Below are 115,343 nucleotides of genomic sequence, written 5' to 3'. Positions count from 1 at the left end.
CGTAAGTCAGGCATCGGCGCGAGGTCCCCCACTCGTGCAGCGCTTGCCATTCATCAAAGCTGTGGAGGGCTTCATTCCTCATGATGTTGAAGTAATTTTTGACATCACGCTGTCGTATCACTGATAACCAGCCCCGAACACTGCAAACCAGCGACATAGCATCTGCCGAAATGGCGTCACCTGCATTCGATCGACAAAACAAGGAAAACATCGAAATGGGCAGTTTCCTGGACACCATCACCTGCTTTCCGACCGCGATCTGGACGGTGTTGCTCGGCGTGGTGCTGGTCTACTGGCTGGCCGCGATGCTGGGCCTGGTGGATATCGACGCCGTCGACCTGGACGGCGAGGTCGGCGACTTCGCCGACCTGTCCGGCAAGCTGATGGCGCTGGGCCTGGGCGGCGTGCCGTTCTCCATCGTGGTCAGCCTGATCGCGCTGGTGGGCTGGGTGGTATCGGGCCTGGCGGGACAATACCTGCTGGCCTGGCTGCCCGACCTGCTGCGCTATATCGCGGGCGTGGCCGTACTGCTCGCCAGCGCAGCCGTCGCCCTCCCGGTGACGGCGATGGCGCTGCGGCCGATGCGTGGCCTGTTCGTCACCCACAACGCCATCAGCAATCCGGCGTTGGTGGGCAGCGCGTGCCGCGTGCTGACGCTGGAGGTCACCGAGCGCTTCGGCCGCGCGGAAGTGGCCACCGGCGGCGCCGGCATCAATATCCGGGTTCGCGCCGCAACCCCCAACCCCCTCACCAAGGGATCGCAGGCCGTCATCATCGACTACGACGCCGGCGGCGGCATCTACACCATCGCCGCCATCGACGATTCCTGATCCCGCCGCACCGACCTCCCCTTCACTCATACCAAGCAGACCTGCCCCGCGCAGGCCAATACCCCAGTCTTGCCTTCTTTCAGGGAGCAACCATGAACTTGATCCTGACGGCGATCGTACTCATCGCCTTCTTCGTCTTCTGCGCCTTCGTCCTCTTCGCCAAGTTCTACCGCAAGGTGGAACAGGGCCGGGCCATGATCGTGAACACCTTGCGCGCCGAGCCCGAGGTCACCTTCACCGGCCGCATGGTGTACCCGGTGATCCACAAGCTGGAGCTGATGGAAATCTCGCTCAAGACCATCGTGATCAAGCGTTCGGGCAACGCCGGCCTGATCTGCCGCGACAACATCCGCGCCGATATCGAAGTCACCTTCTTCGTGCACGTGAACAAGACCAGCGAGGATGTGTTGCGGGTGGCGCAGACAGTGGGCTGCGAGCGCGCTTCCAGCCAGGAGACGCTGGAAGAGCTGTTTGCCGCCAAGTTCGCCGAGGCGCTCAAGACGGTGGGCAAATCGATGGATTTCGAAGACCTGTACCAGGCCCGCGACAAGTTCCGCGACGAGATCATCCGCCAGATCGGCGACAACCTCTCGGGCTACGTGCTGGAAGACGCCGCCATCGATTACCTCGAACAGACGCCGCTGGACAAGCTCGACCGCAACAACATCCTCGACGCGCAGGGCATCCGCAAGATCACCGAGCTGACCGCCGTACAGCACGTGACCACCAACCAGCTCCAGCGCGACGAGCAGATGCAGATCAAGAAGAAGGACGTCGAAACCGCCGAGACCATCCTCGAACTGCAACGGCAGCAGGCCGACGCCGAAGCGCGTCAGCAGCGCGAAATCGCCACGGTGCGCGCCCGCGAGCAGGCGGAAGCGGATCGCGTGGCCGCCGAGGAGCGCGCCAAGGCCGAGGTCGCCCGCATCCAGGCCGAACAGGTGATCGCGGTGCAGCAGGAGAACATGCAGCGCGAGAAGGAAGTGGCCGAGAACAACCGCAAGCGCGCGGTGGCCATCGAAGAGGAAAAGGTCACCCGCGCCCGCGAGCTGGAAGTGGTGGACCGCGAACGCGAAGTGAAGCTCCAGGAGATCGAGGCCGAGAAGTCCATCGAGGTAGAGAAGAAGGCCATCGCCGACGTGATCCGTGAACGCATCGTGGTCGAGCGCACCGTGGCCGAGCAGGAAGAAGCCATCAAGGAACTGCGCGTGGTGGCCGAGGCCGACCGTAGCCGCAAGGCCACGGTGATCGCCGCCGAAGCCAAGGCCGAGGAAAAGCTGGTGATCGACGTGAAGGCCGCCGAGACCGAGGAACGCCGCGCCAAGCACAAGGCGATGGAAGAAACCACGCTGGCCGAAGCCAAGCTCAAGGTCGCGGAGAAGGAAGCCGAGGCCAAGAAACGCGAAGCCGAAGGCATCGAAGCGCTCAGCGCCGCCCCGGGCCTGGCCGACGCCAAGGTGATGCTGGTGACCGCCGACGCCAAGGAAAAGGACGGCATGGTCGTCGCCAAGGTCAAGATGGCCGACGCCGACGCCGTCAGCCGCATGGGCGAGGCCGAAGCCGAGGCACTGCGCCTCAAGCTGGAAGCCGAAGCCACCGGCCGCGAGAAGCTGGGCTTGGCCGACGTGAGCGTCAAGACCGCCGACGCGCACGCCATCGAGGCCAAATTCGCCGCCGAGGCCAAGGGCCTGCGCGAGAAGTTCGACGCGATGAAGGCGATGAGCGACGACACCCGCGCCCACGAGGAATTCCGCATGCGCCTCGACAACAGCCACGTGCAGACGCTCAAGGCCATCGACGCCAATACCAGCATCGCCCGCGAACAGGCGGAAGTGCTGGGCAAGGCGCTGGGCAATGCGCGCATCGACATCGTCGGCGGCGAGGGCGACTACTTCCAGCGCTTCGTCAACGCGCTGGGCATCGGCAAGGCCATCGACGGCGCCATCGCCAAGAGCGACACGCTGCAACTGGCCACCGCGCCGCACCGCAGCGGCGAACGCAACCTGATCGACGACGCCGGCAAATTGCTGGGCGGCCTGGGCCAATCGGCCGACGAACTCCAGAACCTGTCGGTCGCCGCCCTGCTGCACCGGGTGATGAAGGACGGCAACAGCGATTCGCAGGATGCGCTGCACAAGTTGCTGGGCTCGCTGGGCCGCAAGTAATCGAGCACGAGGACCGACCATGTACTGCCTGAGCTGCAATACCGAAACCCGCCGCGAATCGCTGGAGCCCGGCCTCATGGCCGAGCAATGCCCCACCTGCCAGGGCACCTGGCTCGCGCTCGAAGACTATCGCCGCTGGCTGGCGCAGGTGCCACGGCAGGCTGCAGCGGACGAGGCAGCCGGCGCCGAGATGATCGAGGAAACCTCACCGCGCGCGTTGCGCTGCCCCGACTGCGAACAATTGCTACAGAAGTACCGGGTGGCCGGGCATCTGAAATTCCGGCTCGACCAGTGCGGCGCCTGCCGCAAGGTATGGCTTGACGGCGAGGAATGGCCGGCGCTGCGCGCCCAGGGCCTGACGCATTCGCTGCTGCACATTCTCAGCGACCGTGGCCAGCGCGAGGTGCGCGAGACCGAATCGCGCGAGCGGCTGGATGCCTCCTGGCGGGCGCGCCTGGGCGATGCCGACTACGCCGAGGCGCAGCGCGTGCGCGCCTGGCTGAGCGGCCACCCGCAGCGCGCGCTGCTGCTGGCCTATCTCCAGGCAACCGAACCCGTGCTGGGCTGACCACCGAGCCGCCCTCTCCTCGCCCCGTTTACAAGGCCATCAGTGATGAGCACCACCCAGGACCTCGACCAGGACATCGCCGCCAGCGGCGGCTACGAGCTGTTGCGCCAGCGGCTCGCCCAACAGGGCGAAGCGCTGTTCGGCAAGGCGGGCGAGCTGAACGCCGCGCGGCTGGCGGCTTTCGGTCGCGCCGAACTGCGCCTGGCCGCGCGCACCCGCGCCCGCACCGAGAACAACTGCATCGCGCGCGACCTCGTCCGCGTCGGCGACCTGCTGCTGTTCGGTTACAACGTCTACATCGGCCTGCGCAAGGAAACGCGCATCGACGACGTGTTCAGCCTGTACCGCCTGAGCGGCGAGGGCGACGCGGTGGAACTGGCGCCGGTGCCGACCGAGGGCAGCTTCCTGGCCGACGTCCGCTTCGGCAGCGACTTCCGCGAGCTGTACGCCTACTACAAGAACGCCAGCCTGCGCCAATTGCGGGTCACCGGCGACAAGCTGCTCGCCGCGTTCCAGATCGGCGCCCGCGCCGGCGACCTGCGCGTGTTCCGCTGGCAGTTGAACCGCGACGGCAGCGTGCAATACATCGACAACCGGGGCGAGCGCGACATCGTGCTGCCGCCGTCGCACGATTTCGAATGGACCGCCACCGGGCGCGAACATCACGTCAACGGCAAGCATCCGCACGTCAACATCCTGGATACGCTGTTCGTCGAAACCATCGGCGGCGACCTCACCGTCAAGGTGGAGAACAACACCGACGTCGGCCTCGGCATCTACAGCGAGCCGGTGGAGGACACCAGCCAGTCGCTGACCGACGCCGAGATCAGCTACGCCAAGCTGGGCACGCTGATCCTGCTCAAAATCCTGCCCTACCGCGAAACCGCCTACCGCTACCTGGTATTCAACACCCGCACCCGGCAGGTGATCCGCATCGACGGCATCGGCGCATCCTGCGTCCAGTTGCCCGAGGATCACGGTATCGTCTTTCCCGGCGGCTGCTATCTGCAAAGCGGCGAATACAAGACCTTCACCGACGACGTCGCCGGCATGCAGTTCAAGCGCATGATCCGTTCGCCCAACGGCGAGGACGTGTTGTACGCCTTCTACGAGCCCGAAGCAGGCCGGCTGGCGCTGCTGGCGTACAACCTGATCGAAAAGACGCTGTCGCCGCCGCTATTCAGCAACGGCTACGCGCGCTTCGACGACGGTCGCCTGCTGATGTTCAACGTCGAAGGCGAGGAGGCGACGCGCAACCACGCCATGCAGTTGTGGAACACGCCGTTCTGTAGCGACGAGCACGCCGCCGGCTCGCCGCCGGCCGGCTTCTTCGGCCGCATCGGCAACGGCGAGCTGGTGCGCGGCATCTCCGAGCTGTACGGCATCGCCCGCGCCACGCGTGAGCAAAGCCCCAGCCGGCTGCATTACGAAGACCTCGAACGCGGCATCGGCCGGCTGCTCGACGGCTATTTCTGGCTGGACAGCCCGGAAGCCGGCCAGCTCGCCGCCGCGCTGCGCACCCTGGCCGACACCGCGCGGCTGACGCTGGACGAATTCGACAAGGTGGCCGCCATCCGCCAGGGCGCGGCCCAGGCACTGCGCCATGCCGAGTCGCAGCACAAGACGCTGCTCACCGACATCGCCGCCACCCTGTGGCGCGCGCCGCAGCAGTTCGTCGATGCGCTGGCGCGGCTGCGCGCACTGCGCGGCGAACTGCTGGGGCTGACCGAGCAGCGCTACATCGATACCGCGCGCCTCCAGGCGCTCGATGACGGCCTCGCCGCCGAGCAGGTGCGGCTGTCCGACGAAACCATCCGCTTCCTGGCGAACCCGCAGGCGTTCGTCCAGTACCACGCGGAGCTGGATCACGTGGCGGCGGCACTGCCGGGCATTGCCAACGTGGCGGCGCTGACACCACAGTTGCAGGCACTCGACGCCACCGCCGGCGGTCTCGACCTGCTGACCGAATTGCTGGCCGGGCTGGAGCGCGGCGACGCCACCGTGCGCACCCGCATCCTCGACGATCTGGGCGAGGTCTATGCCCGGCTGAACCAGGTGCGCGCCACAGCCCGCAGCCGGCGCGACCAGTTGGCCGTGAAAGAGGCCAGCGCCGAATTCGGCGCGCAGTTCAAGCTGTTCGGCCAGAGCGTGGCCAACGGCGTCGACCTCGCCACCACGCCCGAGCAATGCGACGAAACGCTGACCCAACTGCTGACGCAACTGGAGGAACTGGAAACCCGCTTCGGCGGACAGGACACCTTCCTGGTCGACATCGTCGCCAAGCGCGAGGCGGTGCACGAAGCCTTCGCCAGCCGCCGCCAGGCGCTGCTCGACGCGCGCCAGCAACGGGCGCAATCGCTCGGCGCCGCGGCGCAGCGCATCCTGGAAAGCATCGAAAAGCGGCTGGGACGCTTCACCACGCCCGAGGCGCTGCACAGCTACTTCGCCGCCGACCCGATGGTGCAGAAACTGCGCGGCCTGATCGGCGAGATGCGCAAGTTGAACGACACCGTCCAGGCCGACACGCTGGAAGCGCGGATCAAGACCCTGCGCGACAACGCGGTGCGCATCCAGCGCGACCAGGGCGACCTGTTCAACGCCGACGGCATCCGCCTCGGCCGCCACACCTTCACCGTCACCACCCAGCCTTTCGACCTCACGCTGGTCCATCGCCAGGATGCGCTGGCGCTGCACCTCACCGGCACCGACTATTTCGAGCCACTGGACGACGAACGCCTGACCATGCTGCGGCCCTACTGGGCGCAGCAACTGGTTTCCGAAACCGATACCGTCTACCGCGGCGAGTACCTGGCCTGGCGCATGCTCGACGCACTACACGCCGGCGAACTCGACGGCGCGGCGCTGGAGGCGGCCCGCATCGCCGAAGCCGGACTGCTGCCGCTGGTACGCGACTATGCGGCCGCCCGCTATCACGAGGGCTACCAGAAAGGCGTGCACGACGTGGACGCCGCCACCCTGCTCGCCGCCCTGCTGCCGATGGACCGGGACGCCGGCCTGCTACGCCACGGCCCGCTGCCGCGCGCACTGGCGGCCCTGTTCTGGACGCATGGCATCGAGCAGGCCGACCAGCCCGGCTGGCGCATCCGCGCCGACAACGCGCGCCGCCTCCGCGACGACTTCGGCCAGCACCAGGCATTGAGCACGCTGGCCGATAACCTGACCGCCCGCCTGGGCGATTTCGCCGCCGACCACGGGTTCGCGCTGGATGCGCCGCAGCGGCAGGCCGTCATCGCCTACCTGCTGGCCGAGCTGACCAGCGGCCATATCGAATGGGTGGTCAGCAGCGACGCGCAGACGCTGGTCGAGGCGCTGCATCGGCAACTGGAACGGCGCAACGCCCTCGGCACCCTCCAGGAAGGGCTGAAGATCGGCGCCCTGCACGACCGCTGGGCCCTGGCCTGCCACTGGTGCGAAGCCGTCGCGGCGGCGGAAGCGCTCGCGCCGGCCTACGCGCCTGAAGCCGCCGCTTTGCTGCTGACCGACCTGCCGCGCCAGCGCGCCGCGGTGGCCCTGTCCCGCACCGTGGAAGGGCTGGTCGGCCAGCACCCGCGCATCGAGCACGGCACGCTGACGCTCGATCTCAACGAGTTCCGCGAACGGCTGGCACACCACGACGCCGTGGCCGTCCCCGCGTTCGACCAGTTGCAGGCACTGCGACACGAGATCGTCGACACCACCCGGCGCCGGTTGCGGCTGGAGCAATATCAGGCCAAGCCGCTGTCGGGCTTCGTACGCAACCAGTTGATCGACGAGGTGTACCTGCACCTGATCGGCGACAACCTCGCCAAGCAGATCGGCACTGCCGGCGAAAGCCGTCGCGGCGACCTGATGGGCCTGCTATTGCTGATCTCGCCGCCCGGCTACGGCAAGACCACCCTGATGGAATACGTCGCCAATCGGCTGGGCCTGGTGTTCGTCCGCGTCAACGGCCCGGCGCTGGGGCACCGGGTGACCTCGCTCGACCCCGCGCAGGCCGACAGCAGCGCCGCCCGCCAGGAGCTGGAACGCCTGAACTTCGGTCTCGCGCTGGGCAATAACGTGATGCTGTACGTGGACGACATCCAGCACACCTCGCCGGAATTCCTGCAACGCTTCATCGCGCTGTGTGACGGCACCCGCCGGATCGAAGGCGTGTGGCAGGGCGAAGCCCGGCAGTACGACCTGCGCGGCAAGCGCTTCTGCGTGGTGATGGCCGGCAACCCGTACACCGAATCGGGCGAGGCCTTCCGCATTCCCGACATGCTGGCCAACCGCGCGGACATCTACAACCTGGGCGACGTGCTGAGCGGCAAAGAGCACCTGTTCGCACGCTCGTACATCGAGAACAGCCTGACCGCCAACCCGGTGCTGGCGCCGCTGGCCCATCGCGACCCCGCCGACCTGGCGCTGTTCCTGCGACTCGCGGCCGGCGAGGAGATCGCCCTCACCGAATTCAAGCACGGCTACGGCGCCGCCGAGGCGGGCGAGATCGTCGCCGTCCTGCAAAAGCTGTTCGCCGTGCGCGACGTGCTGATGAAAGTGAATGCCGCGTATATCGCGTCCGCCGCGCAGGCCGACGCCTACCGCGTCGAGCCGCCGTTCAAGCTCCAGGGCAGTTACCGCAACATGGCCAAGCTGGCGATCAAGGTGTCGGCGATCATGAACGACGCCGAGCTGGCCGACCTGGTGCGCGACCATTACCTGGGCGAAGCGCAGACGCTCACCCACGGTGCCGAGGAAAACCTGCTCAAGCTGGCCGAACTGCAAGGCGCGCTCTTGCCGGAGCAGGCCCAACGCTGGAGCGGGATCAAGCGCGACTTCCTGCACCACAAGCGCATGGGCGGCGCCGACGCCGACGGTGCCACCAAGCTGGCGCAACAGGTATCGCACATCGTCACCGTGCTGTCGGAGATCAGCGAGCGCCTGGCGCGACAGGACAGCGGCCCGCAGGTGGCCACCGCCCTGCAACATATTGAAAAGCACCTCGCCACCGGCGAGACCAGCAGCAAGCTGCTGGCCCGCACTTGGCGCGACGGCCTGGTCGCGCTGGAGAACACCTTGCGCGGCACGGCGCCACAGATCAACGTACCGCCGCAGCCGGAACTGCTCACCGTGCTCCAGGCGCTGGCCCATGCCTACGAAAACGCGCTGATCCCGGTGATCAGCGCCATGCAGCACAAGATCCGCCTCGACCACGACATCTGGGACAAAGTCATGCAGATCGGCGAGCAGATCAAGGCGCTGGAACAGACCACCACCCGCAACCTGCAACCCGCCACCAAGTGACCCCATGCCTCTGAACTATCCATTGCAGTACTCGTTCAAGATCCTGGCCATCGCCCAGCAACTGGCGGTGCGCGACGCGCGCGGCCAGCTGCTGTACTACGCCCGCCGCAAGCTGATGAAGCTGAAGGAATCGGTGACGCTGTACGCCGACGAAGCGCAGACCACGCCGCTCTACCAGATCGACGCCGACCGCATCATCGACTTCTCGGCCAGCTATCGCATCACCGACCGGCATGGCGCCGTGCTGGGGCAACTGCGCCGCCGCGGCATGCGCTCGCTGTGGCGCGCCAGCTACGAGATCGAAGTGCCGGGATTGGGCACCTTGCAGGTGCGCGAAGCCAATCCATGGGTACGGGTGGCCGACGGGCTGGTGGAAGGCATCCCCGTGCTGGGCTGGTTCTCCGGCTACCTGCTGCACCCGCAGTACGACGTGCGCGACCGCGCCGGGCGCCTGCTGACCAGCCTGCGCAAGGAGCCCGCCTTCCTGGAGGGCCGCTTCGCGCTGGAACGCCACCTGCCGCTGGACGACGCCCAGGAACTGGCCATCTCGCTGGCGCTGACCATGTTGCTGCTGCTGGAGCGCGACCGAGGCTGAGGGATCGGTCGCCCACCGCCCCTGCCACGAACAACGCCCCGACCGGGGCGTTTTTCATGTTGGGTGCCCGCGCCAGGAGCGGCTGACAAAACCCGGCGAAGCGCTCCTGGCAGGAAGCGCGAAACGTCCCGAAAGGCGGTAGACCGAACTCACTTCTACCGCGCACCGTACAAGGGGTACGGCCAGTTCAGCCCGGCGCAGCCGGAGGGGCTTTGTCAGCCACGCTCACTGCCGCGCGCAGTCGGTGATGTAGTCCAGCTCGGGAAAGTCGTGCTTCAGATAGGCCGCGCCGCCCTCCGCCTGGATGCGCTGCGGGTCCGGCCCGGCGCCCCACGGCGGGATGTCGCCGTAGCGGGTGTTGAAGCGGGCCACGGTGGCCTGCATCGCCTCGTCGGTCACGTAGCCGAACGGCGACTCCCACGGCTGGGTGCCTAGCGAATCCACCTTGTCGCCCAGGGTGATGAACAACTGCGTGGCGCGGGTGTTGGCGCCGGCGCCGGCAAAGCTGAGGTAGCCGGCCTTGAAATGGCGCAGCTCGGGCAGGATCGGGTCGTCGCCGATGGCGGGATATGCCTTGGCGTCGGCGCGCGGCGGCGTAGCGCCGAACTGGCAGACGAAGCCGGCCACGCAGCGGAACAACGGGATGTCCTTGAAGTAGCCGTCATCCACCAGTTGCAGAAAGCGCGCCGCGCCCTGCGGGCTCCAGTCCGGGCGTACCACGATTTGCAACGGGCCCTTGGTGGTGCGGCACGCCACCTGCGCCGGCTGCACGCTGGGCAATGCCGTCGCCGCGACCGTGGCCGGTTGCGACGGCGCGGCCGGCGTCGGCGCCGCGCTGGCATCGCCACGCAACTCGCCCCACAACCAGAACCCGACCACCACGGTGATCGCCAGCATCAGCCACTTCATGTGCGCCCGCCATCCGCATCGAAAACGCCGCGTTGTATCACGCGCCGGTGCGCGGCTGCCAGCGGCGGCCGGCGGCGCGCGATGCGAAAGAGACAGGCGGCGCGGCACCTCAATCCAGCCGGCTCACCGTCCCCCGCGCCCCGTCCACCCGCAGCCGTTCGCCATCGCGCAGCCGTTGCAGGATGCCCGGCAGGTTCACCACCGCCGGAATGCCGAATTCGCGGGCGACGATGGCGCCGTGGGAGAGGAAGCCGCCGGTTTCCATCACCAGTCCGCCGGCCTTGAGGAACAGCAGCGTCCACGCCGGGTCGGTGGACGGCACCACCAGGATGTCGCCCTGCGCCAGGCGCGCACCTTCGTCGGGATGATGGATCAGCCGCGCCGGGCCGCTGGCGACGCCGCTGCCGACCGCGACGCCCTGGAACGTATGGCCGTCGGCGGCCAGCGGGACCACGCCGGCCTTGGCGCCGAGGTTCTCGGCGCCGCCGTGCTGGAGGATCACGTCCGGCGCCGCCTGCGCCTGCCATGTGGCGAAGCGTTGGCGCCGGTCGGCGATCAGGGCGGCCAGCGCCGCGCCGGGGCGCAGGCCGTCGAGCACCGCCAGCGCTTCGGCCGGCATCAGGAACCACACGTCGTCGGCGCGGGCCAGCCAGCCGCGTGCCGTCCAGCGTTCGCCCAGCGCCAGCCACAAGCGCCGGGCGGGTTCGGTGTAGGCCATCAATGCGCTGCGCGCCGCTTCGCGGTCGTTGGTCTCGTGCTTGGCGGTGCGCACCATCCGCGCCAGCAGCGGGCGCTTCCACCACGGCAGCGCGCGGCGCGCCTCGGCCCAGGCGGTGTCGGCGGCCTGGCGCTGTCGCGCGGCGGCGGCGGCCATATCGGCGGCGGCCAGGCCGGGCAGGCTGTCGAGCAGGTAGTCGGGCGCCTCGCGCCAGCGCGGGTTGCCCAGGTAGGTTTCGTAGACGCAGCGATGGCCGTACTGCGCCAGGAAGTCGGCGAAGGCGGCGCGGAACGGATTGTCCGGCGGCAGGTCGCGCCAGTCGTCGCCGGGCCGGCGCGCGGCCAGCCAGGCGCTGGCCGTCGGGTCGGCCATGGCGATGCGCGCCACCTCGCTCAAGGCGTAGCCCTGGCGCAGCGTGACGCTGGGTTCGCCGCCGGCGAGCAGCGCCGACGCCAGCGCATGGCCCTCGCCGGGGCGATGCGCGTCGAGCAGGTCCACCAGCAGCGACAGATATCCACCGCCCGAGCCCTGCATGAAATGCAGCGGCGCCTGGGCGTGGCGATGGCGTGCCTGGCGGCGGATCTCGGCGGCGAAGCCGGCGTCGTCGGCCGGCAACGGCTGTTCGCGCCATTGCCGCGACAGGCGCATCGCCTCGGCGACGGCGGGCGGCCCCTGCCGCCGCAAGGTGCCGGCGCGCAACAGGTAACGCGCCATGCGCAGGCCCACCGCCAGCCGCTCGCGCCCGCTGCGGGGCGGCAGGCGGATTTCGGGCTGGCGCCCGCCAACCAGCCGGTTCATCGCGGCCGGCAGCACATTGAAGGCGGCGTAGCCCTCCCACTGGATCAGCGACAGGTTGAGATACAGCCGGCCGTCGAACAGCCCGGTGCGCTGCGCGCCCGGCAGCATCGCAAAGCCGGTGAGGCGGAACCCCGTTTCGAGCAGGGCGTTGGCCAGCCGCCGCCAGCTGCCCCAGTCCATCGGCGGCAACGGGTCGGGCACCACGTCGCGGGTGTTGCCGCGGGTCCAGATGTCGGGCTGTCCCAGCAGTTCGGGATAGGTGCAGCGGCCGCGCGCGGTGACCGGCCGTGCCTGCAACAGCCAGAAGCGCTCGCCGTCCCACGCCCATTCGCAGTCGTACACCGGGTGGCCGTAATCCAGCGCCAGCGCGGCCTGGCGCAGCAGTTCGCCCAAGGCCAGCGACTGGGCGGGCGTCAGCACCGCCGCGCCAGGTTCCGCGCCGCCGGGGCGCAAGGCGGTGCCGCCGTCCGGCGCGGGCACGCTGGTCAGCGCCTTGGCGCCGGGCGTGCAGGCCAGCAATGCCAGGCTGTCGTCCTGCGCCTGTTCGCCCAGCACGATTTCGTCGCCGGTGGTGGCGCCGGCCACCAGGCTTTCGCCCAGCCCCCAGTTGGCGTGGATCACCAGCCGGTCGTCGCGGCCGCTGACCGGGTCGCAGGTGAAGGCGATGCCGCTGGCACGCGCCGGCAGCAATGGCATCAGCAGCACCGCCATCGCCGCGTCGTCGTGGGCGATGCCCAGGCGGGCGCGATAGGCGACGGCGGCCGGCGTCCAGAGCGATGCCCATACCGTGACGATGGCGTCGGCCAGCGCCGCTTCGCCGCGCACATTGAGCAAGGAGGCGTGGATGCCGGCGAACGAGGCGTCGGCGCCGTCCTCCTGCGGCGCCGACGAGCGCACCGCCAGCGCGCCGTCGCGCCACGGCGGGCTCGCCAGCCGCTGGCGCAACGCGGCCAGCACGCTGTCGTCCGGCCGCCGCGCCAGCAGGCGGGGCCGCAGCGCTGTCAGCGCCGCGATGCGTTCGGCGTCGTGCAACGCGGCGGCGGCATGCAGTTCGCGCGCCAGCCCGCTCCGGTCCAGCCACGCGCGGTAGGCGGCCACCGGCAGCACCATGCCGTCGGGCACCGGCAAGCCATAACGCGCCAACCGCGCCAGGGTCCATGCCTTGCCGCCGGCCTCGGCGGCGCCGGCGGCGAGGATCGCCGGCCAGTCGGGCAGCAACGGGCTCATCGCGGCGCCTCCACCCCGTGCAGGAACAGGTCGAGCATGCCGGCGAACTCGGCGCGCAGGTCCAGCGCGGGGGTATGCAGCCAGCGCAGCAGCGCGCCCAGGTGCAGGTATTGCAGATGGCGCGCCAGCATGGCGGGCTCGTGGCCGCGACGGAATTCGCCGTGTTGCTGGCCGGCGGCGATCAGTTCGGCGAACAGGCGCTCCAGCCCGCTGTGCGATGCCTCGTCGGCGACGCCGACTTCGCCCAGGCGGAAGCGCACGTAGTGGGCGAGGAATTCGCGATGGCCGATCGACCAGTCGGCGTTGTGGCGGAAGAAGGCATGCAGCCGGGCGGCCGCGGTGGGCAGCAGCGCCAGTTCGCGCAGCAGCGCCGGCAGGCCGGCCGCCAGATCGCGGTGGAAGCGGTGGCGCAGCAGCGCCTCCTTCACCGGAAAGTGCTTGTACAGCGTGCCCTTGGCCACGTCGGCGCGGGCGGCGATGGCCTCCATGGTCACCGCGTCGAAGCCGTGCTCGCGGAACAGCGTCCAGGCGGTGTCGGCAAGGTGGTCCAGCGTCTGCTGGCGCTTGCGCTCGCGGCGACCGGCTTCCGTTGCCGGGGAGGTCGAAGGCGGTTGGGTAGGCATGGGCTGCACCACAAATGAACGATGCTCATAAATGTACGACGTTCATTTTTCATTGCCAAGCCGGGCGTGCCGCGCCATGACCAGCTGCCAGCCAATCTGACAAATTGCCGGGTACAAAACTGACGAAATCGGCGCAGCTGACATGCCGTCCGCTAAACACCGTTTATCCCCCAACCCAGGAAGGGCCGTAGTTATCAGCCGCCCAGCGGCAACCAGTGGTTATCCACTGGAGCTTGTTTAGCAAAGCGATTGTTTTTGAAGAGAAAAAGTAGTCAATGAGCTGAAATTTTTCCGTAACGAACAATCAAGTATTTGAAAATTTTGCACGCACCTCCTTAAAATCTCCCGTATGTCATACGCAATGCACTAGGCATATCAGTACGTTTGGCGTAATCAAACCCCTATTCAGGAGTACACAGTCATGACGTTGATCATCCCCGGCGTGGAGGTCAAGGTAGTCAAGGAAGTACTGGCTCCGCAGCTTGCGCCCTCGGGCGTGCTGGGCCTTGTGGGCGTGACCGAGCCGGGTGCCACCGGTGTGAAGCGCGCCGCCAGCTGGCGCGCCTTCATCGAGGCGGCCGGCGGCGCCGGTTCCTTCGCGATTCCCGAAGCGGCGCCGGCCCTGGCCAATGGCGTGTTCGAACTGGTGGTGTGTCCGGTGGACGGCGCCACCGCCGCCACGGTGAAGATCCTTGCCGACAGTGGCGAAGCCTTCACCCTTCAGGCGCGCGCCGGCGGGCCGTGGGCCAACGGCGTGACCGTCGACGTGGCGGTGCGCACGGTGGACCTGGGCGACAACAAGACGCGCACGTTGTTCGACCTGACGCTGGCCCGCCCCGGCACCGACTACCAGGAAGTGCACCGCAACCTGTCGATCGACGCCAACGACGCGCGCAACGTGCAGACCGTGCTGGCGGCGCAGTCGCAGCTGGTGAAGCTGGTCGATGCGCCGAAAAAAGCGCCCAAGGCCAGCGCGGCCGGCGCGCCCTATGCGCTGGCCGGCGGCACCGACGCCGCGCTGGACAAATACACCCAGGCGCTGGCGCTGCTGGAGAACGAACCGGACGTGGACATGGTGCTGGTGTCGGTGCAGGACCAGGAGCCGGTGCGCCTGGGCCGCATCTACAGCGAGGTGATCGCGCACTGCGACCGCATGTCCGCGCGCAGCCTGGGCCGCATCGGCCTGGGCCAGGTGCCCGGCCTGAGCGCCGACACCATCAAGACCAACTCCGAAAAGCTGACCGCCACCCTGGTGTCCGACCGTTTCGTGCTGGTGGCGCCGGCCGGCGTGGTCGGCGCGGTGGCCGGCACGCTGGGCAGCCTGGATTACTTCCAGTCGCCCACCTTCAAGCGCCTGGCAGCGATCCCCGAGCCGAGCCCGGCGCTGGGCGTCGAGCCGCAGCAGGAGCTGCTCAAGCGCAACGTGGTGCCGGTGGTGAGCCAGCGCGGGCGCGGCATCATCGTGGTGCGCGGCCTGACCACCGATGGCGACCAGATCAGCGTGCGCCGGGTGGCCGACCACGCGGTGCGCGGCATCAAGGTGATCGGCGAGCTGTTCATCGGTCGCCTGAACAACGACGAAGGTCGCGGCGCGCTGAAGCAGAAGCTGGTCGAGTTCCTGGTGCAGATGCAGAAGGAAGGCGCCATCGTGCCGTCCACCGACGGCACCGACCCGGCCTTCAAGGTGAACGTCTATTCCAGCCAGGACGACTTCGCCAAGGGCATCGTCCGCATCGACCTCGCGGTCCGGCCGGTGCGCGCCATCGACTTCATCTACGCCACGGTGCTGGTGCAGACCTGATCGGCCGTTCCTCCCGTCCTTCCTTTCCTTGAACCAACGAGGGCGGCCGTCGCGCCGCCCCCAGCGAGGGTCACACCATGCCCACCGTATTTTCCGCGAACCGCAGCAACGTGCTGGTCGACGGCGAAGCCATCGAAGGCTTGCAGTCGCTGGCCTTCCGCGTGCTCACCGAGCGCGAGGACATCCGCGCCGTCGGCAGCGCCGAGCGCATCGGCGTCAGCTTCGGCCTGCGCACCGTCCAGGGCGAGCTGGCCGTGCGTTCGGCCAACTACAAGCTCGACAGCCACCTGGAACTGCAGGCCAAGTTCCAGCTGGTGGCCAACCTGAAGAAGGACGACGCCGCCGATTCGCCCAAGCGCACGCTGTCGTTCGACGACTGCTACCTGGAAGCGAAGGACTTCACCGTCGGCGCCGGCGGCACCGTGCTGACCCAGTACGCCTTCACCGCCACCCGCATCCGCGAAGAGTAAGCGCCCGCCATCGTGCATCTCCAGATCGCCGACACCGTCCTGCCCGCGCACCATGCGGGCGGCGCCGCCGCGCTTTGCCTCGCCGGTCCATCCGGCGAGCGCTGGACGCTGCCGCCGTGGACCTACCGCCAGCACCTCGCCGCCCTGCGCGAGTGCGTGACGGTGGACGGCGACGGCGCGGCGCTCGACAGCCGGCGGCTGGCCGACGCGGTGCTGGCCACCGGCGACCTGCCCGACACGGCGCGCGACGCCGCTGTCGCGCTGGCGCTGTGGTGGGCCGGCGGCGCCGATACCGCGCCCGAGGCCGAACTGCGCGACGGCTGGATCGACCTGGACGGCGTGCCGGCGCAACTGGCGCCGTGGACCGAGGGCCAGCGCGCCCAGGCGCTGGGCGAATGCCTGGTCGGCGAGGATGCCGAAGGCGTGTGGTTCGACGCCGTCGGCTACCTGGACCGCATGGCGCGCGCCACGCTGCGCCAGCCCGCGCCGGATACGCTCCACGCCGCCGCGACCCAACGGCTGCTCAACGCCGTGGTGGCGCTCAACGTGGTCGATCCCGAGGATCGCACCCTGCTGGGCGCCGGCCCCGCCGCCCGCGAAACCGCCCAACGCACGCTGCGCGCCTGTCGCGCGCTGGGCTGGACGCCGAGCCAGGTCTGGGCCGCCCCCGCCGCCGAGATCGAGCGCGTGCTGCAACTGCTGGCGCTGGCCGAAACGCCGCCCGCGTCCTCCCGCCCCGCCCCGGCCGCCGCGCCACGGCGCCCGCGCCTGGCCGACCACCCCGACGCCTTCGTCATCCAGTTCGAGGACGATGCGCCGTGAGCCTGGAAGTGGAACAACTCGGCGCCCGCCTGCTGCGCCCGCTGCTGCGTTCGCTGCATGAAGCCAGCCAACGGCTCGGACTGGACTTCGAGCCGCAGGTACAGGCCGACGACGCCACCGAAGCGCTCGCCGACGACCCCGCCGCCGCAAGCGCCAGCGCACCCGCGCGCCAGCCCGACATCCACCGGCCCGACATCCGCCCGGCCGCCGGCCAGCGCGGTGCCGCCGAACCGATCATCGCCCCGTCGCGCCCGGCCACGCCGCACCACGCCCCGGCCGCGACGACCGCCGCCCCGGTCGGCGTGACCGAACCCGCGCCCCGCGCCACATCGCACGCGGCGCAGGTGCCGCCGTCGCAACCGGCCGCCGCCAGCCCGCGCCCCGACCTGCGCGCGCCTGTCGCCGCAGTGCCCGCAGCGCCCACCGACGCAACGATCCCGGTGGCCGCCGCTGCCGACAACGCCGCGCCCTCGGCCACCACCACCGCCGTGCCCGCCGCCAGCCAGCATGCCGCGCCGGTCCGGCTGAACTACCGCTCGTTGTCGTTCGCCGCCATCGAAACCGACTGGCCGCAGGTGCTGTCGCCCACCGTGCTGTTGCCGGGGCCGCTGGTGCCGGCGTTGCCGCCGGCCGGCCCGGCCACGCTGCGCCGCCTGGCCGCACCGACCGCCAGCGCCCCCCGATTCATCGACGTCGCGCCGCAACCGTCCGCATCGGTCGCCCCGGCACGGCACGACCACCCCGTACCGCAACAACCGGCGACGTCCGCCACGGCGGCGGCCCAGCCCGCCTCCGTCGCCACCGCCCGCGCCAACGCCGACGTTCCCGCGCAACCGGAACAGCGCCCGGCGCCACAAGCCGGCGTGGTCCGGCTACGTCGCCGCAGCGCGCCCGCCAGCGCCCCGGCCGCCGCCGAGGCCGTGCAACGCGACAGCCAGGCCGCGCCGCAGCAGCTCAGCCGCGCCGCCCATCACGCCCTGCGCCAGGTCGGGCAGGCGGTGGAGCCGGTGCTCGACCGCGCCTACGCCGCCACCGTCGGCGCACTGGCGGAGCCGGCGGCATTCGCCAGCGCCCTGGCCGCCAACGACCACAGCGCGCTGCAACGGGTGAACGCCCCGGTGGCCAACGAAGCGGGCTGGCAGGGCGCCGACGCGATGCCGGCCGGCGACGGCGGCGAAGCGCCGCGCGTGGCCAACCATTTCAACGTCAACGTGGCGATGAGCAGCGGCGGCGGCGCGCTGGCCGACGATCCGCAGGCGCTGCGCGACGCGCTGACCGAACTGCTGCGCGACGCCGCGCGCCGCCAGGGGCTGGACGTATGAGCCCGCGCCCCGGCACCGGCTACACCGTCAAGGCCGGCGACTACCGCGCCAGCAGCGGCCGCGACGCCGGCGACCGCCAGTTGCTGAGCCTGCTGGTCGAGATCGACCTCGATAGCGCCGGCGGGCTGTGCACCGTGGAATTCGCCGCCGCCGAAGGCGCCCCGGTGGAGGCCGGCGCGCCGGTCAGCATCAGCCTGGACGTCGGCGACGGCGCGGTCGAGGTGTTCACCGGCGAAGCCGGCCAGGTGCGCATCGGCGCCGCCAGCGAGCGCATCGACGCCTGGGACGCGCTGGCCACGCTGGCGCGCACCCGCGTGGCCTCGTTCTACGACAGCGTCAGCGCCGATTTCGTGATCAAGGATCTGTTGCAGAAGGCCGGCGCCCAGGCCGGCGACGTCGCCCCCGGCCCCGACCTGGCGCAATACGCAGTGCACGCCGGCCCGTCGGTGCTGGCGCACCTGCAAAAACTCGCCGGGCTGTGCGGCGCCGCGCTGTACTGCGACGGCGGCGGCAAGGTGCAGGTGCCCGGCCCGGACACCCGCGGCGCCAGCCATCGCTTCCAGTACGGCGAGACCGTGATCGCGCTGGCGTTGCAGCCGGCCACGCCGGCCTACGACAGCGTCGAGGTGTGGGGCGAAGGCGCGGCCAGCGCCAAGGGCGCCGACAAGGCGCACTGGCTGAGCACCGACCTGGCCGGCGTGCAGGGCAAGGCCGCGCTCGGCGCCGGCGGCGCCACCAGCGGCAAGCTGGGCCAGACCCCGCTGCAACTGATCGACGGCGCGCTGCGCAGCGGCGACGCGGCCCAGGCCGCCGCCGACTACCGCACCAAGGCGCTGGCGGAACGCACGGTGCGCGGCCACCTCGACGTGTTCGCCACCCCGGCGGTGCGCCCCGGCGACACCGTGACGCTGGACAAGCTGCCCACCAACCACCCGGCCGCGCGCCTGCTGGCCAGCGGCGCCACGCTGAAGGTGCGCCGGGTACGCCATACACTGGACCGCGCGCGCGGCCTGATCACCCGGATCGGCTTCTGATGCGCGCCCCGCTTTTCCTTCGCCCCCTGCCGCCGCACGGCGCGCGCGCGACCTTCGTCCGGAACGGAGGCTGACATGGTGCGCATCGGCAAGATCGAACTGAAGGGTGTGCAGAACCTGCACACCGAGGAAGCCCGCACGCTGGTGGAACAGCGCGTGCCCGAACAGCAGGGCAGCGTGTTCCAGGACCTGGGGCGCGAGCCGGTCACCGTGGTGGTGGACGGCCTGCTGTTCGGCGAGGAAGTGCTCAGCACGCTGGAAACGCTGCGGGTGGCGCACGCCAAGGCACAGCCGCAGTCGTTCGCCGCCGACATCGCCGTGGGCAGCGATCTCACCGAAGTGGTGATCGAGGATTTCCGCGTGCGCCAGGTGGCCGGTTATCCCGACCGCTACCGCTTCAGCATGCGCCTGCGCGAGCACGTCGAGCCGCCGCAGTCGATGGACGCCGCGCTGGCGCCGGTGAACCAGGACATCGCCGGCGACGCCGCGTCATGGAGCGACGGCGCGCTGGGCGCGGCCGGGGTGTTGCAGGATCCGGGCTCGCTGACCCAGGCGTTGCTGGACAACCCCGACCTGATCCACAACCTGGATGCGGAAGCACTGGGCGCGGCCATCGGCGACAACCTCGACACCCTGGCCGGCGGCCAGCTGGGCGAGATGGTCGACGCCGTCAGCGCGCTCGATCCCGAGAAGGCGTCCGGCCTGTTCGACGCGCTGGGCAAGGCCGGCAAGCTGGGCCAGATGCTGACCAAGTTCATCGACGAAGGCGCCACGCTGCTGGAGAAATTCAAGCCGCTCGACCAGAAGTTCGGCTCGCTGATCCGCGCCTTCAGCGGCGGGCTGGAGTTCCTCTCCGCGCTGAAGAAGGTGGCCGACAAGGCCGGCAAGCTGGTCGGCAACCTGAAGGATCTGCAACTGCCCGAAGGGCTGGACCGCATCGTGCGCGGAGAACGCAAATGAGCACGCCGGCCGACATCGTGCGCGACCTCCAGGAGCTGGTCGATGCGCTGACCGCGCTGCTGCGCACCAGCACCATGCGCGAAATCCCCAACATCGCCCGCGACCTGGGCGTCACCGACCAGCTGGTGCAGCTGATCGATCGCGCCAAGAGCCTGTTCGACCAGGTGTGCGCCGGCGCCGAGCCGCTGCAACGCATGGCCATCGGCGCCGACGCGCTGGTGGCGATGGCCGGCCCGGTACCGCCGCTGGTGAACGGCCTGGCCGACGTCACCGAAGGCATCGCCACCTGGGTGCAGAGCCTGCCGGCCGACCAGGCCGCCGACCTGGCGCCCGCCGAGGCCAACCAGACGGTGAAAGACATCACCCGGAGTTTTCGCAGCGTGTCCGACGCGCTGGATCAAGGATTGGAATTTGCCGAGGGCGTCGTCGAACTGCTAGCGCCCGAGCAATGGACGGGTCTGGTGGCGTCGCTCAAGGCGTTCACCCAGGCCATCGTCGACCTGAAAGCCGTCCCACCCGCCGCCGACGCGGCAGCCCCAACTGTTTGAGGAGTTCCGACCATGCCCGACACCCCCGCCGCTCCCACACCCGCCGCACCCACGCCCGCTGTCCCGACCCCCGCGCCGGGCGAGCGCCCCGACAACCCGTTCCGCGCGCTGGCGCTGCTGCTGAGCGCGGTGCGCGAATCGCTCGAAGGGAGCAAGGCCCCGAACAAGGCACCGCGCTGGGTGCGCATCGTGCGCGTGCGCGAGTTCAAGGAAGACACCATCGCCAGCGTGGTCACCACCATGGCGGGCGGCCTGGTCACCGCGCTGGGCTACATGCAGCGCTTCACCCTGGACGCCACCGACCTGCTGATCCAGGGCGACGCCGCCAAGGCGCTGGTCGAGGTGTCGGCCGAGTTCGTCAAGAAGGCCACCAGCAAGGAATTCATCAACGCCCTGGAACTGGCCATCGGCCAGGAGCCGAGCGCCGATTCGCCGATCGGCTCGGTGGCCGGCGTGGTGGACCAGATCGTCAAGATCGCCGACAAGGTGCCGGAGCCCGAAGACCTGGAAGTGATCGGCCGCGAGCTGTACAAGCTGCTGGCCATCGACCTCAAGCCGGCCGACGACGCCGCCGACGCCAGCACCACCGACCACATCGAGATCGACACCACCGGCAAGCTGCGCCTGCTGCAATGGGGCCTGGGCTCCACCTTCAAGGTGCAGAACTTCGGCAAGGGCGCCACCCCGTCCGAAGCCGTACTCACCGCGCTGGGTTCGCGCCGGGTGTGGCAGGCCGACAACGCCAGCCTGCCGCAGCGCAGCCTGGGCAAGTGGGGCGACGAGGCCAACCAGGAAACCGTGTTCGAACTGCTGTTCAACGGCGACAAGGCCGGCGTGGACATCGCCGAGGCCAACACCATCCTCGACGGCCTGGGCTACCCGGTGCCCACCGGCCTGGACCGCAAGGTGTTCTCCGACAAGTTCACCGAGCGCCTGAAGTCGTTCCAGACCATCAACGGCCTGGAAGCCAACGGCAAGCTGGACAAGGCCACGCTGAACCGCCTGCTGCACCTGGATACCGAAACCCAGAGCCTGAAGCGTGCCAAGCGCTACAAGGCCGATCCGGAAGCCGCGCCGTCGCCGGCCGCCGGCAAGAAGAAGTAATCGACGTACCGCCCCGGCGCCGCAGCGCGGTGCCGGGGCACCGAACCGACAAGGTCGAACGTGAGCGATCCGATAGCCGTCATCCGCGCCGTGGTGCGCGACGAATTGCGCAACCTGCGCCTGGGCGACCTGGGCGTGGTGACCAGCGTGTTTCCGCATACCGACGCCGGCGATGTCCACCACTACGAGTGCAACGTCAAGCTGCGCGAATCCGACCTGGAACTGCGCAAGGTGCCCATCGCCACCCCGCACATCGGCATGGCGAGCTGCCCCGCCGTGGGCGACCTGGTGCTGCTGACCTACGTCGGCGGCGACCCCAACCGCGCGGTGGTGACCGGCCGGCTGTATTCCGAGAACGCCACGCCGCCGCTGTTCGACGAGGGCGAGTGGCGGGTGCATTCGCCGCTGGAAGGCGCGACGCACATCGCGATCGACAAGGAAGAATCGTTCGTCGTGACCGCCGGCAAGACCGTGGTCACGGTGAAAAAGGACGGCAACGTGGAAGTGGCCGGCGAGGCCGACATCCAGATCGAGGTGAAGGGCAACGCCACCATCAAGTGCGGCGATTGCACCATCGACGCCTCCGGCAACATCGACCTGGGCACCGGCGGCGCCGGCGTGATCACCGAGGCCAGCCACAAGTGCTACTTCACCGGCAAGCCGCTGGTGCCGTCGCAGACGGTCAAGGCGAAGGGGTGAGGGGTGAGGGGTGAGGGGTGAGGGGTGAGGGGTGAGGGGTGAGGGGTGAGGGGTGAGGGGCGACAGCGTGGGAGTGGGGAGATGAAAGTGGAAATGGTTTTGACATTGCCGAATACCAACAACGCAGCGCCGGTCTGCGCGGGCGAGGTGTTGCCGTTGCCGTTACCCCTCACTCCTCACCCCTCACTCCTCACAGCGTAAAGCCATGCCCGCCCCGCAAGCCTCTCAGCTCGAATCCGTCGCCGACGGCATGGTGCGCGCCGCCGCGCTCCAGGGCGAGGACGCGCCCGGGCTGGCCAAGGCACTGGCCAACGCCACCGCGCAGGCGCTGACGATGTTTCTGTCGCAGGCGATGGTGATGCCCGGCATTCCGGCCGCGGTGACGCCGCCGGCCGGCGCCGGCGCCACCTCCGGACCGGGCCGGCTGATGCCGCCGCCGGCGGGCGGGCCGATGGCGGCGCAGCTGGAAGGACTGTGCAACGCGCAACTGACCGCGCAGGGCATCAAGGGCGAGGACGCCCCGGGGCTGGCGCGCACCATGGCCGCCACCATCGCCCAGGGCATCCAGCTCTTCACCGCGCAGAGCATGGTGATGCCCGGCATCGCGGTGGCCGGCTTCACCACCAGCGCGCCGGGGCTGTTGCAGCCGGTGCCGCTGGCGTCGTCGGTGGAAGGCGCCGCCAAGGGCTTCATGCAGCGCGACGGCCTGCGCGGCGAGAACGCGCCCGACCTGGCGCAGGCGATGGCCAACACCGTCGATCTGGCGCTGACGCAGTTCGCGTCGATGGCGATGGTTTCGCCCGGCATCCCCTGTCCCCCGGGAGCGAGTGCCGGGCCTGGGAGGCTGATGTGAGTGGAATGCTGAAATCGCAATGCCCCCGGCAAAGCCGGGCGCGGCCGGTCAGCGGTATGCGGGCATCGGCACTCCCCGATTCCCCCCACTCCCCCCGCCCTCGCCGCCGCGCCTGGCGACACGATGCACCGCAGCGGGGAATCGAAAGGAAGCAATGCCCCCGGCAAAGCCGGGCGCGGCCGGTCAGCGGTATGCGGGCATCGGCACTCCCCGATTCGCCCCACTCCCCCCGCCCTCGCCGCCGCGAGGGGGCCTCGCTGTGCTCGAACGCGGTTCCGGCAGGCGCGGGTTGGGGGGCTGAAGGCACGACGACAGATTTGCGCCGCATCCGACAGGTGCGGGCACAAGGATTTGATGACATGCCGCAAGCGGCACGGCGACGGGCCGCCGTTTGCGGGATGACGTTCACCGGTTCAAACGAGGAAACAGCATCGTGGTGACACACGACCCTTACGGCACCGATCTGCGCCTGACCTTCGGGCGGCGCGGCGAGGAGGCCGACCTGGCGGTGGGCATGCAGGATCTGGAAACCGTCAGCGGCATCGACAACCTGTTGCAGGCGCTGGCGCTGCGCCTGCTGGTGGATCGCGGCGAGCTGGGCGGGCTGGGGCATCCGCGCTACGGCAGCCGCATCCGCGACCTGCTGGGCGAGCCGCTCGATCGCCCCAACCTGGAGCTGATGCGCCGCTACGTGCGGCAGACGCTGATGCAGGACCCGCGCGTGGCCGAGGTGGTGTCGGTGTCCGTCCAGGCCGCCGGCACGCGCCGCGACAGCGTCGAGGTGCTGGCCCAGGTATTGGCCGGCGACGGCGAGATGGCACAACTGGAGGTGACCTTCGATGCCGCTTGACGAGCCGTTCCTGAAAAAGAACTTCGCCCGCGTCGCCACCGACCTGCTGACCGACATCGCCTCGGGCGGCGGCGGGCGGCAGCCGCTGACCGACGCCACCGAGGGCAGCGTGGTGCGCACCCTGGCCGAGGCGTTCGCCCGCGAACTGGCGGTGTGCTACGAGCAACTGGACCACGTCTACCGCAACGCCTACCTGGAGACCGCCGAGGGCGGCTCGCTCGACAACGTGGTGGCGCTGCTGGGCCTGAAGCGCCGGCGCGGCGGCTACCTGGAAGGCGTGGCGCTGTTCAGCCGGCTGACCCCGGCGCCCGAGGACATCCACATCCCCGCCGGCACCCTGGTGGCGGGGCGCGACGCGCCGCCGTGCGCCACCATCGAACCGGCCGTGCTGGCGCGCGGCGAGCGCGCCGTCAGCGTGGGCATCCGCGCCCAGGAGACCACCGACAAGCCGGTGATCGCCGACCAGCTCAACGTGATGCCGCGCCCCATCGCCGGCATCGAAAGCGTGCGCAACCCCGGCGACCTGCTGCGGCGCCAGCGCGAAGAGACCGACGCCGAGCTGCGGCTGCGCGCGCAGGGCCTGGTGCGCGCCGCCAACACCGGCACCGTGTCGGCCATCGAAGAGGCCGCGCGCTCGGCCGGCATCTCCGAAGTGCACATCATCGAACAACCCGGCGGCCAGCCCGGCATGATGACCGTGGTGCTGGGCGACGCCGAGATCCCCGACCCGGTGTTCGAGGAGGCGCAGAACCGCATCGAGGCGGTGCGTCCGGCCGGCATCTTCGCGCGCTGCGAGCGCGCGGTCACCGTCTACGCCCAGATCACCGCCACGCTGGAAGTGGACAGCCAGCGCGACGAGCGCGAACGCAAGGCCATCGAGGCCACGCTGACCCAGCAACTGGCGGACTACGTCGGCCAGCTCGCCATCGGCGCCACGCTGCGCGAAGCCAAGATCCGCGCCATCCTCACCGGCCACGAGGCGGTGATCGGCGTCGAGCCCACCGGCAACCTGCCGCTGCTGACGCCCTATGCCTTCGGCGAGGACGGCAAGCTGGTCCCCAACACCGAGCGCTACCTGGTCGACAAGGGCGACATCTCCCCCGGATTGCTGGGCCGCGTGCAGCTCGACCAGTCGACGCTGCCGCCGCGCCTCAGCCTGGAGCCCTCCACGGTCAAGGCGCGCCTGGCGGTGCGGCTGACCGCCAAGGGCACCGACGGCGACGTGGCGCCGGCCACCCGCGCCGCGCTGGAAAACGCCCTGCGCCAGTTGGTGGAGCAGATCAACAAGACCATCCAGGAGCAGCAGGCCGGGCAGCTCAGCAGCGCCGCGCTGGCCACCGCCTTGCTCAAGGCCGACGTCGCCGGCGCGCTGCGGGAGATCCGCATCACCGTGACCCACGACCGCGACGGCCGCGCCCTCGAACTGGGCAACGGCAAGCCCGAGGTGTTGCAGGCCAACGACCGCAGCGACGGCTTCGGCAACCGCGAGCAACTGCTGCTCGAACCGATCCAGTGGGTGGTGGGCCAGGATGGCTAACGCGCGTCGTCAAATGATCGGCCCCCGCCGTTGCCCGGTTGGATCGACCGGCCGGGGCGTCGGGGTCATGGGCAAGGCGCGCGATGCCGTCGAGAGCGTTGTTTCGGCCCAGCGCTGTCGGATTCGATGCAGTGCGGGATGCCGCGCAAGGAGCGGGACGCGCCGCGGTATGAATACCGCAAGCGGCCTGCGACACCGCGCGGCGCCCGAAATGTATCGAATGCTGTCGGGAAACCATCGATGACACTCCCTAGCCTCGCCCTGCGCCGTCAACGCCTGCTCGACCTGCTGCCGCGCATCTTCACCGCGCAGCCGGCCGACAGCGCCGTGGGCGCGGTGATCGCCGGCATGGCCGGGGCGCTGGCGCGGCTGGACAGCGACATGACCCGGGTGCTGTACGACCGCTGGAGCGCCATGGCCACCGGCGAGCGCCTGCCGGACGAAGACAGCGCGCTGGAGCGCCTGGGCCATCTGCTCCAGGTGTACCGCCTGCCGGCCCGGCTGGCGCCGCGCAGCGTGGACACCGACGAATACGGCCTGCACCTGCACTTCGCCACCTCGCGCCACCTGGACGACGCACTGCACGGCCTGCTGGGCGCCAGCTGGAACCCGACCGACCCGGACGCCCACGCGCACGGGCTGCGGCTGCTGACCGACCTGTTCCCCGGCCTGCGCTTCGACCACGCCACGCTCGACGAAACGCTGCACGTCCAGCCCACCAGCGACGACCCGGCGGCGCTGCAACGCTTCGACGCGCTGCTGCACCCCGAAGGCGGCGAAGCCTACCGCCGCCGCCTGCAACTGACCGCGCCGCTGCTCACCGGCGGCATCACCACGCCGCGCGCGCTGCTGGCGCTGGCCATCGCCGACCTGGGCGCCGAGCCCAGCCTGGGCATGTTCCGCCGTGGCGACACCCTGGTGGCGCGGGGCATGCCGCCCGGCACCCGCAAGCGCTGCCCGCACTGCGCCGGCACCGCGCCGGACACGCCGTGCCGCGCCGAAGGCCAGCAGGTGCTGGAAGCGTGGCTCACCGACAACCCGGTGCTCGACTGCGACCACTACGAGCCGGCGCCCCGGCTGCGTCGCGTGTTCAACGTGAGCAGCGCCAGCCAGCTGGCCGACCGCCCGGTGCTGCGGCTGACCGCCACCGAGCGCCCCATCGCCTACCCGGCGATCCAGAGCCGCACCACCGGCGAGATCACGCTCTACGCCGGCACGCTCAAGCCCGGCGAAACGCTGCACCTGTACCCGGACGGCCAGGGCCTGGATCTCCCCGCCTACGACAGCAACGGCGCCGCCAACCACCACCGCTGGCTGGAGCCGTATCCCCGCGGGCGGGCGCTGGTCACCACCGAGGGCAAGCCCGAGCGCGACGTCAGCGGCGACATCTTCTACCTGTGGGGCAACCGCTTCGACGCCGACAACTCGCGCTTCGGCGGCGGCCGCGACGAAGCATTGCGCTGCGGCGTACTGGACCAGGCGGTGCGCACGCCGTTGCTGCTGAACGGCGACAACGCGCTGATGCTGCTGACCTTCGCCAAGCCGGACGCCGAATTCGCCGACACCAGCGACACCACCCACCTGTCGGTGTTCGCCGACAGCAAGGACAAGGACGGCACCCGCTTCGCGCTGATCGACCGCGATCTGGCGCAATCGGACCAGAGCTTCCTGACGCTGCTGCTGCAATCGCTGACGCAGACCGACACCACCGCCGAGGACGGCGGCGATTCCGCCGCCAAGCCGCCGCTCAAGCTGCAACTGGAATGGCTGGCGCGCGCGCCGGCCACCTTCCGCCTGCGCATCCCCAAGAACGGCTGGGTCGCCGACGCCGAACTGCGCGGCGCCGTGACCCTGATGCGCCAGGACATCGAGCGCGCCCGCGCCGCCGGGGTGCGCGCGCTGATCGACTTCCCGGTGCTGCCGTACCGCGAGGAACACGACAGCGACGACAGCGGGTTCGCGCTGGCCGCGACCCTGAGCGGGCGCGAAAGCCACGACCCGCGGGAAGGCCGGCTCGCCATCACCGCCAGCCAGCCGCTGGCCGACACCCACGCCGTGGGCGAAGGAGGGCTGACCTTCGACGCGGTGTGGGATGCCACGCGCTTCGACTGGAGCCGAATGCCCTGAGCACCGGCGCCGACAACGATGAAGCAATCTGGAGAAACGACAAGATGACCGCGTTACGAGAAGTGAATGGCCTGGGCGGCGTCCTGGGCATCGTGGTGCGCGACCTGGACGGGCGCATCGTCGAGGAGCGCCGGGTGAAAAACCTGATCACCACCGCCGGCCGCGTGGCGCTGGCGCAACTGATGACCGGCGGCGCCTCGCCGGGGCGGTTGCAGATCGCCGTCGGCGGCAGCGGCAAGGAAACCGCGCCCGAGCAGACCGCCCTGCTCGACCCGCTGGACATCGCCGACGCCACCGTGCCCGCGCTGGGCGCCGCCCCGCCCGAGGACGAGGCCCCCCCGCGGGTGAAGGCCACCGTGCAGGCCACCCTGCCCGCGCGCGGCAGCGCCGGCGAAGTGCAGGCGCTGCAAGAGGCCGGCATCGTCATCACGCTGTCCAACCAGCAGACCGTGCTCTACAACCGCGTCACGTTCCCGCCGATCAACCGCTCCGGCAACCTGGAACTGACCCTCACCTGGGAGGTGATTTTCTGATGGCCGATCGTCCCGCCCCCTACATCAAGAAGGACCCCGGCGACATCATGCTCGCCGCGGACTGGAACGAAATGCAGGTGTTGGCCCGCGCCGACATCGAAACCGTGCGCACCCAGCGCATCGACGCCGGCCGGCTGGACGCCGCGACCAGCGGCCTGCTGACCAACCTCACCCTCAGCGGCGAGCTGAAGGTGGCCGAGCTGAAGATCAACGGCGACTCGGTGGCGCAACGCTTCTCCAGCCTGGAAAGCAGCCTCAAGGGCACCATCGACGCCAAGCTCGACCGCGCCGGCGGCACCATCGGCGGCACGCTGACCGTGGGCGGCTCGCTGACCGTCAACGGCGACCTCACCGTCAACGGCACCAGCAAGCTGAAAACCACCCAGGTGGCCGGCCCGATCAAGCTGCGCACGCTGACCACCATCGAGGAAGGCAACGGCGTCTGGGCCAACTTCGGCTCCAACGCCTATTTCGACGGCGGCTGGCGCCAGGTGGACGCCAACCGCCCCGGGGTCAACCTGCACATGAACGCCGAGGACGGCGTCGGGCAGGAGTTCCGCTTCTTCCGCCTGGAGAAGAGCGCCGCCCAGCAGCGCAACATCGCCGTCATCGGCACCGCACTCAGCTACCTGCGCGAAAGCAACTTCGCCATCGGCGCCGACGCGGTGGAAAACAACGAAAGCTGGGGCCGGGTGCTGGATGTGTACAACGCCGCCACCACCAAGCTGTCGATCCGCGCCGGCGCGGTGGACAGCCGCGTCACCTCGCACACCAGTGGCTTCTACAACGCGCCGGCCGGCATGATCATCGGCACCCGCAGCGCCCACCCGGTCAGCCTGGTCAACGGCGCCCAGGTCAACATGACCTTGCAGACCAAGTACGTCGACCTGCTGTGCAGCAGCGGCGGCCCGCTGCGGCTGTCGTCGGGCTGGACCGCGCAGCCGGACGGCAACCGCATCTGGTCCGAGATCTCCAACGACGTCACCAACTACAAGACGCTGATGATCATCGGCAACAAGAGCAACGACGGCACCACCCGCCGCGTCAGCGTGTGGGATCGGCTGGAGGTGAACGGCAGCCTGTCCGTCACCAAGGCGATGACCGTCGGCGGCCTGCTCGAAGCCAGTGCCGGCATCGTGTTCGAGGCCGACCAGCCGGGCCACGTCAAGCGCGACGGCTCGCTGTACCGCTACAGCGGGCAGGCCTACATCGGCATCGACGACAACCTCTACATCTACGACTGGAGCCGCAACCGCTACTTCCAGTTCGACACCATCGCCATGCAGATGCGCAACAGCTCGGATGCCCGGCTGAAAGAGGCCGTCGAACCGCTGCACGCGCCGCTCGACCTGGTGCGGCGGCTGCGCGGCGTCAGCTTCCTGTGGAAGGACGGCCAGGCCGGCGGCCAGCGCCAGCTGGGCCTGCTGGCCCAGGAAGTGGAACAGGTGCTGCCGCAACTGGTGGCCGAAGGGCCGGACGGCATGAAGCAGGTCAGCTACCTGAGCCTGATCCCGTTGCTGCTGGAAGCCATCAAGGCGCAGCAGGCGCAGATCGACCAACTGGCGAGCCGCTGAACCATGGCCGAGACCCGCAAGATCCTCTCGCGCACCACGGCCGAAGCGCCGGGCGACGCCACCGAGCTGAAGGCCACCGCGGCGCGCGGCACGCCCGAGCCCTACGTGCGCAAATCGGCCGGCGACATCATCCGCGCCGACGACTGGAACACCGCCCAGGTGCTGGCGCGCGCCGACCTCATCGGCCACGACCACACCGAGCTGGGCCAGGCCATCCCGCGCGAGGCCATCCGCGCCGGCGCCATCGACGGCAGCCGCATCGACCCCGACGCCGTCATCGCCGCGCGCGCGCTGGCGCTGAAGGACAGCCTGAAGATCGGTGCGCGCGACGTGATCGCCGACCTGGACCGCGCTTTCAGCGCGCTGGAGCAATCCAGGGCGGCACTGGACAAGACCAACGGCGACCTGGCGCGCACCGCCACCACCGTGGGCACGCTGAACAGCCAGCTGGCGCAGACGCCGCAGCAGACGCTGTCGCAGGCCGGGCTGGTGGTCAGCGGCGACCCCGCCCGCGACGCCCGCAACCTCCTGGTGGACGGCGATCTCCAGCTCAAATCCGGACACAAGTTCCACGCCACCGGCCGCCTGCACATCTCCGGCGACGAAATCCTCTACCTGCTGAACAAGAGCGGCGTGATCATCGGCAAGGAATGGGGCGGCAACGGCAAGCTGGACGTACAGGGCGAGCTGATCGCGCAGGGCAACCTCACCGCCCGCGGCGGCCTCACCTTCGGCGACGGCAGCCGGCAGAACAGCGCCATGCTGGTGCAGGGCGGCACCTGGGATTGCGGCGAGATCAAGAACGGCACCGCCGAGCGGACCATCGGCCTTTCCGGCTTCACCCAACCGCCGACGGTGCTGGTGTCGATGGCCGTGCTCGACTCCAGCAAGAGCGCCAACCTGCGCATCCGTTGCTGGGCCGACACCGTCAGCGCCGGCAGCTTCCGCCTGGTGGCGCAATCGTGGGGAGACACCTACATCTACGCCATCGGCGGCACCTGGATCGCCTTCGGCCGCTGAGCGCGGCTGACAAACCCCTCCTGGCGGCGTCGCGCGGGGGCGCCGAGCTGAACTTGCCGTACTTACCCGTACTGTCCGCGTTTCGCGCTTCTTGCCAGGACCGCTACGCTGGGTTTTGTCAGCCGCTCTGAACACCCCCTCAACCAAGGAAACGCAACAATGAAGTCGCAAATCGAAGCCCGCCTCGCCACCCTGCGCGGCGAGCTGGAATCGGGCCAGCAGGTGCTGGCCGACCTGGAACAACGCCACGCCGAAGTGACCCACACCATGCAGCGCATCAGCGGCGCCATCCAGGTGCTGGAAGAACTGCTGGCCGGCGACGGCGTCGCCGCCGACCACGCAGCGTGACGCGGCACCGGCATGGCTGATCCCGTCGTCCAACTGCTGAGCGACCAGCAGGACGCCAGCGGCCGCACCCTCACCGTCGGCCCCGACGGCGTGGCGCTGCAACTGGTGGTGCCGCCGGGGCGCAGGCTGGATCGCGTCCGGCTGACCATCAAGGCCGTCGACACCACCGGCAAGGCCGCCACCGGCGTCACCCTGAGCAGCGATACCGGCAATTTCACCGCCGCCACGCGCTGGGCGCGCGCCGAATGGGGCGAGGAACGCGCGCTGGTGGGGCTGGCCTTCGGCGCCGACACCCCCGGCGCCGCCGGGCGCATCCGCATCCTGAGCGACGGCGTGTGGCTGCCGCTGGCGCCGCTGGACACGCTGGCGGTGAACAAGGCCGCGCAAAGCTTCGTGCCGCAGGCCGCCAGCGCGCTGGCGGTGGAAGTGCTGGCCCAGCAGGGCGACATGAAAGTGCTGGTGCCCAACCCCGCCATCCTCGGCGGCCTGAGCCTGACCGTCACCGACCAGCCGTGCCATGCCGCGCTGGCGGTCGGCGACGACCCGCCGTTCTTCCGCCATGCGGGCGTGCTGCCGGCGACCCCGGTGGAGATCGGCGGCCTGGCGCGCCTGGCCAACCGCCACCTGCTCGACCATCCCGGCAGCAACGTGGTGCCGCTGCGCCTGCTGGCCGCCGCGCCGCGTAAGATCCGGATCGACAGCTTCAGCGCCGTCCTCGTCCCCGAAACCCCCGCCCCGACGCCGGGCGGTGGAGGCGGCGGCGGGTCGGGCGGCGGATCGGGCCAGCCGTCCGAAGACCCGAACGCGCCGCGTCCGGGCGAGATCACCGTATTGCAACCGGCCCAGGCCCAGGCGCTGGAAGCGCGTCGCCTCGGCGGCGACTTCCGCGTGGCGCAGCGTTTTCGCTGGGACGACGCCCAGCACGCGCTGTCGGCGGTCGGCGTCTACGCGCGGCGGCTGGACCACGCGCCGCAGGCGCAACTGACGCTGCACGCCGACCACGCCGGCGTGCCCGGCGACCAGGCGCTGCTGCCGCCGCTCAGCGTGGCGGTGGCCGACGGCGACGACGCCGGCTGGCTGCGCGCGCGCTGGCCCGAACCGCTGAAGCTGCCGGCCGGCGACTACTGGCTCAGCGTCACCGCCCAGGGCGGCGAAGCGCTGTGGTACACCGCCGCGCAACGCCCGGCCGGCGCGGGCGCCGCGCTGATCCGCATCGCCGGCGGCCCGTGGCTGCCGCTGCCGGACGACACCGCCTGGGCGCAACTGGGCGTCCACGCCGTGCCCATCGCCTAACCCTGGTATCGACCATGCTGCAAGCCCTGGAAACCCTGCTCCAAACCGACCTCCAGCAAGCGCTGGGCGAGCGCGCCGCGCTGACCGTGGGCGCCGTCGCCCCGGCGCCGCAGGCCGGCAAGGCCGCCGTCTGGCTCAACGCCGCCAGCCTGGACACCGACCCCGGCGACGACCCCGGCCGCGTCGGTCGCGGCAGCGCCCACCTGCTGCGCTCGCAGACCCTGACGCCGATCGCCAGGCAGCCCGGCAACTTCGCGCTGCCCGCCGGCCAGACCGTGGTCGACGTGCAGGCGCCCCCCGGCCGCCTGCTCAACCCCGCCGACCACTACACCCAGGACGGCGCCACGCTGCGCTTCCTCACCCCGCCCCCCTCGCCGGTGCTGGCGCGACTGCGCGGCGAACGCGCGCGCGGTTACGTCGAGCGCATGCCGGCGCGCGGCGAACTGCTGCTCAGCGCGTGGGCGGAAAGCGGCCCCGCCGCCGCCGCGCTGCTCGGCGACGCGCTGGGCAGCGTGCTGGCGCGGCTCTCGGAAATCGACGTGGTGGAACTGGTCACCCCCGGCGCCGGCCCGCTGGCGATGCGCCTGTACCGCCCGGCCGCGTGGCTGGCGCGGCTGGAGAACAGCAGCGTGCGCCTGGGCAACCGCGACTGGCTGGTGGCCGCCGCCCACATCGGCCTGCGCGGCGAAATCGAACTGGCGCTGGCCGTCGGCACGCCGGAACCGACCTCGCTCATCGAGCGCATCGAAGCCACCGCCCAGGTGGTGCCGGCCCGCCAACCGGATTGATCCGCGCGGCTGCGCCAGCACGCCTCTTCCGGTTTTCCAGGCATAAAAAAACGGCGCCAAAGGCGCCGTTTGTGCCACGGGAACTACCTACAGGGGGCGGGGAGATAGTTCCGATGGGGTACTACACAAGCCAGAGCGGTCAACAAAACCCAGCGCAGCGGTCCTGGCAAGAAGCGCGAAACGCAGACAGTACGTGTAGTACGGCAAGTTTCGGGCGACGCAGCCAGGAGGGTTTTGTTGGCCGCGCTTACTTGGACTGCTCAGCCTTCGGAGCGCTGGCCTGATCGACAGCCGGCTCGTCAGCAGCGTGGGCAACGCCCAGGGTGAAGGCGGACAGGGCGGCGATGGCGGCGAACTTGGCGATGATTTGGCGAACTTGCATCGGTTTGACTCCAGTTAAGTAAACGATGGGTGGGCTGAGCCACGGGATGGGATATAGCAGGGTCCGTGCCAGCCCCATGCATATCCATATAAATCAATTACTTATCACCAAACCCCTGACTGACATGCCTGCCATATGCTGTTGCCATCCTGGCAATCTGTCGTCAACCGGCGACAGATACCGCCAGCAAACACCCAACCCCATGAAAGAATTAGGAAAATCCCTGTCGCCGGGGCGCGACAGCGCAATGGCACACCTGTTCGATCAACAACTTAGCGCTGGCTGGCGCACCGGCCCGACTGGCCGTTGGTGTCGGCGCGGCGCCGTTCCGCTGGTGGCGGCCGCCCCAAAAAAACGCCGCCCATAAGGCGGCGCAAGAGGGATGTTCGTCCGGCACGGGCCGGGTATTGCTGCGGTCAGGCGGTGACGCCCGCCAACAAGGTGGCGTAGGTGTCGTCCTCGTTGCTGCCGTTGGCGTAGCTGCTCGCCAGTTGCGCGATCAGGTTCTGGATCAGCGATTGCGTGCTGTCCTCGTCGTCCTCGGTGGACGCGCCCTGCTGCGGCGGGGGTGGCGGCATGCCGCCTTGCGGGCGGGCCTGGTCGGCCTGGGTCAGTTCGTCGGCGCTCAGACTACCGTCGCCGTTGCTGTCGATGCGCTGGAACATCTCGGCCGATTTGGCTTCGTCCGCCCCCTTGGGCGCGCCAACCTTGAACTCGTCCAGGCTGAGCGCGCCGTCGTCGTCCTCGTCCAGCTTGCCCAGCAGTTCGGCCAGGCTGCCGCCGCCGGCCTGGCCGCTGCGGAACTGCTGCGCCGCCTGCAGCAACTGCGCTTCCATCTGCTTGGCGAAGGTGTCCGACTCGTCCTGGGTGACGGTGCCGTCGCCATCGCTGTCGATCTTGGAGAACAGCGCTTCGGCACGGTTGGTGTCGCCTTGCGGCGAGCCGGCCTTGAATTCGTCCAGCGACAGCCCACCGCTGCCGTCGGCATCCATTTGCTTGAAGCGCTCCTTGGGGTCGGGCCGCTGGGCATAGGCCTGGCTGACGCCGGCCCACGCGCTGCTCCCGCTGATGCTGCTGACCATGTCTCATGCTCCTTGAAGCCGGCCCGCCGATGGCGAGGCACGGGTTGCATTGGCGCCGGGGCGCCGGCACCCGCGGCACGACAGACCCTGCGGGCACGTTGCCGTATTGGAACCGCCCCATGTCAGCGCGGCTTGTCCGCCGACGCCCGTTTTGTCGCCACTTGGTCATGGCCGGCGGCGCCGTTTACATGCCCGTTACAACTGTCGGATCGCCACCCGCATTGCCGGCGCTACCATGCAGGGCATGGAAAAAGAACACCTGCTGGTGGTCGACGACGACGACGAGATCCGCACACTGTTGCAGGACTACCTGGAAAAGAACGGCTTTCGCGTCAGCACCGCGGCCGACGGCGCGGCGATGCGCCGGGTGCTGGCGGCCGATCCGGTGAAGCTGGTAGTGCTGGACGTGATGCTGCCCGGCGAGGACGGCCTGGCGCTGTGCCGCGCGCTGCGCGCCGAAAGCGAGATCCCGGTGGTGATGCTGACCGCGCTCAACGACGAGACCGACCGCATCGTCGGGCTGGAGCTGGGCGCCGACGACTATGTGACCAAGCCGTTCAGCCCGCGCGAGCTGCTGGCGCGCATCCGGGTGATCCTGCGCCGCACCCGCCACACGCCGGTGACCACCGAGCCGCGGCTGAGCCATTTTTCCGGCTGGCAACTGCAACACGCCGGACGCCAGCTGATCTCGCCCGACGGCCTGGCCATCCCGCTCAGCCTGGCCGAATACCGGCTGCTGAAAGTGCTGCTGGAACACGCCAACCGCGTGCTCAGCCGCGACCAGCTGCTCGACTACACCCGGGGGCGCGAGGCGGTGCCGTTCGACCGCAGCGTGGACATGCTGGTCAGCCGGCTGCGCCAGCGGCTGTCCGACGACCCGCGCAATCCCGCCCTGATCCGTACTGTCCGCAACGAAGGCTACATGCTATGCAGCGCCGTTCAATTGGAGCGCTGATCGGGCGCTGGCTGCCCAACACCCTGTCCGGGCGCATGGCGCTGCTGGTGGCGGTGGGCCTGATCGCCATGCAGCTGCCGGGCTTTCTGCTGTTCAGCCACCAGCGCGTGCAGTTCGACCAGGAGCGCGCCACCCGGCTGGTGATCGAGCGCAGCCTCGACCTGCTGGCCATCGCCCAGCCCGGCATGCTGGAAGGGCAGGACCCGCGCCTGCTGGCCGCGCGCGGCTTCGCCCTGCTCGGCACGGCGCATGGCGTGCCCAACGACGCCCGGCTGCATCGCGACCTGCTGGCCGCCGCGCCGGCCGGCTCGCAACTGGCGCAACAGGTGCTGGCCAGCCGCATCGCCGTCTACCGCGAGCACGACTACCTGACCGCGCGCCTGCAATTGCCCGACGGGCAGGTGGTCACCTTCCGCCAGAACACCCGCCCGCCCGGTCCGCCGCCGGGCATGGCCGGCCCGCCGGGGCTGCGCCTGCCGTGGCCGGTGGTGTTCGACTTCCTGGCCCGTTCGGCGGTGGTGATGCTGCTGGCGTTGTGGGCGGTGCGCTGGCTGTCGCGGCCGCTGACCGCGTTGTCGGCCGCCGCCGAGCGCATCGGCCGCAACCTGCAGACCCCGCCGCTGGCGGAAACCGGCCCGTCGGAAGTCCGCCACGCCGCGCGCGCCTTCAACCAGATGCAGGCGCGGCTGAAACGGGTGATGGACGAGCAGACCCGCATCCTGGCCGCCGTGTCGCACGACCTGAAGACCCCCCTCACCCGCCTGCGGCTGCGCGCCGAAAACGTCGACGACGAAGCGCAGCGCGACAAGATCGTGCGCGACCTGACCGAGATGGAAGCCATGCTCGACGCCACGCTCGACTTCCTGCGCGGCGAATCGTGGCGCGAAGCCACCGTGCCGGTGGACATCAACGCCCTGCTCGCCGCGCTGGCCGACGACGCCACCGCCACCAGCGACGGCCGCGTCACCCTGAGCGGCCAGGCCCGCCAGCCCTACCCCGCGCAGCCGCTGGCGCTGAAGCGCTGCGTGGAGAACCTGCTGCACAACGGCCTGAAATACGGTGGCGGCAAGGTCGAGATCATGGTGGTGGACAGCACGCACCGTTTGCAGATCATCCTGCGCGACCACGGCCCCGGCGTGCCCGAAGCCATGCGGGAGCAGGTGTTCGAGCCGTTCTACCGCCTGGATTCGTCGCGCAACCGCGACACCGGCGGCACCGGCCTGGGGCTGTCCATCGCCCGCAGCATCGCCCGCGCCCACGGCGGCGACGTGGCGCTGGCCAACGGCGAACTCGGCCTGGTCGCCACCTTGTGGCTGCCGCGCTGAGCGGCGGCGGCCACACCGCGCCGAAGCCGCCGATAATGACGGCCACATCGTCGCGACGGATCTTCCCATGCTCCAAGGTCAATGCCTGTGCGGCACAGTGCGCTACCAAGTGGCGGACCGTTTCGCCTACGCCCTGAACTGCCACTGCTCGCAATGCCGCCGCGCCACCGGCGCCGCCTGCAAACCCTTCGCCGGCATCGAGCGCGAGCACTTGCACCTGATGGCCGGCGCAGACCGGCTGATGCGATATGGTGACGACGGCGCGCATGACATCCGCTGCGGCCAATGCGGCTCGCTGCTGTATTCGGTAGTGCGCGACGGCGCGTTCGTCCACGTCACGCTTGGCACGCTGCTCGACACCCCGTCGATCAGCCCCAGCGCGCATATCTTTGTAGGCTCCAAGGCGCCGTGGCATGAAATTACGGATGATTTGCCGCAGCATTGGGAGTTCGAGTGAGCTTCGCCGGTCAAGCTATTTTAAAAACTCCCAAAATTGCAATGGAAAAAGAAAAATGGCAGCTATTCACTGGACATCCTACCTGACCGCTTTATCAACTCCCGCGGTCGCGATATTTGCAGCATGCATAGCCTACCGGCAGTGGAAAACTGCGAAAAACAAATTGAAACTGGACCTTTTCGAACGAAGACTAGCCATATATGAGGCAACTCGAAAATGCCTATTGGCCTTGGCAACATTCGGAAAGACTGCGGATTCCGGCTGCGTTGACTACCCATGCCAGCAACGGTTGACCACTTCGCATGCATGCGCTGGCTCGGACCAACCATGAGCGTGAGCCCGTTCTAAGCTGATCAGAATCATTCGCGACCGATAGCGGTCAGCAAGACTTCTGAACCGGTGCGCTATGTACGAGAGAAATCCCAGAAGGTGTAGTGGAGCTTCTTCTCCACTTCGTGAATCTGCTTGACGCACTCGTTAGCTTTTTCGGACGAAATGCAGCCCTTTTTCTCTAGGGCACGGATCTTTCGGATCATTTCTATCCGATCTTCGTAGCGTGCGCGATTGAGTTTGAGTCCGTCGATAAATGCTTTGGAAATCATCTTGTGGATGGCTTCGTACTCCTGTACGAACGCGATGTAGGGCCTGACCTTCTCGGTGATGTCCGTCCAGTCTTTGCCTTGATCGGCAATGCGGTCAAAGTCGCAGGGCTTGATCACATGATGCCCCTTAGGGATGTGACTGCCATCCACCTTGCATTCCTGGTAGACCTTCCGAGCGAGCTCTGAGCAATACGAAAAATCCTTGCCAGGTTTCTTTCTCGATGAAATTTTGTAGGGCTGCTCGATGTAAAAGGCAAACCGCTGCTGCATGGCCTCTCGGTGCTGGTTCGTGATCTTGTTAAAGCGGATCACTCGCCAGTTGTCTTCGACGTCCTGGAGCACGTCCGTGATAATCCGGTTAGACACGCCAGGGTCAGGCATGGCGTCGATGCAGATGAAGTCGGCATGAACCAGCGCGACATGGCTCGACTTGGCTTTGAAGTAAAACGGAATCTGCGACTTTGCGAGTGCTTTAGATTTGAAGGATGTTCCGGTCATGAGCACGACATCACCAGTCTCCAATTGATCGTCAAAGCCTTTGAGTTTTTGCATGAAATCACAGTCCTGGCGTCGAACTACGGCACGAAAAATGGGCCAATGGACCTCGGGGATGTAGCTGATCTGTGCCATGACGTTCAATTCGTCATCGGACATGCTCAGCATCTTGTTGAAGTAGGCCTCGCGCTGTTCGTCGGTGGACATTTTTTGGATCACATGCGATGCAGCGGCATTTCTGGCGATTTCTTGCAAGCTCCGCATAAGCCCCCAGTGGTGACGTGGATGTTGGTGTGCGGGTTGATCAGAGGCGCATGCCTGCATTGGACTTGGATACCGCTTTGGCTCTGTCTTCAATATGGCGGCCGGCTGCTCCGAGATGGTCGCTGCATGATGCATGACGTACCGTGTGATCGCCAGCGCTCTGGTCTGCGCCGACCAGCGTGGTGGTTAGTGCTGGCCAGTGCCTGCAGAAAGACCACTCCGGAGCTGGAGTTCGAATTCCTGGCCACCACGCGCGAAGCAAGGTGGCTGTACGGCAAAGAAGTAGCCAACCACCTGGAGCAGGTGGTGTGGCCAAAGATATGCGCAATGAACGCTATCGATATGGCACTCACGTCCTCAACAGAGAAAGCAAAGGAAATCGGGGAGGGAAAAGAGGCCCTAAAAAAATGGCTATATTCTCAGCTAGAGGAAATTGACGAACTATTCTCCAGCCATCTTTCGATTAGCCACTAATCAAAAGTCCCCTTAGGGCAGGCACTCGAAAAAAAACCGCCTCGATTCATTCACTCTTTAAAAGCTCTGAGAGGGAAACAGCCAACGCTTCCGCCAAGCACTCCATATTGTCGATGCTGATATTCCTCGCACCTCGCTCAATTTGGCCAATATAGGTGCGATGCAGGCCGGAACGATCAGCAAGTTCTTCCTGCGACCACCCCAGCTGGTTGCGTTGCCGTCGTACTGCGATACCGAAACGAATCCTTGCTGTGCCCACAACCATCGCCTGCCACTCTGTCGTTGCTGGAACAGGCAGGCTGCGGTGATGTAGACGATAAATCTACATAATCCGCGTAACATCGTCTAATATTGATGACTATGAGTAACACCATGGGATGTCATCATGAAAATGCCAAACAGCTCTCAAGGGCAACCAATGCATCGCACGCTGCGTAACCGCAGACAACCAGGCGCAACCATCCCTTTCAAGGACTTCGCCGACACCGCCCAGGTGCTGATGGAAATCCTCGCCCAGGCCAATGCGCTGCTGGCGATCGAACCCGCGCTGCCAGCCGGCAGCGAGGCGCATCTGCGCGTGTTGCTGGAACAGGCGCGTACCCAGGTGGAACTCGCGCATAACGTGCTCGATTGCGCGCTGGAGCTGGCCGGCAGGCAGCTCCAAACCGGCTGAGCGCTTGTCCGCAGGCGCAGGCGCCGCCCCCGCCTCAATCCTCCCCCAGCACGATCCCAGGCAAATTCGCCACGCTGACCTCGCGCACGATGGCGACGAATTCGCGCAGGTAGGCGGTGTCGGCGCGTTCCAGCGGCACGGCGGCGTGCAGTTCGGATTGCAGGCCGCGCGCGGTGATCGGCTTGGCCAGCACGTAGCCGCGATCCAGGTAGTGCTGCACGCTCCAGTGCGGCAGCGCGGCGATGCCGCGGCGGCTGGCGACCAGTTGCAGGATCGCCACCGTCAGCTCGCTGGTGCGGCGCGGCGGGTTGATGCCGGCGGGCTTGAGCACCTTGCGCACCAGGTCGAGCATGTCGTCCGGCACCGGGTAGGTGATGAGGGTGTCATTGGCGAAGTCGGCGGCCTCCAGCACCGGCTTGTCGGCCAGCGGGTGATCCTTGGCCACCAGCGCCACCATGTCGAACGAGAACAGCGGAAAGTGTGCGATGCGCGCTTCGGGGTCGCGCTCGGAGACGATGGCGAGGTCGGCGCGATCCTCGAAGATCAGGCCCACCGGGTCGGCGTGGAAGCCGGACACGATGTCCAGCTCCACCTCGGGCCAGCGCTCGCGGAACGAATCCATCGCCGGCATCAGCCAGTCGAAGCAGGTGTGGCATTCCACGGCGATGCGCAGTTGCCCGGCCTCGCCTTCGCGCAGCTTGGCGATGTCGCGCTCGGCGGCCGCCACGCGGGGCAGCGTCTCGGCGGCCAGCGCCACCAGCTTTTCCCCGGCCGGGGTGAACTTCAGCGGGGCCTGCTTGCGCGCGAACAGCGGCAGGCCGTAGTGGTCCTCCAGCAGGCGAATCTGGTGCGACAGCGCGGATTGGGTCAGGAACAGCCGCTCGGCCGCGCGCGTCAGGCTGCCGGCCTCGCGGATCGCCAGCAGGGTTTTCAGGTGGCGCAGTTCCAGCAGCGATTGCATTAGTCCCTCTCATGTCCAGCGTGAAAAGAATGAGTTTGAATCATAAGAGAGTGGCGCGGATGATGCAAACCACATTCATGGAAAATGAGGTTTGCAATGACTATCGCTCATGTACTGGGCTTTCCGCGCATCGGCGCGCAGCGGGAGCTGAAGTTCGCGCTGGAAGGCTTCTGGCAAGGCGCCATCGACGAGACCGAGCTGGCCGCCGTGGGCAGCCAGCTGCGCCGCCGCCACTGGGCCTGGCAGAAGGAGGCCGGGCTGGACTTCGTCTGCGTGGGCGATTTCGCCTGGTACGACCAGGTGCTGAACACCGCCGCGCTGCTGGGCGCGCTGCCGGCGCGCTTCGGCTTCGACCCGGCCACGCTCACCCTGAAGCAGTACTTCGAACTGGCGCGCGGCAACGCGGCGCAGCCGGCGCTGGAAATGACCAAGTGGTTCGATACCAACTACCACTACTTGGTGCCGGAGCTGGACGCCGACACCCGCTTCGGCGGCGGCGTGGACTGGCTGTTCTACGAGATCGAGGAAGCGCGCACACAAGGCCATCGCGTCAAGCCGGTGCTGCTGGGGCCGCTGTCGTTTCTCTACCTGGCCAAGAGCAAGGCCGCCGGGCTGGACAAGCTGTCGCTGCTGCCGGACCTGCTCGCCGCCTACCAGCGCATCCTGGATAGATTGGCGGTGCAGGGCGTGCAGTGGGTGCAGATCGACGAGCCGATCCTGGCGCTGGAATTGCCGGCCGAGTGGCTGGCGGCGTTCGAGCCCGCCTACCGCGCGCTGGACCAGCTCGGGGTGAAGCTGCTGCTGGCCACCTATTTCGACAGCGTGGCCGGGCACGCCGCGCTGCTGCACCGCCTGCCGCTGGCGGGGGTGCACCTGGACCTGGTGCGCGCGCCGCAGCAACTGGATGCGCTGCTCGCCGACTGGCCGGCCGGGCGCGTGCTGTCGGCCGGGGTGATCGACGGCCGCAACATCTGGGCCGCCGACCTGGGCGCGCGGCTGGCCGCGCTGGCGCCGCTGGCCGAACGCCTGGGCGAACGGCTGTGGCTGGGCAGCAGTTGCTCGCTGCTGCACACCCCCGTCGATCTGGCGCAGGAAGACGGGCTGGACGCCGAGCTGAAGGGCTGGCTGGCGTTCGCCCGGCAGAAGCTGGACGAAGTGGCGGTGCTCAAGCGCGCGCTGGAACAGGGCCGCGACGCGGTGGCCGAGGCGCTGGCGCGCAGCGATGCCGCCGCCGCCTCGCGCCGTACCTCCGCGCGCATCCACAACCCGGCGGTGGCCGGGCGCGTCGCGGCGCTGACCGCGGCCGACGCCGCGCGCACCCTGCCGTACCCGCAGCGCGCCGAGCAACAGCGCGCGTGGCTGAAGCTGCCGCCGCTGCCCACCACCACCATCGGCAGCTTCCCGCAGACCAAGGAGATCCGCGCCGCGCGCGCCGCGTTCAAGCGCGGCGAACTGCCGCAGGCGGACTACGTGGCCGCGATGCAGGCCGAGATCCGCCTGGTGGTGGAAAAACAGGATGCGCTGGGGCTGGACGTGCCGGTGCACGGCGAGGCCGAGCGCAACGACATGGTCGAATACTTCGGCGAGCAGTTGTCCGGTTTCGCGTTCACCCGCTTCGGCTGGGTGCAGAGCTACGGCAGCCGTTGCGTCAAGCCGCCGATCATCTTCGGCGACGTGTCGCGCCCGCGCCCGATGACCGTCGAGTGGAGCCGCTACGCCCAGAGCCTGACCGCCAAGCCGATGAAGGGCATGCTCACCGGGCCGGTGACCATCCTGCAATGGTCTTTCGTGCGCGACGACCAGCCGCGCGAACGCACCTGCCTGCAGATCGCACTGGCGATCCGCGACGAGGTGGTCGACCTGGAAAGCGCCGGCATCCGCGTGATCCAGATCGACGAGCCGGCGTTCCGCGAGGGCCTGCCGCTCAAGCGCGCCGACTGGGATCGCTACCTGGAATGGGCCGGCCGCGCCTTCCGCGTTTCGGCCAGCGGCGTGGCCGACGCCACCCAGATCCACACCCACATGTGCTATTCGGAGTTCCACGACATCCTGCCGGCGATCGCGGCCATGGACGCCGACGTGATCACCATCGAGACCAGCCGCTCCGACATGGAGCTGCTGGAGGCGTTCGGCAGCTTCCGCTATCCCAACGAGATCGGTCCGGGGGTGTACGACATCCACAGCCCGCGCGTGCCGCCGGTGGCCGAGATGCTGCGGCTGATCGCCAAGGCGCTGGACGTGGTGCCGGCCGAGCGGCTGTGGATCAACCCCGACTGCGGGCTGAAGACGCGCGGCTGGCCCGAGACCGAGGCCGCGTTGCGCAACATGCTGGACGCCACCCGCGAAGCGCGCGCCGCGCTGGCCGAGGGCCGCCGCCTGGTGGTCGAGGCCAGCGCCGGCACCACCGCCGCGCACCAGGGCGCCTGCGACTGCCATTGAGGTGAGTACCGGGGCCGGCCAGGCCGACCAGGCCGGCCCCGCCGCGTGGCAGCGGAATAACCATGGGCTGTCTACACTGGGCAACGGCGCGCCATGAACGCCGGCCGCGCCCACGGCGGCGCAGACCGCCACGACGCATGCGCCCCACCGCCCGAGGCCAACCGATCCGTGAAATCCGCTCCGCTCCTGCCCTGCCTGCTGCCGTGGCTGCTGGCCGCCCCCCTGGCCAGCGCCGCACCGCCCGATACCGAACCCGCACCCGCCGACGCCAGCACCGCCGAAGCGGCCCCGCCGCCGCGCGGCGACAGCGTGTTCGACCTGGGCTACGAAGGCCGGGTCACGCCGCTGCCGGAACAGGCGATCCCGGCGGTGCCCGGCGCGGAAGGCAGCAAGCCGCCGCCGCGTCAGTGGAATCATGCGTTGCCCTTCTTCGCGCAGCGGGTGATCGACAAGGGCTATAACCTGCCCAACCCCTACGACATCGGCCTGTCGTACTACTACAGCAAGCAGAACATGCTGCTGAGCAACCTGGAGGTGTCGCTCGGCGATCGGGCGCTGCGCAATGCCGGCTTCGTGCAGTTCCCCACCAGCACGCTGGAAAACCGCTCCGAACAGATCCAGGTGGGCGCGTGGCTGTTCCCGTTCCTGAACGTCTACGCCATCGGCGGACACATCAAGGGCGGCGGCGACATCGGCATCTCGATGTCGGCCGACGACATGGTGCGCTTCGTCACCGGACAGGACCCGTGCTCGCGCCGCATCAAGCCGGACTGGTGCGGCAAGACGCTGTCCGCCACCGCGCGCGCCAACTACCACGGCTATTCGTACGGCGCCGGCTTCACCCTGGCCGGCAACGTGAAGCAGCTCTATTTCTCGCTGCCGGTGACCTATACCGTCTCCAGCGTGTCGATGTCCGACACCGACGCCAAGACCTGGAACATCGCGCCGCGCGTGGGGCTGAACTGGAGCCTGGGCGGCTGGGGCACGGTGATGACCTACGTGGGCGCCACCTGGCTGCACGCCGACGTGACCATCACCGGCAGCGTCACCATGCCCACCGCGCAGACCGACATCGGCCGCGACGTGGACCTGAACTTCAGCATCGACGAGAAGATCGCCGCGCCGTGGAACGGGCTGGCGGGCTTCCACTGGATGGTGAACCGCAACATCAGCCTGCTGGGCGAGGTCGGCTTCGGCCAGCGCCAGGGCTACATCCTCAGTTCCTTCCTGCGGTTCTGACCATGGCCAAGCCACTGACCGCACTGTGCGCGCTGCTGCTGGCCGCGCCCGTCCATGCCGACGACGACGGCTGGCTGGATCGCCTGCTGACCCGGCTGGGCGCCTCCAAGCAGGTGGACCTGAGCAAGGGCATCGACTGGGGCGTGCTGCCCGGCCCGTTCTACAACCCCGAGATGGGCGCCGGCATCGGCGTGGCCGCGGTGGGCCTCTACAAGCCCGACGACGCGCTGCCCGACACCCAGCTCTCCACGCTGACGCTGCGCGGCTTCGTCAGCTCGGTGGGCGCGCTGGGCATCGGCTTCGACAACAACACCTTCTTCGGCGACGACACCTGGCGCTTCTACGCCACCGGCTCGCTGGTACGCCTGCCGACCTCGTACTGGGGCGTGGGCTACGACGCCGCGCACCAGAACGCCAACAAACGCGACTACACCAAGGAGGAATTCGCGCTGTCGCCGCGCATCCTGCGGCGGGTGGCGCCCAGCACCTACGCCGGCATCGGCTGGAGCCTGCAACAGACCCGCGCCGTCGACGTCGAGGCCGGCAGCGCCATCGAAAGCGATCCGGACGGCGAATCGGTGTTCGTCTCCGGCGCGACCGTGCACTTCTCCTACGACACGCGCGATTTCATCCCCAACCCGGCGCACGGCCAGACGCTGCAACTGAACGCCGGCTTCTACGCGCCCGGCCTGGGCAGCGACACCCGCTTCCAGACCTTGGAAACGATCTACGACTACTACCACCCGCTGGGCGACGACGTGCTGGCGCTGGACCTGTACAGCCGCCTGTCGTGGGGCGACGTGCCCTGGACCATGATGTCGCAGATGGGCAACGGTAACCGCATGCGCGGCTACTTCCTGGGGCAGTACCGCGACAAGAACATGGTGGCCGGGCAGCTGGAATACCGCCATCACCTCGTCGGCCGCCACGGCATGGTGTTCTGGGGCGGCTTCGGCACCATCGCCGACAAGGTGTCCGACCTGGGCGACGACGCCCCGTGGCTGCCCACCGTGGGCGTCGGCTACCGCTTCGAATTCAAACCCCGCGTCAACGTCCGCCTCGACCTGGGCTTCGGCCGCGACACCACCGGGCTGTACTTCCAGCTGAACGAGGCGTTCTGAGGTTGGGTGGTTTGCGGGGGAAGGCGGAACCCCAAATCTTGAACCACAGAGAACGGTGAGAACACAGAGAAAACCTTGGAGAGAAAATCAGCCCAGGTTCTTCTGCGGGTTCTCGCCGAGCACTGTTTTCTTTCTTCCTCCCTCGCTTTTCTTCGTGTTCTCTGTGTTCTCTGTGGTTCAAGATTTGGGGTTTCCCGCCCCCTAAACCATCAACCTTCCCAGATCCACCCCCGTTTCCAGCAGGCCGCCGCGGTTGACTACGCTGGTGCCGCTGTCGCCGCCCAGCACCCAGTCGGCCAGGGCGCCGAAGACGTGTTCGATGCCGGTCAAGCCCAGGATGTCGTCGTTCAGGTTGCGGCCGAACAGCGCCAGTTCGCGCTCGGGGAAGGGGTTGCCGTACAGGCCGCCGCGCACGCCGTCGCCGATCACCAGCACCGCGTTGCCGCGCCCGTGGTCGGTGCCGCCGTCGCCGTTGGCGGCCAGCTGGCGGCCGAAGTCGCCGTAGATCACCAGCACCAGGTTGCGCCGGCTGCCGGCGTCCAGGTTGGGCCACAGCGTGTCGAAGCCGCGCCCCTTGGCGAACAGGTCGCGGAAGTTGGCCTCGGCCACGCTCTGCTGTTGCTTGTGGGTATCCCAGCCGCCGTACTCCATCGACAGCACCGGCGCGTCGATCAGCCCGGTCAGCGCCAGTACGTCGTGCAGGTTGCGCAGTTGCCCGCCCCAGTAGCGGCTGTTGTACGGCTCGCTGGCGGCGTACAAGGCGCGGATGGGGTCCGGCACCGGCAGCACCGCGCCGTCGGCCACGGTGTCGCCGCTGCCCAGCCGCGCCTTCACCCCGCCGCTCAACGCGCGCAGCACCTTCTCGTGATTGGCGAGGCGCGCCAGCACCGGGTCGGCGGCAAAGTCGCGGCCGGCGTAGTACGCCTTCAGGCTGCGCGCCAGCACCTGTTCGGCGGCGACCTTCTTCCAGGTGGGATCGCCGGGGGCGAAGCTGCGCTCGGCCAGCGCCAGCGCGCGCGAATTGGCGATGCTGACCACGCGGTCGGCGTTGGGCAACTGGCCGGCGGCGCCGGGGCCGAGGCAGAACGGGCGCGGGGCGCGGGTGAGCGCGCCGACGCGGGCGTTGCCGCCCAGCGTCGCCACCAGCCGCCCGCCCCAGCCGGGCTTGCGCTCCTGCGGCGCGCTGCCGCGATCGCCCTGGTCCATCACCTGCAAGGCGTGCGAATGATCGCGCGAGGTGGCGCCGACCACGTTGTGGATCACCGCCACGTGGCCGGCGTCCCATTGCTCCTTCAGCCAGCCGCAGCTCGCCAGCACGCCCAGGCCGGCGGCCTGCGCGGTGCCGGGCAGCGTCAGCGCCTGGTAGGCGCTGCCGAAACGCTGGAGGTAGCCGTCGCGGTGGCGCTGGTCGGCGGCGATGCCCTGGCTGGTGGCGCGCGCCGCCCACCAGCGCATGGCGTAGCTGTCGGCCGGCTCGTTGGCGGCGAGCGCGGGCGCGAACAGGTGGCGGAAATCCGGCCCGCCGCCCAGCGTGACCGACACCAGGGTGCGGCGCGGCACGCTCACCGCGCCGAAGGCGGTGGGGATCAGCCCGGGAAAGGCGGCCAGGCCGCCCGCCAGCAGGCTCAGCTTGAGGAAGTCACGTCGATTCATAGGGCACTCCTTTCAACGCCACCGACAACACCCAGCCGGCTGTGGCGCGCTTACTTGCCGTACTGCACGTACGGTCCGCGTTTCGCGCTGCGTGCCAGGACCGCTTCGCCGGGTGTTGTGGGCGGCTCCGGGTTTGATCACTCACCACGCACCACCTGCGCCTGCGGCAGGGCGGACAGGAAGGCGACGGCGTAGGCGACGCGCCGGTTGGCGTCCTTGCGCACGGTGGCGTCGGCGCTGTCGAGCGCCAGCGGCAGCGCCGCCAGGCCCTCCAGGCAGCGGCTGCCGAGCGCGCCCGGTGCGAAGTCGGCGTCGGTGAACACGTAGTCGGGATCGGTGCCGGCGGCGCCGTTGCCGGTGCAGTAGTAGCCGGCGTCGCGGCCGGTGCCGAGCAGCGCGTAGGTGTAGAGCCGCTCGTGCGCGCCGAAGCCGCCGCCGCCGATGAAGCGCTGCCACAGCCAGCCGGCGACGCGCCCGGTGCGCCAGCCGCCGTCCGCCTCGCGCGGGGCCAGCGCGTCCCAGCGTTTTTCCCAGCCGGGCGCCTGCGCGGCAAGCTCGGCGTTGCCGTCGCCGTCCACCCGGGCGAAGCGCCACAGGCCGTCGATGCCGCGGTTGTACACCACGCGGAAATGGTCGGCGGCGAGCGAGGTCTCCTCGCCGGTGGTGTGGCCGAACACGTTGTGGCTGGGCGAGAAGGCGTCGAAGCCCTCTTCCCAGGTCACCAGGCCGATGGCGGAATACAGCCCCACCAGCTCGCTTTCCTGGCGGGTGAGCGCGAAGCGGTTGAGCAGCACCATGTTGCGCTCCAGCGGGGTCAGGTATTTCACCCGCGCCGGGTCGTGGAACTGGCGCGAGATCGCATAGGCGCGCAGGAAGTCGAGCAGGCTCTTGCGCTGGCCCATGTCGCGCCAGTAGGCGCGCAGCTCGGCGATGTCGGCGGCGCCCAGGCGGTCGTTGGCCAGCCCGGCGACGATCTTCACCGGCAGGTTGGCCTCGGATTCGGGATGGCGGATCGCCACTTCGGCCAGCGCCAGCAGCTTGTCGCGCGCGGTGGCGCCGGCGATCTGCGCGTGCAGGATCTCCAGCGGCGCCTGGTGGTGCTGCGCGGTGCCGAACGCCAGTTCGGTGGCGTGGTCGCTCGGCTCGGTCATGTCGGTGAGCAGGCGGGCGGTGTTCTTCACCGTGACCACTTCGTGGTAGCTGTCCTCGCCCGTCGCGCGCGGTGCGGCGTCCTCGGGCTGGGTGGTGCCGAGGATGCCGAAGAACAGCTGGTGGAATTCGCGGGCGAAATCCTCGTTGCCGCGGAACACGCCGCGCGCGTTGTCGTAGGTATTGCGGAAGTGGCCGTACTGGCGGCCGATGGCGGCGGACATCGCGGCGCGCGCCAGCGAGCGCGAATAGCTGTCGCCGGCGGCGAACGATTGCAGCAGCGTGTCGTAGTAGGCGCCGATCTGCGCGCCGGACACGTCCACCTCCTGGTTCACCGCCAGGTGGTAGTTGGTCTCCCAGAACAGCACGCGGTGCAGGAACGGATTGAGCCCCGGCGTCATCCCGGCCTGCAGGCCGACGCGGGCGACACCACCCCAGCTGCCGCCGATGTCGAAGGCGGCGCGGGTGGCCTGTGGGAACGGGCTGCTGGCGCCGCGCCAGTAGGCCGACAGCCCCGCCAGGGTGCCGCCGCCGGTGCGCAGCGGATCGGCGCCGCCCAGGCCGGGCGACAGGCGCGGGTTGAACGGCGCGAAGTCGAGCATCTGCACGATGGCCTGTTGCGGCGGCATCGCCGCCCATTCGCGGATCTGCGCGTCGCTGGCCTGGCTGCCGTAGGCGAAGGTCTGCAACACGTTGCGCACCGCCGCCTCGTGCCATTGCGTGGCGTCCACCGCCGGCAGCGCGCTCGATACCGGCAACGGCGTCGGCTGCGGCGCCACCGAACCGCCGCCGTCGCCACCACCGTTGTTGCCATTGTTGCCGCCATTGCCGCCGCCGCTCCCACCACCGCTGTCGCCGCCGCCACCACCGCAGGCGGCCAGCGCCAGCGCGCACGCGAATGCCGCCAGCAGGCGCGCGCGGGCGCCGCCTTCGCAGGTTCGGTTCATCTCGTGTATCCCCGGAAACCCCTGTTGGGAGCCGCTGGCAAAATCCGCCGGGTCTTGCGTGCGGTTCCTCGCCGTCGCGCCGTGGCGCGCGGTCCTGTCGCCCCCGGCGGCCGCGCGAGGCGGCGTCCGGGAAAAGCGCGGCAAGCATCGCATGCGGATGACATCGGGCCGGATGCCGTCGGGCTGGCTGGAACGACAGCCCGTCATGCGACAACGGCGCGGCGACGGCCGTGCCCGACGGGCGGTCGCGGCTGTCAGGAAAATGCCCACAAGCCGCGCCAGGACTGGCCTCAAGTCATACTTGACTGTTTATTTAAGAGCCATTCCGGCCGGGGAAAAACGCGCGTCGGCCCAGGGTGAATCGACCTTCAAACGCGGGGGCGAAGGTCGATTCGCCCTAGTGCCGCAGGAAGGCGTCGAACACCGCCACCGTGCGCGCGATGGCGTCGGCATCCACCTGCCAGTGGGTCACCAGCCGCATCAGGCCGTCCTCGGGCGGATTGGCCAGGATGCCGGCGGCGTTCAGCCGCGCCATCAGCGCCGCGCCGTCGATGGGCCGGGTGAAGCGGAACCACACCATGTTGATCTGCACCGCGTCCAGATCGACCTCCAGCCCCGGCAGCGCCGCCAGTCGTTCGGCCAGCAAGCGGGCGTGGGCGTGGTCCTCGTGCAGGCGCTGGGTCATCCGTTCCAGCGCGATCAGTCCCGGCGCCGCCAGCACTCCGGCCTGGCGCAGTCCGCCGCCGAGCAGCTTGCGGCGGCGCCGCGCGGCGTCGATGAAGGCCGCGCCGCCGGCCAGCAGCGAGCCCACCGGCGCCGCCAGCCCCTTGGACAGACAACACATCACGCTGTCGGCGTAGCGGGTGATCTCGCGCGCATCCACGCCCAGCGCGGCGGCGGCGTTGAACACCCGCGCGCCGTCCAGGTGCACCGGCACCGCGTGGCGCTGCGCCACCTCCCACACCGCGGCCATCGCCGCCAGCGGAATCACCCGGCCGTTGGAATGCGCGTTTTCCAGGCAGATCAGCCCGGTGCGCGGCGCGTGGATGTCGTCGCCGACCCGGATGCGGCGGCGGACCGCCTCGGGGTCGAGCACGCCGCGGTCGCTGTCCAGCGTGCGCAGCTGCACCCCGGCGATGGCGCCGGCGGCGCCGGCCTCGTGCCAGACGATATGGCTGTCGTCGCCCAGGATCACTTCGTCGCCGGGGCGGCAGTGGGTGAACAGCGCGAGCTGGTTGCCGAAGGTGCCGCTGGGCACGAACAGCGCGGCCTCCTTGCCCAGGCGCTGCGCCGCCATGCGCTCCAGCCGCAGCACCGTGGGATCGTCGCCGTAGCAGTCGTCGCCGACTTCGGCCTCGAACATGGCCTGGCGCATCGCCGGCGTGGGTTGGGTGACGGTATCGCTGCGCAGGTCGATCATGGCCGGAACTCCTCGGTGAATCGAAGCATGCTGCCAGAGCCGCCAGGCGTCGGCCATCGGGTCGATCCCCGGTGGCGGGCGGCCCGCCGTCACCTGCCTCAACTTTCTTCTGCTTGCCTCAAACCTGACTGGTCATCCCCGAAAAAAGCCGCTCGTCATGGATCGCCGGGCACGGGGATAAGTGCGGGTTGTCTGGTGCCATGGCGCATGGTTGTTGAAGTTGGCACAATTGATGCCAGTTTCCGAATCCGTCAGCCAGCCCATGAACAACGCCGATCTGCTCGACCGCAGCCGCAAGGCCGTCTGGCACCCGTGCACCCAGATGAAGCGCCACGAACGCCTGCCGCTGGTGCCGCTGTCGCACGGCGAAGGCGCGTGGCTGGTCGACTGCGACGGCAAGCGCTATCTGGATGCGGTGTCCAGCTGGTGGGTCAACCTGTTCGGCCACGGCGAGCCGCGCATCAAGGCGGCGATCAAGGCCCAGCTCGATACGCTGGAGCACGCCATGCTGGCCGGCTTCACCCATCGCCCGGTGGTCGAGCTGTCGGAGCGGCTGGCGGCGCGCACCGGCCTGGGCCACGCCTTCTACGGCTCGGACGGCGCCTCGGCGGTGGAGATCGCGCTCAAGATGAGCGCGCATTACTGGCGCAACCACGACCGCCCCGAGAAGCACCGCTACCTGCACCTGGGCGGCAGCTACCACGGCGAGACGCTGGGCGCGCTGGGCGTGACCGACGTGCCGGTGTTCCGCGACGCCTACGCGCCGCTGCTGCGCGGCGCCATCGCGGTGCCCAGCCCCGACTGGCGCCAGGCCGCGCCGGGCGAGACCCCCGAACAGGTGGCGCTGCGCGCCGCGCTGGCGCTGGAGGCGGCGTTCGAGCGCCATCCGGGCGAGATCGCCGCGCTGATCCTGGAACCGCTGGTGCAGGGCGCCGCCGGCATGGCGATGTACCACCCGGCCTACCTGGCGCGCGCACGCGCCTTGTGCGACCGCTACCACGCGCACCTGATCGCCGACGAGATCGCCGTCGGCTTCGGCCGCACCGGCACCTTCCTGGCCTGCGAACAGGCGGCCGTCCGCCCCGATTTCGTCTGCCTGTCCAAGGGCATCACCGGCGGTTTCCTGCCGCTGGCGGCGGTGCTGACCACCGACACGGTCTACGACGCCTTCTACGACGACGACGTGGCGCGCGGCTTCCTGCATTCGCATTCGTACACCGGCAACCCGCTGGCCTGCGCCGCGGCGCTGGCGGTGCTGGACATCTTCGATAGCGACGACGTGCTGGCGCGCAACCGCGAGCGCGCGGCGCGCTGGAGCACGCGCTTCGCGCCGCTGGCGGCGCATCCCAGGGCGCGGCATTTCCGCCACCTGGGCATGATCTGGGCTTTCGACGTGGCCGACGCGCCGGCCGGCTTCGCCAGCGCGTACTTCGCCGCCGCCCTGGCGCGCGGCGTGCTGTTGCGCCCGATCGGCGGCACGATCTACTTTATGCCGCCCTATACGATGAACGATGACGAGGCCGGCATGCTGGCCGACGCCGCGCTGGAGGCGCTCGATGCCGCCCTGGCCGGATCAGCAGAGGGAAACGATGTCGCTGTCGCTTAAGTTGCCGGAGAAAGACCCCAAGCTGGCGGATTTCGTCGAACTGCGGCCCAAGGCCGTGCGCGACTGGCTGGCCGCGCTGCCCAACCATCACCCGATGGACGCGGGCCGGCAGATCCTGGACGCGCTGGCCAGTTGCAACCGGGTGGAAGTCGATCCCGAGGAGCGGGTCAAGCTGCTGGACGAATACCACAGCGCGCTGGCGTTGCTGGCCGGCGGCTTCGAGGAGCTGTACCTGTCGCAGGGGCTGCCGCTGCGCGACAAGGCGCGCCAGGCGGCGCTGCTGGCGCGCAGCCTGTGGCTGGAGCTGGCCGACGGCTACAAGGTGGCGCTGGTCGAGCGCCTGGAAAAGCGCTTCGTCTTTGGCGGCAGCAAGCTGGCACCGCAACTGCTGCACCAGATCATCGCCATCCACTACCGGCTGTTCCAGATCAGCTGTCGCGTCTCGATGGTGATGCCGGAAGGCGTATGGCTGGAGACGCACCGCCTGTTCCGTCACGGCGTGGAGCAGCGCTGGCTGGAAGAGACGCGCGGCGAGCCCGGCGCGCCGACCACCAGCATCTACTACAAGCGCCTGCTGCTGCTGTCGCTGGCCGACCCGCTGCGCTTCGCCCCGGACGAGCAGGCGCGGCTGATCGACGTGGTCGACAACTACGCCCACTACGCGCACTTCCAGCCGGTGGTGCAGCAACAGGCCAGCGCCGCCGGCTTTTTCCTGGTGCGGCTGGACGTGGACGAGGCGCCGAACTACATCGGCCGCGCGGTCGACGACTACCAGGGCACCGCGATGCTGGTCGACACCATCGACCTGGGCAAGAAGCTGCACCGCGTGCTGGCCGGGCTGGAGGCCAAGGCGCCCACCGCCGGCGACCGCGCCAAGCTGATGGCGTGGATGGATACGGTGCGGCGGCTGATCAAGCAATGGAGCATCGCCCCCAAGCGCGTGTTCCAGCGCATCCGCAACGACGCCAGCGTCGAGCTGTGCCATGGCCTGCGCGCGGCGGCGCAAAGCCAGCGCCACAACCTGCCGCCGTTCGGCGACGGCCACTACGCCAGCGCCGGGCTGGACGGCATGCCATACAGCGCGCCGTGGCGCGTCATCAACGAAAGCCCCGGCGGCTACGCGGTCACCACCCGCGACGCCCCGCCGGAACGGCTGCACGCCGGCGACATGGTCGGCCTGCGCCCCGAGGGCAGCGGGCCGTGGATGGTGGCGGCGATCCGCTGGTTGCAGCAGTGCGAGGACGGCGCCATCGAGATGGGCCTGCAGATCCTGGCCGCGCGCGCCGACGTGGTGCTGCTGCGCCCCACCGTCGGCCTGGTCGATGCGCAATACGAACCGGCGCTGCTGCTGCCCGAGATCACCACGCTGCGCCAGCCGCCGCTGCTCGCCACCATCAAGGGCCACTACGCGCCGCTGCGCGAGCTGTCGCTGCTCACCGAGAGCGGCCCGCGCACCGTGCGCGCGGCCAAGCTGGTCGAGCAGCAGATGGGCTACGACCTGTTCGAATACACCGATAGCTGACAGCGGCCGGCACCAGGCCCGGCCCGCCGCCGTCACCCCCTGGCGGCGGCGCACGCATGCGCGGTCGCCGTGCCGCGCGCCCTTCCCTCTTCGGATTCGGACAATCCGGCTCGCATCCCGCGCCGGGCGGTTTATGCTGAACAGTTGCCACAAGATAACCAGTAGCTTTCACTACTGGTCGCGGCGACGTGATGCTCCCTCCGAAGGTGACTCGCTTGCTCGACGCCGCCCCGTCCCCCTCCGCATACCGGCAGCCGCTGATCTGGTCGCGCGGCATGCTGCGCATGCTGACCGCGTTCGCCGTGCTGCTGTTCACGGGTGCGCTGGCGACCGTGTTGTCGGTGGTGGGCAACGAAATGGTGTGGATGCAGCTGGTCACCAGCGTGGCGCACTTCGAAGAAGTGATGAACCAGCGCGAGCGCACCGAGTATTTCCTGCGCAAGAGCGCGGATCTGGTGCAGCGTTCCGACGATCGCTACCAGATCGGCGCGTGGCGCCAACGGCTGATGGCGCAACTGAGCCGGCCCGGCCCGCACCGGACGGTGGTCGACGACTTCCATTGGGCGCGGCCGTTCCAATTGCTGACACGGGACGCGCTGGCCCCGGAGGACGAGCAGCAGCTCGACAAGGCCCTGGTGCTGGCCCTGTTCGCCAGCGGCTACTGGGGCGAGCTGCCGCCGCGAGCCAGCATCTACCTGGTGGCGGCCGACGGCAGCTTCGCCGCCGTGCTGACGCAGAACGGCACGCAGCGCACCGCCCCGCCGGGGCACGAGATCGACATGCTGCTGCAACCGCTGCGCGAGCACCCGATGCGCAATGCCAAGCCCTACTGGCAGGCACTGGTCTCGTCGCCCACCGGCCAGGTGGACGAACTGATCTGCTACGTGCCGCTGCCCAGCACCGACAGCTACCTGGCGCTGCGCGTGCACGTGGACGCCGCGATGGCGTTGCAGCATTTCCAGCGGCAGCGGATCGGCCAGTTCGCGATCTTCGACCGGCACAACGTGCGGCTGTTCGGCGACGCCGAACTGCACGGGCTGACGCCCCGCTTCGGCCGCAACACCACCCAGGACCGGCTGAGCGCCGGCAAGCTCGACTTCCGGGTGGAGAACGGCCTGCTGCTGGTCAGCCACCAGGACAACGCCTCGGGCTGGCGGGGCCTGCACGGTTATCCGCTGTGGCCGCTGCTGCGCGACCGCCTGCCGGTGTGGGGCTCGGCCATCGTGCTCTACCTGCTGGCGGTGGCCACCACGCTGTGGTTCTCGCACCGGATGTGGCGACAGGCGCTGCAACCGGCCGCCAGGCAGGCCGAGCGTGTCGCCGAGAGCGAGGCGTTCAACCGGGCGATCCTGCACGCGGCGCCGGTGGGGCTGATGGTGTTGCGGCTGGGCGACGGCGCGCTGGTGATGCACAACGAGCGCGCGGCGCAACTGCTTGCGAAAGCGGGGCCGCCGCAAGAGGCGGCGCGCAAGCTGCTGGCGATGACGCGGGTGAATGGCCAACCGATAACGCCGTGCGAGTGCCCCGACTCCAGCGGCCACGAGCTGGTGCTGGCCGGCCATACGCTGCTGGTGCGCTTCTCGCATTCCAGCTATCGCGGCGAGCCGGTGTTGTTGTGCAGCATGGGCGACATCGACCAGCAGAAGGCGGTGGAGGCGGCGCTGGCCGAAGCCAAGCGTGCGGCCGACGACGCCAATCACGCCAAAAGCCGCTTCCTCGCCACCATGAGCCACGAAATCCGCACCCCGCTGCACGCGGTGCTGGCCGGGCTGGAACTGCTGGGCGCGGGCAAGTTGTCCCCCCCGCAGCGCGAGCGGCTGACGCAGGTCGACGACGCCTCGCAGGGCCTGCTGGCGGTGATCGACGACGTGCTGGATTTCAGCAAGATCGAGGCCGGCGAACTGGCGTTGCACCCGACGCCCACCGATGTGGTGACGCTGGTGGAGGCGGTGGCGCGCACCTTCGCGCCGCGTGCCGCCGCGCGCGGCCTGCAATTGCACTGCCTGGTCGGCGCCGACCTGCCGCGCATCCTGCCGCTGGATGGCCCGCGCCTGACCCAGGTGCTGAACAACCTGGTGGGCAACGCCGTCAAGTTCACCGAACAGGGCAAGGTCACGCTGCTCGCCGAACGGGCGCGCGACGTGCACGGCACGTGGCTGTCGCTGCGCGTGGTCGATACCGGCATGGGCATCGCCCGCGCCGACCAGGCGCGGCTGTTCGAGCCGTTCGTGCAGGCCGACAGCAGCCGTACCCGCAGCCACGGCGGCAGCGGGCTGGGGTTGTCGATCTGCCACCGCCTGGTGGCGCTGATGCAGGGGCGGATCGAACTGGTCAGCGAGCCGGGCCTGGGCAGCAGCTTCCAGGTGCTGCTGCCCGGCGGCGATCTGCCGCCCACCGCACCCGACCAGCGCCTGGCCGGCCTGACCGTCGCGGTCGCCAGCCCGTTGCGCGAGCAGGGCGAGGATCTGGCCGCCTGGCTGCGCCATGCCGGCGCCACGGCCCACTGGCTGCGCGCCGGCGAACCCGTCTCCGGCTGCGACGTGCTGGTGCTGGACGAACAACTGGCCGAGATCCCGGCGGATGCGCCGGCGCGCCGGCTGGTGCTGGCGCAGCTCGGGCCGCTGCACCCGCACGGGGTACAACCGGGCACCCTGTCGCGCTATGCCCGCGACACGCTGGTGGACCTGCTGGCCGGCGTCGAGACGACGTCGCCGGTCGCCAGCATGCCCACCCCGCCACGCCACCGGGTGCTGGTGGTGGACGACCACCCGGTGAACCGCCAGGTGCTGTGCGACCAGTTGCAACTGCTGGGCCAGGACGCCCACGGCGTCGGCGACGGCGAGGCCGCCATCCGCTGGCTGGCCGACCATCCGTACGACCTGGTGCTGACCGACCTGGCAATGCCGGGCATGGATGGCTATACCTTGGCGCGAACCCTGCGCGCCCAGGGCTACACGGCGCCCATCGTGGCGGTGACCGCCAGCGTACAGCGCGAAGCGCTGCAGGACGCGCTCGACGCCGGGTTCGACCGCTGGCTGACCAAGCCGCTGAAGCTGGCGACGCTGGCGGAGCTGCTGCACGAACTGCCGGCGCCGCCCGACACGGTGCCGCCGGCCGCCACACCTTCGTCTGGGCCCGCCGCCATGGCGGCGTCGGGGCCACCGGCCATGAACGACGCGGTGGCCCAGGCGTATCGACGCGATCTGGCGCAACTGGATGCCGCTCTGGCGGCGGACGATAAAGCGGCCTTTCTCGCCGCGCTGCACGCCTTCAAGGGTGCGCTGGCGGTGATGGGCCATGAGGTTGCGGTGCAACGCTGCACCGCGTTGGAAGCAATGGTGGCTGCACAGGGACCGGTCGGGGCGACGCCCGCCTACGATGCGCTGCGGGCCGAAGTCCGGCCCCTGGTCCGAACAGGAGACGACGATGCAGAACAAGATTCAGGTGATTCTGGCGGATGACCACCCGGTCGTGCGCATGGGCTTGTCGCAGATGCTGGCGAACCGCCTGGACATGGCGGTGGTCGGCGAGGCCGGCGGCGTCGGCGACCTGCTGCGGATGGTGGCGGTGCTGCCGTTCGACGTGGTGATCACCGACTTCTACATGCCCGATCCGACGCTGACCGACGGCCTGTCGCTGATCCGCCGACTGCGCCGCACCATGACCGAGGATCAGCACATCGTGGTGCTGACCATGCTGGACAACCTGGCCTTCGTCGATCAGATGCTGGAGGCCGGCGCCACCTCGGTGCTGAACAAGCACGATCCGCTGGACGAGGTGATCGAGGCCATCCTGCACGCCGCGCGCGGCGACAGCTACCTGAGCAGCGGCATCCGCAGCGCCCGGCTGGCCGAGGGCAACCGCAACGCACCCAGCCAGTGGGCCGCGCTGAGCCCGCGCGAATCCGAAGTGATCCGCCTGTACCTCACCGGGATGAGCGTGACCAGCATCGCCCACCAGGTGCACCGCAGCGTGAAGACCATCAGCCAGCAGAAGAAATCGGCCATGGACAAACTCGGCGCGCCCAACGACGTGGCGCTGTTCCAGATCGCCAAGGAAGGAGGAATGATCGGCTGACCGCCCCGCACGGCCGGGGCATCGCGCGGCGCGCCCGGCCACTGCGCCACGGCGCGCCGTCGTCCGATAAAAAAAGGCACCCCGAAGGGTGCCTTTTTCGCTTTGGCGCGGACTGCTTACTTCACCAGCGCCTTGGCACGGGCGGCCACGTTGTCGGCGGTGATGCCGAACTCCTTGAACAGCACGCCGGCCGGGGCCGATTCGCCGAAGTGGTCGATACCGACCACGTCGCCGTCCAGGCCCACGTACTTGCGCCAGCCATCGGTGACGCCGGCCTCGACGGCCAGACGCGGCACGCCCGGCAGCAGCACGCTGTCCTTGTAGGCCTGATCCTGGCGGTCGAACACGTTGGTCGACGGCATCGACACCACGCGCGCCGGCACGCCCTGGGCGGCCAGTTGCTCGGCGGCCTTCACCGCCACGTCGACTTCCGAGCCGGTGCCGATCAGCACCACCTTGGCGCCCGGCGCATCCTTCAGCACGTAGCCACCCTTGCGGATATTGGCCACCTGCGCGTCGTCGCGCTGCTGGAACGCCAGGTTCTGGCGGCTGAAGATCAGCGTGGACGGGTTGTGCTTCTGCTCGATGGCATGCGCCCACGCCACCAGCGATTCCACGGTATCGCACGGACGCCACACGTTCATGTTCGGGATCAGGCGCAGCGTCGCGGTCTGCTCGATCGGCTGGTGGGTCGGGCCATCCTCGCCCAGGCCGATGGAGTCGTGGGTGAACACGAACAGCGTCGGGATCTTCATCAGCGCGGCCATGCGCAGCGCGTTGCGCGCGTATTCGCTGAACATCAGGAAGGTGGCGCCATACGGACGCCAGCCGCCGTGCAGCTGGATGCCGTTCATGATGGCGCTCATGCCGAACTCGCGCACGCCGTAGCTGATGTGGTTGCCCACCAGCGTGTTGCCCTCGCGCTTGAGCGGGGTGCTGCCCTTCCAGTTGGTCAGGTTGGAGCCGGTCAGGTCGGCCGAGCCGCCGAGCATTTCCGGCAGCTTGGGCACGAAGGCGTTCAGCGCGTTCTGGCTGGCCTTGCGGGTGGCGATGGTCTCGGCCTTCTCGCGGGTTTCGGCCAGGGCGGCCTCGACGATGGCGTTCCAGTTCTCCGGCAGTTCGGCGGCGATGCGGCGCTTGAACTCGGCGGCCAGATCCTTGTGTTGCAGCGCGTACTTGTCGAACAGCGCCTGCCATTCGGCTTCCTGCTCGGCGCCGGCCTTCACGCGGCTCCAGGCGTCGTACACGTCCTGCGGCACTTCAAACGGCGGGTACTTCCAGCCGATGGCCTCGCGGGTGGCGGCGATTTCGGCGTCGCCCAGCGGCGCGCCGTGCGAGTCGTGGCTGTCGGCCTTGTTGGGCGAGCCCTTGCCGATGATGGTCTTGCAGCAGATCAGCGACGGCTTGTCGGTGACGGCCTTGGCTTCCTCGATGGCCTTGAGCACGGCATCGACGTTGTGGCCGTCCACGCCACGCACCACGTGCCAGCCATAGGCTTCGAAGCGGCCCGGCACGTCTTCGTTGAACCAGCCTTCGACGTGACCGTCGATGGAGATGCCGTTGTCGTCCCAGAACGCGTTCAGCTTGCCCAGGCCCCAGGTGCCGGCCAACGCGCACGCTTCATGGCTCACGCCTTCCATCAGGCAGCCGTCGCCCAGGAACACCCAGGTGTGGTGGTCGACGATGTCGTAGCCGGGCTGGTTGAATTCGCGGGCCAGCAGCTTTTCGGCCAGCGCGAAGCCGACGGCGTTGGAGATGCCCTGGCCCAGCGGGCCGGTGGTGGTTTCCACGCCGGCGGTGTAGCCGTATTCGGGGTGGCCCGGGGTCTTGGAATGCAGCTGGCGGAAATTCTTGATGTCTTCGATCGACAGATCGTAGCCGGTCAGGTGCAGCAACGCGTATTGCAGCATGGAGCCGTGACCGTTGGAGAGGATGAAGCGGTCGCGGTTGAACCAGTGCGGGTTCTTGGGGTTGTGGCGATAGTTGCCTTCGCCCCACAGCGCCACGGCGATCTCGGCCATGCCCATCGGCATGCCGGGGTGACCGGAGTTGGCCTTCTGCACGGCGTCCATCGCCAGCGCCCGGATGGCGTTGGCCATGTCTGTACGCGTTGCCATAGGAAATCCTCTAAGAGAAATAAACATGGTGGGGGGCACCGACTGCGCGCCCAATGCGGCTCGGCGCATTATCCCGGCTGACTGCCTGTGGGACAACAGCGCGCCACCGCGAAAGAGTCAGGTTTTACCGCAATGCGCCAGGCAGGGGCTTGTTATGGCTCAAACCGTGGCGCAAGGCCGCTTGCCGGCCTTGCCGGACCCTTCTTTATACACGCGCGCCGGCCCGCTACAAGGCCGTGGACCGAGCCGGCCGGATGCCGGGCGCGGACCAGCGCATCGCACGTTCGAATGTCGATTCGCCCTGGGAGGAGTTCCCGGCGGCGATCATTCCACGCGCCGCACCTGGATGGCGCTGATGTAGGGCGCGCCGTCGGCGATGGCGGTTTCCCGGCCGACCAGCTCGAAGCCGGGCGGCAGTTCGTCGGTCCAGGCGCGCACCAGTTCGTCGAACACCAGCAGCTCGACGTCGAAGTCGGCGGCGGTGAGGGTGCGCGTGGCGCCGCGCGGGGTGGCATCCAGCACTTCGCTGAACTTGAGCAGGGTTTCGAATACCGCCATGGGGATGCTCCTTGGTTGGGCCCGGCCGCGGCCGGGCGGTCGAAAACTCGGGGCGGACACAGTCCGCCGGCACGACAACGCCGGCGACGTCGTCCACCGTGCTCAGGCACCCAGCCCGGCCGCCAGCAGCAGCAACAGGCCGATCATCGACACCGCCCACACCAGCGAGCGCAGGCGCGGGATGCCCGAGGCGTAGAGCGGCACGTACAGCACGCGCGCCCAGAAATACAGCAGGCAGCCCCACTGGCTGAGCGCGCCCTGGCGTTCCTGCACCACCACCAGCAACACCGCGGCGACGAACAGCGGGAAGGTTTCCATCAGGTTGGCGTGGGCGCGTTGCAGCCGCCCGCCCAGCGGCGTGGGCGGCGGTGGCGGGACATCGCGCGGGCCGGCGGCCCAGTCGAGGCCCTGCTGGCGTCGCAGCACGGCCGAGGCCAGCATCAGTTGCACCAGTCCGAGCAGGATGGTCCAGGCGAGGGCTTGCAGTTCGATGGTCATGCGCGAGGCTCCGTGGGGGATGGCTCAGGGGATGGCTCACTATAGGAGCGACGGCGGAGGCGGTTGCCGTGATTTCGCACGGACCTTGGTTTTCGGGTTTCCTGATGTGGCAATCGACCCGCATCGAGCCCCCGGTGAAGCCGGGCGCTCAGTGGGTAAAGCGCCTGGGCTACGGCAACATGCGGATCGGCAGCCAGGTCGACCGCTTCTGGCTGCAAGGGCCGCTGGAGATCTCCGCCGAGGAGGAAGCGCGCTTCGTGGCGCGGCTGGTTGCCGGTGTCGCAGCGCAGCCAGGCGCTGGAGCGCGACATCGTCCGGCAGGAGGACGGCGACGGCTATGCGCTCGGCAAGACCGGCTGGTACGACCCGCCGCAGGGCACCGGGGTCGGCTGGTGGGTGGGCTGGGTGGAGAAAGGCGGCGGCGTGTATGCCTTTGCTCTCAACATCGATCTGTCCGACGAGGCGGCGGCCGCCAAGCGCATTCCGCTGGCGCGCGCGGCGTTGCAGCAGCTGGGCGTGCTGTAGCCGGGCCCGGCGGCCGGCGCGCTACACCGACGGCGCGCTCACCATCCAGTGCACGCCGAAGCGGTCGGTCACCATGCCGAAGCCCGCCGCCCAGAAGGTGGGCGCGTAGGGAGTGGTGACCTGGCCGCCGTCGGCCAGCGCGTCGAACAGTCGCCGGCCGTGCTCGGTGGAATCGGCGGTCAGGTGCAGCGACACGCCCTGCATCGCCGCATCCTCGGCGCGCATGCCGTCGGAGGCGAACAGCTCGGTGCCGCCGACCTGGAAGCTGGCGTGCATCACCTTTTCGCGCCAGGCCGGCGCCACCGGCGGCGGTTCGGGGGCGTCGCTGTAGCGCATCTGCACGTGGACCACGGCGCCCAGGTGGGTGACGTAGAACTGCAAGGCTTCCGCGCAATGGCCGTTGAAGAACAGGTACGGTTGGACTTGCATGGCGTGCTCCCGATCGGCAGGCAGATGTTCCCAATCTAGGCCCTGATCCGCGCGGTTTCACCACCGTATCCGGGTGGCCCGGATGCCATGCCGGTGCCGGGCGGCGAAGCCGCCCTATTTGTTCTCCACCCCGAACACGTGGCACAGGTAGGACAGGAAGTTGGGGTCCTCGCACATGCCCTTGCCGGGGCTGTCGCTCACCTTGGCCACCGCCTGGCCGTTGCAGCGGGTGAGCTTCATCACGATCTGCAACGGCTCGTGGCCGCAGTCGTTGGACAGATTGGTGCCGATGCCGAAGGCGGTGCGGGCGCGGTCGGCGAAGTGGGCGTACAGCGCCAGCGCGCGCGGCAGGGTCAGCGCGTCGCTGAACACCAGCTGCTTGGTGCTGGGATCGATGCGATGCCGCTCGTAGTGGGCGATCACCTTTTCGCCCCAGTCGAACGGGTCGCCCGAATCGTGGCGCAGGCCGTCGAACAGCTTGCAGAAGTAGAGATCGAAATCGCGCAGGAAGGCGTCGGTGCCGACCACGTCGGTCAGCGCGATGCCGAGGTCGCCGCGGTATTCGTGCACCCAGTGCTCCAGCGCGTTCTTCTGGAAGTCGCGCAGCCGCGAGCCGAACGACTGGAACGCCTGGAGGTATTCGTGCGCCATGGTGCCGATGGGGGTCAGGCCGTGCTTGCGCGCCAGCGACAGGTTGCTGGTGCCGCGCATGTACGGCGTGGCGTCGCGCGCCAGGGTGGCGATCATCTCGTCGTGCCACACCCGCGAGAAGCGGCGGCGGGTGCCGAAGTCGAAGAAGATGAACGGGAAGCGCCGCGCCGGCACCTCGCGCAGGGTGGCCAGCTTGTCCGCCAGCCGGCGCCGCCCCTCGGCCAGCGCGGGCGCGGCGGGGAACTGGCGGAAGTACACCTCGTTGACGATGGCCAGCACGTAGATCTCGAACAGCATGCAGTGCAGCATCGGGCCGCGCACGCGGATGTCGAGGTCGTCCGGGCGGTTTTCGGGGATCGACACCTCGATGAAGCGCCGCTGCAACTGGAACAGCCGCAGGAAGTCGACGAAATCGGATTTGATGAAGCGCAGCCCGCCGATGTAGGCGAGTTCGTCCTCGGTGAAGCGCAAGCCGCACAGGTGGTCGAGCTGGGCGTCGATCTCGGCGCGCAGCGGCGCCAGCGGCAGCTCGGGCACGTTGCGGCACTTGAAGGTGTACTCGGCGCGCGTCTCGGGATGATGGTGCAGGATCTCCTGCATCATGGTGAGCTTGTACAGATCGGTATCGAGCAGCGTTCCGATCACCGGGTCGAAGGCAGCCATCGGCACTCCACGGGGCGCGGCCCCGGACAGGTGGGGTTCGATTGTAAGCGGCGAGCGCCGCTGCGCGGCGGCGCCCCCTATCAAACAGGGCGCGGCTTTTTCACGCGGCCACCGCCGCGCCGCCCAGCCATTGCCGCAGGCGCCCGGCCGCGCCCAGCAGCGCCCGGCCGGACAGCAGCGCGATCTCCTGCACCTCGGCGCGGCGTTCCTCGTGGTCGGTGGGCAGCGACAGGCTGGCCAGCATCGCCTGCGCCGCCAGCCCGCCCACGTGGGCCACGCTGTCCAGCTTGAACAGCGTGGCGCGGTCCACCCCTTCGGCCAGGATGGTCTTGCACTCGACCAGGTAGAGCTGGTTGTTGCACAGGATGGCGACGTCGAATTCGTTGTCCACCTTGCCGTCGACGCGGATGCGCACGCCGCAGGCCAGATCCTGGATCGGCAGTTCGCCCACCAGCGCGCCGGCCTGGCTGAAGATCCAGCGTTCCAGCCAGCCGCCGTGCAGGAAGCGGTGGCTGGGGCGGTCGGCGAAGGCGATGCGGCCGTCCGGCAGTAGCCGCGCCAGCCGCGATTCGTGCAGCAGCTCGGCCAGTTCCGGCTGCGGGTGATGCAGCGCGCCGCGGCTGATCCAGCCGGCATCCACGTCCGCCGCCAGCGCGTTCAGCGCCAGGATGGCGCGCGGCCGCCGCGCCGCCAGCTCGGCGAAGCCCGCGGCCCAGCCTTCCAGGTTCGGGTCGCGCTGCGACAGCCGGCATTCGATGGTGACGATCTCGGCGCCGTACAGGCGGAAGTAATCCTCCAGCCGCATGCGGTCGGCGATGTTGTAGCCGTTGGCCAGCGGCGCGCCGGCGGCGTCGCTGAGCCAGACCAGGGTGTCGGCCTCGGGCTCGACGGCGAACACCGGCACCGCGTGGCGGCTGGCGACCTCGAAGCCGATGGCGGCCTGCACCGGCGTGGCGCCGGACAGGTTGACCACGCACGGCTGGCGGCTGCCGGCCAGCGCGGCTTCCAGCCGTTCGCGGATGGTGGCGGGATCGTAGCGCGGGCGCAGCGGCAGCACCGTGGTGGCCAGCCCGGCCTTGCGGCACACCTCGGCCACCGCGCGCATGGCGTCGCCGATGGCCGGGTCGTGCAGCAGGGTGACGCGGGTGAAGCCGAAGCCGCGGTCGAACAGCGGCGAAACCAGATCGGTGGACACGTGGCCGACGAGGCAGATCAGGTGCATGGGCAAAATCCGGGAGGCATCGCGGGAAGCGCTTCCAACGTTATGACCCAAATCGTTGCGGCCTGCCGCGTCTACCAGCGGAACACCACGTCGGCGCGCCCGCGCGTGGCGGCGATGCGGCGGGCGTTCGGCTCGTCGGTGTGCGCCACCCAGTCGGCGGCGGCGACGGCATCGCGGCCGAAGCGCATGTGACGCTCGATCAGGCGCTGTCGGCGCAGTTCGTCGTCCACCTCGACGTACCAGCTTTCGTCGAGCAGCGGCTTCACTCCGGCCCAATGGCCGTGTTCGAGCAGCAGGTAGTTGCCCTCGACGATCACCAGCGGCACTTCCGGCGGCACGGCGATGGCGCCGGCGACGGGCTCCTCGATCTCGCGGCGGAACGCGGGCGCGTACACCGTCTCGCCCACGCGCGGCTGGCGCAGCCGTGCCAGCAGGGCGACGAAGCCGGCGGCGTCGAAGGTATCCTCGGCGCCCTTGCGCGCCGCGCGGCCCAGCCGTTCCAGCTCGGCCTGCGCCAGGTGGTAGCCATCCATGGGCACCACCACGGCGCGGGCGCCCAGGTGCGCCAGCAAGGTGTCCGCCAGCGTGGATTTGCCGGCGCCGGGCGCGCCGACCAGCCCGAGGATGCGGCGCTGGCCGCTGGTCAACAGCGCTTCGAGGCGGGCGAAATACGGGGCGGCGATCGGGTGCATGGGCGGGCAGGAGGATGTGGGCGGGCGATGAAGGAACATACCCGCAGGCCGACCGCGCGCCAACCGGCGCCCGCGCGTTTGAAGGTCGATTCGCCCTGGCCTACGCTATCTGGATTCGCCTCGTCGCCATCGACCCATGCGGCGCGCCGAGGCAATCACCCCTGGAGACCTCAATGAGCAAGATCGCCGCCATCAAACCCCTGGGCCAACGCATCTGGCTGGACAACCTGTCCCGCGGCCTGTTGCAGTCCGGCGCACTGCAAAAGCTCCTCGACGACGACGCCATCGCCGGCGTCACCTCCAACCCCGCCATCTTCTACAAGGCCATCTCCTCCGACCCGCTCTACACCGGCGACCTGGCCGAACTGAAGAAGCAGAACCTCTCCGCCGAACGCCGCTATGAACTGCTGGTCGTCCCCGACGTCCAGGCCGCCTGCGACCTCAACCTGCCCCAATACCGCGCCAGCGAAGGCCTCGACGGCTACGTCAGCCTGGAAGTCTCTCCCTTCCTGGCCAACGACACCCAGGGCACCATCGACGCCGCCCACCGCCTGTGGGCCGAGGTCAACCGTCCCAACGCCATGATCAAGGTGCCCGCCACCCAGGCCGGCGTGCTGGCCTTCGAGCAACTGATCGCCGACGGCATCAACGTCAACATCACCCTGATGTTCAGCCTGAAGCACACCGACGACGTGCTCACCGCCTATATCCGCGGCCTGGAAACCCGTCGCGCCGCCGGCCTGCCGATCGACCACGTGCGCGCCGTCGCCTCGGTGTTCCTGTCCCGCGTCGACGTGCTGCTGGACAAGCAGCTGGACGCCATCGGCACGCCGGAAGCGCTGGCGCTGCGCGGCAAGGCCGCCATCGCCTTCGTCAAGGTGGCCTACCAGCACTACAAGCAGCTGTTCAACGGCACCCGCTTCAAGGCGCTGAAGGCTGCCGGCGCGCATCCGCAGCGCCTGCTGTGGGCGTCCACCGGCACCAAGAACCCGGCCTACCGCGACACCATGTACGTCGAGGAGCTGATCGGCGCCGACACCGTGAACACCGTGCCGGATGCGACGCTGGATGCCTTCCGCGACCACGGCGTGGCGCAGAGCAAGCTGGATACCGGCATCGAGGAAGCGGTGCTGGTGCTGGGCCAGTTGCGCAAGCTGGGCTTCGACTTCAACCGCGTCGGCGAGCAGCTGCAACAGGAAGGGCTCAAGCTGTTCGACGAGGCGTTCGAGAAGCTGCTCAAGCTCACCGAGTGACGCCGGCCAGCGGCTTCGACCCAAACAAAAACCGGCCTCACGGCCGGTTTTTGTTTGGCTGACACCGATGCGTCAGGCGACGCCGTCCAGGCGATCCGCCGTATCGAGCAGGTATTCGACAGCGCGGTCGAACAGGGGGATTTCCTCCAGGAAGCGCGCGCGGCCAGAATCGCGCAGGCGCATGAACAAGCCGACGCCCAACACCGATTGCGGCCTATCCTCGCCCAGGTTGAGCACCACGCGCCCGCGCGAGAGGTCGGGCCAGCTGAGCACCGCGCGCGTCATCTTGCCGCCCAGGTCGATCTCGATGCCGACGCCGCGTTGCAGCTTGGCCAGGATCGCGGCTTCTTCGTCCACCGAGACCGGCGATGGCGACTGCTCCGGCGGCGGGTCGCCGATCAGGCGGTCGACCAGTTCCAGGCGGGTTTCCAGTTCGCGGATGGCTTCCTCCAGCAGCTGGCTGTCCAGTTGCTGCGGCGCCGGTTGGTGCGGGGCCACGGCTTGCAGTGCCTCCAAATCCAGAAATTGTTCGAAACGATCCCGAAAGTAGGCCAGAGACGGCACGGTGTGGGGAAGGTCAATACTCCGCAATGCGAATTTATGCGCATCGAGTAACCAGCTCAGCAGCTCGCGCGCCTCGCCCTCGCGGCCGCGCTCGACCAATCCGGCGCGCAGGTTGCCCACCAGACCGGGCAATAGTTGCCGCAGTTGCAGGCGGTCGGCCTCGGTCAGCTTGGGTGCAACGCTCCACACGAGATCCGGCATGGTACGCCAGTAACGCAGCGCGCGGTCGGGATCGTGGCGCGCGGCGTGCTCGATCACTCGCGGCCAGTCGTGACGCAGGAAGGTGTTGAGGTAGTCGTCCAGCTTGATGTCGCCCAGCGCGGCGCCGGTCATGGCGACGATGCGGGCGAAGCGCAGGGTGCGGTTTTCGGCGCGGTCCACCGCCTCCAGCGCCGGCTCCACCTGTTCCTGGCCGGCGCGCAGTTCGGCGGCGATGAAGGCGTCCAGCTGGTCGAGCATGCGCGGGAAGACTTCGACGCTGCCCGCCTCGCTGCCGAGCAGTTCCTCGACGATGCGGCTGATCTCGACGGCGGTGCGCTCGCCGGTGGGGTCCACCTGCTTGAGCCCCACCGAGATCGAGCCGATGCGGTTGACCAGCATGCGCACCGGGTGGTTGCGGCTGGCGAGCAGGGTGGGATCGGCCAGCGCCAGCTTCAGCACCATGAACTGCAACCGCCCCAGCTGGGCGCGCACTTCGGCCGGCACGTCGGTATCGCGCAGGATGAACTCGAACAGCATGGCCACGATGTCGATGGTCATCTGCTCGCGGCTGTCGCGGGTCTGGCTGGCCAGCTCCTCGCGGTGCTCCAGGATCACGTTGCGCAGGTGGCCGTCGCGCAGTTCGCCCGGCTCGTCCCCGGCATGCTCGACCTGAAGGCGCGCCACCGCCAGGCCCAGCACCAGGTTCTCCGCGGCCGCCGCGCTCTGGTCGGCGCCGCCGGGCAGGATGCCGGAGAACAACTTGCGCAGCACGCTGCCGGCGCGCTCGGCGCCGCCCAGCCAGCTGGCCTTGGGCGCTGCGTGCGGCGCCTGCCAGCCCGCGGCCGTACCGCCGGGGCCGAACGGCACGCCGGCCGCCACGCCACCGCCGAAGGCGGCGCCGGGCATGGCCATGCCGGGCAGCGCGCCATCGCCGGCCAGGCCGGCGCCGGTGACCAGTTGCAGCAGCCGATCCTCGGGCGCGGCAATGGGGGCGCCGGCAAAGCCACCCATGCCACCGGCGCCGTCCATGCCGGGCAGGCCGGCCGGGATCATCCCGGGGCTCCAGCCGTCGTCGCCGGCGGGGGCCGTCGCGGCGGCGCCGGCCGCGCCGTGGTCGGCCGGGATCTGCCCACCGACCGCGCGCGCGCCGCCGCCCAGGCTGCGCGGGCGCATCTGCAGCTGCGCGGCGATGCCGTGCTTGGCCAGCAGGGTGTTCATCGCTTCGTACAGGGTGTATGCGTGTCCGGCCAGCCCTTCGCACAGCTCCTCGACCAGCACGGCGGCCTGCTCGCGCGATTCGACGAATTCATCGACGGTGTTGGAGATGCAGCGCGACAGCAGGTAGGGCCGGAACGGGTTTTCGCGTTCCTTGACGTTCTCTTCGCCGAACAGCAGTGCCACGCGGATGTTCAGGTCGCGCAACTGTTCTTCCACTTCGTCGCGCAGGTATTTGGTCACCGAGTCGATGCGCAGTTCGTCCTCGAACGACGACAGGCTGACCAGGCTGAGTTCGCCGGTGGCCATGGCGCCGGAGAACGAGGGACGGTAGTTGCTGTAGGCGGTCTGGAAGCTGCGGTCGAGCAGTTGTTCCATGTGCGCGACCAGTTCCTGGCGCAGGGTCGGCAGGCGGCGCTGCAAGGCCGCCCGCGCTTCCAGCTGCACCGACGATTCGCGCATCGAGCGGGCGAACTCGGCTTTCTTCAGCAGGTTGGCCTCGGTGTGCGGCAGCAGGGTCTGGATGGCGTGGTCGAATTGCGCCAGGAAGGTGGCGCGCGCCGCGCCGAGCAGGTCGTTGCGATCCATCATCTCGTCATCCGTAAGCACTGCGCCGGGCCCGGCTCGGCCCGTCATGAGGAGAAACATTTTGGTCAGCAGAAAGACAGAATTACGCTGCACACCAAAATAAATCTCCTTGATTTACGCAGCATAGCGAATTTTAGCATGACAGCATGGGACGATCCGCCTGATGGCAGACAGCTGAAAACTTACCGCGAGCGCACCAACGACGCCCGCCTGCCGCGCATGAAAACGCCGCGTCCCGAAGGAACGCGGCGTGAAGACCTAGGGTGAATCGACATTCAAACGTGGGATGCGTTGGTCCGTGGGCCGGATGACTGCGCGAAGCGCGGCGCAGCAGATAGCCTTCCTATCTGCAAGCCGTGCGACAAAGCAGACGCCGGCCCACGGACCAACCCGCAGGGAAGGACGAAGGCCGGGCGCATGGCCGCGTTGTACCTCGCTTGCGGGGATGACCCCGCGGCACTCGGCACGCCTTGCCCTGCATCCCGGCCTTCGCCCTTCGCACCCGCGTTTGAATGTCGATTCACCCTAGGGGGCGGGCGCGGTCAGCCGGGCTGACTGGCCGCCACGGCCGCGACCCGCTCCTGCCAGCCGCCACCCAGTGCCTTGTACAGGGTGACCAGGTTGGCTTCGCGCGCCAGGCGCACGTCGATCAGGCTTTGCTGCGCACCATACAGCGCGCGCTGCGAATCGAGCACGGCCAGGTAGCTGTCCACCCCCTTGCGGAAGCGCGCGTCGGCCAGCTTGTAGCTGATGCCGGTGGCGTCGGTCAGCGATTGCTGCGCCGCCAGCTGCTGGTCCAGCGTGCCATAGGCGGCCAGGGCATCGGCCACTTCGCGGAACGCGCTCTGGATCGATTTCTCGTACTGCGCCACCGCGATGTCGCGGTCGACCTTGGCGGCATCCAGCCCGGCGCGATTGCGGCCGCCGTCGAAGATCGGCAGCGTGATCTGCGGGATGAAGCTCCAGGTGCCCGAGCCGGACTTGAACAGTTGCGACAGTTCGTTGCTGGCGCTGCCGGCCGACGCAGTGAGGCTGATGCGCGGGAAGAAGGCCGCGCGGGCGGCGCCGATGTCGGCGTTGGCGGCGCGCAGCGTGCGCTCGGCCTGGAGCACGTCCGGCCGCCGCACCAGCACCTCGGACGGCAGGCCCTCGGGCAGTTCGGCCAGCACCGCCACCGGGGTCAGCGTGCGCTCGGGCAGCAGTTCGTCCGGCACCGCTGCGCCGATCAGCAGCGTCAGCGCGTTGCGGTCCTGCGCCACCTGGCCGGTGAAGCGGGCCACGTCGACGCGGGCGCTGTCCACGCTGGTCTGCGCCTGGCGCAGGTCGAGTTCGGACGCGACGCCGGCCTCGAAACTGCGCCGGGTCAGCTCGTACGAAGCGCGCTGGCTGGTGAGGGTGTCCTCGGCCAGCGCCAGCCGCTCCTGGTCGGCGGCCAGTTGCAGATAGGCGTTGGCCACCTCGGCCACCAGACTGATGCGAGCGCTGCGCTGCGCTTCCTCGGTGGCGAAGAAGCGCTCCAGCGCGGCGTCGTTCAGGCTGCGCACCCGGCCGAACAGGTCGAGTTCGTAGCTGGCAAAGCCGATGCCGGCGGCGTACTCGTGGGTCACCGCGGCATTGCCGTTGGGCGACATGCGGGACGGGGTGCGCTGGTGCGTGCCCGAGCCGCTGGCGTCGATGGCGGGGAACAGGTCGGCGCGCTGGATCTGGTACGTGGCGCGGGCCCGCTCGATGTTGAGCATGGCCACGCGCAGGTCGCGGTTGTTCTCCAGCGCCAGTCCGATCAGTTGTTGCAGCCGCTGGTCGACGAAGAAGTCGCGCCAGCCGAGCGCGGACGGATCACCGGCGGTCGGGTGCAGCGCGTAGGCGTCGCCCTGCGGCCAGCTGGCCTCCACCGGCGCGGCGGGGCGCTGATAGTCGGGCGCCATGGTGCCGCAACCGGCCAGCGCAGCGGCCAGCGCCAGAATCATGGGTGTGCGGCGCATCTCAGATTTCCTCCCGATGGGCGTTGGCAATGCGGGCCTGGCCGCGATGGCGGGGCCGGAACAGGCGGCGGATCAGGACGAAGAACAGCGGCACGAAGAAGATCGCCAGCACGGTGGCGGAGATCATGCCGCCCAGCACGCCGGTGCCGATGGCGTTCTGCGCGCCGGAGCCGGCGCCGGTGGACAGCGCCAGCGGCAGCACGCCGAGGGCGAACGCCAGCGAGGTCATGATGATGGGGCGCAGCCGCATCCGTACCGCTTCCAGCGTGGCGGTGATCAGGTTCTTGCCCTCGATCTCCATCAGGTCCTTGGCGAATTCGACGATCAGGATGGCGTTCTTCGCCGACAGACCGATGGTGGTCAGCAGGCCCACCTGGAAGTACACGTCGTTGGACAGCCCGCGCCCGGTGGCGGCCAGCAGCGCGCCGAGCACGCCCAGCGGCACCACCAGCATCACCGAGAACGGGATCGACCAGCTTTCGTACAGCGCGGCCAGACACAGGAACACCACCAGCAGCGAGATCGCGTACAGGATCGGCGCCTGCGAGCCGGACAGCCGTTCCTGGTAGGAAAGGCCGGTCCACTCGATGCCGACGCCCGGCGGCAGCTTGGCGACGATGTCCTCGATGGCCTTCATCGCGTCGCCGGTACTCTTGCCGGGGGCCGGCTGACCCATGATCTCCATCGCGGACAGGCCGTTGTAGCGCTCCAGGCGCGGCGAGCCGTAGCTCCAGTGCGCGGTGGCGAAGGCGGAGAACGGCACCATCTCGCCGTGGGCGTTGCGCACGTACCACTTGTTGAGGTCCTCGGGCAGCATGCGCGCCTCGGCCTCGCCCTGGATGTACACCTTCTTCACCCGGCCACGGTCGATGAAGTCGTTGACGTAGGTACTGCCCCACGCGGAGGCGATGGTGTCGTTGATGTCCGCCAGCGCCACGCCCAGCGCGCGCGCCTTGGCCTGGTCGACGTCGAGCTGGAACTGCGGCGTATCCTCCTGGCCGTTCGGGCGCACCGCGACCAGGTTCGGATCCTGGGCGGCCATGCCCAGCAGCATGTTGCGCGCCTCGGTCAGCTTGGCGTGGCCGATGCCGCCGCGATCCTGCAGGAAGAAGTCGAAGCCGGTGGCGTTGCCCAGCTCGACCACCGCGGGCGGGGCGAAGGCGAACACCATGCCGTCGCGAATGCGCGAGAACGCGCCCATTGCGCGGCCGGCGATCGCCTGCGCCTTCTGCTCGGCCGACTTGCGCTCATCCCACGGCTTGAGCGAGATGAAGCCCAGGCCGTTGTTCTGGCCGGAGCCGCCGAAGCTGAAGCCGGCCACCGCGAAGATCGAATTGACGTTCTGCTTTTCGTCCTCCATGAAGTGGCGCTCGACCTGCTTGATGGTGGCGAGCGTGCGCTCCTGGGTGGCGCCGGCCGGCAGCATCACCTGCATCATCAGGATGCCCTGGTCCTCATCCGGCAGGAACGAGGTCGGCAGGCGCAGGAACAGCACCGCCATGCCGGCGACGATCGCCAGATAGATCAGCATGAAGCGGCCGCCGCGCTTGAGGATGCCGCGCACCGCGCCCTGGTAGCGCTCGTTGCCGCGGTCGAACTTGCGGTTGAACCAGCCGAAGAAGCCGGTATCGACGGCGTGGTGCCCCTTCTCGATCTGCTTGAGCATGGTGGCGCACAGCGCCGGGGTGAGCACCAGCGCGACGAACACCGACAGCGCCATCGCCGAGACGATGGTGATCGAGAACTGGCGGTAGATGGCGCCGGTGGAGCCGCCGAAGAACGCCATCGGCACGAACACCGCCGACAGCACCATGGCGATGCCGACCAACGCGCCGGTGATCTGGCCCATCGACTTGCGGGTGGCCTCGCGCGGCGACAGCCCTTCCTCGCTCATCACCCGCTCGACGTTCTCGACCACCACGATGGCGTCGTCCACCAGCAGGCCGATCGCCAGCACCATGGCGAACATGGTCAGCGTGTTGATCGAGAAGCCGAACGCGGCCAGGACGCCGAAGGTGCCCAGCAGCACCACCGGCACCGCGATGGTCGGGATCAGGGTGGCGCGCCAGTTCTGCAGGAACAGGTACATCACCAGGAACACCAGCACGATGGCCTCGACCAGCGTCTTGATCACTTCCTGGATCGACAACTTGACGAAGGGGGTGGTGTCGTAGGGCTTGACCACCTTCATGCCCTTGGGAAAGAACGGCTCCAGCTCGGCGACCTGGCGGTCGAGCGCGGCGGCGGTCTCCAGCGCGTTGGCGCCGGTGGCCAGCTTGATCCCCATGCCGGAGGCGGGCTTGCCGTTGAAGCGGGCCACGGTGTCGTAGCTTTCGTTGCCCAGCTCGACGCGCGCCACGTCGCGCAGCAGCACCTTGGAGCCGTCGGTGTTCACCTTCAGCAGGATCTGGCGGAATTCCTCGGCGGTCTGCAGACGGGTCTGCGCGGTGATGGTGGCGTTCAGGCGCTGCCCCTTCACCGACGGCGTGCCGCCGAGCTGGCCGGCCGACACCTGGGCGTTCTGGCCACGGATGGCCTGTGCCACGTCGTTGGGCGTCAGCTGGAAGTTGTTGAGCTTGTCCGGATCGAGCCAGATGCGCATCGCATACTGGGCGCCGAACAACTGCACGTCGCCCACGCCCGGCACCCGGCTGATCGGGTCGAGCATATTGCTGGCCACGTAGTCGGCCAGGTCGACGTCGCTCATGCTGCCGTCCTCGGACACCACGCCGAGCACCGACAGGAAGCTGGCCGACGACTTGGTCACCTGGATGCCCTGCTGCTGCACTTCCTGCGGCAACAGCGGCGTGGCCAGCGCCAGCTTGTTCTGCACCTGCACCTGCGCGATGTCCGGGTCGGTGCCGGCGGTGAAGGTCAGCGTGATGCTCATCGAGCCGGCGGAATCGCTGGACGACGACATGTACGCCAGGTTGTCGATGCCCTTCATCTTCTGCTCGATCACCTGGGTGACCGTGTCCTCCACCGTCTTGGCGGAAGCGCCGGGGTACACGGCGGAGATGGAGACGGCGGGCGGTGCGATCTCGGGGTATTGCGCGATCGGCAACTTGAGGATGGCCAGGATGCCCGCCAGCATGACGATGATGGCGATCACCCAGGCAAAGATGGGCCGATCGATGAAGAAACGGGCCATGCGTCAGGCTCCTTGCTTGGCAGCGGGCGCCGAGGCGGCGGCGGGCTTGAGTTGCGCCGGGACCGCGCGCGCCGGCGCGCCGGGGCGCACTTTCTCGACGCCTTCGACGATCACCTGGTCGCCGGGCTTGAGGCCGTCGCTGACCAGCCACTGGTCGCCCACGGTGCGTTCGGTCTTCAGCGGGCGCGCCTCGACCTTGCCCTCGGCATTGACCACCATCGCCACCGCCCCGCCGCGCGCGTCGCGGGTGACGCCCTGCTGCGGCACCAGCATCGCCGCTTCGTTGACGCCCTCCTCCAGCACCGCGCGCACGTACATGCCGGGCAGCAACCGCTGCTTGGGATTGGGGAACACCGCGCGCAGCGTGACGTTGCCGGTGCTCTGGTCCACCGTCACTTCAGAGAACTCCAGCCGGCCTTCCTGGGCATAGGCCGAGCCGTCCTCCAGCAGCAGCCGCACCCGCGCCTTGCCGCCGGCCTGCTTCAGCCGGCCGCTTTCCAGGTCGCGCCGCAGCCGCATCAGTTCGGTGCTGGACTGGGTGACGTCGACGTAGATCGGATCGAGCTGCTGCACCGTGGCCATCGCCTGCGCCTGATTGGCGGTCAGCAGCGCGCCCGGCGTGACCGAGGAACGGCCGATGCGGCCGGAGATCGGCGAGGTGACGCGGGTGTACGCCAGATTGATGCGCGCGGTTTCCAGCGCCGCCTTGGCGCCGGCCACATCGGCCTCGACCTGCTTGAGCGTGGCGGTGGCGTCGTCGTGGTCCTGCTTGCTCACGGCGTTGATGGTGACCAGGTCGTCGTAGCGCGAGGCGCGGTTGCGCGCGGTGAGCACATTGGCGTCGGCCTTGGCCAGCGCGGCCTTGGCGCTTTCGAATTCGGCCTGATAGGTGGCGGGGTCGATCTGGTACAGCACCTGCCCCGCCTTGACGTCGGCGCCTTCCTCGAACAGGCGCTGTTGCAGGATGCCGCCGACCTGCGGGCGGACCTCGGCGATCTGGTAGGGGCTGGTGCGGCCGGGCAACACGGTATCCAGCGTCACCGCCTGCAATCCCACCTTGATCACGCCCACTTCCACCGCCTGCGGCGCGCCCTGGGCGCCCTGGGGCTGGGATTTGCCGCAGCCGGCAAGGCCGACGCTTCCGATCAGGGCCAGCACTGCGGCCAGGGTTGTTACGCGGAATGGACGTTTCATGGACACCTCGGGCGGGATGGAATCGAAACGTCCGCCTTCTTGGGGCGGACGCGGCGGCGACACGGGTAGCGGTCGCGCTGGAACAGATATCGGTTGGTACTGGCTCTAGAATGAATGCTCGATCTAGAATGAACGTTCATTCTATTTGCGGATGGCCCTACTCGGCAACAGCTACAATGCGGGCGCATACCTAAAACGAAGCATTCAGAGAGCAAGATGAACAAAGTAGGAAAAGCCGAAGGAGAGGGTTCCAAGGCCCAGGCGCGCCGCGAGCAGATTCTTGCCGCCGCGCACGCCTGTTTCTTGCAGTCCGGCTTCCACGGGGCCAGCATGGCCGTGATCGCCAAGGCCGCGAACATGAGCGTAGGCCACATCTACCACTATTTCGAGAATAAAGAGGCGATCATCGCCGCCATCGTGGAGCAGGATGTGCAGCACGTGCTGAGCAATATTCGCAGTGTGCGCAGCGCGCCCCGGCTCTATGAGGCGATGATCGACAAGGTGGTCGAGGGCATGGACGATGTGATGGACATCGGCAAGACCGCGCTGATGGTGGAGGTGCTGGCCGAGGCGTCGCGCAATCCGCGCGTGGCCGAGCTGACGCAGCTGTCGGACCAGACGCCGCTGAAGCTGTTGTGCGAACTGATCGCCGAAGGGCGGGAGGAACGCCCGGCGCTGCCGGAGGAGGAAATCCGCGCGCGCGCCGAGGTGATCGCCGCGCTGTTCGAGGGCTTGCAGATCCGCGCGCTGCGCAATCCCGACCTGCCGCGCGCGGCCATCCTGCCGCTGATGCAGGACTGTATCCGGCTGGTGCTGGAGCGCTGAACGCCCTGCGCCAACGACAACGCCCCGCGATGCGGGGCGTTTCCACGAGGGTCGTGGCGAGGCGCCGGGCCTCGCCGGTGCGGGGCGATGGCCGATCCGCCCCTGTGGATCACTTGCCGTCGGCGGCCTTCAGCACCTCGACCAGATCGACGTATTGCTGCTGCGCCTCGTCGCTGGACAGCCCCTTGAGCTTGGCCCAGGCATCGTACTTGGCCTGCGCCACGAACTGGATCGCGCTGGGGCGATCGCCGGCCACATCGCCTTCGCTGGCCTGCTTGAACAACGCGTAGAGCTTCAGCTTGGTCTGCACGTCCGGCGCTTCGTCGAGCTGGACGACTTCTTCCTGGGCGGTCTTGAAACGGCTGGCCAGATCGGACATGGTGCGTTCTCCAGATAGTTTTCAAACAGATGTTTTACCGCGCCAGTATAACGGCGATGTGCCCCCCCAACACTCGGGAAAACATGTATGCCGACAGCGCGCGGCGCCCCAGGCACTGCGCAAAACCCAGCGAAGCCGTCCCGGCGGGACGCTCAGGAGGCGGCCAGGTTCGGCGCCCCCGCGCGCCACCGCCCGCGGGGTTTGTCAGCCGCCCCAGGCACGCTCACGCATCGAACACCCGCTTGCCCTTCACCAACGTATGGCGCACCCGGCCCTTCAGCTCGTGGCCGAGGAACGGGGTGTTCTTGCCCTGGCTCTTCAGCGCATCGGGGGTGACGCGCCAGGTGGCCGCGGGGTCAAACACAGTGAGGTCGGCGCGATGCCCGACCGACAGCCCGGCCTGGAAGCCGAGGAAGGTGGCCGGCACGCAGGTCACCTTGGCCAGCGCCTGCGGCAACGCCACGCCGGCGCGCTCGGCCCACGCCAGCGTCAGCGGCAGCAGCAGCTCCAGGCCGGTGGCGCCGCGCTCGGCTTCGGCGAACGGCACCAGCTTGCCGTCGTCGTCCACCGGGCTGTGGTCGGAGCAGATCAGGTCGATGGTGCCGTCCACCAGGCCGGCGACGATGGCGTCGCGGTCGCGCCCGCTGCGCAGCGGCGGGTCGAAGCGGTACTGGCTGTTGAAGTAGCCGATGTCCACGTCGGCGAGGTGAATGTGGTTGATGTCCACGTCGCAGGTCAGCGGCAGGCCGTCGCGCTTGGCGGCGCGCACCATCGCCACGCCCTCGCCGCTGGACAGCCGCGCCAGATGCACGCTGCATCCGGTGGCGCGCATCAGCTGCACGATCTGGGCGATGGCGATGGTCTCGGCCACCACCGGGATGCCGGTCAGGCCCAGGCGCGACGCGTATTCGCCGTCGTGCGCCACGCCGTCGTTCACCAGGCTGGCTTCTTCCGGGCGCAGGCGCAGCGAGAAGCCGAAGGTGGCGGCGTACTGCATCGCGCGGTACAGCACCTGCAGGTCGGCGATCGGCACGTCGCCCTGCGAGAACGCCACGCAGCCGGCCTCGCGCAATTGCGCCATCTCGGTGATCTCGCGGCCCTTGAGGCCGACGGTGAGCGCGCCCACCGGGTACAGCCGCGCCAGATCGTGCGCCTTGGCGCGCTGGCGCAGCATGGTCACCAGCCCGGGTTCGTCCAGCGGCGGATCGGTGTCGGGCGGGCAGACGATGCTGGTCACGCCGCCGGCCACGGCCGCGGCCATCTCGGTGGGCAGCGTGGCCTTGTACTCGAAACCCGGCTCGCGCAGGCGCGCGGCGAGGTCGACCAGACCGGGGCAGACCACCAGACCGGTGGCGTCGATGGTGTCTTCGGCGACGAAGTCGGCGGGCGCCTGACCGACGCCGACGATGCGCCCCTCGGCCAGGAACAGGTCGGCCTGGCGATCGGTGCCGGCCAGCGGATCGACCAGGCGGCCGTTCAGGATTGCGATGTTCTTGATTGCCATGTTGTTCAGTTCCCCCGACGTGCCTGGTTCTCGGCAACGATGTTCATCACGGCCATGCGCACCGCGATGCCGAAGGTGACCTGCGGCAGGATCACCGCGCGCTCGCCGTCGGCCACCGCCGAGTCGATCTCGACCCCGCGGTTCATCGGGCCGGGGTGCATCACGATGGCGTCCGGCTTGGCCAGCGCCAGCTTTTCCGGGGTCAGGCCGTAGTACTTGAAGAATTCCTGCGTGCTGGGCAGGTAGGCGCCGCTCATGCGCTCGTTCTGCAAGCGCAGCATGGCGACCACGTCCACGTCCTTCAGCCCTTCGCGCATGTCGTGGTGGACGTGCACGCCCAGGCTCTCGATACCGGTGGGCAGCAGGGTCTTGGGGCCGATCACGCGCACTTCGGGGCAGCCCAGCGTGGTCAGCGCGTGGATCTGCGAGCGCGCCACCCGCGAGTGCAGGATGTCGCCGACGATGGCGACGCGCAGGTTGGTGAAGTCGCCCTTGTAGTGACGGATGGTGTACATGTCCAGCAGCGCCTGGGTCGGGTGCGCGTGGCGGCCGTCGCCGGCGTTGACCACGGCGATGCCCGGCTGCACGTGCTCGGCGATCAGGTGGGCGGCGCCCGATTGCGCGTGGCGCACCACGAACAGGTCGGCGCCCATCGCTTCCAGGTTGTGGATGGTGTCGAGCAGGGTTTCGCCCTTGGCGGTGCTCGACGCCTGGATGTTGAGGTTGATCACGTCGGCCGACAGGCGCTTGGCCGCGATCTCGAAGGTGGTGCGGGTGCGGGTGGAGTTCTCGAAGAACAGGTTGAACACCGAGCGCCCGGCCAGATGACCGAACTTCTTGTTGCCGTCGGCGCCCTGGGCGACGAATTCGGCGGCGCGGTCGAGCACCTGGTTCAGGATGCGCTTGGGCAGCCCTTCGGTGGTGAGCAGGTGGATCAGCTCGCCCTGTTGATTCAATTGCGGGTTGTACATGGGAGTCTCGGCACGGCGCCGCCGGGGAGCGCGGCAGGTTGGCGATGGCCGCAATTTTCGGCCATCCGCCCGGCGCTGACCAGTGCCGCGTAATCGAAACGGCCCGCATCGGCGGGCCGTCTTGATTCAGGGCAGGCGGCTCCAGGCCGGATCGCGATAGAGCGCCTGCGCCGCGCCGGCCAGGAACTCGCCCAGCGCCGGGTCGCCGGCATTGCTGAGCAGGAAACGCTGGATCGCCTTGCCGCGCGGCTGGGTCGCCACCTGGGCGCGCCACTGCGGCCATTCCTCGGCCAGCCAGCCCTCGGTGTTGGCGGGCATGGTGATCACATCGACCCGCCCCGCCAGCAGCATGCGCGCCAGAGATTCCATCGACGCGGTGTCGAAGCGCTGGATCGGCATCACCGGGCGGTGGCGTTCCAGCTCGGCGTACTGGTGGCCGAGCAGCGCGCCCAGCCGGTAGCCGCCTTCCACCTCGATCTGCTCGCGGTTCAACGGCCGCCCGCGCAGCGTGACCCACAGGTCGGCGTCGTCCAGCAGCGGCGGCGACCACTGCAAGCGCTCCGCGCTGGGCTTGACCCAGGCCGGATTGGCCCAGGCGATCACGCCCTGCCAGTCGGGCGCGGCGATCAGCCGGTCCACGCGGCGGCGCGGCAGCATCTTCAGCTCGAAACGGTAACGCCCGCCCGCCCGCGCGTTCAGCGCATCGACCAGCGCGTGGCTGAGGTCGTGCCCGTCCTCGACGATATACGGCGGATAGTCGTGATAGACATACACCGGCACCGTCTGCGGCGCCGCCCACAAAGTGCCCGGCCCCAGGCACAGCAACAGGAATAACAGCCACCACTTCGCCATCTACAGTCCCCCCCAGGAACCGACAGCTTACAACGTCGGCCCGGACCGCGGCTTTACTTCGATCAGACCACACGGTTTCCCGGCGCGCTTTGGGGGATGATCGGACCAACGGTCGTTGCCACGGCGCGGTGGCGCGGGCTTGGCGGCGGGGCGAATCGCGTTGGAGCGGCTGACAAACCCCAGCGAAGCGGTTCTGGCGAAGCGCGCGAAACGTAGATAGTCCAAGGTGCACGGCCGGTGGGGCTCGGCGCCCCGCGCGACCACCGCCAGCGGCGGTTTTGTCGGCGGCTCTCAGTCGTGCGCGGGGGCGCCGTCGAACCAGCCTTGCAGGATCTGCATCGCCGCCACCTGATCCAGCGCCGGCTTCTGCCTGCGGCCACGCAGGCCGCCGTCGGCCAGCGCCATGCTGGCGGCGGCGGAGCTGTAGCGCTCGTCCACCAGGATCACCGGCAGCGCGAAACGGCCGTGCAGGCGATTGGCGAACTTGCGCGCCAGGCGCGAGGTTTCCTGCTCCGCGCCGTCCTCGGTCAGCGGCAGCCCGACCACCAGTTGCGTCGGCTGCCAGTCGGCGATCAGTTGTGCGATGCGGGCGAAGCGGGCGTCGTTGCCCTCGGCCGAGATGGTCTCGACCGGGTGGGCGATGCCCAGCTCGGTGTTGCCCACGGCGACGCCGATGCGGGCCGCGCCGAAATCGAATGCGAGCACGCTGCTCATGGGAATCCGGGAAAGGGTGAGGCGGGAAGCGGAGCGCGGCCGCGTCAGGCGTGGCCGGCATCCTCGGCCAGCATGGCCATGTCGATGCCCAGCAGGCCGAGCGCGGCTTCGTAGCGCTCCTCGGCGGGCAGGCCGAAGATCACCTGCGGGTCGGCCTTGACCGAGATCCACGCGTTCTGGGCGATCTCGTTTTCCAGCTGGCCGGCTTCCCAGCCGGCATAGCCCAGCGTGACGAACAACTGCTCGGGCCCGCCGCCCTCGCCCACCGCCAGCAGCACGTCCTTGGAAGTGGTCAGCCCCATCTCGTCGGACACCGCCAGTGTCGACTGCCAGTCGCCCAGCGGCGTGTGCAGCACGAAGCCGCGGTCGGTCTGCACCGGGCCGCCGAAGCACACCGCCAGATCGGCGACGTCCGGGCGATGCAGCTCCACCCCGATCTGCTCGAACAGGGTGGACAGCGGCATGCCGAGCGGCCGGTTGACGATGACTCCCATCGCCCCGCGGTCGTTGTGGTCGCACACGAAGGTGAGCGTCCGCGCGAAGATGGGGTCCACCAGGCTGGGCATGGCGATCAGGAAGTGCTGGGAAAGGTCGAAGTCCATGCCCGCAGTATCGCATAAGAACTCGCGGGCGCAGCGGGCGCGCAATGTGCCCGACAGGTGGGCGGAAGCCGCCGGCGCTATCATCCGGCATCCGTCCCGATGCCCGCCCCATGCCCGATACCGCCCTCGTCTGGTTCCGCCGCGATCTGCGCCTGTTCGACCACGCCGCGCTGTACCACGCCCTGAAGCGGCACGCCCGCGTGGTGGCGGTGTTCGTGTTCGATCGCGACCTGCTCGACCCGCTGCCCGCCGACGACCGCCGGGTGGCGTTCATCCACGCGGCGCTGGTCGAACTGGCCAACGCGCTGGCGCAGCACGGCAGCGCGCTGGTGGTGGCGCACGAGCGCGCGCAGGCGGCGATTCCGCGCCTGGCGCGGCAATACCAGGCCGTCGCGGTCCACGCCAACCACGACGACGATCCCGCTGCGCGGCGACGCGACGAGGCGGTCGCCCGCACGCTGGCCGACGAGGGCCGCCGCCTGTTCACCCACAAGGATCACGTGCTGTTCGAGCGCGACGAGATCGTCACGCGGCAGGGCGGCATGTACAGCGTATTCACGCCCTACCGCCGCGCGTGGCTGGCGCGGCTGGACGACTTCATGCTGTCGTCCTACCCGGTGGCGCGCTACCTGGACCGGCTGGCGCCGCTGCCGCCCCAGCCGTTGCCGACGCTGCCGGGCCTGGGCTTCGCCGAGATCACGCTGGCGCTGCCCGGCGGCATGTCCGGCGGCGAGCAGTTGTTCGAAGCCTTCAAGGAGCGGCTCGACCGCTATCACCTGCGGCGCGACTTCCCGGCGCTGAAGGGACCGTCGTACCTGTCGGCGCACCTGCGCTTCGGCACGGTGTCGATCCGCGAGCTGGCGCGCCACGCGCACGGCGTCGGCGGGCCGGGCGCCCAGGCGTGGCTGGGCGAGCTGGCGTGGCGCGATTTCTATCACCAGATCCTGTGGCACCGGCCGGACGTGGTCGAGCATGCCTTCCGCCCCGAGTACGACGCACTGCCCTTCCCCAACCGCGAGGACTGGTTCGACGCCTGGCGCGAGGGCCGCACCGGCTACCCGCTGGTCGATGCCGCGATGCGCCAGCTGCGCCACAGCGGCTACATGCACAATCGCCTGCGCATGGTCGCCGCGTCGTTCCTGGTGAAGGACCTGCTGGTGGACTGGCGCTGGGGCGAGCGCCATTTCGCCGCGCTGCTGCTCGACTACGACCTGGCCGCCAACAACGGCGGCTGGCAGTGGGCGGCCTCCACCGGCTGCGATGCCCAGCCGTACTTCCGCATCTTCAACCCGGTGGCGCAGTCGCGGAAGTTCGACCCCGACGGCCACTTCATCCGCCGCTACTGCCCCGAGCTGGCGGCGCTGCCCGACGCCGCGATCCACGCCCCATGGGAAGCGCCGCCGCTGACACTGGCCGAGGCCGGGGTGCGGCTCGGTCACGACTATCCGCTGCCCATCGTCGAGCATGCGCGGCAACGCGAGCTGGCGCTGGCGCTGTTCAAGTCGGCGCGACGCCCATGAAAAAGCCGGCCCCGTGGGGCCGGCCGTTGCCGCGTCAGCGCGCGGTCACTGCTGGAAGCGATAGATGCTGAGCACGTTGCGCAGCTGGTTGTCGTTGTAGTCCAGCTTCACCATCCGCCAGGTGACCGGGTCGGCGGCGGGCGCCGGATCGAAGTCGAACCCCTCGGTCACCGTCGCGGTCGACGGATAGGTCCATTGGTCCAGCCGCTCGCTGAAGCCCGACGCGGTGCCGTAGGACACGTCGATGCCGTAGGCGAAGCCGGCCGGGTAGCTGGCGGTGACGCTGAACGGCCCGCCGGCGAACGAGGCCAGCGCGCTGCGGGTGGCGCCGTCCAGCGCCGGCCAGGCGATCTGCGACAGTTCGGCGCCGGTGTACGGCCGCTTGATCACGGTGCGGTACTGTGCGTTGCTGTTGTCGGTGATGGCCACCTGCTGGCCGGTGGTGGTGTAGAACTCGAACGCGTACACGCTGTTGTCCTTCACCTGGGCGATGGCGCTGTCGGGCAGTTCCACCAGCGTGCCGCACGGTTGCTGCGCGCTCTCGAGGCAGAACTGGCCGCCCACGGATTGCGGTACGAAGCGCACCCCACCAGCCGGCAGTCCCGGCCCCTTCACCAGCGCATAGGCGATCACACCGCGGTCGTTGGTGGTGTTCGGGTCCTCGATCCAGAACTCCATGCCGGTGTGGTAGCTCACCGCGCCGTTGACCTCGTTGCGCAGCGCCAGCGGATACGCCTCGGCGGAGAAACGGCCACGGTTGCCGTGCAGCAGCCATCTGGTCTGATCGCCCGTGGTCACCTTCTGCAGGCGCCAGCCGGTTTCCATGCTTTCCAGCAGGCCGTTCTTCAGCTTCACGACGAAGCCCACCCGCACGAAGGTGCCCTCGGCGCTGGTCTGCACCGGGCCTTCCAGCGTCATGCCGCTGAAGCTGATGCCGATGTTGGTGGGATCGCTGCTGACGTCGGCGGCGAAGGTGTCGCGGTTCTGGTCCTCGTGGCGGAAGTCGGCGCTCAGCTCGGCCTTCACCGCGTCGGCGGTCGGCAGCCCGTTGGCGAACAGCGCGTTGAAGCGCTGGAACGCCGCCTCGATGCCTTGCAGGTCGGTGACCACGCCCCCCAGGTCGCCCGGTGCGGGCAAGGCGCTATTGTCGGTGGTGCTGGTCAGCTGGTCCTGGATCTCTTCCTGGGTCAGCACGTTGCGGATGGTGGCCACCTGGGTCTCCGGATCGACCGTCACCCGCAGGATGTCCAGCGCGGCGTCCAGCCCGCTGTGGTCGGCCTGGAAGCTGGTGCGCAGCAGATCGATGGTGTCCTCGATGCCCAGCGCGCTCAGCACGCTTTGCAGCCGGGCCTTCAGCGCGGCGGTCTGCTCGGTGACGGCGGCCGGCGTCAGGCTGGCGAACTGCGGCGCGTCGAAGAAGTTGGCCGCCAGGTCGCCGGCGATGTTGGCGATGATCAGATCGGTCAGCGGCGTGATGTTGATGTTGCCGCCGACGTCCGCCTGCAACGCGGCGGAGTGGATCACGTAGCGCTTGCCGCCCACCATGCCGTCGGCGCGGAACAGGAATGGTGGCGTCAGCCCGGTGACGTCCACCGTGTACTGGCCGTCCGCGCCCACCGGCACGCTGCGCGTCACGCCGTTGGCGTCCTTGACGGTGACGGTGCCGGCCAGCGGCGCGCCGGCCGCGGCGACGCCGCTGATGTTGCCCGATGCCGTCGGCGGATTCGACGGCTCCTCGGGCTTGCTGTCCCCACCACCCGAACCGCCGCCACAGGCGGTCAGCACCAGCGCCAGCCCGGTCGCCAGCAGCGCCGGCTTCATGTATCGCTTTGTCATCGTGTATCCCCGGAAACGGGCGGTGGTCCGCCCTGATCTGTCGATCGCGGCATGCCGGGTTCGCCCCGCGGCACGCCGTGCGAAAGCGCATTTGCTTTCGTCGCAGCTCAGCGTAGTGAGGCACCATCGAGACAACAATCACTCATATGGGTGATGCCATATGCTTATCGCTATACTTCCCGACGAAATGCAGACAGCATGAGGCGCGCATGGAAGCATTGATCGGATCGATCTACGAGAGCACCGTCGCGGGCAGCGGATTCGTCCTGTTCCTGAGCCATCTGGCCGCGCATTTCCGGCTTCGCTCCGCCCAGCTGATCGTGCGCAATCTGCACAGCCACGCCATCCGCGGCGCCTGGAGCAGCCACACCGACGCCGAGTGGATCCAGCGCTACGCCGACGATTACGGCCGCGAGGACAGGCTGGCGCATGTCATGATGACCTCGCCCAGCGGGCGCTTCTACGCAAGTAACCGCGACATTCCTGACATCGACAGCTTCCTCAAGCACAGCCGTTTCGCCCGCGAATACCTGGCGCCGCAAGGCATCGCCCACGCCGCCGCCGCCACCATCCATGTCGAGGGCAACTGGCACACCCAGCTGTTCATCCAGCGCCGCCACGACCCCGGCGGTTTCTCCGACGCCGAACTGGCCGAACTCGACCGCCTGCTGCCGCACCTGCAACGCGCGGTGCTGATCCACCAGCGCCTGCTGGAATCGCGCTTCGACGCCCTCGCCATGCACGGCGCGCTCGACGCCTTCGCCACCCCGGTGCTGATGCTCAACCAGCTGGGCAAGGTGATGGTGGCCAACCAGGCCGCGCAGGCGGTGCTGGCACGCGGCGCGCCCGGCATCTCGCTCGAAGCCGGCAACCTGCTGATCGAGGCCCCCGACAGCGAGCGCCAGCTATCCACCTACCTGCGCCTGGGCGAATCGGTCCACGCCGACACCGCCAGTCCGCGCACGCTGCGCATCCAGCGCGGCGCCGGCCTGTCGCCGCTGACCCTGGTGGTCACCACCGTGCGCCTGACCCAGCACGACGGCGACGGCATCGACGCCTCGCTGGTCTTCCTGTTCGACCCCGACCTGCGCGCCGCCCCCGACCCGGCGATGCTGGCGATGCTGTTCGGCCTGTCCGAAGCCGAGGCCGCGCTGACCGTGGGCCTGTGCAAGGGCGAGAGCCTGGAAACCCTGGCCGAGACCCGCAACGTCACGCTCAACACCTTGCGCACGCAGTTGAAGAGCGTGTTCAACAAGACCGGCACCCGGCGGCAGGCGGAGCTGGTGGCGAGGGTGATGGGGAGCCCGGCGTATGCGGCTCGTTGAGAGGGGACCGGGGCGCCGGTTGGGGCTTGGTTGGGGTTTGCGGGTGGCGCGGGGGGCTTGATGCCTGTGCGGCTGACGTCAACTTCAACAGCTGAAACGCCTAGCACCGGCGGAGCGGATGGCTTGCAACCTTTGCAGTCAAGTCGGCGGCTTTAACTTCAACACCTGAAATTCAACACCTGAAACGCCTAGCGCCTACGGCGCGGATGACTTGACGCCCTCAACGGCCGGGCGGGCCGGTTCATTTCTTTTGCCTCGCCAAAAGAAACGAACCAAAGAAAAGGCGACCCCGCATACGCGCCCTTCGGGTTCCCTCGCGCCGGACAATCGGGTCGGCGGCTGCGAAACTCGCGCGCAAGCGCGCTCAGACAGTCCTCGCCGAAACCCCGCCCCGCTTGTCCTCTACTCGGCGCTGCTGAGGGGCCCCGGGCAGACCATCCTCACCCCCGGCCCCTCCCCTTGAAGGCGAGGGGTGACGTATGCGACGGCCAGCGGACGCACGCGCGCCTTTTGCCGACCCAAAAGTACAAGCCCGCGTTCGTTTTTTCCCGCTTCTCTGCGCACCCAACGGGGGTTCCTCCCGTTACGTGGCGCCGAGGAGTGGAGCGAGACCTTAGGCTCGCGACCGACGCAGGGTACCCCGGAGGGGCGCAAACGCGGGGCTCCTTTTCTTTGGTTCGTTTCTTTTGGAGAAGCAAAAGAAATGAACCGGCCCGCCCGGTCGCGAAGGGCGTCAAACACCCGCGCCGCAGGCGCTAAGCGTTTCAGGTGTTGCAGTTGACGTTGAAGTTGCAGTTGACGTTGCAGTTGCAACCCCCATCGCAACCACAACCACCCCCTTCAATGAAAATCCCGACTACTACTCGGCAACTCCCCCAACCACTCCGTCAGATCCACCATCCGCTGCGCCAACAGATGCACCACCTCCCCCTCCCGCTGCACCACGCCATAGACCGCCATCAACCGCGCGCCGAGCAGTTCGCGGCGTTGCAGGTCCGCCAGATCGCGCCAGACGATCACGTTGACGTTGCCGGTTTCGTCCTCCAGCGTCACGAAGGTGACGCCGCTGGCGGTGCCGGGGCGCTGGCGGCCGACGACGATGCCGCAGGCGCGACCGGGCTGGCCGTTGCGGCGGGTGCGCAGTTCGGCGGCGGTGTGCATGCGCTGGCGGCGCAGCCGCTCGCGCAGCAGGCTGACCGGATGGGCGCGCAGGGTCAGCGCCATGCTGCGGTAGTCGGCGATCAGGTCCTGGCCCAGCGAGGGCGGGGTCAGCAGGTCCGGCGGGGCGTCGCTGTCGGTGTTGCCCAGGTCGTGCGTCGGATCGATGCCGGCCACGCGCCAGTGCGCGGCGCGGCGATGGCCGGCCAGTGAGGCCAGCGCGCCGGCTTCGGTCAGCGCGGCCAGCGCACGTTTGTCCAGCCGCGCCAGCCGCTGCAATTCGTCCACCGAGCGGTAGCCGGCTGCCGGGCGCGCTTCGGCCACGCGCTGGCCGATGGCGGCGCCCAGGCCGGTGATGCGATTGAAGCCCAGCCGCACCGCGGGCTGCGGCTGGCCGTTGTCCTCCAGCGTGCTGTCCCACTGGCTGGCCTGCACGTCCACCGGCCGCACTTCCAGCCGGTGGCGCCGGCCGTCCTGGATCAGTTGCGAGGCGCTGTAGAAACCCATCGGCAGCGAGTTGAGCAGGCCGCAGAGGAAGGCGGCCGGTTCGTGGCATTTCAGCCAGGCGCTGAAGTACACCAGGATGGCGAAGCTGGCGGCGTGCGATTCGGGGAAGCCGTAATCGGAAAAGCCTTCGATCTGGCGGACGATGCGGTCGATATAGTCGCTGTCGTAGCCGCGCTCGGTCATGCCGTCGCGCAGCTTCTGCTTGAAGCGGTCCAACTTGCCGCTCTGCCGCCACGACGCCATCGAGCGGCGCAACTGGTCGGCCTCACCGGGGGTGAAGCCGGCGGCGACTTCGGCCAGCTTCATCACCTGTTCCTGGAAGATGGGCACGCCCAGGGTGCGCTTCAGCACGCTTTCCACGGCGTCGCTGGGGTAGGCCACCGGCTCGATGCCGTCGCGCCGCCGCAGGTAGGGGTGCACCATGCCGCCCTGGATCGGGCCGGGGCGGACGATGGCGACTTCGATCACCAGGTCGTAGAACTTGCTGGGCTTCAGGCGCGGCAGCATGCTCATCTGGGCGCGCGATTCCACCTGGAACACGCCGACGGCGTCGGCGCGCGACAACATGCGGTACACCGCCGGGTCTTCGCGCGGGATGTCCGCCATGCCGAACGGCCGGTTGCGCAGCGCCGACACCAGTTGCAGCGAGCGGCGCAGCGCGGAAAGCATGCCCAGCGCCAGCACGTCCACCTTGAGCAGGCCCAGCGATTCCAGGTCGTCCTTGTCCCACTGGATCACCGTGCGGTCCTTCATCGCGGCGTTCTCGATCGGCACCAGCCGCGCCAGCGGGCCGCAGGCGATGACGAAGCCGCCGACGTGCTGCGACAGGTGGCGCGGAAAGCGCCGCAACTGCCGCACCAGGAGCAGCAATTGCTGCACGGCGCGGCTGTCCGGGTCCAGCCCGGCTTCGACCATGCGCTGGCCGAGCAGCGCCGGGTCGTCCCACCACGACAGGTTCTTGGCCAGCCGGTCGAGCTGGTCCTCGGCGAAGCCCAGCGCGCGGCCGACGTCGCGCAGGCTGCTCTTGGTGCGGTAGCTGATGACGGTGGCGGCCAGCGCGGCGCGATCGCGGCCGTACTTGGCATAGATGTACTGGATCACTTCCTCGCGGCGGTCGTGCTCGAAATCGACGTCGATGTCGGGCGGTTCGCCGCGCTCGACCGAGATGAAACGCTCGAACAGCAGGTTGCCGTCCTCGGGGCGCACCTCGGTGATGCCCAGCGCGTAGCACACCACCGAGTTGGCGGCCGAGCCGCGCCCCTGGCACAGGATTTTCTGGTCGCGGGCGAAGGTGACCACGTCGTGGACGGTGAGGAAAAACGCTTCGTAGCGCAGGTGCGCCACCAGCGCCAGTTCGTGCGCCACCTGGGCCTGCACCTGGGGCGGCACGCCCTGCGGATAGCGCCGCGCCAGGCCGGCCTGGGTCAGCGCGGCCAGGTGCTCGCTGGCGGTAAGGCCGGGCGGCACCAGTTCGGCCGGGTATTCGTAGGCCAGTTCGCTCATGACGAACTGGCAGCGCTCGGCGACGCGCAGGGTTTCGGCCAGCAGTTCGGGCGGATACACGCGCCCCAGCCGCGTGCGGTTGCGCAGGTGGCGCTCGCCGTTGGGGAACAGCGCCAGCCCGCACTGCGCCACCGGCCGGCCGAGGCGGATCGCGGTCAGCACGTCCTGCAACGGCCGCCGCTTGCGCACGTGCATGTGCACGTCGCCGGCAGCCACCAGCGGCAGGCCGGTGGCGTCGGCCAGCCAGCGCAGTTGCGCCAGCCGGCCCTGGTCGTCCGGGCCGTTGAGCAGTTCGACGGCGATCCACGCGCGCTCGGCGAAATGGTTGGCGAACCAGCGGCCGTCGTCGGCATCGGGCGCGTCGGACGGCAGCCATAGCGCCAGCAGGCGGCGGCTGAGCTGTTCCACGTCGTCGCGCGTCAGCAGGTAGTCGCCCTTGTCGGCGTTGCGCCGCCCCAGGCTGATCAGTTCGGACAGGTCGCCATACGCCTGGCGATCGGGTGCCAGCAGCACCAGCCGCAGGCCGTCGAGCAGGGTGAATTCGGCGCCGACCAGCAGCTTGAGGCCGCAAGCGAGCGCGGCGACGTGGGCGCGCACGATGCCGGCCAGCGAACATTCGTCGGTGACCGCCAGCGCCTGGTAGCCCAGCGCATGCGCGCGCTCGACCAGTTCCTGCGCGCTGGAGGCGCCGCGCTGGAACGAGAAGTTGGACAGGCAATGCAGTTCGGCGTAGGCCGGCGCCGGGGCGGCGGGCAGGCTGGCTTGTATCGGCGTCATGCGAAGCACCCGTGCAGCCACCAGTCGCCGTCGCGGCAATCCTGGTAGATCCAGTAGCGCGCGCCGGAGGCGCCCTGCGCCACGTAGTAGTCGCGGGCCACGTCGTCGTTGTCCCACCAGCCGGATTCGATGCGCTCGGCACGCCCCAGGCGGCGCAGCGTTTCGCCATGCCACGGCTCGCCGTCGCGCAGCGGCAGCGGCCTGGGCGCCGGCAACAGCCAGCCGGGGCGCGGGCCGACCGGCAGCGGCGCCGACGCGGTGCCGGGCGGCGCGTCGATGCTGGCGCGCTCCGGCCGGTGCTCGGGCACGGTGGCGACGCCGGTCACCGCGTCCGGCCCCAATCGCGCGCCCAGCCGCGCCAGCAACAGTTCGGGCAGCCCCTGACCACCCTGCGGACCGAACAGGGTGAGCGGCAGGCCGTCGAGCAGGTGCAGGGTATCGGCGACCAGGGTGACCGAGGTGGCGGGGGCCGCCAGTTGGGCGTGGACGATGCGCTCGCGCAGCACCGCCAGCCATTCGGCGGCGCGGCGCGTGGGCCGGCCGACGCCCACCCGCAGTCCGCTGGGCGGGCGATCCTCGTGGGTGAAGCGGAAATACAGCGATTGCACGCCCAGGCCGCGTCCGGACAGGAACGCCTCCAGCGCATCCAGCAGCCGCGCCGCCAGCTTGACGAACACCTCCAGCGTCTCCAGCGGCCAGTCGAGGTCGATGCAGCGCTCGAAGCGATCCGGCGGAACGAAGCCGTCGCGCGGGTCGGCGGCATGGCCCAGCGCCTGTTCCAGCGCCAGCGGCAACGCCGGCCCGACGCGACGCGCGAGGCCGCTACGCGGCAGCGCCAGCAACTGGCCGAGGGTGGCGATGCCGAGCTGGCGCAGGGTCTGCGCCGGGGCGGGGGCCAGCGCCAGCACCGCCAGCGGCAGACCGGACAGGGCCCGCGGCAGTTCGGCGGGCGCGGTGACCGTGACGTCGGCGCCGTGCCGCGCCAGCCATTGCGCGGCCAGCGGGGTGGGCGCCACGGCAGCGCTCAGCGCGTAGCCCTGGGCGACGACGCCCTGCTCCACCTGGGCGCGCAGCGGGGCCAGTCCGCCGAAGTAACGCAGGCAGCCGCCGATCTCCAGCAACAGCGTCTGCGGCGCGACGGCAACGGTGGGGGTGAAGCGCAGCGCCCAGCCGGCCAGTTGCGCCAGGGCGTCGGCCTCGGCCTGCGGCTTGCGACGGTGGATCACCAGTTCGTTGACCAGCGCCAGCGCGGCGGACAACTTCATGTCGGGCTTGAGGCCCAGCGAGGCGGCCAGCGGATCGACCAGTGCCAGCCGCTCGCCGCGCCCGTGGCTGGCGACCACGATGCGCGGGCGCTGCGGCATGCCGTCCGGCGCCGGGGTCGGCGGGAACACGTCCAGTGCCAGTTGGGGCAGGTGCAGGGCCAGCCAGAGCATGGTGGTGCCGTCCGCTCAGGCCACGCGGCGTTCGGCGAGCGGCGCGCCGAACAGGTCGGTGACGACGGCCGGCGGCGGCTCGCCGAGGCTGGCCACGGGGGCGGTGCGCGCCAGGTACAGCGGTTCGTTCAACGGCGGGCCGCGCCGTTTGAGGATGCGCACCCGCCAGCCGTCGCCGTGCGCCGCCACCGCCAGCCGCAGCGGGAACGGCGACGCGGCCTGCTCCGCCGTGCCGTGGCGTAGCAGCACGCCCAACCCGCCGCCGCGCCGCGCCGCCAGTTGCAGCCGGCGCGCATGGCGGTCGTCCAGTTGCGGCCCGACCCAGCCCAGCGCCGCGCCGCAACCCGGCTCGGCCAGGGCCTGTTCCAATGCCCACAGCGCATCGACGGCGCTGGCGGCACGCACCCACACCAGCCGCTCCAGCGCGATGCCGGCCTGGAGCCAGGCGGGCGCATACGGCGCCCACGGCGGAGCGACCAGCAGGATGGGCCGGCCCTCCTCCGCCACCCGGCGCAGCGCCGGGAACAGCAACGCCAGCTCGCCCTGGCCGGGACGGTGCAGCACTTCGTTCACCTGGCCCAGCCCCCAGCCGCCGCCCGGCAGCTGGACATCCAGCGCGGGGTGGCCGCTGGGCCGCGCCGCCGCCGGCGCGCAGCGGTCGCCCCGCCACACGGCGCCCTGGCGCATGGCCTGCTGCAAGCTGGAGGGGTCGGGAAAGGGTGGGGACATGAGACCGTCGCCAAGGGAAACGGTCTTATTTTATAGAACGAATGTTCTACATCCAAGGGAGTGGCCCGCCGTGGCGACGGCCGGCATGGGCAACAAAAAACGCGCTCAGTCGGCGCGTTCCTCGTCGGCCAGCCAGCTGGGCACCGGATCGGGCACGATGGGGCGCGGCGGCTGGTCGGGGATGTATTGGGCAAGCTCGGCGGCCGAGACTGGCTTGGCGTAGTAGTAACCCTGGATGCAGTTGACCTGGCGGTCGACCAGGTACAGCACCTGTTCCTTGTTCTCGACCTTTTCGGCGATGGTCTTCATGCCCAGTTTCTGCGCCAGCTGGATGATGGTGTCGAGCAGGCCCTCGGCGGTGGGGCTGGCGCCGATGCCGTTGACGAACACGCCGTCGATCTTCAGGTAGTCGAAGCTGAAGCGGTTGAGGTAGCCCATCGAGCTGTAGCCGGTGCCGAAGTCGTCCAGCGCGATCAGGATGCCCTGCTGGTGCAACCAGTCGAAGAAGCCCTGGATGCGCTCGGTGTCGGCGTGCTCGACGAACTGGCGCTCGGTCACTTCCAGCAGCAGCCGCAGGCCGTTGCCTTGCAGGAAGCGGGAAAACTGTTCCAGCGCCGCGATCATCTCGGGCTTGTCAAACATGCTGGGCGGCACGTTCAACGCCACGTTGCTGCCCGGCGGCAGGCGGAAGCTGTGTTCCAGGTCGTGGCGCACCTGCTGGATCAGGCTGAGCGTGAGCGCGTCGATCAGGTTCATGCGCTCGGCGTAGGGGATGAACACGTCGGGCGAGATGTAGCCCTCGCCGCGGTTGTACCAGCGCGCCAGGATTTCCACGCCTTCCAGCACCGCGCCTTCGGCGTGGTACACCGGCTGGTAGAACGGCACGATGTCCCGGTTGACGATCGCCAGCCGCAACATCCGCTCGAACGAGCGTCCGCGCACGTAGTAGAAGTTCACCGCCAGCGCCAGCAACAGGCCGATGGCGATGGCGATCAGGTTCCAGGTGACCACGCTGTCGGTCAGGTACATCATCCGCAGCTTGTCGGAGGCTTCGACGAACACTTCCAGATCGCCCGGCCCGCGCTTGGCCACCCACTGGTTGACGAACTTCGGCGGCGAATCCTTCATGCCGCCCTCGTCGTAGACGTACTGGTGACCCAGGCGCAGCACCACGCTGCGGTAGCGGTCCTTGCCGGGCAAGGTGGTCATGTCGCGGAAGAACTGCTCGTGCATCACGGCGATGACGCCGTCGTGGTCGTCGCGCATGTGCACGTAGGCGATGCCGGGCGCCTCCAGCCCGAACCAGTGGCTGCGCATCAGCAGCACGCTGCCGGTCTGCAGGCGCAGTCCGGGCGCGAACAGATCGACCGGGATGTTGACGGCGCCACCGACCGAGGAGCAACTGATCTTGCCGTCGCGCACCAGGTTGAGCGATCGCACGTAGGGGCTGCTCAATGCCTTCAGTTGCAGCAGTTGCACCGTGCCGAGGAAGCAGCCGCGCTGGCTGTAGCGGGCATTGGCCACCTCGGTGGCCGTCTGTCCGGCCGAGCCCAGCGCGTTGCTGGCCTGGTCTTCGACGCTCTGCGCGATGCTGTTCAGTTCCTTGCGCACCGCCAGCGACGACCAGGCATACATGCCGTAGTTGGCCACCAGCAGCGGCACCGCCAGCGCCAGGATGATCAGCACCTTGCGCCGGGCGGCGTAGCCGCGCTGCGACGACGATGCCGGACGAGGCATCGCGGCCTCGTCCGGCATGTCGGCACGCAGCGTGGCGCGCCGGAACATTTCAGGCATGCTCGCCATAGAGCAGACCCTGCCTGCGTGCCTGGTCGATCGCCTGGACGCGGTTGCGCACCAGCAGCTTCGAGTAGATCGACGCCAGGTGCCACTTCACGGTGTTGGGGGCGATGTCCATGTCCTTGGCGATGCGTTTGTTGCAGACGCCGGCCGCCAGCGCGCGCAGGATTTCCAGCTCGCGCGGGGTCAGCGAGGCGCTGCCCATCGGGCGCTGCGACACCGGCTGCGTGGCCAGCTGGCCCAGCAGGGTGTCGAAATGCGCCTGCTGCGACGGCGTCAGCGACAGGCCCTTCTGCTGGTTAAGCATGCCCAGCAATGCCAGCGCGTGGGGGCCTTCGTCGAAGAAGGAACGCATCACGCCGGTATCGCCGGCCAACCGCACCGCCTCGCCCATCGCTTCGCACGCCGCCGGCTCGTTGCCGGCCAGACGCAGCCCGACCGCGTACAGGATCAGCAGCTTGTTGTGCCGCCAGCGGCGGCCGCTGCGCTCGGCGTGCTCCAGCAGCGCCTGGAGCAAGGCCAGGCCGCGCAGCAGCCAGTCGCCACCGGCATGCAGCATCAGCCGCGCATGCGCCAGACCCGCGCCCTCGGCGTCCTCGATCGACGAGATGCTGCTCAGCAGGTCCAGGTCGAACGGCGTCTGCAACAGCATGTCGGCATACGCCTGGATCTTGCTCTGGTTGCCGGCGGTGATCGCCAGCCGCGCCAGTTCGAAGTCGATCAGGCGCTGGCCTTCCGCCGTCTGCGCCAGCGGGTGGTAGTTGGCCAGGTCGTCCAGCAGTTGCACGGCGAGGCCGGCGTTGTTGCGCATCGCGGCGATGCGTGCCTCGACGATGGTCAGCTTGAGCACCGACTGGAACGACGGCGCCTTGCGTACCAGTTCGCCGTAGCGGTTGAGAAAACCATCCACCTCGGTCATCCGCCCCAGTTCGTAGGTGACCTGCATGCGGAAGCCGGCCGAGAACAGGTGCAGCACGCCCGGCGCGACATAGGTGTCGCCGTGCGCGGTCATGCGATCGACCGAATCGATATGCGCCAGCGCCTCGATCAGGCGCCCCTGGGTGGCAGCCACGGCGGCCTCGATGTAGAAGGCGTTGCCGAGGCCCACCATGTTGCCGGCGGCGCGGTGGATGCGCTTGGCCTCCATCACGCGCTGCTCGGCCTGCACGAAGTCGCTGCGCGACAGCGCGGCCAGCGCCAGCAGAGAAGCCTCGCGGCCACGGACGATGGGATCGTTGTGGTCGAGCAGCGAATGCGATTCTTCGGCGACCTGGCTGATCTGGGCGAAGTCCGGCAGGCCGAACTGCTGCACCAGCAGTTCCAGCGAGCGCACGCTGTCGCCAAAGGCCTGGTCCTCGGGATGATGACGGGCGACCAGCGCCAGGTAACGCAGCCAGAAGCGCGCCGGACGGCTTTCGCCGGCATACGCCAGGGCGGTGGCATAGAGGATGCACAGCGAGCGGTGTTGCTTGAGGATGCTCCGCGGCACCGCACGGCACCAATCGACCAGGGTATTGAATTGCGCGCGCACCAGCATCGACTGGGCAATGGCGTCCAGCACGGCGATGGCCTCGTCATGGGCCTGGGCGTGCAGCAGGTAGCCGATGGCTTCGTGCGGACGATCCTGTTCCAGGAACCAGCGGCCGGCACGCAGGGCCAGGTTGCTGGTCTCGCCTTCGGGGCGTGCGGCGCCGATGCGGCGCAGCTGCTCGGCGAACAACGGGTGATAGCTGTACCAGCCGTCGCCGCGCGATTGCAGCGGCAGGCCCTGGGCCAGCAGTTCGTCGATCATGGCGTCGCTGTTGCTGCGCTGGAGCAGGTGATCGCACAGCCCGGCGGTAAAGGTGCACAGCATGGCGGTATCGAGCAGGAAGTCGCGCAGATTGCGGTTCTGCACCTCGAACAGCTCGTCCACCAGGTATTCGGTCAGTTCCTGCGGCAGCAAGGTGCTGCGCAGCGGGTCGAAGCCGGCGCGCGACTGGTTGAACGCCAGCGCGATCAACTGTTGCGCGGCCGGCCAGCCTTCGGTGCGGTCGTAGACGGCGCCCAGCAGTTCGCTCGAATACTCCTGCTTGCAGACCATCCTGAAATAGGCGTCGGCCTCCTGCCGCGTGAAGCGCAGGGCGTCGGTATCCAGCTCGGCCAGCACCTGCGAGACGCGGTAGCGCGCCAGGCCGGAACTGCCCAGCACGCGGGTGCCCAGCACCAGCCGCACATGCGAGGGCAGGATGTCGGCCAGCAGCGCGATGGGGTTGAAGGCCGCGCCCTTGCTCAGCAGGCGCTCGAAATCGTCCATGAACAAGGTGCAGGGCGGCGCCTCGAACAGCAGCTTCTCGCCGCCGCCATCCAGCCCGAACAGGGCGGCCCGCAATAGCAGCAGCAGGCGCGGCAGATCGCAGTCGGCGGAATCGATCGATACCCAGGCCACTTGCTCTCCCGCTTCGGAGAGCTGGTTGTAGAACATGCGCATGCTGAAGGTCTTGCCGTACCCGGCCGGTGCATGCAGCACCGTGATGCGATGCGCCCGCATCGCCGCCAACCTGGTCAGCAGTTCGGGGCGTTGCAATACCTGCCCGACCAGGTCGGGGGGAACCAGCTTTTGTGCAACAGCCCGGTATGCCACGTGTTCGTTCATTTTATCCATGCTTGTCTACTCGACTTTTGGTGCCCAATCACACCGGACAGCGCGCCCCCCAACGCCCTGCCGGCTCTTCCCATGCCGTGCCGATCCCGCGCACGGCCCTTCTCGTCACCCGGCCGGCCGATGGATAAGCCGGTCGCGTGCGTTGTCCTGGTTTTATCGCCGTGGAACGGCGGTCCCCATCCGGCCCACTCCGGCGCATTGCACGCACCTGGTGAGGCCTGTTTCAAACGATGCCTTCTTGACGGCATCTTTCTTTTACTGACAGAAAATGGCGAATTCCGCTCTTCCCCAAAACAGTGCGCAATCACATACTTTTTTCAAAAGCAGACCGCGCTTTCCTCATCAAACCCATGCTTTTGTGTTGCCACTAGCCGCACCAACCCATCCCATCCAGCGCGTATTGAGGAAATCCCTTACGTTGTCCCGTCCAAAGAGTGGGCGGTGCCCCCTCCGTGGAAATCCAGCCGGAAAAAATCCAGGTGAACGACGGATAAATTCATTAAAAAACATGAGACTAAAATCGCACCACCTTGAGTAAGCGGAACATCAGCGGTTTCTCAATTTTGAATCAAAGGTGATGGGAAAAAAGGCACCTCCGATAAACGAGCACGTAAAATTTGATTTTTATCAAGAAATCCAAGCAATCCCAGGCGGTGCAACCCGAATTAACGATTGACTTTCAATAATTTTTGTTTTTCAAAAAATTCATTTTTAAAATGAAAGAATTCATCACTGACGTGAAAACCCATGGTTTTCATATGGCTGGTTCTTCCAGTGTGCACCCGAAAGGAATTCCAGCCAGTTTCCTTTCAATAAACGACTTACTCGATTTGTCATCAGCCAGATAACGCCATCTCCTGCCTTGCCGCCTCAAGTGCGCGTCATGACACGAGAAAGTCGCCTGTTATCAGCATTGGCCCCATCCTTTTCACTAAACATTTCAAGGAGGATATGGTTGGGTCCACCCTCGCCCCGCCGACGGGGCGAGCAGCGCCCGGCCCGCAACCGAGAAACCGCCGCCCTTGTTGCAAAACCCCGACAATGGCCCTACTACCGGATTGGGGGAAACCCCTCACTCCGGGGCACGGCGAGTGCCAACCAATGGGTATGGGAACGCAGGTGAACGGTGAAAGGTAGGGGATCGGCGGCGGATCACGCACGGCCTGGGGAGGGGGCCCTCCTCGGCAAAAAGGTGCCGAAAACGCCGTGGTGGCCTGTGCATGGCGTCGTATTAATACCACTCGCGGGGCAGCGGATGGCCTGCCGCGCCCCGCGACACGCCGACTCAGGCCGGCACGGCGTTGCGCGGGTGCACCAGCATCGCCAGCGCGCCATCCAGCAGGCGCAATCCTTCCTCGATCTCCGCCTCGGTGCTGTTCAGCGCGGGCATCACCCGCACGCAATGCGGGCGCGGCGCGTTGAGCAACAGGCCGTGTTCGCGCGCCAGCTCCACCAGTTCGACGGCGCCGCCGTCCGGCATGGCCAGCGCCAGCAACAGGCCCAGCCCGCGCACTTCGCCCAGGCCATGTCGCGTCGACAGCGCCTCCAGCCCTTCGCGCAATTGCCGGCTGCGTTGGCGCACCTGGGCCAGGAAGGCCGGCTGCGCCAGTACGTCGAGCACCGCGCTGCCGACGGCGCAGGCCAGCGGCGCGCCAGAGAAGGTGCCGCCCTGGTCGCCGGGCTCGAAGCAGCAATGGCGCCGCCGCGCCAGCAGCGCCGATAGCGGCACGCCGCCGCCCAGGCCCTTGCCCAGCGTCATCACGTCCGGCATCACCCCGTAGTGCTGCCAGGCGAACAGCGTGCCGCTGCGCCCGCAGCCGGTCTGCACTTCGTCGAAGATCAGCATCAGGTCGTGGCGATCGCACAGCGCACGCAGGCCGTGCAGGAATTCGTCGCTCGCCGGAATCACCCCACCCTCGCCCTGTACCGGCTCCAGCATCACCGCCACCGTGCCCGGTCCGATCAGTGCCGCCACGCTGTCCAGGTCGTTGAAGCGCGCCTTGGGAAAACCGGGCACCTGCGGCGGGTAGTAGGTATCCCAGCCGGGCTTGCCGGTGGCGGACATGGTGGCCAGGGTGCGACCGTGGTAGCCGTTGTCGAAGGTGATGATCTCGTAGGCGCCGCCCTTGTGCAGCCGCCCCCACTTGCGCGCCAGCTTGATCGCGCCTTCGTTGGCCTCGGCGCCGGAATTGATGAAGAACGCCTGGTCCATGCCGCTGAGCGACACCAGCTTTTCCGCCAGCGCCAGCAATGGCGGGTGGTAGAAGCCGGGGCTGGCATTGAGCAGCGTCGTGGCCTGTCGCGCCAGCGCCGCCGTCACCACCTCGGGCGAATGGCCCAGGGCGTTCACCGCCCAGCCCTGGACCCAGTCCAGGTAGGCCAGCCCGGCCTGGTCGTAGAGGTAGGCACCCTGGCCGCGCACGAAGACGGGGTCGGGGCGGACAACGGTGTTCATCAGGCACTGCTTGCGCTGCATCGGGGACATGGGGTGGTTCCTCGGGGTGCGGTGGAAAAACAAAAAGGGCCACGGTGGTTTCCGTGGCCCTTTTCGGGGAAAAGCGGGGAGGGGGTGCTATGCGTCGGACGCGGCCCCCGGTTCCCGGCCCGTCCACGACGCGCCACGACCGGCCCAGGCTCGGGCTCGTGCGGCGGCTGCTCGTTGTTGCGACAGGGGGAGGTGGCGGGTGCTCATGGCGTCGATCCTGCTGGATGCGGTGCGGCGTTGTCAATCGGCCGGGCAAGGCCGGCATGTTGCGAACGGTACGGCGCGGCCGGCGGGCGCGGCCGACTCATCCGGCGGCGATCGCGCGCTCGGGCGGCATCGCCGAGCCCGCCCGGGCGGCGTCGGCGAACAGCTCGAAGGCGGCGCAGGCGCCCGCCTCCAGTGCGGGCCACGCCAGCATCGGCGCGGCGGCTTCCAGCCGCGCGAGGAAGGCCGGCCACAGCATCCCGCCCGCACCGTGGCCCAGGTAGGCGAGCGCTCCGGCCAGCGCCGGCTGGGTCGCCACCTGCCGCGCCAGCACCGCGCCGCCCAGCCGCGAGCCTTCCAGCGTATACAGCGCGCCCCAGCAGGCGGCCTCGTCGGCCAACGGCAACGGCTGGATGCGCGCCTCGTCCGGCACGGCCGCGCCCAGCCAGGCCAGATCGCGCGCCAGCGCCGGCCGGCGACGACGTTCCGGCCAGTCGGGCAGCAGCCGGGCCACGCCGGCCGCTTCCAGCCCGCATTCCAGCGGCCAGAGCGCGCGGGCATGCGCGACGAGGAAGGCGCGGTAATCGTCGGGCCGGCTCAGGTCGAAACGACCGAACGCCGCGTCCACCCGGGCATGGTGCCCGGCGGTGGCGCTGCGCAGGCGCTGGCGCAGCGATTCGCTCATCGCGCGCCCTGCTGGAAGGCGCGTTCGATCTTTACCACCAGATCGGCCTTGGTGAACGGTTTCTGGATCACGTCGATATCCTCCAGCTCAGCGCGGCGCAGGTCGGCGTAGCCGCTGATGAACAACACCGGCAGCGCCGGCCAGCGCTCGCGCACCCGGCGGGCCAGTTCGCCGCCGTTCATGCCGGGCATGGCGAAGTCGGCCAGCAGCAGATCCGGATGCACGGCCTGCGACAGCAGTTCCAGCGCCACCACGCCGCTGCCGGCCTCGATCACGCGATAGCCCAGCTCCTGCAATTGCGCGGCGGTCACTTCGCGCACCGCGTTGTCGTCGTCCACCAGCATCACCGTGCGCCGCGACACCACTTCCGGCACGCTGACCGGCTCGGGCGGCGGCGCCACGGCGCCGCTGGCGCGCGGCAGGTAGACCTGCACCGTGGTGCCCTGGCCCGGCTCGCTGCCGATGCGCACGCCGCCGCCCGACTGCTTGGCGAAGCCGAACACCTGCGCCAGCCCCAGGCCCGAGCCCTTGCCCGGCTCCTTGGTGGTGAAGAACGGCTCGAACGCCTTGGCCAGCACGTCGGGCGGCATGCCGCTGCCGGAGTCGCGCACCGTCAGCACCACGTATTGCCCCGGCTCGGGTTCCTCGGGCCGGCTGGGCGCCTGCCACAGCGACTGGTTGGACGTGGTCAGCCACAACTGGCCGCCGCCCTCCATCGCGTCGCGGGCGTTGATCGCCAGGTTGAGCACGATCAGTTCCACCTGCGTCGGATCGACCAGCGCCAGCCAGGGGTCCTCGGCCAGCTGTGTCTCCACGGCGATGCTGCCGCCCAGCGTGCTGCGCAGCAGGTCGAGCATGCCGGTGATGGTGGCGTTCAGGTCCAGCACCTGCGGCGCCAGGCGCTGGCGGCGCGAGAACGACAGCAGCTGCGCGGTCAACTTGGCGCCGCGCTCGCCGGCTTCGCGGATGCGGGCGACGTACTGTCGCAGCTTGTCGGGCTCGACGCCCTTGCCCACACTGCGCGCCAGGAAGGCGGCGTTGCTCAGGATCACCGTCAGCAGGTTGTTGAAATCGTGCGCGACGCCGGCGGTCAACTGGCCGACGGCCTCCAGCCGCTGCATCTGCTGCAGGGTGGCCTCGACCCGCTCGCGCTCTTCGATCTCCTCCAGCAGCGCACGGTTGGCGTGCGCCAGTTCGTAGAGCGCGGTCTTTTCCAGCGTGATGTCGCGTCCAGAACCATAAAAGCGCTCGCCCTCGGGCACGGCGGTCCAGGCGATCCAGTGGTAGGCGCCGTCGCGGTCGCGGCAGCGGTGCTCGAAACGCGATTCGATCCTGCCGGCGGCCAGCCGCCGCGCCATCGCCTCGGTGGCGGCGCGGTCTTCCGGGTGCACGATGTCGAGCAGCGGGCGGCCGAGCAACTGGGCCTCGTCCCAGCCCAGGCAATCGCTCCAGGCCGGGTTGACCGCGAACGCGACGGTATCGTATCCCGCCACCACCAGCAGGTCGCGCGAAAGCTGCCAGGTGCGGTCGCGCTCGCGGGTGCGTTCCTCCACCCGCCGCTCCAGCTCCTGGTTCATGTCGCGGATCGCCTGTTCCGCCTGCTTGCGCTCGGTGATGTCCTGCAATACGCCGATGAAACGGGTGCAGGCGCCACGCTCGAAGAACGTCTGGCCGCGCGTCACCACCCAGCGCTCGTCGCCCTGCGCCGTGACGATGCGGAACTCGGCCTGGTGGCCGCCCTGCTGCTGCGCCTGGCTGATCGCTTCGGTGATGAAGCCATCCATCCGCTGGCGGTCGTCGGGGTGGACGTGGTGACGGAAGGTTTCCAGCCCCACCTCGGTGTCGGGCGGCAGGCCGAACATGGCCTTGCAGCGTCGATCCCAGGTGAGCGACGCGGTGAGCGGCTCGTAGTCCCACATGCCCAGTTCGGCGGCCTCGACCGCCAGCCGGGTGTTGATCTTGCTGGTGAGCAGGGCGTCGGCCATGCGCCGTCGCTCGGCGCGCTCGCCGGTGATCAGCAGCGCGCGCTCCACCGCCTTGGGCAGCAGCTTGAGCGATTGCTTGAGCACGTAGTCGGTGGCGCCGCTGCGCATCATGTCCACCGCCTGTTCCTCGCCGGACAGCCCGGACACGAAGATAAACGGCGTTTCGGGCGCCAGTTCACGGGCGATGCGCAATGCCTTTTCGCCGGAGAAGCCCGGCAGCAGGAAGTCGGACAGGATCAGGCTGAACGGCCGGCGCGCCAGCGCGGCGCGCAGGTCGACCTCGCAATCGACCAGCATCGGGTCGAGCGCGTAGCCGGCGCGCTCCAGCGTCGCCAGCAGCAGTTCGGCGTCGCGGGCGTCGTCCTCGATCAACAACAGCGAAATCGGTTCGAGATCGGGCGCGGTCAATTGGCGTTGTCGTCCTTGTCCGGGCTCCTGCGCCGCGTGCCCAGGCGGGCGGAGCCGGGCGGCGGTTCGTTCAGCACTGCCCAGAACATGCCCAGTTCGGAGATCGCGGCGACGAAGTCGCGGAACTCCACCGGCTTGACCACGTAGGCGTTCACGCCCAGCGCGTAGGCGCGGGCCAGGTCGGGCTCTTCGCGCGACGAGGTGAGCATCACCGTCGGCACCTGTTGCAGCGACGGCGTGTCGCGCACGATCTGCAGCACTTCGAGCCCGTCCACCTTGGGCAGCTTGAGGTCGAGCAGGATCACCGCCGGGTTGCCGTCCGGCCGCGCGGCATGGCGGCCACGGCGGAACAGGTAGTCCAGCGCCTCGGCGCCGTCGCGCACGACGACCACGTCGTTGGCGAGCTGGCTGCGCTCCAGCGCCACCAGCGTCAGTTCCAGATCGTTCGGGTTGTCCTCTACCAGGAGGATGGGCTTAAGCATCGGTTTCTCCGCCAGCGCCGCACGACTCGGGGGCGCGCCTGGGCAGTGCAAAATAGAAAGTGGCGCCGTGATCGGGCTCGCCTTCGGCCCAGACCCGGCCGTCGTGGCGCTCGACGATGCGTCGCACGCTGGCGAGGCCGATGCCGGTGCCTTCGAAGTCCTCCATGCGATGCAGCCGCTGGAACACCCCGAACAGCTTGCCGACGTATTCCATGTCGAAGCCGACGCCGTTGTCGCGCACGTAGACCACCGTTTCGTCAGGACGCGCCTCGCCACCGATCTCGATGCGCGCGTGCTCGCGCCCGCCGGTGTACTTGATGGCATTCGCCACCAGGTTGCGCAGCGCCAGGTGGATGAACGCGGCGTCGCCGGTCACGTGCGGCAGCGGATGCACCGTCCAGGCGATGTCGCGTCCCTCGTAGTCGGGCACCATCTCGCGCCGCACCGATTCGACGATGGCGTTGAGATCGACCCGGCCCCGATGCAGCGCCGAGCGCCCCATCTGGGAGAAGCTGAGCAGGTTGTCCACCAGGGTGCCGGCAAAGCGGACCGAGTGGGCGATATGCGCGAGGTACCGCTGCCCGCGTTCGGACAGCGCCTTGCCATCGTAGTTTTCCAGCAGCTCGGCGTAGCCGGCGATATGGCGCAGCGGCGCGCGCAGGTCGTGCGACACGCTGTAGGAGAACGCTTCCAGCTCTTTGTTGGCCTTCTGCAGTTCGCCGGCCAGCGACGCCATCTCCTCGGCCTTGCGCAGCACGATGCCGAGCACGGCGTTGCGCAGCTCCAGCGCGCCGTCCAGCTCGACTTCGTCCCACGGCAGGCTGTGGCCGCGCACCGTCTCGCGCCAGGCGGCGAAGCTGGCGCGCGGCGACAGGCGGCCATCGGCGTCGGCCGTCTTGGCCGGCTGTCCCGCCCAGTCGATGGTGCGCACCTGCTCGTCGCGGAACCAGATCAGGTAGTGGGCGTGCAGTTCGGAGATCGGCACCGCCAGCACGCCGCCGCACTCGCGCGCCAGCTCGGGCAACTCCGGCACGTCGCGACCGATGTTGTCGCTCTGGAACGCGTCGCGTCCGCCGCGCTCGCCCAGCCAGCGGGCCAGCGCCATCACCAGCGGCTGCGGCGGGGCGCGGCCGATCAGTTCGCAATGCCCGCCGGCCACCGCCGCGCCGCCGCTGGCGCGGCCGAAGGCCAGGAAGGCGTCGGACACGGCCAGCAGCCCGGCGGAGACACTGTCGCGATCGGCCATCGCCGACAGCATCTGCACGATCAGCCGGCGCAGCTCCAGCCGGCGGCCGGCGTCGGCGTGCGCCTCCTTGGCCTCGATCTGCAACGACACGATGCGCCCCAGCAGTTCGCAGGCGGTGCGCACGTGGAACGGCACCGCGTGCGGCTGCGCATGGTGGCACGAGATCAGCCCCCACAGCCGGCCCTCGACCACCAGCGAGATCGACATCGACGCCAGCGTGCCCATGTTGCGCATGTATTGCAGATGCACCGGCGACACGCTGCGCAGCATCGAGAAGCCCAGGTCGAGCGGCTGGCCGCTGTCCGGGTCGTGCGGCGGGCACAGCGGCGACGGGGTGTAGTCGGCGTCCTGGATCACCCGCAGCCGGTTCGAAAGGTAAAGCTGGCGCGCCTGCGGTGGAATGTCGCTGGCCGGGAAGTGCTGCCCCAGGTAGCTGGGATACCCGTCGAGGCGGGCTTCGGCCAGCACCTGGCCGTGGCCGTCGCGGTCGAAACGATAGACCAGCGCGCGGCCGAAGCCGGTCAGCCGACGCACTTCCTCGGCCGCCAGCCGGCACAGCCGATCCGTGTCGCCGGCGTGTTGCAGGCGGGCGACAAAGGCGCCCACCAGCGGGTGCATGGCGCTGAATACCGGCGTGCCATCGCCAGGCGCGGGTTCGAATTCGGCGATCAGCCGTCCGGCGTGGCGATGGGCAACCAGCTCGAAACGCGCGCTGCCGCCATCGGCGCACCGCAGCATCACCTCTCCCAGGTAGCAGGGATGGTCGTCCTCGTTCACCAGCGCCAGCAGCGCGGTGGCCAGTGCTTCGCCGGGCGGCAGCAGATCGGTCAGGGCGCGGCCCGGCAACTGTTCGGGGTCGTGCCCCAGCCAGTCGGCCACCGAGGCGCTGACATGGCGGATGCGCAGCGACGGCTCGTCCAGCGCCAGCAGAAAGCCGTGCGGCTGGATGCTGCCGGGCACGCGGATCGGCTCCTGCGCGCAACGTTCGATGGCGGTGGCCAGCGCGTCCTGGGGGGCATCGGCCATGAAAGCTCCTTTGGAGAGGGTACTGCGCCACGGGAATCGGCGCGGGTGCCCGCACGGGCCGCGACGTGGGTCGCGGCCGGGCGCACGCGAGTGTGCCATATCGGCCGCGCACGCAGGCTGGATGGCGGGCGTCGGCCAACATACTTCAGCGGTCAGGCCATCCCGCTGGAATTTTTCACGGTGCGGCGGCGGAACCGGGGAGCCCCGCCCCCGCGCCCCGGGGGTGGGGCCGGCGAAGTCATGGTCGCGGCAAACCGCACGCCGCGCCGGCCAGCGCAACGCGATCCGCCCTGAAAACGCGGGGGAGCGCGCCTCGCCTGCTTTTCGGAGTCATCCGATAGGGACACGACCGGGGCCGGCGCATGCTTGCGCCATGCCCTGACGCAGGGCGATCGAGTGAGCAGTTGCTGTGTCCGTGCATTGGCGGGCGGGCTCCAATCGGGGGATTGGTGGATAGTGGTAGAGCCCGCCCGGCCAACCCGGACCGCCCTGTTCCTCGCCAGGGTTGGAAATTCGTCGCGCCGCGTGCCGACGGGTTTCGGGAAGCCCACGGGCAGACGGATCTCAGGCTTCGTCTTCCCGCTGCCCCGACGTTGGTCGGGGCTTTTTTTTGCCCGCCTTGGGCGCGCTCGTCACCCGGACCCTGGCCGGGCCCACCATCCCGACAACGGGCCGTGCGGCACCGCACATCGGCGTCGGGGCGCGCCGTGCTATAACGGAGGCCGATTTTCGCCACCGTGCCGCCATGTCCTCTGCCCGCCGCTTCCTCGCGCTGTCCTTGTTGATCGCCGCATTGATCGCCCTCGACTACGGCTGGCTGGATCTGACGCGCGCGCTGGACGACCGCGCCGGCGACCTGCTGCTGCGACAGAACGTGAGCAGCCGCGAAGCGTCGCCCGACATCGTGGTGATCGACATCGACCAGAAAAGCCTGGAACAGCTCAACGAAGTGGCCGGCAGCTGGCCGTGGCCACGCGCCATCCACGCCGAGATGATCGAGATCCTGGCGGCGCAGCGCCCACGCGCCATCGTGTTCGACGTGCTGTTCAACGAGCCGGACACCTTCCGCCCGGACAGCGACGCGCTGCTGCGCGACACGGCGCTGGCGCAACAGGGCCTGTACTTCCCCTATGTGCTGCTGGGCGATGGCCAGCCCACCCCGTTCGCCCGGCTGCCGCGCGAAACCGGCATCGTCGCGCTGGCGGGCGCCCGGGCCGACGCCGGCGCGCCGCTGCTGCTGCCTGGCGTGCTGCCGCCCAAAGCCTGGCACGGCGGCCTGATCAATTTCGATGCCGACCACGACGGCATCGGCCGCCATTACCTGATCGACACCGTGATCGACGGCTGGCGCATCCCGTCGATGCCGGCGCGCGTGGCGCGCGACCTGGGCTGGAAGGTGCCGGCGCAAGCGCGGGTGCGGCTGAACTGGACGCCGATGCACCGCCACGTATCGTTCGGCGACCTGTACCTGGACGCCAACAGCGAACACCCGCGCCGGCCCGCCGACGAGTTCGCCGGCAAGATCGTGATCATCGGCACCGCGGCGCCGGGGCTGATGGACCTGCGCCCGACCCCGCTGTCGCAGACCTATCCCGGCGTGGAGATCCTGGCCGGCGCGCTCGACAACCTGCAGGCGGGCGACTGGCTGGCCGAAACCGACCGCGCCTGGTTCGCGCCGCTGGCGCTGGCATTGTGCGGACTGCTGTGGCTGGGCTTCTCCCGTGGCGTGAACACGCTGTGGCTGGGCATCGGGCTGGCGCTGGCGAGCGCGGCGGCGGCCGGCACCGCGTGGCTGGGGCTGGGCATCAACCACTACTGGCAACTGGCCGGCGCGCTGGCCTGGGGCTGGACCTACTTCTGGCTGGCCGCGCTGCTGGCCTACCTGGCCGAGCGCGCACGGCGCGAGCAGGCGGTGCAGTTGTTCGGCCGCTTCCTCGACAAGCGCGTGGTGCGCGACCTGGTGGAAAGCGGCCAGATCGACGCGCGGCGCGGCGCGGTCAGCCAGCACGTGAGTGTGCTGTTCTCCGATATCCGGGGCTTCACCACGCTGTCGGAGACACGCCCGCCGGAAGAGATCGTCAGCCTGCTCAACCGCTATTTCTCCCGACAGGTGGAAGTCATCTTCCGCCACGGTGGCACGTTGGATAAGTTCATCGGCGACGCGATCATGGCATTCTGGGGCGCGCCGGTGGACGACCCGCACCACGCCGAGCACGCGGTGGCGGCGGCGCTGGAGATGTCGCGCGAGCTGGAGGCGTTCAAACGCGAGCTGGCCGAACAGGGCGTGAACTTCGACATCGGCATCGGTATCCATAGCGGTCCGGCCGTGGTGGGGTTCATCGGCGCCCAGGCCCGGCTCGATTACACTGCCATCGGCGACACGGTGAACCTGGCCAGCCGCATCGAAGGCGAAACCAAGGGCGTGGCGCGCGTGCTGGTCTCCGAAGCGACACGCGAACTGTGCGGCGAGCGCTTCGGCTTTGTGGAGCGCGGCCTGCACAACGTGAAGGGACGCGGGCAGCCGGTGCGGTTGTTCGAACCGCACGCCATTGATTCAGACGAGGACACATCGGCATGAAAACACTCCTTCCCATCGCCACGGCCTGCGCCGCGCTGCTGCTGGCCGGCGCCGCGCTGGCCGAAAGCGGCACGGTGATCCGCGCCACGCCGCTCAAGCAGCAGCCGTTTCTCGATTCCGGCACCGTGGCCCAGCTGTCGGCCAGCAGCGTGGTGGACATCGTCACCCGCAAGGGCGCGTGGATGCAGGTGAAGACCCGCGACGGCCGCAACGGCTGGGTGAAGCTGCTCAATGTGCGTACCGGCGGCGCCAGCGGTGGCGGCGGCCTGGGTACCGTCGGCCGGGTGCTGTCCACCGGCTCGTCCGGCACCACCGTCACCACCGGGGTGAAGGGGCTGTCCGCCGAGCAGATCGAAAACGCCAAGCCCAACTACGCCGAGCTGGACAAGATGAAGCAGTACCGCGCCAGCAACCAGGGCGCCACCGCCAGCGCGCGCAGCGCCGGCCTCAAGGCGCAGAGCGTGAACAACATTCCGTATACGCGCGGCAACAGCGGCGGGCAGGCCAACGACCCGCAATCGCAACGGCGCGGAGGCTGAGTCATGAAAGCAAGCAAACTGTTGTGCGCCCTGGCCCTGGCGGCCGCGCTGCCCGCGCAGGCGCTGGATCTGGGCAAGATCGTCGACAAGCTCAACGAGAACCCCGACCTGGTGAACGCCGTGGGCGGCGTGATCCAGAACACCGTGGACGCCAACCGCACCATCGGCCCGCAGGAGGAAGCCACCATCGGCGACGGCCTGGCCGCCAACCTGCTGGGCGCCGCGCCGCTGGTGAAGGATGCCGAGCTGCAACGCTACGTGAATCAGGTGGGCCAGTGGCTGGCCAGCCGCTCCGACTCGCCGGGGCTGAACTGGCGCTTCGGCGTGATCGATTCGCCCAACGTCAACAGCTTCGCCACCCCCGGCGGCGTGATCCTGATCACCCGCGGGCTGTACCGCGAACTGCGCAACGAGAGCGAACTGGCCGGCGTGCTGGCGCACGAGATCAACCACGTGCTGCTGCACCACCAGATCCGCGCTATCCAGTCCGGCAAGGGCCGCGAGGCGCTGGGCAGCGCGTTGCAAGGCTTCACCTCGTACAAGCAGGGCAACGCACGCCAGTTGGGCGCCAACGCGATCTCCGGCATGTCCGAAGTGTTCGTGCGCGGCCTGGACAAGGACGACGAGTACGAAGCCGACGTGCGCGGCATGGTGCTGGCCGCCCGCGCCGGCTACAACCCGTACTCGCTGGTATCGGTGTTGCAGACCCTGGGCGAGATCAACCCGTCCGACAGCACGGTGCAACTGATGTTCAGCACCCACCCCACCCCGGCGGAACGGCTGAACAAGATCGACCAGGTGGTCGGCGACAAGCTGGAACGCTACGCCGATGGCGTCGAGGAGACACGGCGGTTCTATCGCCTGAAATGATTCTGGGAAGGGGGAAGGGTAAAACCCAACCCCACATCTTGAACCACAGAGGGCACAGAGAACACGGAGTTTCACAGAGAAAGCCAAAGGAAGAGAGAGGTGCGTCGGCATTCCCCGCGGTGCCCGATCAAACAGGAAAAGCGCACAAAGCATGCCACTCCTCTTTTCCGGTTTTCTCTGTGGATCTCTGTGCTCTCCGTGCCCTCTGTGGTTCAAGGTGTGGGGTTGGGAGTGCTCTTCCCTCTTCCCTCTCCTCCCTTCCCTGGTGCGCACCGCGCCCCCTTATAATCACGGGCAATCATGCGCCCCGCCGGGCGCGTCACCGGGAGCCCGCATGCAACCGTATTCCACTCGTCGCGACCGACTCGCCGCGCGCCTGGCGCCTGGCGTGGTCGTGGTGCCCACCGCGCCGGAAGTCGCGCGCAACGCCGACACCGGCTATCCCTACCGTTTCGATTCCGGCTTCTACTACCTGACCGGCTTTCCCGAGCCCGAGGCGGTGCTGGTGATGCTGATCGGCGAGGACGGTGAGCAGCGTTCGCTGCTGTTCTGCCGCGACAAGAACCTGGAACGCGAGATCTGGGACGGCTACCGCTTCGGTCCGGCCGCGGCGGCCGAGCGTTTCGGCTTTGCCGAGGCCCACCCCTACGAGGCGCTCGACGAGGAGATCGTCAAGCTGCTGGCCAACCAGCCGCGCATCCATACCGCGTTCGGCGCCGACGCCGCGTGGGACCAGCGCGTGGCCGGCTGGCTGAACGCGGTGCGCGCGCAAGGGCGCGCCGGCCTCGCCGCGCCGCGCGAGATCGTCGACGTGCGCGGCAACATCGACGAGATGCGGCTGTTCAAGGACGAACACGAACTGGCGCTGATGCGCGAGGCCGGCCGGATCAACGCCGGCGCGCACATCCGCGCCATGCGCAACGCGCGCCCCGGCATGCCCGAATACGCGGTCGAGGCCGAGCTGCTGCACGAGTACTACCGCCACGGCAGCCGCTTTCCCGCCTACAGCAGCATCGTCGCCAGCGGCCCCAATGCCTGCGTGCTGCACTACGTGGAAAACGACCGCGTGATGCAGGACGGCGACCTGCTGCTGATCGACGCCGGCTGCGAATACCAGGGCTACGCCAGCGACATCACCCGCACCTTCCCGGTGAACGGCCGCTTCAGCGGCCCACAGAAGGCGGTGTACCAGGTGGTGCTGGACGCCCACCGCGCGGCGATGGCGCACGCGCGGCCCGGCGCATCGTGGAACGCCATGCACGAAGCGGCGGTCGAGGTGCTGGCGCAAGGGCTGATCGACCTGAAGCTGCTGTCCGGCTCGCTGGACGCGGTGCTGGAACAGGAAAGCTACCGCCAGTTCTACATGCACCGCACCGGCCACTGGTTGGGCCTGGACGTGCACGACGCCGGCGCCTACAAGCTGGACGGCGCGTGGCGCCCGTTGCAGCCGGGCATGGTGTTCACCGTCGAGCCGGGGCTCTACATCCGCCCGGCCGACAACGTGCCGGCCGAGTTCGAACACATCGGCGTGCGCATCGAGGACGACGTGGCGATCACCGCCGATGGCCACGAAGTGCTGACCGACGCCTGCCCGCGCACCGTGGCCCAGATCGAGGCGCTGATGGCCGAGCGGCAGGCCTGATCCCCGCGTCGCCCCGCGACCTCTCGAACCCATCGGCGTCGATCGCCATCGCACCGGATTTGCCCATGCTGACTTCCACCCTGCCCACCCATGTCGACATCGCCATCGTCGGCGGCGGCCCGGTCGGCGCGCTGCTGGCGCTGCGGCTGGCCCAGGCGGGCCACCAGGCGCTGGTGCTCGAAGCGCGCCGCGACACCTCGGCCGACCCGCGCGCGCTGGCGCTGTCGTATGCCAGCCGCGAGGCGCTGACGCGGGTGGGGCTGTGGGACGAAACAGCGCTGGCGGCCACCGCCATCGCCAAGGTGCACGTCTCGCAGGCCGGCAGCCTGGGCCGCGCCGAACTGGACGCCGCCGAGCTGGAACTGCCCGCGCTGGGCTACGTGGTCGGCTACGACCGGCTGGCCGCGCTGGCGCTGGAACGCCTGGCCGCCAGCAGTGCGCGGATCGCCCTGGGCAGCCCGGTCACCGCGATCCGCCGCCTGGCGCGCTTCGCCGAACTGGCGATTGGCGGCGAGGACCGCCCGCGCACGCTGACCTGCCGGCTGGTGGTGTTGGCCGACGGCGGCAAGCTGGTCGGCACGCTGGGCGACGTGGTGCAGACCGTGAAGCCGTACCGACAGCACGCGGTGCTGGCAACGGTGACGCCGGTCAAGCCGCACCAGCACATCGCCTACGAGCGCTTCGCCGACGATGGTCCGCTGGCGCTGCTGCCGCGCGGCGACGACTTCACCCTGGTCTGGACGCAGACGCCCGAACAGGCCGAGGCGCGGCTGGCGCTGTCGGACCGGGAATTCCTGGATGAAGTGGGCGCGCGCTTCGCCGGGCGCGTGGCCGGCTTTTCCGCCGTCGGCGCGCGCGCCAGCTTTCCGCTGGCGCTCAAGACACTGGACCGCGTGGTCGGGCGGCGACTGGCGCTGATCGGCAACGCCGCGCAGACGCTGCACCCGGTGGCCGGTCAGGGCCTGAACCTGGGCCTGCGCGATGCCGCCACCCTGGCCGACGTGCTGGGCGCGGTGCCACCGGCGCAGGTGGGCGAAGACGCCACGCTGACGCGCTACGCCCGGCTGCGGCGCAAGGATGCCGGCGTGGTCACCGCGTTCACCGACAGCCTGATCGGCATCTTCGATTCGCCCAACCCGCTGCTCAAGCACGCGCGCAGCCTGGCGCTGCTGGGGCTGGACCAGGCCGCGCCGCTGCGACGCGGTTTCGCCCAGCGCATGGTGTACGGCGCGCGCTGAGAGCGGCCAACAAAACCCTGCTGGCTGCGTCGCGCGGGGGCGCCGAGCTGAAACTTGCCGTACTACTTGTACTGTCTGCGTTCCGCGCTTCTCGCCAGGACCGCTGCGCTGGGTTTTGTTAGCCGCTCCAAGGCGCAAAGCGTCGAGCAAGGAACGCCGGACGGGCCCGCGCGCGGCGTCTTGCGATGGCGGGAGCGATCCGTCCTAGGCCGGCACGCCAAGCTGTTGCGGCGGCCGCTGCAACTCCACCGCCACCAGCTTGGCCAGGTCCGCCAGCATTTCCAGCTCCAGCGGTTGCAGGGTGCGCGGCTCGCTGTCGATCAGGCACAGCGTGCCCACCTTGCTGCCGTCGGCCATCCGGAGCGGCGCCCCGGCGTAGAAGCGCACCCCGGGCGCCCCGACCACGAACGGGTTGTCGAAGAAGCGGATGTCGTTGCGCGCGTCCTCGACCACCATCACCTCGTCACGCAGGATGGCGTGACCGCAGAACGACACTTCGCGCGAGGTTTCGCCCAGCGGCAGGCCACAGGCGGACTTGAACCACTGGCGTCGGGCATCGATCAGGGTGATCAGGGCGATCGGCACCCGGAAGAAGGTGGCGGCGACGCGGGTCAGGTTGTCGAAGCGGGCTTCGGCGGGGGAATCGAGGATCAGCAGGTTGCGCAGCACCTGGATGCGCTGCGCCTCGTTCTCGGGCATGGGAGGAGCTTGCATGGGTCTCTCTCGTTGTGGGCGGGAGCGGCGTCATGATATCCGCGCCGGTACGACGAACGGACTCACTACCTTCCTAGCAGTTCGCGCCGCCCCCGGCTGGACGGCGCCCCCTCGCCACGCCGCCTCATTGCCTTGCGGCCCCGGCGCGGGATCGCCGCCCCGCACATTCCTTCCACGCGATACCGGCTCAGTGCGGCGGATCCTTCAGCCGGGTGCGCGACACACCGGCCAGGATACCGATCCCCAGCAGCACCACGCCACCGACCACGATCCATTGCGTCGGCAGCCCCGCCAGGTGGGCCCCATAACCCAGGCCGAGAATGGCCACGGCCACACCGATCAGATACAGAGCAAACGAAGACATCGCGCACCTCCTTGTCGTTATGCGATGTTTTAGGGCCTGTTCACACTATTTTCACGACAGCGTTCGGGGCAGTGCCGGTGTGCGGCAAGGCGCAGGACGCGCTGCGGTATGAATACCGTGAGCGGCGTGCAACGCAGCAGCGCGCCGGTAATGCCCCGAACCCTGCGGGCCGAGCAGGAAAACGGTCATCCACTGCGTTGTGCTCCTTGGCAATAACCCGTTATTGCCTGCGTCGCACGTCTTGTACCTGACCGTTTTCCTGCCCGGCGCTGCCGCGAAAATAGTGTGAACAGGCCCTAGTTAAAGGCGGATCGGCGCCATCGAGAGTGGAACTATTGCCAGCGCCACCCCCATGGGCGAGCCAGCGGCCAATACGCAGAAACTGGCTCGTCGGCACGTTTGAAAGCGCTATCATTTCGACCGTTGGCGCATGCAAAACCAGCCACCCGGCAGATTTCCGGTTGCCGCTCGCTTATTCGCATGACATGAATGCGCGCACGCTGGCGTGATGCGGGAGACAACATCCGGCTATCGCCAGCGGCCCGTACCGATCAACGGCAATACATTTCGGCCCGCGAACGGTACGGCAACGACTAAACCAAAAAGCGACCGACACACGCGCAGGCGGCCACCGCCGCGCGGTCCGGCCAAGAAGAAGTTTGGAGGAGAGTGGAATGAAACACCGACTGCCGTTCCCGGCATTGGTCGCCGTGGCCGCCATCGCGGCCTGCGCCGGCACCGCCCAGGCCGCCTGCCGTGGTGCCTGGGCCGAAGGCAACACCTATCAGACCGGCGACACGGTCACCTACGCCGGCGCCACCTACACCGCGCTGGTCACCCATACCGCCTTCGTCGGCACCGGCTGGAACCCGCAAGCCACGCCCACGCTGTGGCAGACCGGCGGCCAGTGCGGCAGCACGCCGACCCCCACCCCGGCCCCCACGCCGACACCCGCGCCTCAACCCACTCCGACGCCCAAGCCCGTCACCCCGACCCCGGCTTGCAGCAGCAGCGCGGCGGCGTGGTCGGCGAGCACCGCCTATGTCGGCGGGCAGCGCGTCACCTATCAGGGCGTGGTGTACGAAGCCAAGTGGTGGACCCAGGGCGACAACCCCGGCCAGTCCGGCGAATGGGGCGTGTGGAAGGTGGTGGGCAGCGGCGGCTGCGTCACGCCGACCCCGACGCCCAAACCCGCCACCCCGACGCCCCCGCCACAGCCGACCCCCACGCCCAACGTGCCGGTGCCGGCGGGCTGGCGCCTGGTGTGGAACGACGAATTCGACGGCAATGCCATCGACACCGCCAAGTGGAGCTTCGAGGTCAACGGCCAGGGCGGCGGCAACAACGAATTGCAGTACTACACCGCGCGCAGCGAGAACGCCCGCGTCGAGAACGGCAAGCTGGTGATCGAGGCCCGTCGCGAGAACTACACCGGCCCGGACGGCGCGCGCCAGTACACCTCGGCCCGCCTGCGCTCGCTGGGCAAGGGCGACTGGACCTACGGCCGCTTCGAGGCACGGATGAAGCTGCCCTACGGCCAGGGCCTGTGGCCGGCGTTCTGGATGCTGCCCACCGACTGGGTCTACGGCGGCTGGGCCGCCAGCGGCGAGATCGACATCATGGAAGCGATCAACCTCAAGGCCGCCGGCGGCAACACGATCTACGGCACGATCCACTACGGCGGCGCCTGGCCCAACAATACGCACAAGACCCTCTCGACCGTGCCGGGCAGCAGCACGGCCGACAATTTCCACGACTACGCCGTGGAATGGGAGCCGGGAGTGATCCGCTGGTACGTCGATGGCCAGTTCTACGGCCAGCAGACCGACTGGTACAGCAGCGCCGCCGCCTACCCCGCGCCGTTCAACCAGCGCTTCCACCTGCTGTTGAACGTGGCCGTCGGCGGCAACTGGCCCGGCAACCCCGACGCCAGCACGCCGTTCCCGCAACGCATGGAAGTGGACTGGGTGCGGGTGTTCCAGCGCTGACCGGCTTCGTTGCACGACAAAAAGCCCCGGCGTGTTGCCGGGGCTTTTTGCTGGGCGCGATG

General features: G+C 69.0%; 89 protein-coding genes (1 of these 89 only partly in view). 48 read left to right on the top strand and 41 right to left on the bottom strand.

Going from position 1 to position 115,343, the window contains the following annotated elements; translation table 11 throughout:
* From C556_RS0105975 to C556_RS0105950, 6 genes are all read left to right on the top strand, one after another.
* Positions 1-5 carry the 3' end of a hypothetical protein gene (locus C556_RS0105975; RefSeq protein ID WP_026262849.1) on the top strand. 337 nt of this gene lie to the left of the window's left edge, so the window shows 5 of its 342 coding nt (coding positions 338-342); its start codon lies off the left edge, out of view; the stop codon is at positions 3-5.
* Between the two features lie 210 nt (positions 6-215).
* The gene (locus tag C556_RS0105970) at positions 216-830 is read left to right on the top strand and encodes a hypothetical protein (RefSeq protein ID WP_018747326.1); all 615 of its coding nucleotides are present in this window, start codon (positions 216-218) and stop codon (positions 828-830) included.
* Positions 831-922: 92 nt separating this feature from the next.
* Positions 923-2,995 carry a hypothetical protein gene (locus C556_RS0105965; protein WP_018747325.1) on the top strand — a complete coding sequence of 691 codons (2,073 nt, stop codon included), beginning with the start codon at positions 923-925 and terminating at the stop codon, positions 2,993-2,995.
* A gap of 19 nt (positions 2,996-3,014) precedes the next feature.
* Complete coding sequence (locus tag C556_RS0105960; protein WP_018747324.1) at positions 3,015-3,563, top strand: TFIIB-type zinc ribbon-containing protein; 549 nt, start codon at positions 3,015-3,017, stop codon at positions 3,561-3,563.
* A gap of 45 nt (positions 3,564-3,608) precedes the next feature.
* Positions 3,609-8,849, top strand: a complete 5,241-nt coding sequence (locus tag C556_RS0105955; protein WP_018747323.1) for a DNA repair ATPase — start codon at positions 3,609-3,611, stop codon at positions 8,847-8,849.
* Positions 8,850-8,853: 4 nt separating this feature from the next.
* Positions 8,854-9,444: a hypothetical protein gene (locus C556_RS0105950; protein ID WP_040430508.1), complete on the top strand. Its 591-nt coding sequence runs from the start codon at positions 8,854-8,856 to the stop codon at positions 9,442-9,444.
* Between the two features lie 225 nt (positions 9,445-9,669).
* On the opposite strand, the gene C556_RS21515 is transcribed toward C556_RS0105950, so the two are convergent.
* From C556_RS21515 to C556_RS0105935, 3 genes are all read right to left on the bottom strand, one after another.
* Positions 9,670-10,353, bottom strand: coding sequence for a peptidylprolyl isomerase (locus C556_RS21515; RefSeq protein WP_018747321.1), 684 nt, complete (start codon positions 10,351-10,353; stop codon positions 9,670-9,672).
* 109 nt (positions 10,354-10,462) lie between these two features.
* Entirely contained in the window at positions 10,463-13,096 is a 2,634-nt protein-coding gene (locus C556_RS0105940; RefSeq protein ID WP_018747320.1) for a PEP/pyruvate-binding domain-containing protein, read from the bottom strand.
* Entirely contained in the window at positions 13,093-13,719 is a 627-nt protein-coding gene (locus tag C556_RS0105935) for a TetR/AcrR family transcriptional regulator (RefSeq protein WP_018747319.1), read from the bottom strand. Before C556_RS0105935 ends, C556_RS0105940 begins: the two co-directional genes overlap by 4 nt.
* A 421-nt stretch (positions 13,720-14,140) precedes the next feature.
* On the opposite strand from C556_RS0105935, the gene C556_RS0105930 reads away from it, so the two are divergent.
* The 19 genes from C556_RS0105930 to C556_RS0105840 all read left to right on the top strand — a co-directional run bounded on the left by C556_RS0105930 (position 14,141) and on the right by C556_RS0105840 (position 33,402).
* Entirely contained in the window at positions 14,141-15,520 is a 1,380-nt protein-coding gene (locus tag C556_RS0105930; RefSeq protein WP_018747318.1) for a phage tail sheath subtilisin-like domain-containing protein, read from the top strand.
* A 77-nt stretch (positions 15,521-15,597) separates the two neighbouring features.
* Entirely contained in the window at positions 15,598-15,990 is a 393-nt protein-coding gene (locus C556_RS0105925; RefSeq protein ID WP_018747317.1) for a hypothetical protein, read from the top strand.
* Between the two features lie 12 nt (positions 15,991-16,002).
* Positions 16,003-16,812 carry a hypothetical protein gene (locus tag C556_RS19535; RefSeq protein ID WP_018747316.1) on the top strand — a complete coding sequence of 270 codons (810 nt, stop codon included), beginning with the start codon at positions 16,003-16,005 and terminating at the stop codon, positions 16,810-16,812.
* The gene (locus tag C556_RS0105915) at positions 16,809-18,134 is read left to right on the top strand and encodes a hypothetical protein (RefSeq protein WP_026262847.1); all 1,326 of its coding nucleotides are present in this window, start codon (positions 16,809-16,811) and stop codon (positions 18,132-18,134) included. The genes C556_RS19535 and C556_RS0105915 overlap by 4 nt, the downstream gene beginning before the upstream one ends.
* On the top strand, positions 18,131-19,168 hold the full coding sequence (locus C556_RS0105910; protein ID WP_018747315.1) for a hypothetical protein: 1,038 nt from the start codon (positions 18,131-18,133) through the stop codon (positions 19,166-19,168). The genes C556_RS0105915 and C556_RS0105910 overlap by 4 nt, the downstream gene beginning before the upstream one ends.
* A gap of 75 nt (positions 19,169-19,243) precedes the next feature.
* Entirely contained in the window at positions 19,244-20,128 is an 885-nt protein-coding gene (locus tag C556_RS0105905; protein WP_018747314.1) for a hypothetical protein, read from the top strand.
* On the top strand, positions 20,125-20,676 hold the full coding sequence (locus C556_RS0105900; RefSeq protein WP_018747313.1) for a hypothetical protein: 552 nt from the start codon (positions 20,125-20,127) through the stop codon (positions 20,674-20,676). Before C556_RS0105905 ends, C556_RS0105900 begins: the two co-directional genes overlap by 4 nt.
* Before the next feature lie 12 nt (positions 20,677-20,688).
* Positions 20,689-21,780 carry a peptidoglycan-binding domain-containing protein gene (locus C556_RS0105895; protein ID WP_018747312.1) on the top strand — a complete coding sequence of 364 codons (1,092 nt, stop codon included), beginning with the start codon at positions 20,689-20,691 and terminating at the stop codon, positions 21,778-21,780.
* 60 nt (positions 21,781-21,840) lie between these two features.
* A complete protein-coding gene (locus C556_RS0105890; RefSeq protein ID WP_018747311.1) occupies positions 21,841-22,479 on the top strand; it encodes a phage baseplate assembly protein V in 639 nt (212 codons plus the stop codon).
* A 205-nt stretch (positions 22,480-22,684) separates the two neighbouring features.
* Complete coding sequence (locus C556_RS0105885) at positions 22,685-23,332, top strand: hypothetical protein (protein WP_026262846.1); 648 nt, start codon at positions 22,685-22,687, stop codon at positions 23,330-23,332.
* Positions 23,333-23,765: 433 nt separating this feature from the next.
* Positions 23,766-24,182, top strand: a complete 417-nt coding sequence (locus tag C556_RS0105880; RefSeq protein WP_018747309.1) for a contractile injection system sheath initiator — start codon at positions 23,766-23,768, stop codon at positions 24,180-24,182.
* On the top strand, positions 24,172-25,719 hold the full coding sequence (locus tag C556_RS0105875; protein WP_018747308.1) for a baseplate J/gp47 family protein: 1,548 nt from the start codon (positions 24,172-24,174) through the stop codon (positions 25,717-25,719). The genes C556_RS0105880 and C556_RS0105875 overlap by 11 nt, the downstream gene beginning before the upstream one ends.
* A 240-nt stretch (positions 25,720-25,959) precedes the next feature.
* Positions 25,960-27,846 carry a hypothetical protein gene (locus C556_RS0105870; protein WP_018747307.1) on the top strand — a complete coding sequence of 629 codons (1,887 nt, stop codon included), beginning with the start codon at positions 25,960-25,962 and terminating at the stop codon, positions 27,844-27,846.
* Positions 27,847-27,890: 44 nt separating this feature from the next.
* The gene (locus tag C556_RS0105865; RefSeq protein ID WP_157235910.1) at positions 27,891-28,379 is read left to right on the top strand and encodes a hypothetical protein; all 489 of its coding nucleotides are present in this window, start codon (positions 27,891-27,893) and stop codon (positions 28,377-28,379) included.
* On the top strand, positions 28,379-29,953 hold the full coding sequence (locus tag C556_RS21510) for a tail fiber domain-containing protein (RefSeq protein WP_018747305.1): 1,575 nt from the start codon (positions 28,379-28,381) through the stop codon (positions 29,951-29,953). The genes C556_RS0105865 and C556_RS21510 overlap by 1 nt, the downstream gene beginning before the upstream one ends.
* A gap of 3 nt (positions 29,954-29,956) precedes the next feature.
* Positions 29,957-30,973, top strand: coding sequence for an H-type lectin domain-containing protein (locus tag C556_RS19525; protein ID WP_018747304.1), 1,017 nt, complete (start codon positions 29,957-29,959; stop codon positions 30,971-30,973).
* A gap of 159 nt (positions 30,974-31,132) precedes the next feature.
* Positions 31,133-31,321: a hypothetical protein gene (locus tag C556_RS0105850; RefSeq protein WP_018747303.1), complete on the top strand. Its 189-nt coding sequence runs from the start codon at positions 31,133-31,135 to the stop codon at positions 31,319-31,321.
* 12 nt (positions 31,322-31,333) lie between these two features.
* Entirely contained in the window at positions 31,334-32,614 is a 1,281-nt protein-coding gene (locus tag C556_RS0105845; RefSeq protein ID WP_018747302.1) for a hypothetical protein, read from the top strand.
* Positions 32,615-32,628: 14 nt separating this feature from the next.
* Complete coding sequence (locus C556_RS0105840) at positions 32,629-33,402, top strand: hypothetical protein (RefSeq protein WP_018747301.1); 774 nt, start codon at positions 32,629-32,631, stop codon at positions 33,400-33,402.
* Between the two features lie 247 nt (positions 33,403-33,649).
* On the opposite strand, the gene C556_RS24055 is transcribed toward C556_RS0105840, so the two are convergent.
* Positions 33,650-33,784, bottom strand: coding sequence for a hypothetical protein (locus C556_RS24055; protein ID WP_018747300.1), 135 nt, complete (start codon positions 33,782-33,784; stop codon positions 33,650-33,652).
* 416 nt (positions 33,785-34,200) lie between these two features.
* On the bottom strand, positions 34,201-34,866 hold the full coding sequence (locus tag C556_RS19520; RefSeq protein WP_018747299.1) for an EF-hand domain-containing protein: 666 nt from the start codon (positions 34,864-34,866) through the stop codon (positions 34,201-34,203).
* Between the two features lie 244 nt (positions 34,867-35,110).
* Here C556_RS19520 and C556_RS0105825 point away from each other — a divergent pair, with 244 nt between their 5' ends.
* The 3 genes from C556_RS0105825 (at position 35,111) to C556_RS0105815 (ending at position 37,603) form a co-directional block, all read left to right on the top strand.
* Positions 35,111-35,821, top strand: coding sequence for a response regulator (locus tag C556_RS0105825; protein ID WP_026262845.1), 711 nt, complete (start codon positions 35,111-35,113; stop codon positions 35,819-35,821).
* Entirely contained in the window at positions 35,794-37,146 is a 1,353-nt protein-coding gene (locus C556_RS0105820) for an ATP-binding protein (protein WP_018747297.1), read from the top strand. Before C556_RS0105825 ends, C556_RS0105820 begins: the two co-directional genes overlap by 28 nt.
* Positions 37,147-37,213: 67 nt before the next feature.
* Positions 37,214-37,603 carry a GFA family protein gene (locus C556_RS0105815; protein ID WP_018747296.1) on the top strand — a complete coding sequence of 130 codons (390 nt, stop codon included), beginning with the start codon at positions 37,214-37,216 and terminating at the stop codon, positions 37,601-37,603.
* 404 nt (positions 37,604-38,007) lie between these two features.
* On the opposite strand, the gene C556_RS0105810 is transcribed toward C556_RS0105815, so the two are convergent.
* Positions 38,008-38,955: a YiiX/YebB-like N1pC/P60 family cysteine hydrolase gene (locus C556_RS0105810; RefSeq protein WP_157235907.1), complete on the bottom strand. Its 948-nt coding sequence runs from the start codon at positions 38,953-38,955 to the stop codon at positions 38,008-38,010.
* A gap of 135 nt (positions 38,956-39,090) precedes the next feature.
* On the opposite strand from C556_RS0105810, the gene C556_RS22805 reads away from it, so the two are divergent.
* Positions 39,091-39,438, top strand: coding sequence for a hypothetical protein (locus C556_RS22805; protein ID WP_026262842.1), 348 nt, complete (start codon positions 39,091-39,093; stop codon positions 39,436-39,438).
* Between the two features lie 46 nt (positions 39,439-39,484).
* On the opposite strand, the gene C556_RS22130 is transcribed toward C556_RS22805, so the two are convergent.
* Positions 39,485-39,703: a helix-turn-helix domain-containing protein gene (locus tag C556_RS22130; protein ID WP_040430504.1), complete on the bottom strand. Its 219-nt coding sequence runs from the start codon at positions 39,701-39,703 to the stop codon at positions 39,485-39,487.
* 153 nt (positions 39,704-39,856) lie between these two features.
* On the opposite strand from C556_RS22130, the gene C556_RS0105800 reads away from it, so the two are divergent.
* Entirely contained in the window at positions 39,857-40,111 is a 255-nt protein-coding gene (locus tag C556_RS0105800; RefSeq protein WP_018747293.1) for a hypothetical protein, read from the top strand.
* Between the two features lie 34 nt (positions 40,112-40,145).
* On the opposite strand, the gene C556_RS0105795 is transcribed toward C556_RS0105800, so the two are convergent.
* Entirely contained in the window at positions 40,146-41,072 is a 927-nt protein-coding gene (locus tag C556_RS0105795; protein ID WP_018747292.1) for a LysR family transcriptional regulator, read from the bottom strand.
* A 96-nt stretch (positions 41,073-41,168) separates the two neighbouring features.
* Between C556_RS0105795 and metE the strand changes: the two genes are divergently transcribed.
* From metE to C556_RS0105780, 3 genes are all read left to right on the top strand, one after another.
* Positions 41,169-43,511 (top strand): 5-methyltetrahydropteroyltriglutamate--homocysteine S-methyltransferase, encoded by a 2,343-nt coding sequence (gene metE, locus C556_RS0105790; protein ID WP_018747291.1) that lies wholly within the window; start codon positions 41,169-41,171, stop codon positions 43,509-43,511.
* Between the two features lie 168 nt (positions 43,512-43,679).
* Positions 43,680-44,750, top strand: coding sequence for a hypothetical protein (locus C556_RS0105785; RefSeq protein WP_157235904.1), 1,071 nt, complete (start codon positions 43,680-43,682; stop codon positions 44,748-44,750).
* A gap of 2 nt (positions 44,751-44,752) precedes the next feature.
* Positions 44,753-45,871 (top strand): BamA/TamA family outer membrane protein, encoded by a 1,119-nt coding sequence (locus C556_RS0105780; protein WP_018747289.1) that lies wholly within the window; start codon positions 44,753-44,755, stop codon positions 45,869-45,871.
* 201 nt (positions 45,872-46,072) lie between these two features.
* On the opposite strand, the gene C556_RS0105775 is transcribed toward C556_RS0105780, so the two are convergent.
* The 3 genes from C556_RS0105775 to ltaE form a co-directional block, all read right to left on the bottom strand.
* The gene (locus C556_RS0105775; protein WP_018747288.1) at positions 46,073-47,524 is read right to left on the bottom strand and encodes a DUF1501 domain-containing protein; all 1,452 of its coding nucleotides are present in this window, start codon (positions 47,522-47,524) and stop codon (positions 46,073-46,075) included.
* A gap of 137 nt (positions 47,525-47,661) precedes the next feature.
* Entirely contained in the window at positions 47,662-49,620 is a 1,959-nt protein-coding gene (locus C556_RS19510; protein ID WP_018747287.1) for a DUF1800 family protein, read from the bottom strand.
* Positions 49,621-50,017: 397 nt separating this feature from the next.
* A complete protein-coding gene (gene ltaE / locus C556_RS0105765; RefSeq protein ID WP_018747286.1) occupies positions 50,018-51,040 on the bottom strand; it encodes a low-specificity L-threonine aldolase in 1,023 nt (340 codons plus the stop codon).
* A gap of 262 nt (positions 51,041-51,302) precedes the next feature.
* Between ltaE and bioA the strand changes: the two genes are divergently transcribed.
* The 4 genes from bioA to C556_RS0105745 all read left to right on the top strand — a co-directional run bounded on the left by bioA (position 51,303) and on the right by C556_RS0105745 (position 58,245).
* Entirely contained in the window at positions 51,303-52,646 is a 1,344-nt protein-coding gene (bioA, locus tag C556_RS0105760) for an adenosylmethionine--8-amino-7-oxononanoate transaminase (RefSeq protein ID WP_018747285.1), read from the top strand.
* On the top strand, positions 52,630-54,168 hold the full coding sequence (locus tag C556_RS0105755; RefSeq protein WP_018747284.1) for a cyclic-di-GMP receptor FimW-related protein: 1,539 nt from the start codon (positions 52,630-52,632) through the stop codon (positions 54,166-54,168). Before bioA ends, C556_RS0105755 begins: the two co-directional genes overlap by 17 nt.
* 215 nt (positions 54,169-54,383) lie before the next feature.
* A complete protein-coding gene (locus C556_RS19505; protein WP_018747283.1) occupies positions 54,384-57,629 on the top strand; it encodes an ATP-binding protein in 3,246 nt (1,081 codons plus the stop codon).
* Complete coding sequence (locus tag C556_RS0105745; RefSeq protein ID WP_018747282.1) at positions 57,595-58,245, top strand: response regulator; 651 nt, start codon at positions 57,595-57,597, stop codon at positions 58,243-58,245. Before C556_RS19505 ends, C556_RS0105745 begins: the two co-directional genes overlap by 35 nt.
* A 116-nt stretch (positions 58,246-58,361) precedes the next feature.
* Here the strand turns inward: C556_RS0105745 and tkt are convergent, their stop codons facing one another.
* From tkt to C556_RS0105730, 3 genes are all read right to left on the bottom strand, one after another.
* Positions 58,362-60,362 (bottom strand): transketolase, encoded by a 2,001-nt coding sequence (tkt, locus tag C556_RS0105740; protein WP_026262840.1) that lies wholly within the window; start codon positions 60,360-60,362, stop codon positions 58,362-58,364.
* A gap of 324 nt (positions 60,363-60,686) precedes the next feature.
* Positions 60,687-60,920 carry a hypothetical protein gene (locus tag C556_RS0105735; RefSeq protein ID WP_018747280.1) on the bottom strand — a complete coding sequence of 78 codons (234 nt, stop codon included), beginning with the start codon at positions 60,918-60,920 and terminating at the stop codon, positions 60,687-60,689.
* Between the two features lie 102 nt (positions 60,921-61,022).
* Positions 61,023-61,418: an MAPEG family protein gene (locus tag C556_RS0105730; protein ID WP_018747279.1), complete on the bottom strand. Its 396-nt coding sequence runs from the start codon at positions 61,416-61,418 to the stop codon at positions 61,023-61,025.
* A gap of 276 nt (positions 61,419-61,694) precedes the next feature.
* Here C556_RS0105730 and C556_RS19500 point away from each other — a divergent pair, with 276 nt between their 5' ends.
* A complete protein-coding gene (locus C556_RS19500; protein WP_157235897.1) occupies positions 61,695-61,943 on the top strand; it encodes a penicillin-binding transpeptidase domain-containing protein in 249 nt (82 codons plus the stop codon).
* A 21-nt stretch (positions 61,944-61,964) separates the two neighbouring features.
* On the opposite strand, the gene C556_RS0105720 is transcribed toward C556_RS19500, so the two are convergent.
* From C556_RS0105720 to C556_RS0105705, 4 genes are all read right to left on the bottom strand, one after another.
* A complete protein-coding gene (locus C556_RS0105720; protein ID WP_018747277.1) occupies positions 61,965-62,372 on the bottom strand; it encodes a VOC family protein in 408 nt (135 codons plus the stop codon).
* A gap of 114 nt (positions 62,373-62,486) precedes the next feature.
* Entirely contained in the window at positions 62,487-63,686 is a 1,200-nt protein-coding gene (pncB, locus tag C556_RS0105715) for a nicotinate phosphoribosyltransferase (protein ID WP_018747276.1), read from the bottom strand.
* Positions 63,687-63,786: 100 nt separating this feature from the next.
* On the bottom strand, positions 63,787-64,908 hold the full coding sequence (locus C556_RS21505; RefSeq protein WP_018747275.1) for a Card1-like endonuclease domain-containing protein: 1,122 nt from the start codon (positions 64,906-64,908) through the stop codon (positions 63,787-63,789).
* Positions 64,909-64,979: 71 nt separating this feature from the next.
* Positions 64,980-65,600, bottom strand: a complete 621-nt coding sequence (locus C556_RS0105705) for a nucleoside/nucleotide kinase family protein (RefSeq protein WP_018747274.1) — start codon at positions 65,598-65,600, stop codon at positions 64,980-64,982.
* Positions 65,601-65,773: 173 nt separating this feature from the next.
* On the opposite strand from C556_RS0105705, the gene tal reads away from it, so the two are divergent.
* The gene (gene tal, locus C556_RS0105700) at positions 65,774-66,853 is read left to right on the top strand and encodes a transaldolase (RefSeq protein ID WP_018747273.1); all 1,080 of its coding nucleotides are present in this window, start codon (positions 65,774-65,776) and stop codon (positions 66,851-66,853) included.
* Positions 66,854-66,925: 72 nt separating this feature from the next.
* Here tal and C556_RS0105695 read toward each other — a convergent pair whose 3' ends face one another.
* The 4 genes from C556_RS0105695 to C556_RS0105680 all read right to left on the bottom strand — a co-directional run bounded on the left by C556_RS0105695 (position 66,926) and on the right by C556_RS0105680 (position 75,748).
* Complete coding sequence (locus C556_RS0105695) at positions 66,926-69,424, bottom strand: DUF1631 family protein (protein ID WP_018747272.1); 2,499 nt, start codon at positions 69,422-69,424, stop codon at positions 66,926-66,928.
* 539 nt (positions 69,425-69,963) lie between these two features.
* The gene (gene adeC / locus C556_RS19490) at positions 69,964-71,403 is read right to left on the bottom strand and encodes an AdeC/AdeK/OprM family multidrug efflux complex outer membrane factor (protein WP_040430498.1); all 1,440 of its coding nucleotides are present in this window, start codon (positions 71,401-71,403) and stop codon (positions 69,964-69,966) included.
* Between the two features lies 1 nt (position 71,404).
* Positions 71,405-74,554 (bottom strand): efflux RND transporter permease subunit, encoded by a 3,150-nt coding sequence (locus C556_RS0105685; RefSeq protein WP_018747270.1) that lies wholly within the window; start codon positions 74,552-74,554, stop codon positions 71,405-71,407.
* A gap of 3 nt (positions 74,555-74,557) precedes the next feature.
* The gene (locus tag C556_RS0105680) at positions 74,558-75,748 is read right to left on the bottom strand and encodes an efflux RND transporter periplasmic adaptor subunit (protein ID WP_026262839.1); all 1,191 of its coding nucleotides are present in this window, start codon (positions 75,746-75,748) and stop codon (positions 74,558-74,560) included.
* Positions 75,749-75,964: 216 nt separating this feature from the next.
* Here C556_RS0105680 and C556_RS0105675 point away from each other — a divergent pair, with 216 nt between their 5' ends.
* Positions 75,965-76,573: a TetR/AcrR family transcriptional regulator gene (locus C556_RS0105675; protein ID WP_018747268.1), complete on the top strand. Its 609-nt coding sequence runs from the start codon at positions 75,965-75,967 to the stop codon at positions 76,571-76,573.
* 109 nt (positions 76,574-76,682) lie between these two features.
* Here the strand turns inward: C556_RS0105675 and C556_RS0105670 are convergent, their stop codons facing one another.
* The 6 genes from C556_RS0105670 to C556_RS0105645 form a co-directional block, all read right to left on the bottom strand.
* Positions 76,683-76,952, bottom strand: a complete 270-nt coding sequence (locus tag C556_RS0105670) for an acyl-CoA-binding protein (protein WP_018747267.1) — start codon at positions 76,950-76,952, stop codon at positions 76,683-76,685.
* A 223-nt stretch (positions 76,953-77,175) separates the two neighbouring features.
* Complete coding sequence (locus C556_RS0105665; RefSeq protein WP_018747266.1) at positions 77,176-78,456, bottom strand: dihydroorotase; 1,281 nt, start codon at positions 78,454-78,456, stop codon at positions 77,176-77,178.
* A 5-nt stretch (positions 78,457-78,461) separates the two neighbouring features.
* Positions 78,462-79,427 (bottom strand): aspartate carbamoyltransferase catalytic subunit, encoded by a 966-nt coding sequence (locus C556_RS0105660; protein WP_018747265.1) that lies wholly within the window; start codon positions 79,425-79,427, stop codon positions 78,462-78,464.
* A gap of 126 nt (positions 79,428-79,553) precedes the next feature.
* On the bottom strand, positions 79,554-80,279 hold the full coding sequence (locus tag C556_RS0105655) for a substrate-binding periplasmic protein (protein ID WP_018747264.1): 726 nt from the start codon (positions 80,277-80,279) through the stop codon (positions 79,554-79,556).
* A 291-nt stretch (positions 80,280-80,570) separates the two neighbouring features.
* Positions 80,571-80,993: a Holliday junction resolvase RuvX gene (gene ruvX, locus C556_RS0105650; RefSeq protein ID WP_018747263.1), complete on the bottom strand. Its 423-nt coding sequence runs from the start codon at positions 80,991-80,993 to the stop codon at positions 80,571-80,573.
* Positions 80,994-81,037: 44 nt separating this feature from the next.
* Entirely contained in the window at positions 81,038-81,595 is a 558-nt protein-coding gene (locus C556_RS0105645; protein ID WP_020608482.1) for a YqgE/AlgH family protein, read from the bottom strand.
* 110 nt (positions 81,596-81,705) lie between these two features.
* On the opposite strand from C556_RS0105645, the gene C556_RS0105640 reads away from it, so the two are divergent.
* A complete protein-coding gene (locus C556_RS0105640) occupies positions 81,706-83,115 on the top strand; it encodes a cryptochrome/photolyase family protein (RefSeq protein ID WP_018747260.1) in 1,410 nt (469 codons plus the stop codon).
* 45 nt (positions 83,116-83,160) lie between these two features.
* Here C556_RS0105640 and C556_RS21500 read toward each other — a convergent pair whose 3' ends face one another.
* On the bottom strand, positions 83,161-84,951 hold the full coding sequence (locus tag C556_RS21500; RefSeq protein WP_157235894.1) for a hypothetical protein: 1,791 nt from the start codon (positions 84,949-84,951) through the stop codon (positions 83,161-83,163).
* Between the two features lie 209 nt (positions 84,952-85,160).
* On the opposite strand from C556_RS21500, the gene C556_RS0105630 reads away from it, so the two are divergent.
* The gene (locus C556_RS0105630) at positions 85,161-86,276 is read left to right on the top strand and encodes a helix-turn-helix transcriptional regulator (RefSeq protein WP_018747259.1); all 1,116 of its coding nucleotides are present in this window, start codon (positions 85,161-85,163) and stop codon (positions 86,274-86,276) included.
* An 840-nt stretch (positions 86,277-87,116) separates the two neighbouring features.
* Here C556_RS0105630 and C556_RS0105625 read toward each other — a convergent pair.
* From C556_RS0105625 to C556_RS0105580, 10 genes are all read right to left on the bottom strand, one after another.
* A complete protein-coding gene (locus tag C556_RS0105625; RefSeq protein WP_018747258.1) occupies positions 87,117-90,221 on the bottom strand; it encodes an error-prone DNA polymerase in 3,105 nt (1,034 codons plus the stop codon).
* Positions 90,218-91,657: a Y-family DNA polymerase gene (locus C556_RS23585; RefSeq protein ID WP_018747257.1), complete on the bottom strand. Its 1,440-nt coding sequence runs from the start codon at positions 91,655-91,657 to the stop codon at positions 90,218-90,220. The genes C556_RS0105625 and C556_RS23585 overlap by 4 nt, the downstream gene beginning before the upstream one ends.
* A gap of 15 nt (positions 91,658-91,672) precedes the next feature.
* Complete coding sequence (imuA, locus tag C556_RS19480) at positions 91,673-92,386, bottom strand: translesion DNA synthesis-associated protein ImuA (RefSeq protein WP_211214675.1); 714 nt, start codon at positions 92,384-92,386, stop codon at positions 91,673-91,675.
* 105 nt (positions 92,387-92,491) lie between these two features.
* On the bottom strand, positions 92,492-94,180 hold the full coding sequence (locus C556_RS21495; protein WP_169338596.1) for an EAL domain-containing protein: 1,689 nt from the start codon (positions 94,178-94,180) through the stop codon (positions 92,492-92,494).
* Entirely contained in the window at positions 94,173-96,827 is a 2,655-nt protein-coding gene (locus C556_RS0105605) for a winged helix-turn-helix domain-containing protein (protein WP_085951144.1), read from the bottom strand. The genes C556_RS21495 and C556_RS0105605 overlap by 8 nt, the downstream gene beginning before the upstream one ends.
* A gap of 1,285 nt (positions 96,828-98,112) precedes the next feature.
* Positions 98,113-99,312, bottom strand: coding sequence for an acetylornithine transaminase (locus C556_RS0105600; protein WP_018747253.1), 1,200 nt, complete (start codon positions 99,310-99,312; stop codon positions 98,113-98,115).
* 304 nt (positions 99,313-99,616) lie between these two features.
* Positions 99,617-100,201, bottom strand: coding sequence for a biliverdin-producing heme oxygenase (locus tag C556_RS19470; protein WP_018747252.1), 585 nt, complete (start codon positions 100,199-100,201; stop codon positions 99,617-99,619).
* Positions 100,198-102,594 (bottom strand): PAS domain-containing hybrid sensor histidine kinase/response regulator, encoded by a 2,397-nt coding sequence (locus C556_RS0105590; protein ID WP_018747251.1) that lies wholly within the window; start codon positions 102,592-102,594, stop codon positions 100,198-100,200. Before C556_RS0105590 ends, C556_RS19470 begins: the two co-directional genes overlap by 4 nt.
* Positions 102,591-103,076, bottom strand: a complete 486-nt coding sequence (locus tag C556_RS0105585; RefSeq protein WP_018747250.1) for a response regulator — start codon at positions 103,074-103,076, stop codon at positions 102,591-102,593. Before C556_RS0105585 ends, C556_RS0105590 begins: the two co-directional genes overlap by 4 nt.
* Positions 103,069-105,348 carry an ATP-binding protein gene (locus C556_RS0105580; protein ID WP_018747249.1) on the bottom strand — a complete coding sequence of 760 codons (2,280 nt, stop codon included), beginning with the start codon at positions 105,346-105,348 and terminating at the stop codon, positions 103,069-103,071. Before C556_RS0105580 ends, C556_RS0105585 begins: the two co-directional genes overlap by 8 nt.
* A gap of 745 nt (positions 105,349-106,093) precedes the next feature.
* Between C556_RS0105580 and C556_RS19465 the strand changes: the two genes are divergently transcribed.
* The 5 genes from C556_RS19465 (at position 106,094) to C556_RS0105555 (ending at position 112,215) form a co-directional block, all read left to right on the top strand.
* Entirely contained in the window at positions 106,094-107,926 is a 1,833-nt protein-coding gene (locus tag C556_RS19465; protein ID WP_018747248.1) for an adenylate/guanylate cyclase domain-containing protein, read from the top strand.
* Positions 107,923-108,465, top strand: coding sequence for an SH3 domain-containing protein (locus C556_RS19460; RefSeq protein WP_018747247.1), 543 nt, complete (start codon positions 107,923-107,925; stop codon positions 108,463-108,465). Before C556_RS19465 ends, C556_RS19460 begins: the two co-directional genes overlap by 4 nt.
* Positions 108,466-108,468: 3 nt before the next feature.
* Complete coding sequence (locus C556_RS0105565) at positions 108,469-109,335, top strand: M48 family metalloprotease (RefSeq protein WP_018747246.1); 867 nt, start codon at positions 108,469-108,471, stop codon at positions 109,333-109,335.
* Between the two features lie 334 nt (positions 109,336-109,669).
* The gene (gene pepP, locus C556_RS0105560) at positions 109,670-110,977 is read left to right on the top strand and encodes a Xaa-Pro aminopeptidase (protein WP_018747245.1); all 1,308 of its coding nucleotides are present in this window, start codon (positions 109,670-109,672) and stop codon (positions 110,975-110,977) included.
* Between the two features lie 65 nt (positions 110,978-111,042).
* The gene (locus tag C556_RS0105555) at positions 111,043-112,215 is read left to right on the top strand and encodes an FAD-dependent monooxygenase (protein ID WP_018747244.1); all 1,173 of its coding nucleotides are present in this window, start codon (positions 111,043-111,045) and stop codon (positions 112,213-112,215) included.
* 204 nt (positions 112,216-112,419) lie between these two features.
* Here C556_RS0105555 and C556_RS19455 read toward each other — a convergent pair whose 3' ends face one another.
* Together C556_RS19455 and C556_RS23405 are read right to left on the bottom strand one after the other, a co-directional pair.
* Positions 112,420-112,929, bottom strand: coding sequence for a GAF domain-containing protein (locus C556_RS19455; protein WP_157235891.1), 510 nt, complete (start codon positions 112,927-112,929; stop codon positions 112,420-112,422).
* A 187-nt stretch (positions 112,930-113,116) separates the two neighbouring features.
* Positions 113,117-113,293 carry a hypothetical protein gene (locus C556_RS23405; RefSeq protein ID WP_018747242.1) on the bottom strand — a complete coding sequence of 59 codons (177 nt, stop codon included), beginning with the start codon at positions 113,291-113,293 and terminating at the stop codon, positions 113,117-113,119.
* 674 nt (positions 113,294-113,967) lie between these two features.
* Between C556_RS23405 and C556_RS24195 the strand changes: the two genes are divergently transcribed.
* Positions 113,968-115,281 carry a carbohydrate-binding protein gene (locus tag C556_RS24195; protein ID WP_018747241.1) on the top strand — a complete coding sequence of 438 codons (1,314 nt, stop codon included), beginning with the start codon at positions 113,968-113,970 and terminating at the stop codon, positions 115,279-115,281.
* Positions 115,282-115,343 lie beyond the last annotated feature (62 nt).

This window comes from Chitiniphilus shinanonensis DSM 23277, from assembly GCF_000374805.1.
GTDB lineage: Bacteria > Pseudomonadota > Gammaproteobacteria > Burkholderiales > Chitinibacteraceae > Chitiniphilus > Chitiniphilus shinanonensis.
Note: the sequence above shows the minus strand (reverse complement) of the source record. Positions and strands in the feature narration are given on the sequence as shown.

What these genes read in the sequence shown, in the direction of transcription:
- imuA (WP_211214675.1), bottom strand. Translation starts at nt 92,386, where the DNA reads ATGTCCCCACCCTTTCCCGACCCCTCCAGCTTGCAGCAGGCCATGCGC.
- C556_RS21495 (WP_169338596.1), bottom strand. Translation starts at nt 94,180, where the DNA reads ATGCCTGAAATGTTCCGGCGCGCCACGCTGCGTGCCGACATGCCGGAC.
- C556_RS0105655 (WP_018747264.1), bottom strand. Translation starts at nt 80,279, where the DNA reads ATGGCGAAGTGGTGGCTGTTATTCCTGTTGCTGTGCCTGGGGCCGGGC.
- C556_RS21500 (WP_157235894.1), bottom strand. Translation starts at nt 84,951, where the DNA reads ATGACAAAGCGATACATGAAGCCGGCGCTGCTGGCGACCGGGCTGGCG.
- C556_RS0105565 (WP_018747246.1), top strand. Translation starts at nt 108,469, where the DNA reads ATGAAAGCAAGCAAACTGTTGTGCGCCCTGGCCCTGGCGGCCGCGCTG.
- C556_RS0105625 (WP_018747258.1), bottom strand. Translation starts at nt 90,221, where the DNA reads ATGACGCCGATACAAGCCAGCCTGCCCGCCGCCCCGGCGCCGGCCTAC.
- C556_RS0105645 (WP_020608482.1), bottom strand. Translation starts at nt 81,595, where the DNA reads ATGGACTTCGACCTTTCCCAGCACTTCCTGATCGCCATGCCCAGCCTG.
- C556_RS0105925 (WP_018747317.1), top strand. Translation starts at nt 15,598, where the DNA reads ATGCCCACCGTATTTTCCGCGAACCGCAGCAACGTGCTGGTCGACGGC.
- C556_RS0105825 (WP_026262845.1), top strand. Translation starts at nt 35,111, where the DNA reads ATGGAAAAAGAACACCTGCTGGTGGTCGACGACGACGACGAGATCCGC.
- C556_RS0105900 (WP_018747313.1), top strand. Translation starts at nt 20,125, where the DNA reads ATGAGCACGCCGGCCGACATCGTGCGCGACCTCCAGGAGCTGGTCGAT.
- C556_RS0105875 (WP_018747308.1), top strand. Translation starts at nt 24,172, where the DNA reads ATGCCGCTTGACGAGCCGTTCCTGAAAAAGAACTTCGCCCGCGTCGCC.
- C556_RS0105695 (WP_018747272.1), bottom strand. Translation starts at nt 69,424, where the DNA reads ATGATGGATCGCAACGACCTGCTCGGCGCGGCGCGCGCCACCTTCCTG.
- C556_RS0105670 (WP_018747267.1), bottom strand. Translation starts at nt 76,952, where the DNA reads ATGTCCGATCTGGCCAGCCGTTTCAAGACCGCCCAGGAAGAAGTCGTC.
- C556_RS0105840 (WP_018747301.1), top strand. Translation starts at nt 32,629, where the DNA reads ATGCTGCAAGCCCTGGAAACCCTGCTCCAAACCGACCTCCAGCAAGCG.
- C556_RS19465 (WP_018747248.1), top strand. Translation starts at nt 106,094, where the DNA reads ATGTCCTCTGCCCGCCGCTTCCTCGCGCTGTCCTTGTTGATCGCCGCA.
- C556_RS21510 (WP_018747305.1), top strand. Translation starts at nt 28,379, where the DNA reads ATGGCCGATCGTCCCGCCCCCTACATCAAGAAGGACCCCGGCGACATC.
- C556_RS0105630 (WP_018747259.1), top strand. Translation starts at nt 85,161, where the DNA reads ATGGAAGCATTGATCGGATCGATCTACGAGAGCACCGTCGCGGGCAGC.
- C556_RS22130 (WP_040430504.1), bottom strand. Translation starts at nt 39,703, where the DNA reads ATGGTTGTGGGCACAGCAAGGATTCGTTTCGGTATCGCAGTACGACGG.
- C556_RS0105850 (WP_018747303.1), top strand. Translation starts at nt 31,133, where the DNA reads ATGAAGTCGCAAATCGAAGCCCGCCTCGCCACCCTGCGCGGCGAGCTG.
- C556_RS0105775 (WP_018747288.1), bottom strand. Translation starts at nt 47,524, where the DNA reads ATGAATCGACGTGACTTCCTCAAGCTGAGCCTGCTGGCGGGCGGCCTG.
- C556_RS0105845 (WP_018747302.1), top strand. Translation starts at nt 31,334, where the DNA reads ATGGCTGATCCCGTCGTCCAACTGCTGAGCGACCAGCAGGACGCCAGC.
- ltaE (WP_018747286.1), bottom strand. Translation starts at nt 51,040, where the DNA reads ATGATCGACCTGCGCAGCGATACCGTCACCCAACCCACGCCGGCGATG.
- C556_RS0105780 (WP_018747289.1), top strand. Translation starts at nt 44,753, where the DNA reads ATGGCCAAGCCACTGACCGCACTGTGCGCGCTGCTGCTGGCCGCGCCC.
- C556_RS0105820 (WP_018747297.1), top strand. Translation starts at nt 35,794, where the DNA reads ATGCAGCGCCGTTCAATTGGAGCGCTGATCGGGCGCTGGCTGCCCAAC.
- C556_RS0105665 (WP_018747266.1), bottom strand. Translation starts at nt 78,456, where the DNA reads ATGGCAATCAAGAACATCGCAATCCTGAACGGCCGCCTGGTCGATCCG.
- C556_RS23585 (WP_018747257.1), bottom strand. Translation starts at nt 91,657, where the DNA reads ATGCTCTGGCTGGCCCTGCACCTGCCCCAACTGGCACTGGACGTGTTC.
- tal (WP_018747273.1), top strand. Translation starts at nt 65,774, where the DNA reads ATGAGCAAGATCGCCGCCATCAAACCCCTGGGCCAACGCATCTGGCTG.
- ruvX (WP_018747263.1), bottom strand. Translation starts at nt 80,993, where the DNA reads ATGAGCAGCGTGCTCGCATTCGATTTCGGCGCGGCCCGCATCGGCGTC.
- C556_RS0105605 (WP_085951144.1), bottom strand. Translation starts at nt 96,827, where the DNA reads ATGGATAAAATGAACGAACACGTGGCATACCGGGCTGTTGCACAAAAG.
- C556_RS0105600 (WP_018747253.1), bottom strand. Translation starts at nt 99,312, where the DNA reads ATGTCCCCGATGCAGCGCAAGCAGTGCCTGATGAACACCGTTGTCCGC.
- C556_RS21515 (WP_018747321.1), bottom strand. Translation starts at nt 10,353, where the DNA reads ATGAAGTGGCTGATGCTGGCGATCACCGTGGTGGTCGGGTTCTGGTTG.
- adeC (WP_040430498.1), bottom strand. Translation starts at nt 71,403, where the DNA reads ATGCGCCGCACACCCATGATTCTGGCGCTGGCCGCTGCGCTGGCCGGT.
- C556_RS0105965 (WP_018747325.1), top strand. Translation starts at nt 923, where the DNA reads ATGAACTTGATCCTGACGGCGATCGTACTCATCGCCTTCTTCGTCTTC.
- C556_RS24055 (WP_018747300.1), bottom strand. Translation starts at nt 33,784, where the DNA reads ATGCAAGTTCGCCAAATCATCGCCAAGTTCGCCGCCATCGCCGCCCTG.
- pepP (WP_018747245.1), top strand. Translation starts at nt 109,670, where the DNA reads ATGCAACCGTATTCCACTCGTCGCGACCGACTCGCCGCGCGCCTGGCG.
- C556_RS0105905 (WP_018747314.1), top strand. Translation starts at nt 19,244, where the DNA reads ATGGTGCGCATCGGCAAGATCGAACTGAAGGGTGTGCAGAACCTGCAC.
- C556_RS0105585 (WP_018747250.1), bottom strand. Translation starts at nt 103,076, where the DNA reads ATGCTTAAGCCCATCCTCCTGGTAGAGGACAACCCGAACGATCTGGAA.
- C556_RS0105935 (WP_018747319.1), bottom strand. Translation starts at nt 13,719, where the DNA reads ATGCCTACCCAACCGCCTTCGACCTCCCCGGCAACGGAAGCCGGTCGC.
- C556_RS0105580 (WP_018747249.1), bottom strand. Translation starts at nt 105,348, where the DNA reads ATGGCCGATGCCCCCCAGGACGCGCTGGCCACCGCCATCGAACGTTGC.
- C556_RS0105555 (WP_018747244.1), top strand. Translation starts at nt 111,043, where the DNA reads ATGCTGACTTCCACCCTGCCCACCCATGTCGACATCGCCATCGTCGGC.
- C556_RS0105930 (WP_018747318.1), top strand. Translation starts at nt 14,141, where the DNA reads ATGACGTTGATCATCCCCGGCGTGGAGGTCAAGGTAGTCAAGGAAGTA.
- C556_RS0105955 (WP_018747323.1), top strand. Translation starts at nt 3,609, where the DNA reads ATGAGCACCACCCAGGACCTCGACCAGGACATCGCCGCCAGCGGCGGC.
- C556_RS24195 (WP_018747241.1), top strand. Translation starts at nt 113,968, where the DNA reads ATGAAACACCGACTGCCGTTCCCGGCATTGGTCGCCGTGGCCGCCATC.
- C556_RS23405 (WP_018747242.1), bottom strand. Translation starts at nt 113,293, where the DNA reads ATGTCTTCGTTTGCTCTGTATCTGATCGGTGTGGCCGTGGCCATTCTC.
- pncB (WP_018747276.1), bottom strand. Translation starts at nt 63,686, where the DNA reads ATGGCTGCCTTCGACCCGGTGATCGGAACGCTGCTCGATACCGATCTG.
- C556_RS0105660 (WP_018747265.1), bottom strand. Translation starts at nt 79,427, where the DNA reads ATGTACAACCCGCAATTGAATCAACAGGGCGAGCTGATCCACCTGCTC.
- C556_RS0105745 (WP_018747282.1), top strand. Translation starts at nt 57,595, where the DNA reads ATGCAGAACAAGATTCAGGTGATTCTGGCGGATGACCACCCGGTCGTG.
- C556_RS0105705 (WP_018747274.1), bottom strand. Translation starts at nt 65,600, where the DNA reads ATGCACCCGATCGCCGCCCCGTATTTCGCCCGCCTCGAAGCGCTGTTG.
- C556_RS0105940 (WP_018747320.1), bottom strand. Translation starts at nt 13,096, where the DNA reads ATGAGCCCGTTGCTGCCCGACTGGCCGGCGATCCTCGCCGCCGGCGCC.
- C556_RS0105910 (WP_018747315.1), top strand. Translation starts at nt 18,131, where the DNA reads ATGAGCCCGCGCCCCGGCACCGGCTACACCGTCAAGGCCGGCGACTAC.
- C556_RS19455 (WP_157235891.1), bottom strand. Translation starts at nt 112,929, where the DNA reads ATGCAAGCTCCTCCCATGCCCGAGAACGAGGCGCAGCGCATCCAGGTG.
- C556_RS19470 (WP_018747252.1), bottom strand. Translation starts at nt 100,201, where the DNA reads ATGAGCGAATCGCTGCGCCAGCGCCTGCGCAGCGCCACCGCCGGGCAC.
- C556_RS0105870 (WP_018747307.1), top strand. Translation starts at nt 25,960, where the DNA reads ATGACACTCCCTAGCCTCGCCCTGCGCCGTCAACGCCTGCTCGACCTG.
- C556_RS19510 (WP_018747287.1), bottom strand. Translation starts at nt 49,620, where the DNA reads ATGAACCGAACCTGCGAAGGCGGCGCCCGCGCGCGCCTGCTGGCGGCA.
- C556_RS21505 (WP_018747275.1), bottom strand. Translation starts at nt 64,908, where the DNA reads ATGCACCTGATCTGCCTCGTCGGCCACGTGTCCACCGATCTGGTTTCG.
- C556_RS0105755 (WP_018747284.1), top strand. Translation starts at nt 52,630, where the DNA reads ATGTCGCTGTCGCTTAAGTTGCCGGAGAAAGACCCCAAGCTGGCGGAT.
- C556_RS0105800 (WP_018747293.1), top strand. Translation starts at nt 39,857, where the DNA reads ATGCATCGCACGCTGCGTAACCGCAGACAACCAGGCGCAACCATCCCT.
- C556_RS0105685 (WP_018747270.1), bottom strand. Translation starts at nt 74,554, where the DNA reads ATGGCCCGTTTCTTCATCGATCGGCCCATCTTTGCCTGGGTGATCGCC.
- C556_RS0105970 (WP_018747326.1), top strand. Translation starts at nt 216, where the DNA reads ATGGGCAGTTTCCTGGACACCATCACCTGCTTTCCGACCGCGATCTGG.
- C556_RS0105730 (WP_018747279.1), bottom strand. Translation starts at nt 61,418, where the DNA reads ATGACCATCGAACTGCAAGCCCTCGCCTGGACCATCCTGCTCGGACTG.
- C556_RS19520 (WP_018747299.1), bottom strand. Translation starts at nt 34,866, where the DNA reads ATGGTCAGCAGCATCAGCGGGAGCAGCGCGTGGGCCGGCGTCAGCCAG.
- C556_RS0105675 (WP_018747268.1), top strand. Translation starts at nt 75,965, where the DNA reads ATGAACAAAGTAGGAAAAGCCGAAGGAGAGGGTTCCAAGGCCCAGGCG.
- C556_RS0105950 (WP_040430508.1), top strand. Translation starts at nt 8,854, where the DNA reads ATGCCTCTGAACTATCCATTGCAGTACTCGTTCAAGATCCTGGCCATC.
- C556_RS0105795 (WP_018747292.1), bottom strand. Translation starts at nt 41,072, where the DNA reads ATGCAATCGCTGCTGGAACTGCGCCACCTGAAAACCCTGCTGGCGATC.
- C556_RS0105720 (WP_018747277.1), bottom strand. Translation starts at nt 62,372, where the DNA reads ATGCAAGTCCAACCGTACCTGTTCTTCAACGGCCATTGCGCGGAAGCC.
- C556_RS0105815 (WP_018747296.1), top strand. Translation starts at nt 37,214, where the DNA reads ATGCTCCAAGGTCAATGCCTGTGCGGCACAGTGCGCTACCAAGTGGCG.
- C556_RS0105735 (WP_018747280.1), bottom strand. Translation starts at nt 60,920, where the DNA reads ATGGCGGTATTCGAAACCCTGCTCAAGTTCAGCGAAGTGCTGGATGCC.
- metE (WP_018747291.1), top strand. Translation starts at nt 41,169, where the DNA reads ATGACTATCGCTCATGTACTGGGCTTTCCGCGCATCGGCGCGCAGCGG.
- bioA (WP_018747285.1), top strand. Translation starts at nt 51,303, where the DNA reads ATGAACAACGCCGATCTGCTCGACCGCAGCCGCAAGGCCGTCTGGCAC.
- C556_RS0105680 (WP_026262839.1), bottom strand. Translation starts at nt 75,748, where the DNA reads ATGAAACGTCCATTCCGCGTAACAACCCTGGCCGCAGTGCTGGCCCTG.
- C556_RS22805 (WP_026262842.1), top strand. Translation starts at nt 39,091, where the DNA reads ATGATGCATGACGTACCGTGTGATCGCCAGCGCTCTGGTCTGCGCCGA.
- C556_RS0105960 (WP_018747324.1), top strand. Translation starts at nt 3,015, where the DNA reads ATGTACTGCCTGAGCTGCAATACCGAAACCCGCCGCGAATCGCTGGAG.
- C556_RS0105885 (WP_026262846.1), top strand. Translation starts at nt 22,685, where the DNA reads ATGCCCGCCCCGCAAGCCTCTCAGCTCGAATCCGTCGCCGACGGCATG.
- C556_RS0105865 (WP_157235910.1), top strand. Translation starts at nt 27,891, where the DNA reads ATGACCGCGTTACGAGAAGTGAATGGCCTGGGCGGCGTCCTGGGCATC.
- C556_RS0105895 (WP_018747312.1), top strand. Translation starts at nt 20,689, where the DNA reads ATGCCCGACACCCCCGCCGCTCCCACACCCGCCGCACCCACGCCCGCT.
- C556_RS19460 (WP_018747247.1), top strand. Translation starts at nt 107,923, where the DNA reads ATGAAAACACTCCTTCCCATCGCCACGGCCTGCGCCGCGCTGCTGCTG.
- C556_RS19525 (WP_018747304.1), top strand. Translation starts at nt 29,957, where the DNA reads ATGGCCGAGACCCGCAAGATCCTCTCGCGCACCACGGCCGAAGCGCCG.
- C556_RS0105640 (WP_018747260.1), top strand. Translation starts at nt 81,706, where the DNA reads ATGCCCGATACCGCCCTCGTCTGGTTCCGCCGCGATCTGCGCCTGTTC.
- tkt (WP_026262840.1), bottom strand. Translation starts at nt 60,362, where the DNA reads ATGGCAACGCGTACAGACATGGCCAACGCCATCCGGGCGCTGGCGATG.